General features: G+C 65.7%; 103 protein-coding genes (2 of these 103 only partly in view). 34 read left to right on the forward strand and 69 right to left on the reverse strand.

Annotated elements, in window-relative coordinates:
• Positions 1-293 carry the start of a tyrosine-protein phosphatase gene (locus ACZY0Q_RS08705; protein ID WP_463915884.1) on the reverse strand. It extends 421 nt beyond the left edge of the window, so 293 of the gene's 714 nt are visible here — the first part of the coding sequence; its start codon is at positions 291-293; its stop codon lies beyond the left edge, outside the window.
• A 609-nt stretch (positions 294-902) separates the two neighbouring features.
• Between ACZY0Q_RS08705 and ACZY0Q_RS08710 the strand changes: the two genes are divergently transcribed.
• Positions 903-1214 (forward strand): SGNH/GDSL hydrolase family protein, encoded by a 312-nt coding sequence (locus ACZY0Q_RS08710; protein ID WP_463915885.1) that lies wholly within the window; start codon positions 903-905, stop codon positions 1212-1214.
• Positions 1215-1306: 92 nt separating this feature from the next.
• Here ACZY0Q_RS08710 and ACZY0Q_RS08715 read toward each other — a convergent pair whose 3' ends face one another.
• A complete protein-coding gene (locus ACZY0Q_RS08715) occupies positions 1307-1915 on the reverse strand; it encodes a GNAT family N-acetyltransferase (protein ID WP_463915887.1) in 609 nt (202 codons plus the stop codon).
• Between the two features lie 35 nt (positions 1916-1950).
• Here ACZY0Q_RS08715 and ACZY0Q_RS08720 point away from each other — a divergent pair, with 35 nt between their 5' ends.
• Positions 1951-2391 (forward strand): SRPBCC family protein, encoded by a 441-nt coding sequence (locus ACZY0Q_RS08720; RefSeq protein ID WP_463915889.1) that lies wholly within the window; start codon positions 1951-1953, stop codon positions 2389-2391.
• A 31-nt stretch (positions 2392-2422) separates the two neighbouring features.
• Here the strand turns inward: ACZY0Q_RS08720 and ACZY0Q_RS08725 are convergent, their stop codons facing one another.
• The 5 genes from ACZY0Q_RS08725 to ACZY0Q_RS08745 form a co-directional block, all read right to left on the reverse strand.
• The gene (locus tag ACZY0Q_RS08725) at positions 2423-3295 is read right to left on the reverse strand and encodes a 3-hydroxyacyl-CoA dehydrogenase family protein (RefSeq protein ID WP_463915891.1); all 873 of its coding nucleotides are present in this window, start codon (positions 3293-3295) and stop codon (positions 2423-2425) included.
• A 2-nt stretch (positions 3296-3297) separates the two neighbouring features.
• Positions 3298-4038 (reverse strand): enoyl-CoA hydratase/isomerase family protein, encoded by a 741-nt coding sequence (locus ACZY0Q_RS08730; RefSeq protein WP_463915892.1) that lies wholly within the window; start codon positions 4036-4038, stop codon positions 3298-3300.
• A gap of 191 nt (positions 4039-4229) precedes the next feature.
• Positions 4230-5441: a thiolase family protein gene (locus ACZY0Q_RS08735; protein ID WP_463915894.1), complete on the reverse strand. Its 1212-nt coding sequence runs from the start codon at positions 5439-5441 to the stop codon at positions 4230-4232.
• 90 nt (positions 5442-5531) lie between these two features.
• Positions 5532-6173, reverse strand: a complete 642-nt coding sequence (locus ACZY0Q_RS08740; protein ID WP_463915896.1) for a pentapeptide repeat-containing protein — start codon at positions 6171-6173, stop codon at positions 5532-5534.
• 20 nt (positions 6174-6193) lie between these two features.
• Positions 6194-6652 (reverse strand): SRPBCC family protein, encoded by a 459-nt coding sequence (locus ACZY0Q_RS08745; protein ID WP_463915898.1) that lies wholly within the window; start codon positions 6650-6652, stop codon positions 6194-6196.
• A gap of 134 nt (positions 6653-6786) precedes the next feature.
• On the opposite strand from ACZY0Q_RS08745, the gene ACZY0Q_RS08750 reads away from it, so the two are divergent.
• Together ACZY0Q_RS08750 and ACZY0Q_RS08755 are read left to right on the forward strand one after the other, a co-directional pair.
• Positions 6787-6966 carry a CsbD family protein gene (locus ACZY0Q_RS08750; RefSeq protein ID WP_463915900.1) on the forward strand — a complete coding sequence of 60 codons (180 nt, stop codon included), beginning with the start codon at positions 6787-6789 and terminating at the stop codon, positions 6964-6966.
• 104 nt (positions 6967-7070) lie between these two features.
• Positions 7071-7796, forward strand: coding sequence for a dienelactone hydrolase family protein (locus ACZY0Q_RS08755; RefSeq protein WP_463915902.1), 726 nt, complete (start codon positions 7071-7073; stop codon positions 7794-7796).
• Positions 7797-7991: 195 nt separating this feature from the next.
• Here the strand turns inward: ACZY0Q_RS08755 and ACZY0Q_RS08760 are convergent, their stop codons facing one another.
• The 8 genes from ACZY0Q_RS08760 to ACZY0Q_RS08795 all read right to left on the reverse strand — a co-directional run bounded on the left by ACZY0Q_RS08760 (position 7992) and on the right by ACZY0Q_RS08795 (position 17859).
• Positions 7992-9452 (reverse strand): amino acid permease, encoded by a 1461-nt coding sequence (locus ACZY0Q_RS08760; protein ID WP_463915904.1) that lies wholly within the window; start codon positions 9450-9452, stop codon positions 7992-7994.
• Positions 9453-9640: 188 nt separating this feature from the next.
• A complete protein-coding gene (locus tag ACZY0Q_RS08765; protein WP_463915906.1) occupies positions 9641-9976 on the reverse strand; it encodes a Rieske (2Fe-2S) protein in 336 nt (111 codons plus the stop codon).
• A complete protein-coding gene (nirB, locus tag ACZY0Q_RS08770; RefSeq protein ID WP_463915908.1) occupies positions 9973-12489 on the reverse strand; it encodes a nitrite reductase large subunit NirB in 2517 nt (838 codons plus the stop codon). The genes ACZY0Q_RS08765 and nirB overlap by 4 nt, the downstream gene beginning before the upstream one ends.
• Positions 12489-12836 carry a molybdopterin oxidoreductase gene (locus ACZY0Q_RS08775; protein ID WP_463915910.1) on the reverse strand — a complete coding sequence of 116 codons (348 nt, stop codon included), beginning with the start codon at positions 12834-12836 and terminating at the stop codon, positions 12489-12491. Before ACZY0Q_RS08775 ends, nirB begins: the two co-directional genes overlap by 1 nt.
• A gap of 282 nt (positions 12837-13118) precedes the next feature.
• Positions 13119-14852, reverse strand: coding sequence for an ABC-F family ATP-binding cassette domain-containing protein (locus ACZY0Q_RS08780; protein WP_463915912.1), 1734 nt, complete (start codon positions 14850-14852; stop codon positions 13119-13121).
• A gap of 299 nt (positions 14853-15151) precedes the next feature.
• Positions 15152-16030, reverse strand: coding sequence for a metal ABC transporter permease (locus tag ACZY0Q_RS08785; RefSeq protein WP_463915914.1), 879 nt, complete (start codon positions 16028-16030; stop codon positions 15152-15154).
• A gap of 3 nt (positions 16031-16033) precedes the next feature.
• The gene (locus ACZY0Q_RS08790; RefSeq protein ID WP_463915916.1) at positions 16034-16852 is read right to left on the reverse strand and encodes a metal ABC transporter ATP-binding protein; all 819 of its coding nucleotides are present in this window, start codon (positions 16850-16852) and stop codon (positions 16034-16036) included.
• Positions 16849-17859, reverse strand: a complete 1011-nt coding sequence (locus tag ACZY0Q_RS08795) for a metal ABC transporter substrate-binding protein (RefSeq protein WP_463915918.1) — start codon at positions 17857-17859, stop codon at positions 16849-16851. The genes ACZY0Q_RS08790 and ACZY0Q_RS08795 overlap by 4 nt, the downstream gene beginning before the upstream one ends.
• Before the next feature lie 110 nt (positions 17860-17969).
• Here ACZY0Q_RS08795 and ACZY0Q_RS08800 point away from each other — a divergent pair, with 110 nt between their 5' ends.
• Positions 17970-18731, forward strand: coding sequence for a lysostaphin resistance A-like protein (locus tag ACZY0Q_RS08800; protein ID WP_463915920.1), 762 nt, complete (start codon positions 17970-17972; stop codon positions 18729-18731).
• Positions 18732-18806: 75 nt separating this feature from the next.
• Here the strand turns inward: ACZY0Q_RS08800 and ACZY0Q_RS08805 are convergent, their stop codons facing one another.
• From ACZY0Q_RS08805 to ACZY0Q_RS08820, 4 genes are read right to left on the reverse strand one after another with little or no spacing between them, the layout of a single operon-like run.
• A complete protein-coding gene (locus ACZY0Q_RS08805; RefSeq protein ID WP_463915922.1) occupies positions 18807-20678 on the reverse strand; it encodes a hypothetical protein in 1872 nt (623 codons plus the stop codon).
• A gap of 3 nt (positions 20679-20681) precedes the next feature.
• Positions 20682-21599: a carbohydrate ABC transporter permease gene (locus tag ACZY0Q_RS08810; RefSeq protein WP_463915924.1), complete on the reverse strand. Its 918-nt coding sequence runs from the start codon at positions 21597-21599 to the stop codon at positions 20682-20684.
• Between the two features lie 3 nt (positions 21600-21602).
• Complete coding sequence (locus tag ACZY0Q_RS08815) at positions 21603-22574, reverse strand: carbohydrate ABC transporter permease (RefSeq protein ID WP_463915926.1); 972 nt, start codon at positions 22572-22574, stop codon at positions 21603-21605.
• 4 nt (positions 22575-22578) lie between these two features.
• Positions 22579-23856 (reverse strand): ABC transporter substrate-binding protein, encoded by a 1278-nt coding sequence (locus ACZY0Q_RS08820; protein ID WP_463915928.1) that lies wholly within the window; start codon positions 23854-23856, stop codon positions 22579-22581.
• A 289-nt stretch (positions 23857-24145) separates the two neighbouring features.
• Between ACZY0Q_RS08820 and ACZY0Q_RS08825 the strand changes: the two genes are divergently transcribed.
• From ACZY0Q_RS08825 to ACZY0Q_RS08840, 4 genes are all read left to right on the forward strand, one after another.
• Positions 24146-24586: a VOC family protein gene (locus tag ACZY0Q_RS08825; protein WP_463915930.1), complete on the forward strand. Its 441-nt coding sequence runs from the start codon at positions 24146-24148 to the stop codon at positions 24584-24586.
• A 21-nt stretch (positions 24587-24607) separates the two neighbouring features.
• Positions 24608-25573, forward strand: a complete 966-nt coding sequence (locus ACZY0Q_RS08830; RefSeq protein ID WP_463915932.1) for a 1,4-dihydroxy-2-naphthoyl-CoA synthase — start codon at positions 24608-24610, stop codon at positions 25571-25573.
• Positions 25574-25655: 82 nt separating this feature from the next.
• Positions 25656-26873, forward strand: a complete 1218-nt coding sequence (locus ACZY0Q_RS08835; protein WP_463915933.1) for an AMP-binding protein — start codon at positions 25656-25658, stop codon at positions 26871-26873.
• A gap of 79 nt (positions 26874-26952) precedes the next feature.
• The gene (locus ACZY0Q_RS08840; RefSeq protein WP_463915935.1) at positions 26953-27834 is read left to right on the forward strand and encodes a 1,4-dihydroxy-2-naphthoate polyprenyltransferase; all 882 of its coding nucleotides are present in this window, start codon (positions 26953-26955) and stop codon (positions 27832-27834) included.
• On the opposite strand, the gene ACZY0Q_RS08845 is transcribed toward ACZY0Q_RS08840, so the two are convergent.
• Positions 27831-28157: a DUF4229 domain-containing protein gene (locus ACZY0Q_RS08845; protein WP_463915936.1), complete on the reverse strand. Its 327-nt coding sequence runs from the start codon at positions 28155-28157 to the stop codon at positions 27831-27833. The genes ACZY0Q_RS08840 and ACZY0Q_RS08845 overlap by 4 nt on opposite strands.
• A gap of 60 nt (positions 28158-28217) precedes the next feature.
• Between ACZY0Q_RS08845 and ACZY0Q_RS08850 the strand changes: the two genes are divergently transcribed.
• A complete protein-coding gene (locus ACZY0Q_RS08850) occupies positions 28218-28607 on the forward strand; it encodes a PLD nuclease N-terminal domain-containing protein (RefSeq protein WP_463915937.1) in 390 nt (129 codons plus the stop codon).
• A 7-nt stretch (positions 28608-28614) separates the two neighbouring features.
• Positions 28615-29208, forward strand: a complete 594-nt coding sequence (locus ACZY0Q_RS08855) for a hypothetical protein (protein ID WP_463915938.1) — start codon at positions 28615-28617, stop codon at positions 29206-29208.
• Positions 29209-29219: 11 nt separating this feature from the next.
• On the opposite strand, the gene ACZY0Q_RS08860 is transcribed toward ACZY0Q_RS08855, so the two are convergent.
• The 10 genes from ACZY0Q_RS08860 to ACZY0Q_RS08905 form a co-directional block, all read right to left on the reverse strand.
• Entirely contained in the window at positions 29220-30707 is a 1488-nt protein-coding gene (locus ACZY0Q_RS08860) for a dynamin family protein (RefSeq protein WP_463915939.1), read from the reverse strand.
• Positions 30704-32593: a dynamin family protein gene (locus tag ACZY0Q_RS08865; RefSeq protein ID WP_463915940.1), complete on the reverse strand. Its 1890-nt coding sequence runs from the start codon at positions 32591-32593 to the stop codon at positions 30704-30706. The genes ACZY0Q_RS08860 and ACZY0Q_RS08865 overlap by 4 nt, the downstream gene beginning before the upstream one ends.
• 177 nt (positions 32594-32770) lie before the next feature.
• Complete coding sequence (locus ACZY0Q_RS08870; protein WP_463915941.1) at positions 32771-33763, reverse strand: IniB N-terminal domain-containing protein; 993 nt, start codon at positions 33761-33763, stop codon at positions 32771-32773.
• 165 nt (positions 33764-33928) lie between these two features.
• The gene (locus ACZY0Q_RS08875) at positions 33929-35998 is read right to left on the reverse strand and encodes a LuxR C-terminal-related transcriptional regulator (protein WP_463915943.1); all 2070 of its coding nucleotides are present in this window, start codon (positions 35996-35998) and stop codon (positions 33929-33931) included.
• 3 nt (positions 35999-36001) lie between these two features.
• Complete coding sequence (locus tag ACZY0Q_RS08880) at positions 36002-38338, reverse strand: Hsp70 family protein (RefSeq protein ID WP_463916295.1); 2337 nt, start codon at positions 38336-38338, stop codon at positions 36002-36004.
• A gap of 155 nt (positions 38339-38493) precedes the next feature.
• A complete protein-coding gene (gene ccsB, locus ACZY0Q_RS08885; RefSeq protein WP_463915944.1) occupies positions 38494-39642 on the reverse strand; it encodes a c-type cytochrome biogenesis protein CcsB in 1149 nt (382 codons plus the stop codon).
• Entirely contained in the window at positions 39642-41384 is a 1743-nt protein-coding gene (gene resB / locus ACZY0Q_RS08890) for a cytochrome c biogenesis protein ResB (RefSeq protein WP_463915945.1), read from the reverse strand. The genes ccsB and resB overlap by 1 nt, the downstream gene beginning before the upstream one ends.
• Positions 41384-42139: a cytochrome c biogenesis CcdA family protein gene (locus tag ACZY0Q_RS08895; protein WP_463915946.1), complete on the reverse strand. Its 756-nt coding sequence runs from the start codon at positions 42137-42139 to the stop codon at positions 41384-41386. Before ACZY0Q_RS08895 ends, resB begins: the two co-directional genes overlap by 1 nt.
• A gap of 15 nt (positions 42140-42154) precedes the next feature.
• Positions 42155-42688, reverse strand: a complete 534-nt coding sequence (locus ACZY0Q_RS08900; RefSeq protein ID WP_463916296.1) for a TlpA family protein disulfide reductase — start codon at positions 42686-42688, stop codon at positions 42155-42157.
• Positions 42689-42791: 103 nt separating this feature from the next.
• Entirely contained in the window at positions 42792-43472 is a 681-nt protein-coding gene (locus ACZY0Q_RS08905) for a histidine phosphatase family protein (RefSeq protein ID WP_463915947.1), read from the reverse strand.
• Positions 43473-43674: 202 nt separating this feature from the next.
• Here ACZY0Q_RS08905 and ACZY0Q_RS08910 point away from each other — a divergent pair, with 202 nt between their 5' ends.
• The 3 genes from ACZY0Q_RS08910 (at position 43675) to ACZY0Q_RS08920 (ending at position 46029) form a co-directional block, all read left to right on the forward strand.
• A complete protein-coding gene (locus tag ACZY0Q_RS08910; protein ID WP_463915948.1) occupies positions 43675-44223 on the forward strand; it encodes a YceI family protein in 549 nt (182 codons plus the stop codon).
• 106 nt (positions 44224-44329) lie between these two features.
• Positions 44330-45052 carry a hypothetical protein gene (locus tag ACZY0Q_RS08915; protein WP_463915949.1) on the forward strand — a complete coding sequence of 241 codons (723 nt, stop codon included), beginning with the start codon at positions 44330-44332 and terminating at the stop codon, positions 45050-45052.
• Between the two features lie 149 nt (positions 45053-45201).
• Positions 45202-46029: a hypothetical protein gene (locus ACZY0Q_RS08920; RefSeq protein ID WP_463915950.1), complete on the forward strand. Its 828-nt coding sequence runs from the start codon at positions 45202-45204 to the stop codon at positions 46027-46029.
• 59 nt (positions 46030-46088) lie between these two features.
• On the opposite strand, the gene ACZY0Q_RS08925 is transcribed toward ACZY0Q_RS08920, so the two are convergent.
• On the reverse strand, positions 46089-46832 hold the full coding sequence (locus ACZY0Q_RS08925) for a redox-sensing transcriptional repressor Rex (protein WP_463915951.1): 744 nt from the start codon (positions 46830-46832) through the stop codon (positions 46089-46091).
• A 90-nt stretch (positions 46833-46922) separates the two neighbouring features.
• Positions 46923-47177, reverse strand: coding sequence for a glutaredoxin family protein (locus ACZY0Q_RS08930; protein WP_463862351.1), 255 nt, complete (start codon positions 47175-47177; stop codon positions 46923-46925).
• Positions 47178-47310: 133 nt separating this feature from the next.
• On the opposite strand from ACZY0Q_RS08930, the gene ACZY0Q_RS08935 reads away from it, so the two are divergent.
• On the forward strand, positions 47311-48129 hold the full coding sequence (locus ACZY0Q_RS08935; protein WP_463915953.1) for an HAD family hydrolase: 819 nt from the start codon (positions 47311-47313) through the stop codon (positions 48127-48129).
• Positions 48130-48230: 101 nt separating this feature from the next.
• On the opposite strand, the gene ACZY0Q_RS08940 is transcribed toward ACZY0Q_RS08935, so the two are convergent.
• The 8 genes from ACZY0Q_RS08940 to ACZY0Q_RS08975 form a co-directional block, all read right to left on the reverse strand.
• Entirely contained in the window at positions 48231-48329 is a 99-nt protein-coding gene (locus tag ACZY0Q_RS08940) for a 30S ribosomal protein bS22 (RefSeq protein WP_003792170.1), read from the reverse strand.
• A gap of 157 nt (positions 48330-48486) precedes the next feature.
• Complete coding sequence (locus ACZY0Q_RS08945) at positions 48487-48699, reverse strand: helix-turn-helix domain-containing protein (RefSeq protein ID WP_463915955.1); 213 nt, start codon at positions 48697-48699, stop codon at positions 48487-48489.
• Between the two features lie 143 nt (positions 48700-48842).
• Positions 48843-49949 (reverse strand): 3-deoxy-7-phosphoheptulonate synthase, encoded by a 1107-nt coding sequence (locus ACZY0Q_RS08950; protein ID WP_463915956.1) that lies wholly within the window; start codon positions 49947-49949, stop codon positions 48843-48845.
• A 335-nt stretch (positions 49950-50284) separates the two neighbouring features.
• A complete protein-coding gene (locus ACZY0Q_RS08955; RefSeq protein ID WP_463915958.1) occupies positions 50285-51298 on the reverse strand; it encodes an acetylxylan esterase in 1014 nt (337 codons plus the stop codon).
• Between the two features lie 186 nt (positions 51299-51484).
• Positions 51485-52999 (reverse strand): rhamnulokinase, encoded by a 1515-nt coding sequence (locus ACZY0Q_RS08960; RefSeq protein ID WP_463915959.1) that lies wholly within the window; start codon positions 52997-52999, stop codon positions 51485-51487.
• A complete protein-coding gene (locus tag ACZY0Q_RS08965; RefSeq protein WP_463915960.1) occupies positions 52996-55050 on the reverse strand; it encodes a bifunctional aldolase/short-chain dehydrogenase in 2055 nt (684 codons plus the stop codon). Before ACZY0Q_RS08965 ends, ACZY0Q_RS08960 begins: the two co-directional genes overlap by 4 nt.
• 4 nt (positions 55051-55054) lie before the next feature.
• Positions 55055-56233, reverse strand: a complete 1179-nt coding sequence (rhaI, locus tag ACZY0Q_RS08970; RefSeq protein WP_463915962.1) for an L-rhamnose isomerase — start codon at positions 56231-56233, stop codon at positions 55055-55057.
• A 74-nt stretch (positions 56234-56307) separates the two neighbouring features.
• On the reverse strand, positions 56308-56664 hold the full coding sequence (locus ACZY0Q_RS08975) for an L-rhamnose mutarotase (RefSeq protein ID WP_463915964.1): 357 nt from the start codon (positions 56662-56664) through the stop codon (positions 56308-56310).
• Between the two features lie 150 nt (positions 56665-56814).
• Here ACZY0Q_RS08975 and ACZY0Q_RS08980 point away from each other — a divergent pair, with 150 nt between their 5' ends.
• The 4 genes from ACZY0Q_RS08980 (at position 56815) to ACZY0Q_RS08995 (ending at position 60099) form a co-directional block, all read left to right on the forward strand.
• Positions 56815-57840: a LacI family DNA-binding transcriptional regulator gene (locus ACZY0Q_RS08980; RefSeq protein WP_463915965.1), complete on the forward strand. Its 1026-nt coding sequence runs from the start codon at positions 56815-56817 to the stop codon at positions 57838-57840.
• Positions 57841-57946: 106 nt separating this feature from the next.
• A complete protein-coding gene (locus tag ACZY0Q_RS08985) occupies positions 57947-58411 on the forward strand; it encodes an iron chaperone (protein WP_463915967.1) in 465 nt (154 codons plus the stop codon).
• Positions 58412-58518: 107 nt separating this feature from the next.
• Positions 58519-59913, forward strand: coding sequence for an FAD-binding oxidoreductase (locus tag ACZY0Q_RS08990; protein ID WP_463915968.1), 1395 nt, complete (start codon positions 58519-58521; stop codon positions 59911-59913).
• Between the two features lie 27 nt (positions 59914-59940).
• Complete coding sequence (locus ACZY0Q_RS08995; protein ID WP_463915970.1) at positions 59941-60099, forward strand: hypothetical protein; 159 nt, start codon at positions 59941-59943, stop codon at positions 60097-60099.
• 9 nt (positions 60100-60108) lie between these two features.
• Here ACZY0Q_RS08995 and ACZY0Q_RS09000 read toward each other — a convergent pair whose 3' ends face one another.
• The 8 genes from ACZY0Q_RS09000 to ACZY0Q_RS09035 form a co-directional block, all read right to left on the reverse strand.
• Positions 60109-60780 (reverse strand): DUF1961 family protein, encoded by a 672-nt coding sequence (locus tag ACZY0Q_RS09000; protein WP_463915972.1) that lies wholly within the window; start codon positions 60778-60780, stop codon positions 60109-60111.
• Positions 60781-61557, reverse strand: a complete 777-nt coding sequence (locus ACZY0Q_RS09005; RefSeq protein ID WP_463915973.1) for a rhamnogalacturonan acetylesterase — start codon at positions 61555-61557, stop codon at positions 60781-60783.
• Positions 61558-61607: 50 nt separating this feature from the next.
• Complete coding sequence (locus ACZY0Q_RS09010; protein ID WP_463915974.1) at positions 61608-62480, reverse strand: carbohydrate ABC transporter permease; 873 nt, start codon at positions 62478-62480, stop codon at positions 61608-61610.
• Complete coding sequence (locus ACZY0Q_RS09015; RefSeq protein WP_463915975.1) at positions 62480-63454, reverse strand: ABC transporter permease; 975 nt, start codon at positions 63452-63454, stop codon at positions 62480-62482. Before ACZY0Q_RS09015 ends, ACZY0Q_RS09010 begins: the two co-directional genes overlap by 1 nt.
• Positions 63455-64984 carry an extracellular solute-binding protein gene (locus ACZY0Q_RS09020; protein WP_463915976.1) on the reverse strand — a complete coding sequence of 510 codons (1530 nt, stop codon included), beginning with the start codon at positions 64982-64984 and terminating at the stop codon, positions 63455-63457.
• A gap of 81 nt (positions 64985-65065) precedes the next feature.
• The gene (locus ACZY0Q_RS09025; RefSeq protein WP_463915977.1) at positions 65066-67681 is read right to left on the reverse strand and encodes an exo-rhamnogalacturonan lyase family protein; all 2616 of its coding nucleotides are present in this window, start codon (positions 67679-67681) and stop codon (positions 65066-65068) included.
• The gene (locus ACZY0Q_RS09030) at positions 67678-69798 is read right to left on the reverse strand and encodes a beta-galactosidase (RefSeq protein ID WP_463915978.1); all 2121 of its coding nucleotides are present in this window, start codon (positions 69796-69798) and stop codon (positions 67678-67680) included. The genes ACZY0Q_RS09025 and ACZY0Q_RS09030 overlap by 4 nt, the downstream gene beginning before the upstream one ends.
• Positions 69791-70507, reverse strand: coding sequence for a YesL family protein (locus ACZY0Q_RS09035; protein ID WP_463915979.1), 717 nt, complete (start codon positions 70505-70507; stop codon positions 69791-69793). The genes ACZY0Q_RS09030 and ACZY0Q_RS09035 overlap by 8 nt, the downstream gene beginning before the upstream one ends.
• Positions 70508-70842: 335 nt before the next feature.
• Between ACZY0Q_RS09035 and ACZY0Q_RS09040 the strand changes: the two genes are divergently transcribed.
• Together ACZY0Q_RS09040 and ACZY0Q_RS09045 are read left to right on the forward strand one after the other, a co-directional pair.
• Complete coding sequence (locus ACZY0Q_RS09040; RefSeq protein ID WP_463915981.1) at positions 70843-72045, forward strand: Gfo/Idh/MocA family protein; 1203 nt, start codon at positions 70843-70845, stop codon at positions 72043-72045.
• Positions 72045-75482, forward strand: coding sequence for a family 78 glycoside hydrolase catalytic domain (locus ACZY0Q_RS09045; protein ID WP_463915982.1), 3438 nt, complete (start codon positions 72045-72047; stop codon positions 75480-75482). The genes ACZY0Q_RS09040 and ACZY0Q_RS09045 overlap by 1 nt, the downstream gene beginning before the upstream one ends.
• Positions 75483-75663: 181 nt before the next feature.
• Here ACZY0Q_RS09045 and ACZY0Q_RS09050 read toward each other — a convergent pair whose 3' ends face one another.
• The 6 genes from ACZY0Q_RS09050 to ACZY0Q_RS09075 all read right to left on the reverse strand — a co-directional run bounded on the left by ACZY0Q_RS09050 (position 75664) and on the right by ACZY0Q_RS09075 (position 82218).
• On the reverse strand, positions 75664-76953 hold the full coding sequence (locus ACZY0Q_RS09050) for an ABC transporter substrate-binding protein (RefSeq protein WP_463915983.1): 1290 nt from the start codon (positions 76951-76953) through the stop codon (positions 75664-75666).
• Between the two features lie 118 nt (positions 76954-77071).
• On the reverse strand, positions 77072-78331 hold the full coding sequence (locus ACZY0Q_RS09055) for an MFS transporter (protein WP_463915984.1): 1260 nt from the start codon (positions 78329-78331) through the stop codon (positions 77072-77074).
• 42 nt (positions 78332-78373) lie between these two features.
• Entirely contained in the window at positions 78374-79018 is a 645-nt protein-coding gene (locus ACZY0Q_RS09060; RefSeq protein ID WP_463915985.1) for a Poxvirus protein I5, read from the reverse strand.
• Positions 79019-79024: 6 nt separating this feature from the next.
• The gene (locus tag ACZY0Q_RS09065) at positions 79025-79942 is read right to left on the reverse strand and encodes a carbohydrate ABC transporter permease (protein ID WP_463915987.1); all 918 of its coding nucleotides are present in this window, start codon (positions 79940-79942) and stop codon (positions 79025-79027) included.
• Positions 79939-80889: a carbohydrate ABC transporter permease gene (locus ACZY0Q_RS09070; RefSeq protein ID WP_463915988.1), complete on the reverse strand. Its 951-nt coding sequence runs from the start codon at positions 80887-80889 to the stop codon at positions 79939-79941. Before ACZY0Q_RS09070 ends, ACZY0Q_RS09065 begins: the two co-directional genes overlap by 4 nt.
• Before the next feature lie 45 nt (positions 80890-80934).
• Positions 80935-82218, reverse strand: a complete 1284-nt coding sequence (locus ACZY0Q_RS09075) for an ABC transporter substrate-binding protein (protein WP_463915989.1) — start codon at positions 82216-82218, stop codon at positions 80935-80937.
• Between the two features lie 178 nt (positions 82219-82396).
• Here ACZY0Q_RS09075 and ACZY0Q_RS09080 point away from each other — a divergent pair, with 178 nt between their 5' ends.
• The 3 genes from ACZY0Q_RS09080 (at position 82397) to ACZY0Q_RS09090 (ending at position 86209) form a co-directional block, all read left to right on the forward strand.
• Positions 82397-84418 carry a beta-galactosidase gene (locus tag ACZY0Q_RS09080; protein ID WP_463915990.1) on the forward strand — a complete coding sequence of 674 codons (2022 nt, stop codon included), beginning with the start codon at positions 82397-82399 and terminating at the stop codon, positions 84416-84418.
• Positions 84419-84506: 88 nt separating this feature from the next.
• Positions 84507-85379 carry a hypothetical protein gene (locus ACZY0Q_RS09085; protein WP_463915992.1) on the forward strand — a complete coding sequence of 291 codons (873 nt, stop codon included), beginning with the start codon at positions 84507-84509 and terminating at the stop codon, positions 85377-85379.
• Positions 85376-86209, forward strand: coding sequence for an HNH endonuclease signature motif containing protein (locus tag ACZY0Q_RS09090; protein ID WP_463915993.1), 834 nt, complete (start codon positions 85376-85378; stop codon positions 86207-86209). The genes ACZY0Q_RS09085 and ACZY0Q_RS09090 overlap by 4 nt, the downstream gene beginning before the upstream one ends.
• 336 nt (positions 86210-86545) lie before the next feature.
• Here ACZY0Q_RS09090 and ACZY0Q_RS09095 read toward each other — a convergent pair whose 3' ends face one another.
• The 3 genes from ACZY0Q_RS09095 to ACZY0Q_RS09105 form a co-directional block, all read right to left on the reverse strand.
• Positions 86546-87868, reverse strand: coding sequence for an ABC transporter substrate-binding protein (locus ACZY0Q_RS09095; protein WP_463916298.1), 1323 nt, complete (start codon positions 87866-87868; stop codon positions 86546-86548).
• 286 nt (positions 87869-88154) lie between these two features.
• The gene (locus ACZY0Q_RS09100; RefSeq protein WP_463915995.1) at positions 88155-89105 is read right to left on the reverse strand and encodes a carbohydrate ABC transporter permease; all 951 of its coding nucleotides are present in this window, start codon (positions 89103-89105) and stop codon (positions 88155-88157) included.
• On the reverse strand, positions 89095-90039 hold the full coding sequence (locus ACZY0Q_RS09105; protein ID WP_463915996.1) for a carbohydrate ABC transporter permease: 945 nt from the start codon (positions 90037-90039) through the stop codon (positions 89095-89097). Before ACZY0Q_RS09105 ends, ACZY0Q_RS09100 begins: the two co-directional genes overlap by 11 nt.
• Positions 90040-90382: 343 nt before the next feature.
• On the opposite strand from ACZY0Q_RS09105, the gene ACZY0Q_RS09110 reads away from it, so the two are divergent.
• The 5 genes from ACZY0Q_RS09110 to ACZY0Q_RS09130 all read left to right on the forward strand — a co-directional run bounded on the left by ACZY0Q_RS09110 (position 90383) and on the right by ACZY0Q_RS09130 (position 96712).
• A complete protein-coding gene (locus ACZY0Q_RS09110) occupies positions 90383-91678 on the forward strand; it encodes an ABC transporter substrate-binding protein (RefSeq protein ID WP_463915997.1) in 1296 nt (431 codons plus the stop codon).
• Positions 91679-91751: 73 nt separating this feature from the next.
• Positions 91752-92900 (forward strand): acetylxylan esterase, encoded by a 1149-nt coding sequence (locus tag ACZY0Q_RS09115; protein WP_463916300.1) that lies wholly within the window; start codon positions 91752-91754, stop codon positions 92898-92900.
• A 16-nt stretch (positions 92901-92916) separates the two neighbouring features.
• On the forward strand, positions 92917-95013 hold the full coding sequence (locus ACZY0Q_RS09120) for a DUF6807 family protein (RefSeq protein WP_463915998.1): 2097 nt from the start codon (positions 92917-92919) through the stop codon (positions 95011-95013).
• Positions 95010-96170, forward strand: a complete 1161-nt coding sequence (locus ACZY0Q_RS09125; protein WP_463916000.1) for a M24 family metallopeptidase — start codon at positions 95010-95012, stop codon at positions 96168-96170. The genes ACZY0Q_RS09120 and ACZY0Q_RS09125 overlap by 4 nt, the downstream gene beginning before the upstream one ends.
• A gap of 215 nt (positions 96171-96385) precedes the next feature.
• Positions 96386-96712 (forward strand): YegP family protein, encoded by a 327-nt coding sequence (locus tag ACZY0Q_RS09130; RefSeq protein ID WP_463916001.1) that lies wholly within the window; start codon positions 96386-96388, stop codon positions 96710-96712.
• An 84-nt stretch (positions 96713-96796) separates the two neighbouring features.
• Here ACZY0Q_RS09130 and ACZY0Q_RS09135 read toward each other — a convergent pair whose 3' ends face one another.
• Together ACZY0Q_RS09135 and ACZY0Q_RS09140 are read right to left on the reverse strand one after the other, a co-directional pair.
• Entirely contained in the window at positions 96797-97240 is a 444-nt protein-coding gene (locus ACZY0Q_RS09135) for an Hsp20/alpha crystallin family protein (RefSeq protein ID WP_463916003.1), read from the reverse strand.
• A 240-nt stretch (positions 97241-97480) separates the two neighbouring features.
• Positions 97481-97744, reverse strand: coding sequence for a GlsB/YeaQ/YmgE family stress response membrane protein (locus ACZY0Q_RS09140; protein ID WP_463916005.1), 264 nt, complete (start codon positions 97742-97744; stop codon positions 97481-97483).
• A 152-nt stretch (positions 97745-97896) separates the two neighbouring features.
• On the opposite strand from ACZY0Q_RS09140, the gene ACZY0Q_RS09145 reads away from it, so the two are divergent.
• Positions 97897-98070, forward strand: a complete 174-nt coding sequence (locus ACZY0Q_RS09145) for a CsbD family protein (RefSeq protein WP_463916006.1) — start codon at positions 97897-97899, stop codon at positions 98068-98070.
• Positions 98071-98855: 785 nt separating this feature from the next.
• Here the strand turns inward: ACZY0Q_RS09145 and ACZY0Q_RS09150 are convergent.
• From ACZY0Q_RS09150 to ACZY0Q_RS09170, 5 genes are all read right to left on the reverse strand, one after another.
• Positions 98856-100307 carry an aldehyde dehydrogenase (NADP(+)) gene (locus ACZY0Q_RS09150; RefSeq protein ID WP_463916008.1) on the reverse strand — a complete coding sequence of 484 codons (1452 nt, stop codon included), beginning with the start codon at positions 100305-100307 and terminating at the stop codon, positions 98856-98858.
• Between the two features lie 61 nt (positions 100308-100368).
• Entirely contained in the window at positions 100369-101493 is a 1125-nt protein-coding gene (locus ACZY0Q_RS09155; protein WP_463916009.1) for a mandelate racemase/muconate lactonizing enzyme family protein, read from the reverse strand.
• On the reverse strand, positions 101493-102398 hold the full coding sequence (locus ACZY0Q_RS09160; protein ID WP_463916010.1) for a 5-dehydro-4-deoxyglucarate dehydratase: 906 nt from the start codon (positions 102396-102398) through the stop codon (positions 101493-101495). Before ACZY0Q_RS09160 ends, ACZY0Q_RS09155 begins: the two co-directional genes overlap by 1 nt.
• A complete protein-coding gene (locus ACZY0Q_RS09165; RefSeq protein WP_463916011.1) occupies positions 102395-103363 on the reverse strand; it encodes an NAD-dependent epimerase/dehydratase family protein in 969 nt (322 codons plus the stop codon). The genes ACZY0Q_RS09160 and ACZY0Q_RS09165 overlap by 4 nt, the downstream gene beginning before the upstream one ends.
• 27 nt (positions 103364-103390) lie before the next feature.
• Positions 103391-104827: a Gfo/Idh/MocA family oxidoreductase gene (locus ACZY0Q_RS09170; protein ID WP_463916012.1), complete on the reverse strand. Its 1437-nt coding sequence runs from the start codon at positions 104825-104827 to the stop codon at positions 103391-103393.
• Between the two features lie 349 nt (positions 104828-105176).
• Here ACZY0Q_RS09170 and ACZY0Q_RS09175 point away from each other — a divergent pair, with 349 nt between their 5' ends.
• Entirely contained in the window at positions 105177-106211 is a 1035-nt protein-coding gene (locus tag ACZY0Q_RS09175; RefSeq protein ID WP_463916013.1) for a LacI family DNA-binding transcriptional regulator, read from the forward strand.
• 6 nt (positions 106212-106217) lie between these two features.
• Here ACZY0Q_RS09175 and ACZY0Q_RS09180 read toward each other — a convergent pair whose 3' ends face one another.
• Entirely contained in the window at positions 106218-106925 is a 708-nt protein-coding gene (locus tag ACZY0Q_RS09180; protein ID WP_463916015.1) for a FadR/GntR family transcriptional regulator, read from the reverse strand.
• A 96-nt stretch (positions 106926-107021) separates the two neighbouring features.
• On the opposite strand from ACZY0Q_RS09180, the gene ACZY0Q_RS09185 reads away from it, so the two are divergent.
• Entirely contained in the window at positions 107022-108365 is a 1344-nt protein-coding gene (locus tag ACZY0Q_RS09185; RefSeq protein WP_463916016.1) for an alpha-hydroxy acid oxidase, read from the forward strand.
• 83 nt (positions 108366-108448) lie between these two features.
• Here the strand turns inward: ACZY0Q_RS09185 and ACZY0Q_RS09190 are convergent, their stop codons facing one another.
• Positions 108449-108991 (reverse strand): ArsR/SmtB family transcription factor, encoded by a 543-nt coding sequence (locus ACZY0Q_RS09190; RefSeq protein WP_463916017.1) that lies wholly within the window; start codon positions 108989-108991, stop codon positions 108449-108451.
• A gap of 89 nt (positions 108992-109080) precedes the next feature.
• Positions 109081-110292, reverse strand: a complete 1212-nt coding sequence (locus ACZY0Q_RS09195) for an acetoin utilization protein AcuC (protein WP_463916018.1) — start codon at positions 110290-110292, stop codon at positions 109081-109083.
• Positions 110293-110399: 107 nt separating this feature from the next.
• Here ACZY0Q_RS09195 and ACZY0Q_RS09200 point away from each other — a divergent pair, with 107 nt between their 5' ends.
• Together ACZY0Q_RS09200 and ACZY0Q_RS09205 are read left to right on the forward strand one after the other, a co-directional pair.
• Positions 110400-111833 carry a TrkH family potassium uptake protein gene (locus ACZY0Q_RS09200; RefSeq protein WP_463916020.1) on the forward strand — a complete coding sequence of 478 codons (1434 nt, stop codon included), beginning with the start codon at positions 110400-110402 and terminating at the stop codon, positions 111831-111833.
• The gene (locus tag ACZY0Q_RS09205) at positions 111826-112512 is read left to right on the forward strand and encodes a potassium channel family protein (protein WP_104060499.1); all 687 of its coding nucleotides are present in this window, start codon (positions 111826-111828) and stop codon (positions 112510-112512) included. Before ACZY0Q_RS09200 ends, ACZY0Q_RS09205 begins: the two co-directional genes overlap by 8 nt.
• Positions 112513-112524: 12 nt before the next feature.
• On the opposite strand, the gene proC is transcribed toward ACZY0Q_RS09205, so the two are convergent.
• Both proC and ACZY0Q_RS09215 read right to left on the reverse strand, forming a co-directional pair.
• The gene (gene proC, locus ACZY0Q_RS09210) at positions 112525-113358 is read right to left on the reverse strand and encodes a pyrroline-5-carboxylate reductase (RefSeq protein WP_463916022.1); all 834 of its coding nucleotides are present in this window, start codon (positions 113356-113358) and stop codon (positions 112525-112527) included.
• 313 nt (positions 113359-113671) lie between these two features.
• A protein-coding gene (locus ACZY0Q_RS09215; RefSeq protein WP_463916023.1) for a Ppx/GppA phosphatase family protein crosses the window boundary here: on the reverse strand, positions 113672-114280 show its 3' portion. Its footprint extends 396 nt past the window's final position; only the last 609 of its 1005 coding nucleotides appear in the window; the start codon falls outside the window, past its right edge — the gene reads right to left on this strand; its stop codon occupies positions 113672-113674.

The raw sequence follows: 114280 nt of genomic DNA on the forward strand, positions 1-114280 counted from the left end.
TTCAGGTACGGGGAGCACGACTCTTTGAACTCCGGGTGGTCCGGATCCTCCGTGGGAGCATGCACCACGTCGAACGCCGCCAGCACCTCAGCACTCACCTCGGGATCCGCGTCCCTCAGTCCGTGTTCCGAGGGGTTCCGGAGGTCGATCACGGTGCGCACGCCGTCGTCGTACGCCTGTTTCCAGCCCGTCTCGGTGACCCATTCCCGGCGCCCCATCCGGAATACTCTGCCGGAAATGCGCCAGGCATTCACGGCTCCGTCCCAGCGCACGGGCTGTCCAGGCTGTTCCATCCAGACAGCTAATCACAGACCCCCGTCATCCGGCACGGCTACCGGCCGGAAAATGGGGTGGTGCCCTGCGAATAAACGGGTATTCCGGCCCGTGTCCGGCGGGCGGGCGGCCGGGTACCGTTGGGCGTACTTGCGGCTTGGCCGCCGGCCCGCGGCCCAACAGCCCGGCGCGCAGTTCAGCACAAAGGGGAAACTGATGAGTGACCGGATATTACGACGGCGGCGCGCGGCGTACGCTGCCGGCGTGGCAACGCTTGCCCTGGCTTTGGGAACCGCAGCAGGGCCGGCGGGAGCGGCGCCTGCAGGGGCACTTGATTACATAGCGTAGGTGACTCCTACACCGCGGGAACCGGTGCGGGTGCGGCCGTCAGACCGCCCGAAGCGACGTGCTGGCAGAGCAGCCCGGGGTACGTTGCCGACGTCGACAAAACAGGCCGAGTGTCCCTGGTGGTCAATGCCGCCTGCCACGGGGCACTCCTTTTTTCGGGCGATGACCCGCTCCAGTAACAATTCAGCGTCACCACCCAGCTCACGGGCCTCGTCGGCACAGGGAAACTGAATCCGTCCACCGGAATCGTCACCATCATCGCCGGAGCCAACGACGCGGGAGTGAGCCAGGTGCTGGGCGCCTGCGCCGCCTACGGCGATGAAGTGTGCGCCGGCGCTGTGGCGTCTTCCGAAAGCGGGATGGGTCAGGTGGGTGAGGCGCTTGCTTACACCTACGGGCAGATTCACACGGCGGCTCCGTCCGCGAACATCGCCGTCCTGGGGTATCCAAGGCTGTTCGAGCCGGCGGACGGGAACCCGTATTTTTCCGCAGAAGAGCAGCGGCTGATCAACCGGGCCACCGACAATCTCAACACCGCCATCGCCACGGCAGTCCGACCCCCACCGGGCACCGCGCCCATGCCACGGCGGTGATGGCGGAGGTCAAGCCGGGCACCTTGGCGAGGTAGGGGCCGGGCCAATCCGGACCGCGTGGGCCATGGCTCCCCGACACGGGGCTCGGCCGTCTAGCGCCGCTTGGCCAGCCTGAACTCCAGGCCGGCACGGACCATGGGCCACTCATGTTCGAGGATCGAGAACACCACAGTGTCCCGGAGCTGCCCGTCAGCCGTCCGGGTGTGGCTGCGGAGCACGCCGTCCTGCTTGGCTCCGAGCCGCGCAATCGCCTCCCGGGACTGGTGGTTGAGCCAGTGCGTCCGGAACTCGACGGCCGGGCAACCCAGCGTTTCAAAGGCGTGCCGGAGCAGGAGCAGCTTGGAGTCCGCGTTGGTTCCGGTGCCGTGCGAAGAAGCCGCATTCCACGTGGAACCGATCTCCACGCGGGGAGTGGCGGCGTCGATATTCATGTACGTGGTCATCCCGATCACCCGGCCGGGACCGCCGGTCGCGGGATCAAGGAGGCGCGTGGTGAACGGGAGCATGGAGCCGACTTCCTGGAGCCGGAGCCGGCGGTCGATCTCTGCGGCCATGCCGTCCGGTCCGGGCACGCTGGTGTACCAGAGCTTCCAGAGTTCGCCGTCGCGGGCAGCCTCCACCAGGCCGTTGTGGTGCGCGCGGCTCAGCGGTTCGAGAACGACGTGTTGACCGGTCAGCGTGATGGGTTCGATGGAAGTCACCGGACCATCCTAGGGGCAGCGGCTAGGCTGTTGGGATGATCACAGTAGCAGGCACCGTCAGCTCTCCCCTCGGGGCAGAGGAAGCCTTTACCTACCTGTCAGCCTTCGAACACACCGCTGAATGGGATCCGGGCACCCCTGTGGTGAAGAAGCTCTCCGAGGGTCCCGTTGCCGTGGGCCACCGGTACCACGCCGAAGCGGAGTTCCGGGGCAAGCGACAGGCCCTCATCTACGAGGTGGTGGAGCTGACCGGCAACCACATCAAGCTCCGGGGCGAAAACAAAACCGTCATCTCCGAGGACTCGATCGACGTCTCCCCTGACGGGACCGGCTGCAGGGTGCAGTACACGGCGGAATTCCAGCTCAAGGGCGCGCTCAAGCTCATTGAACCGATCATGAAGCCGGCGTTCATGTCGCTCCGGGACCCCGCGATGAACGGCCTGAAGTCCGCCCTCGACGCGCGGGCCGGGCGCTAAGCCGCCCGGACCGCACGATAGGCCTCGAACCCTAAGCCGGCCAGTCGAAGAATCCTTTGCCGGTTTTCCGGCCCAGTTCGCCGCGGGCCACCTTGTCGCGCAGGATTTGCGGCGGAGCGAAGCGCTCCCCCAGCGTGGACTGCAGGTACTCCGCGATGCCCAGCCGGACGTCCAGGCCCACAATGTCAGTGGTCCGCAGCGGCCCGGTGGGGTGCTTGTAGCCCAGCACCATGGCGTTGTCGATGTCCTCTGCGGACGCGACGCCTTCCTCCACCATGCGCATGGCTTCCAGGGCGATGGCCACGCCCAGGCGCGACGAGGCAAAGCCGGGAGCGTCATTGACGACGACGGCGGTCTTGCCGAGCGCCTCCACCCACCTTTTCGCCGCGGCGGCCAGGTCCGGGGCCGTCTGCTCGCCGAGTACCACCTCGATGAGCGTGGACGCGGGAACCGGGTTGAAGAAGTGCAGGCCCAGGAAGTTCTGCGGGCGCTTGAGTTCGCGTGCCAGGCCGTTGACGGACAGCGAGGACGTGTTGGAGGCGAGGTAGGCGTCGTCGGAGAGGCGCTCCTCGATTCCGCGGAGGGAGGAGACCTTCAGGTCCCAGTCCTCCGGAACGGCCTCCACCACCAGCTGGCGGTCCTTGAAGTCGTCATAGTCCACCGTCACGGAGAGACGGGAGACCATCTCGTCCAGGTTGCCGTCCGTAGCGCCGCGCTCGATGCTCTTGGCGGCCGAGGATTCCACGCGTTCCCGGGCGGCTTCGGCCGAGGCCTCGTCCCGCTCCACCACCAGGACGTTGGCTCCGTTGATCAGGAAGGCGTGGGCGATGCCCGCCCCCATCCGGCCGCCGCCGAGGACGCCGACAGTTGCGGGCAGGCCCGCCGGAAGTACGGAATTGCCCATGGTTACTTCGTCCCGTCTGATTGGTCTGAATTCTTGGCTGATTTCTTATCTGTTCTCTTGTCCAGGAAAGCCTGCATCCGGTCGAACTTCGCCTGGGATTCGAAAAGTATCCCCTGCGCCAGCTGGTCGATCAGCGGGTGCGCCTCGGCAGGTGCGTGGAAGACAGACTTGGTGATCCGCACGGCCAGCGGATCCTGCCGCGCAATGCGGTCCGCCAGGCTGTGCGCACCGTCCATCAGCACGGGCGCCTCGTGGATCTCCGTGATGAGGCTGGCAGCCAGCGCCTCCTCAGCCCTGAGCACCAGGCCAGCCAGCAAGATCTGCTTGGCCAACGGCTCCCCCACCAGCTCCTTGAGGCGCCAGCTGGCACCGGCCGCGGCCAGGATCCCCAGCCCTGTTTCGGGGTTGCCGATCCGGACACTGGGCGTTCCGATCCGGAAGTCTGCGGCATAGGCGAGCTCGGCGCCGCCGCCCAGGCAGTACCCGTCCAGGGCGGCAATGACCGGCATGGGCAGCTTGGCTATCCGCACGAAAATGCTGGAATTAATGCCCTGCAGTGCATCATTGCGGCGCCGCTCGCGCAGCTGGGCAATGTCCGCACCCGAGGCGAAGACGCCGTCGACCCCTGAGATGATCAGGACTTTCGGATTCTGCTCCAGGGCAGCGCAGACGATGTGCAGTTCGTCCACCATCTGCTGGTCGATGGCGTTCCGGACCTCCGGGCGGTTGAGGAGGACCACCACACGGTCGTCCCGCTCCTCGACCAGGAGCGTGCCGAAGTCGAGGGTGCTTAAGTGTCCGTTCGCACCGTCTGGCGAGGGGCTTAAGTGTACGTTCGCACCGTCTGGCGAGGGGCTTAAGTGTACGTTCGCGCTTTGTCCGTTCGCGCTTTGTACCTTCGCGCTTTGTCCGTTCGCGCTTTCCGGGGCGGGCATCAGACACGCTCCAGCAGCATCGCGGTGCCCTGGCCCACGCCGATGCACATCGTTGCCAGGCCGATCCTGGCGTCCTCGCGTTCCATCCGGCCCAGCAGCGTGATCGCGATCCGTGATCCGCTGGAACCGAGCGGATGCCCCAGGCTGATGGCGCCGCCGTCGTTATTTACGATCTCCGGGTCCAGCCCGAGCCGGCGCATGCTCGCGAGGGACTGTGAGGCGAACGCTTCGTTAAGCTCGACGGCGCCCAGGTCACCAACGCTGAGGCCGCTCCGCTTCAGCACTTTCTGCGTCGCCGGGACCGGTCCGATGCCCATGATTTCGGGTTCGCAGCCGGCGGAGGCGCCGTCGATGATCCGGGCCCGCGGTGTCAGGCCGAGCCGGGCGATGGCGGCCTCGGACGCGACGATGATGGCCGAGGCGCCGTCGTTGAGGGTGGAGGAGTTCCCCGCGGTGACCACGGCGCCGCCCGGAACCACGGGGCGCAGCCCGGCGAGGACCTCCAGGGTGGTGCCGGCACGCGGGCCTTCATCGGTGTCCACCACCGTTTCGGACTTGCGGGACTTGACCGCCACCGGGACGATCTCGTCCGTGAAACGTCCCGCCGCGATGGCGGCGAGGGAGCGTTCATGGGAGCGGACGGCGAAGGCGTCGGCGTCCTCACGGGTGATGCCGTCCACCCGCGCCACTTCCTCGGCAGTTTCCGGCATGGAGTAGGTCATCTTGCCGTCCCGGGCGAGGTCGCCTTTCTGGAAGAGCGGATTGACGAAGCGCCAGCCGATGGAGGTGTCGAAGATCTGGCCGGGTTTGGCGAACGCCGTGGCGGGCTTTTCCTGGACCCAGGGCGCGCGGCTCATGGACTCCACCCCGCCGGCGATCACCACGTCCGCGGCGCCGGACTTGATCATGTGGCTGGCCTGGATGATGGCGCTCAGCCCCGAGGCACACAGCCGGTTGACCGTGATTCCCGGGATGTGGAGGGGAAGTCCCGCCAGCAGGACTGCCATCCGGGCTACGTTCCGGTTTTCCTCACCCGCACCATTGGCGTTGCCGAGGATGACTTCCTCGATGCTCTCCGGATCCAGGCCCGCGCGGGAGACGGCCTCCCGGATTACCAGTGCAGCCAGATCATCCGGGCGGACCGCCGACAGCGCACCGCCGTATCTGCCCACGGGAGTGCGGACGCCGCCAACAAGAAAAGCCTCGACCATCAGAACATCCTTTACGCCAGGGAGCCGGAATATTCGGGACCGTCCAGTGACCGCCCTATTTACCGACCGTTCGTTCTATAAAGAGTACACTCACAGAACCACGACGCCGAGGTGCCCGGCCAGGAGCGGCGCCAGCAGGCTCAGCTGATAGTCGTCAATCACCACACCGGCCAGGCTCCCGAGGCCGATGATGGTCCGGAAATCCGTGCCGCGAAGGTCAAAGTCCTTCAGCCGCGCGCCGGTGAGATCCAGGGTCCCGATGGTGCAGTTCTTCAGCGCCACGCGTGTCCCTGAGGCAGATCCGAGGTCCAGTTCGTTGATGATGCAGTCGCTGATGACGACGTCGGTCAGCTTGGACCCGCGCAGATTCAGGAAGTCCAGTTTGCCGCCGTCGATCCGGACGGACTGCCAGCCGGTCTCGTACATTTCACCGGAACCCAGCCGCGGATTGTTCAGCTCCACGTCCCGCCATGTGGAGCGGGCGGCGCGGAACACCGGCGCGTACAGCTCGGACAGGATGCAATCCCGGAAGCTTGCCCCGCGAAGCTGGGTGTCGTTGAAGGAGACGCCCTGGAACTCACACTCGGCGAAGTCCGTGCCACTTAACTCCAGGCCGTCGGCGGCCGCCCGGCTGTACCGGACGCCGTCGTACCTTTCACCACGCTGGAAGTCCGGGGCGGGATCATCCGTGACATCCTCCAGGCTGACCGGCGAGAGCCGGGGAGCCGTCACCTTGGGGGCCTTTGCCGCCACTAGAGCGATTCCGCTTTGGCCGCGATTTCCGCCAGGTCCTTGGCGAGCGCCTTGCGCGTCATGCTCATGCCCAGCTTGCCGAAGAGCGCCATGGTGACCTTGCTGAAGAGCGTTGGTTTGACCACATCGGCGCCGAAGGTCAGCGTCAGGTCCGTGCCGCCGTCGCGCTCGGCCAGGCTGAAGCGCGACGTGTAGTCGGCGCCACCTTGGAGGGCCTTGATCGTGGTGCTGCGGGGTGGATCGGCCTGCGCCACCCACATCTCCACTGTTTCCGAGCGGCCCATCATGGTCCTCGTTTCCTTCCAGCGCGTGCCCTCGCCGTAGGGCCCGTCGCTGAGCATCTGCACGGCGTCGATGCCGGACAGGGTGGCTGCGGAACCCGGGATATCCGAGATGACAGCCCAGACCTTTTCCGGAGTGGCATGGATGTGCTGGGTCAGGCTTGTGCTGTGTTCCATGCTTCGAGCCTAGTCGGGGGTACTGACATTCGACAGGCAGCTCATTTCCGAAACTTCTTGAAATGGTAAGCATGCTTTGTGTTAGGCTGAAAATGCATTGTCAGTTCAACGGGAAACGAAAGGTGGCCAGACTCATGGGCCTCGGAGACAAGATCGGTAACGAAGCAGAGCACCTGGGCGGCAAGGCCAAGGAAGCAGCCGGCAACGCCACGGACAACGACAAGCTCAGGGCCGAAGGCCAGGCGGACCAGGTCAAGGCTGACGCCAAGAAGGTGGGCGAAAACGTCAAGGACACCTTCAAGGACAAGGACTAGTCCTTCCACAGTCGAGCGGCGGCGGATTCCCATGGGGGATCCGCCGCCGTTCCTGTGTCTGCCCGCCCACCCCGTGGATAACAAACCGCGGATACCCTTGGCCCATGACTGATGTGGACCTTAGTACCCCGAGTTCCGCTGCCGGCGGTTCCCCCACGCTCGGCGGATATCTCGCCACGCCAGCCGGACCCGGCCCCTTCCCCGCGGTCCTGATGATCCATGAGGCCTTCGGCCTGAACGACCTGGTCCGCGGCCACGCGGATCGGATGGCCCGAGCCGGGTACCTGACGTTGGCGTTGGACCTGTTCAGCGACGGCGGCCCGCGCCGCTGCCTGGTCAGCACCATGCGGAGCATGGTCAGGGGAAGCGGCCGGGCGTTCACCGACCTCGCCACCGCCCGGACCTGGCTGGCCAATTCGCCGCTGTCCACCGGAAAAACCGGGGTGATCGGCTTCTGCATGGGTGGCGGATTCGCACTGCTCGTGGCCCGCGACGGTTTCGACGCGGCCTCCGTCAACTATGGCCGTCTGCCCGGCAATCTCGAGGAAGCGCTCCGCGGCGCCTGCCCCGTGGTGGCCAATTTCGGCGGCCGGGACCTCACTCTCAAAGGCGCGGCTGGCAAGCTCGAAATGGCCCTGGACAACCACGGCATCGAAAACAGCGTCAAGGAATTCCCCACCGCCGGCCACGCGTTCCTCAATGAAACAGACCTCGGCCCGGCAGTTTTCCGGCCGCTGATGCGGGTCATGGGCATCGGCCCGGACCCTGAATCCGCCCCCGAAGCCTGGCAGCGGATCGAAGACCACTTCGCCAAGTATCTAAAGGACTAGGTAGCTGAAGGACTCGGCGCGAACGTACACTTGACGCCCTGCGCGGAGGGCCTCAAGTGTACGTTCGCGCCTCCCCAAGGGCCGCAACTGTACGTTCGCGCTCCTCCCGGGGAGAACGACGACGGCGGGCCGCCCCCGAAAGGGTGACCCGCCGACGTCGGACTTCTTAGCGTCCGGCTGCTGAGGCGAAAAGTCCTAGCAGAAGAGCTCGCTCTTGGGCTCGTTGTTCCGGACCTTCTGCCAGCCCAGCCACAGGACCAGGGCGAAGAACGGGATGGTGGCCAGGGTCCAAAGACCGAGGTGGAAGACCTCGCCGGTCTTGCTGGTCATGGTGTCGAAGCCGATCAGCACCGTGATGGCCAGCAGCGCAATGAGGCCGGCCCAGCTGCTCCAGGTTCCGCCGGGCGCGGGCAGGGAGGAGACCTTGCCCTTCTTTTTGCGCAGCGCGATCTGGCTGGCGAAGATGGCGCCCCAGGTGAAGATCACGCCGATCGATGCGGAGTTGAGGGCGAGGTCGAAGGCGTGTGAGCCGCCAAGCCAGATGTTGAGCAGGATGCCGACGAGGTAGACGGCGCCGATGGCCAGGATGGCTGCGTACGGCACGTGGCTCTTGGACATCCTGGTCAGCCACTCCGGAGCGTGTCCGTTGTTGGCCATGGTGCGGAAGATGCGGCCGATCGAGTACAGGCCCGAGTTGCAGGAGGACAGTGCGGCGGTGATGACGATCATGTTCATCACGTCGCCCATCCAGCCGAGGCCCATCTGCCCGAACACGGTAACGAACGGCGAGGTGCCGGCCACGTACTGGTCCGAGGGAAGCAGCATCGCGAGGAGGGTTACGGAGCCGACGTAGAACACCACGATGCGGAAGACTACGGCGCGGATCGCCTTGGGAACTTCCTTGGCGGGGTCCTGCATTTCACCGGCCGTGATGCCGACGAGCTCGATGCCGTTGTAGGCGAAGATCACGGCGTTCAGGACCAGGATCATCACCAGGGCACCCTTGGGGAACATACCCCCTTCGGCGGCGAAGAGGTTGTTCACGGAGGCGTGGCCGTCGCCCACCTGGGCGTTGGTGACCACCATGAAGGTGCCCACGGCCAGGAAGATCAGGATGGCGCCCACCTTGAGGCAGGAGGCCCAGAATTCGAATTCGCCGAACGCCTTGACGCTCAGGAGGTTGACGCCCACGAGCAGCAGCAGCGCTGCGATGGCGGACAGTTCAACAGGCACGTTGGGGAAGAAGAACTGGAAGTACAGCCCGATCGCGATGAGTTCGGCGATGCCGGTCATGGCCCAGTTGATGAAGTACATCCAGCCGGACAGGTACGCGCCCTTCTTGCCGAACATCTCACCGGCGTAGCTGACGAAGGAACCAGACGTCTGGCGGTACATGATCAGCTCGCCCAGGGCCCGCATCAGCAGGTAGGCGATGACGCCGGCAATGGCGTAGGAGAAAATGAGGGCGGGGCCCGTGGAGGCCAGTCGTCCGCCGGCACCCATAAAGAGGCCGACGCCGATGGCGCCACCCATGGCGATCATGGTGACCTGGCGGCCGCTCAGGGATTTCTTGTAGCCCTCGGCGCTGAGGGTGGAGTCGACAACGGTGGATTGCGCCGTCGGGCTCTCGAGGTTTGTGGGGGTACTTTGAGGCACAACAATTCCTTGTGGGTAGGGGATTGGCCGGCACCCTAGGCAGGGACTCTTCCATCCCGAAAATTCGGTTTCTTGATGTTTCAAGGAATTTTCTGTATGGAAAGTCACAGTACGTCGAAGTTCGCGCGGCCTGTCTATCCTACAAGATCCGAACGGCAGCAAGTGACGGGGGCTACACCCAGGCCCGGTTAAGCCAAACTATTGCCTGGCGTGGAGGGACTTTGCAGAACAATATTCTGTTCAGCATCCTCCTGGACGCTGTACGTGCGCAGAGGTTCGGCACCGGTGTTCGAGCAGCCCGTTTCCAGGCTGAACGCGTGCTGGTGCAGCGGGCACATCACGACTTCCCGGTCGATGGTTCCGTCCGCGATGGGACCGCCCCGGTGGGGACAGACGGCGGACAGTGCGCGCAGGGTTCCGTCCCGCAGCCGGAAGACCGCCACCTGCTCACCGTCCACTCCGAAGGCCCGCCCTTCGCCAAACGGGATCTGGTCCACCGGGCCCAGAATGTGGCTGGCGCTCATCGGACCGGCACCTGGGGCAGAACGGTGAGCGGCAGGGACGTGCGGAACTGGCCGGGCGTGAGCGGATCGTCGCGTTCGCTCCAGGGGTCCACGTAGCTGTCCACGGACGCCTGCATGGCGGCATCCAGCGTGGCCGCGAGGCCTTCGGAATCGTCAACGATCACCGCGCGGAGGTGCTCGATGCCCACCCGCGGCACAAAGGAGTAGGTCCGTTCCAGCCAGTTGGCCTGCTCCCGGTAGTACTGCATAAAACGGCCGGTCAGGGCCTTCACCTCCTCGGGGTCGTCCACGGTGGCCAGCAGGTCGCCCTTGCGGATGTGGGCGCCCGCTGCTCCCCCGACGTAGAGTTCCCAGCGGCCGCCTTCCACGGCCACCACGCCCACGTCCTTGACCAGGGATTCGGCGCAGTTCCGCGGGCAGCCGGACACGGCCAGCTTCAGCTTGGCCGGCGATTCGATGCCCTGGAACCGGGACTCAATCTCGATGCCCAGCTTGGTGGAGTCACCCGTGCCGTAACGGCAGAAGTCCTTGCCCACGCAGGTCTTCACGGTGCGGAAGCTCTTGCCGTAGGCGTACCCGGAGGGCATGTCCAGGTCCGCCCACACCTGCGGCAGGTCCTCCTTGGGGATCCCCAGCAGGTCGATCCGCTGCCCGCCGGTCAGCTTGATCAGGGGCACGTTGTGCTTCTCGGCGACGTCGGCAATCCGGCGCAGCTGCTGCACGCTCGTCACGCCGCCCTTCATTTGCGGAACCACGGAGAACGTGCCGTCGCGCTGGATGTTGGCGTGCACACGGTCGTTGATGAACCGGGCGTCGCGTTCGTCGATGTACTGGTCCGCGAGCATCATCTTCAGCAGCGAGGCAAGGCCCATCTTGGATTTGGCGTCCTCGGCGTTGCCGGGAGCCAGAGCGGTAAACACCTGGGAAACGGATCGCAGGCCCTGCTTGCGGATGGCGGCCATCAGGGCCGGCTTGTCCAACGGGATCCCGGGCACGTAGTAGCTGGCGGCCGGGTCCTCCTCCACGGCACCGTCCGCGGCCCACTCCACCACCTGCTTGACCAGGAGTTTGCAGGAACCGCAGCCCTTGCCGGCCCGGGTGGCGTCCATCGCGCCGGAAACTGGCGTGCAGCCGCCCTTCACGGCGTCCACCAGCGCCTTCTTGCTGACGCCGTTGCAGTTGCAGACCTGGGCGCCGTCGTCGAGCTCGGCCACGCCAACGTCCTCACCCGGCCCGCCGACGTCGAACATCAGCGCGATCCGCTCCTCCGGCAGCGGCAGCCCGCGGTCGTAGGCCTGCGTCAGGTACGCCACCTTCCGGCTGTCGCCCAAGAGCGTGGCGCCCACCATTTTGTTGTCGCGGACCACGATGGACTTGAACACGCCGCGGCTGGGCTCCGAGAAGACGATGTGTTCGTCCGTGTCGAGCTCGGGGCCGTGCAGTCCCATGGATGCCACGTCGACGCCGGCCACTTTCAGCTTGGTGGCGGTCCGCGAGCCGAGGTAGGCCGCGGAGGTGTCAGCGCCGGTTACGTGGTTGGCAAGCACCACGGCCTGTTCCCACAGCGGCGCCACCAGCCCGTAGACCTCGCCGCGGTGCTGGACGCACTCCCCCACCGCATAGATATCGTCCTCGTCCTGGACGCGCAGCCGGTCATCCACCACGATGGCCCGCTCCACCGGCAGCCCGCTCAGGACGGCCACGTCCACGTTCGGCCGGATCCCGGCGGCCACCACCACCATGTCGCAGGCGATGTCGTCCCGGTCGCGGAGGCTGACGCCGCTGACCCGGTCCGTACCGAGGACAGCAGTGGTACGGCTGGACGTGTGCACCCGTATACCCAGGGCCTCCACGCTCCTGCGCAGCACCGCGCCGCCGTCGGGCCCCATCTGCGCATTCATGAGGTGCCCGCCCGAGTGCACCACCTCCACTTCGATCCCGTGGCTTTTCAGGCCGTACGCCGCTTCCAGGCCCAGCAGGCCGCCGCCGATCACCACCGCCCGCCGGTGGTGTTCCTGCTGGGCATGCTGGACCATCTTGCGGGTGTCGTCGATGGTGCGGAACCCGAAGACACCGTGCTTCACGGACCCGCCAGGCGTGTAGAGGCCATCCATCGGCGGCATGTGGGAGCGGCTGCCCGTGGCGATGATGAGGGTGTCGTACGGCGTGACGCGGCCGTCGTTGGAGAAGACATGCTTCGTGAATTTGTCGATCCTGTCGACGCGGACGCCGGCGTGCAGGGTGATGCTGTTCTCGCGGTACCAGGACAGGGCATTCAGGAAGATGTCGGCGTCGCTTTCCTCGCCGGAGAGGACGTGGCTGAGCATGATCCGGTTGTAGTTTCCGTACGGCTCGTCCCCGAACATGGTAATGGTGAACTGGCCGGCGCCGCCCCGGGCGAGGATCTCCTCCACCGCCCGGGCGCCCGCCATTCCGTTGCCCACCACCACCAGCCGACGGCGCGGCGCGGCACCTGCGTGCCTACCCTGCGGCCGGTCCAGCACGCTGGTCATCAGTGCTCCACCATGCCGAGGTCCACCACCACGGATCCCCCAACACCATCCGGGGCGGCGAGATAGAGCTCCACCACCGAGCCGCCGTCGATGTCCTCCACCACCCGCAGCGGCACATGGACTTCGCTCTTGGCGCCGATGGGGAAATAGCGCATGGGCACACCGTTGCGCATCAGCACGACCGTGATGAGCTCACTGCTGGAGTTGCCGCCCCGGAAATACAGCGTCTGGTTGATGACGCCGTCCGGAACGTAGTGCGAGAGCTCGCTGTGGATCGGGACGGGTTTCTCCAGTCCGGTGCCCATAAACGGGAAGATGCCTTGCAGGAAAAGGTTCTTGGTGATCACGGACAGATCCTTTCGGCCGGCGGGAAACTGGCATAGGCCAATCCTCCGCCGCCGATGTTTCCGCCTGCCGGTCCGTGCGTAACGATCCTTTTACGCAAAACTCACCGTTTCCGGGGCGCCGCCGTGTGTGGGCGGGTAGACGGGCCTGCCCGGCTGGCTGGCCGGGCTGGCTGGCCGCGCTGGCTGCGCCGTTTCGACGGTTCCCTGCCGGTACGACGGCGGCCGACGTCGAGCGGGCAGGGAACCGTCGAAACGGGCCTGGCGGCGGCGGGCCTGGCGGCGTCAGGCCGGGGCCAGCACGCCTTTGTCCATCGAGTACCGGATCCAGCGGCCGGATTCGTCCGTACGCGAGGTGTCGCTCTTCTTCGCGCACCGGGCAAACCAGTCCCGGAGGGCGCGGTCGTGGCTGACCATAACCAGGGTCCCCGTGAAGCCGGCGAGCGCCTCCTCGAGCTGCTCCACCAGGACCGGAGCCAGGTGGTTGGTGGGTTCATCCACAATGAGGGTGCCGTAGCCGCCCAGCAGCAGGCGGGCCAGGGCAAGCCTGCGCTGCTGGCCGGCGGACAGGCTGCCCACCGGGACGTGGAACTCGCTGGTGCGGAACAGCCCCAGGCGCAGGAGTGCCTCGGCGTGCTCATCAATGTTGCCGCCAAGACCGGCCGCGAAGGCCGGCAGCAGGCGGAGGGTGGGCCGCTGAGGCAGTTCGAGTTCCTGCTGCAGATAGCCAACCCGCGCCGGCCGCTGAACCAACCCTTCGACGGGCTCCAAGGTTCCCGCCAGCACAGAGAGCAGCGTGGATTTTCCGGCACCGTTAGGGCCAGTGATGAGGATCTTCTCGCCCGTGCGGGCCGCGAAATCGGTGACGCCCAGGCGGCCGGGAACAGCGACGCCGCGGGCCGCGAGGACCGCCGGCTCGGTCAGGAGCGAGTCCCCGGTTCCCGGCGCCGCGGACACCCCGGACTGCGCAGCCGCACCAGGCGCCGCAGACAGTGCCTCAGGATCCACCGCCAGCTCCGCCGCAAGCCGCAGCGGCACCGGCGGGCGGTCGATGGGGCTCGCTTCCAGCCGGCGGAGCCGCTCCTGCGCATTGCGGACCTTGCTGCTCGCCGCCTTCTGCCAGGTACCGGCCTTGAAGTCGAAGCCCACCTTGTCATTGTCGCGCTGGCGGGCGTAGCCCATCTTGTCGGTCACGGTGTCCGCCTGCCGCTGCTCGGCATCCATCGCATCGATCCACTCGTGGTACTGCTGGACCCAGCGCTGGCGTTCGGCGGCCTTCTCGCGGAGGTACCCGTCGTATCCGTTGCCGTAGCGGGTCACAGCACGGCGCTCGGCATCAACCTCAATCACCGTGCTGGCAACTTTTCGCAGCAGCACGCGGTCGTGGGACACCACCACCACTGTCCCGCGATGGGCGGCCAGCCGGTCCTCCAGCCAGGCAGTTCCACGGGCATCAAGGTGGTTGGTGGGTTCGTCCAGGAGCAGAATGTCTGCCGGATCGGCCAGAACACAGGCCAGCGCCACGCGTTCCTGCTCGCCGCCGGAGAGCGATCCCAGCGTCCGCTTCCGGTCCAGGCCACCCAGGCCCAGCCGGTCCAGCGCCGCCTCCACACGGGATTCCGCGGCGTAGCCCTCACGCAGCTGGTACTCCGTCTGCAGCCGGCCGTAGGTTTCCAGCTCGTCGTCCTCGGCATCGGCGAGGCCAGCCTCCAGCCGGTCAAGCTCGGCTTCGAGGCCCCGCAGTGAGGCCAGCGAAGAGTCGACGGCGGCCCCCACCGTGAAGGATTCCGGCAGGCCGTGCGTCTGGGCCAGGTAGCCAACGCGGCCGTGGCTGACCGCAGTTCCTTCGTCGGGCGCTTCCAGCCCGGCCAGGATACGGAGCAGCGTCGACTTGCCGGCGCCGTTTTCGCCGACGATGGCAACATGCTCGCCCGCCGTGATGACCAGGCCGATTCCGTCCAGCAGTTGCCGGTCGCCATAGCCATGGGAGACGCCGGAAAGGTTCAGGTGTTCAGTCAAGACAAGTCCTCGCAAGATTCCGCAGTGTGGCCGCCGGAACTGATGCTCGACGGCGGCCCTGGATTCGGGGAAACAGCCCGGCCTTGCCGGGCTGCTGCTCAGGACTTCATCGCTCCAGCTTCCCCGCCGGAAGCCGCGGCGTCAAGCCGCACGGCTGGTGGCGGCGGCACCAGGCCGGGTGCCGCCGTCGTACGCCATTTCGATGGTTCCCTGCACGCTCGATGGCGACGAACGTCGAGTGCGCAGGGAACCGTCGAAACGGGCAGTAAGTGACCCCGCGTTGCTGTGGACTCCCGGGCCTAGGCGACCAGAAGCGCGGCGGCCTTCCTGCGGCGGGCCTTCGCCAGCCGGGTGCCGATCAGTCCCTGCCGCGGGCTGAACAGGTACACGGCGGCGAACACCACGCCCTGCGTAAGCACCACCATGGCGCCCGAAGCCGTGTCCAGGTAGTAGCTGAAGTAAATGCCCGCGATGGAGCACACGGCTGAAATCACCGGGGCGATGACCAGCATCCGGTTGAAGCGGTCCGTGAGCAAGTAGGCGGTGGCGCCCGGGATGATGAGCATGGCCACCACCAGCACCACGCCCACGGTCTGCAGAGCCACCACCGACGTCAGCGCCAGCAGCCCCATCAGCAGCGCCCCCAGCCGTTTCGGCGAGAGTCCGATCGCGTGGGCGTGGGTGGGATCAAACGCGTAAAGGGTCAGGTCGCGGCGCTTGAGGATCAGGATGACGAAGGCCACGACGCCGAGCACCAGCACCTGGATGAGGTCCGGGATGCTGACGCCCAGCAGGTTGCCGAAAATGATGTGGTTCAGGTCAGTCTGGCTGGGCGTGACGGAGATGAGCACCAAACCCAGCGCAAACAGCGAGGTGAACACAATGCCGATCGCGGCGTCCTCCTTCACCCGGCTGGTGTTGCGGACCACGCCGATCAGGGTCACCGCGATCAGCGCGAACACCAGCGCACCGAGCGCAAAGGGGGCGCCCACAATGTAGGCCAGCACAACGCCGGGCAGCACGGCGTGGGAGACGGCGTCGCCCATCAGGGACCAGCCGATCAGCACCAGCCAGCAGCTGAGGACGGCACAAACGACGGCGGCGAGCGCGGTGGTGATGATGGCGCGGACCATAAAGTCGTAGCTGAGCGGTTCGAGCAGGATGTCGAGGAGTTCCATGGGTCAGCCCCTGCACTCAGTGGTAGTGGCGCTGGCGGCCGCGGGATGGACGACGGCGGCCGTGACGGCGGGGTGGGCGAGTTCCGGGAGGTCGCGGTTCAGCACGTCCAGGCCGAACGCCATGGCCAGGTTTTCCGGCTGCAGCACCTGCTCGGGGGCGCCGTGCATCAGGACCCGACGCATAAGGAGCACGGCTTCGTCGCAGAGTCCGGGGAGCGCGTGCAGGTCGTGGGTGGAGATCAGGATGGTGCAGCCGTCGGAGGCGAGCTCGCGCAGCAGCCGGGTGATGGTGGCCTCTGAGCGTTTGTCCACGCCGGCGAACGGTTCGTCCAGGAGCATCATGGTGGCGCCCTGGGCGATGCCGCGGGCCACAAAGGCACGCTTCTTCTGCCCGCCGGACAACTGACCGATCTGCCGCTCGGCGTACTCGCCCAGTTCCACGCGGTCCAGTGCCTGGTCGACGGCGGCGCGGTCGGCCTTGGAGGGGCGCCGCGTGAAGCCCTGGTGGCCGTAGCGGCCCATCATCACCACATCGCGGACGGACAGCGGGAATTGCCAGTCAACGTCCTCGCTCTGCGGCACGTAGCCGATCCCGCCCTCCTTGCGCGCCTTGGTAGGTGACTGCCCGCCGATCAGCACTCGGCCGGCGTCGGGCTTGATCATTCCCATGATTACCTTGAACAGAGTGGATTTGCCGGACCCGTTCATGCCGATCAGGCCGCAGATCCGGGCGGCATCCACGGTGAGCGAGGCGGAATCGAGCGCCAGGACCTCGCCGTAGTGGACCGTGACGTTTTCAACCAGAATGGCTGGGGTGCTCATGATTTCGCTCCCGGGGACCCGGTAGATGCGCCGGCGGAGGTCCCGGCCAGCGCCTTGGTGATGAGGTCGGCGTCGTGCCTGATCAGGTCCAGGTAGGTGGGTACCGGGCCGTCAGCCTCGGACAGCGAATCCACGTAGAGTGTGCCGCCGAACTTGGCTCCGGTGGCGCCCACCACCTGCTGCATGGGGGCGTCGGACACCGTGGATTCACAGAACACGGCGGGAACCCGGTTGGCCTTGACGTACTCGATGGCGCGGGTGATCTGTTGCGGCGTGGCCTGCTGTTCGGCGTTGACCGCCCAGATGTAAACCTCTTTGAGCCCGGCGTCGCGGGCCAGGTAGGAGAAGGCACCTTCGCAGGTCACGAGCGCCCGCTGGTTCTCCGGGAGGCCGGCGAGGCTTGCTTTCATCTCGTCCTGCACACCCTGCAGTTCGGCCTTGTAGGCGTCACCGTTGGCTTTGAACACCGCTGCGTTGTTCGGGTCAAGCTCGCTGAACGCCTTAACCATGTTGTCCACATAGATCTGCACGTTCACGGGCGACATCCACGCATGCGGGTTCGGTTTGCCCTGGTAGGAGTCCTCGCTAATGGACATGACCTCCACACCGTCGCTGACCACCGCGTGCGGCACGTCCAGGCCCTCCACAAACTGGCCGAACCAGGCTTCGAGGTTCAGGCCGTTGTCCAGGATGAGGTCCGCTTTGGCTGCCTTACGAATGTCGCCGGGCGTGGGTTCGTAGCCGTGGATCTCGGCGCCCGCCTTGGTGATCGATTCAACGGTGAGCTTGTCCCCCGCAACGTTCCGGGCGACGTCGGCCAGCACCGTAAACGTTGTCAGGACCACCGGCTTGTCACTGTCGCTGTTGCCTGACGCGTCACCCCCGCACGCCGTCAGCGAGAGGGACAGAACGACGAAGAGCGCGGCGCCGGCAGTGCGGAACGCCGCTGATCCCCGGGCGAAGGTTCGGGCGGCTACTTTGGCGCGCCGAAACAAAAAGTTAGGCATGCCGAATATTCTACGGGACGCCGTTCTGACCCCGCAATGTGACGCCCACCCGCACGCAGCCCACCCCGCGTCCAGCAACAGGGTGGGAAGTGGGGAGCTAGGCTGAACGTATGGCCACCACACACCGGAAACCACCCGCGCCGCAGCCCGACCTGTACCGGTTTTCCGCGCTTGATTTCACCGCCGTCGGCCTCTACGTGGCCGTGGCCGGGCTCTTCGCCGTTGCCGGGGAACTGCTGGTACCGTTCATCCGCCAGCTCGCCCCCAGTCCGGCCGCGGCGTCGTACGCCGTGAACCTCATCTTCTATGGTTCGATCGGGATCCTGGCGCTAGCTGCCGCCCGCCGGGTGGTGGTCCGGGACCTGCGCGTTCTGGCCACCCGACCGTGGTTCACCCTGCTGATGGTGCCCGCCGCCGTGGTGGCAATGATGATCCTCACGGCCGTGGTGGTGGCGGCCGGCGGAGGGGTTCAGACCTCCGCGAACCAGGCCGGTCTGCAGGCGCTGATGCAGCAGGTGCCCGCCTGGCTGATAGTGCCTGTCCTTGTGGTGGTGGGCCCCTTTGTGGAGGAGTACATTTTCCGGCACCTGCTGATCGGCAAGCTCAGCCGCCGGCTCAACATCTGGATCTGCTGCGCCCTGTCCGTGGTCCTCTTTGCCGGCATCCACATCGCGGGCCAGGAGGAGATCACCTTCACCGCCCTGTTGCCGTACCTGGCCATGGGCGCCACGCTGGTCTTTGTCTATGTGTGGACCGGGAAGAACGTGATGTTCTCCTACTTCGTGCACGCAGCCAAGAACCTGCTGGCGGTCATCTTCATCTACGCCATCCCCCCTGAGCTGTTCGAGCAGCTCCAGCAGGTCCAGCCCTAGCTCAACCAACGCGGGGTCAGATAACGCCCAAAAATGGGGTTTTTAAGGGCAGGAAGTGACCCCGCGTTGCTTTGGCTAGGACGGCAGGGTCCGCCCGCGCAGCGTGAAGCGGTGGGTGCCGCGGGTCCGGCCCGTGATGTAGACCCTGACGCCCTCCGTGGCGTTGGTCCCGCCAAGGTACCGGTAGGCCTCGCCCGGGTTGTACACCGGCGGGTTGTCCGGGTCCGCCGCAATGCCCGGGCCGAACTCGATCACGTCGTCCCCCACCCGATAGCCCCCGGTCCCGGCCGTCAGCTGGAACGCGCCTCCACCGGCAGCGCCGGCAGCACCGGAAGGCACGACGGCGGGACCCGCCACCCCGGTCAGCTCGCCACCGGGACGGAAGGTCAGTTCGAGCGCGAACGACGTGTCGGCCCCGTCGAAGTCCAGCTCCAGCTCGACCACGGCGCCCCCGGAGCCACCGCCCGTGCGAACGGTGATGGCCGTGGCCAGCCGGTGCTCGACGGTGGGCCGGTGGCCGAAGTCCATGCTGGCGCTGAAGCGGCCCTCGTGCGCCAGGGCGTAGATGCCGTCCTGCCGGTGCTTCTCTGCGGGCAGGGGCAGGTAAAAGTTCGCGCGCTGTTCCTCGCCCAGGCGCACGGTACCGGCGCCGGCACCGGTGTCTGCGTCGGCGCTGACCGACTGGCTCCGGAACGGGCCGAGGTCGAAGAAGCTGCGCGAGAGCCGCACGTCGGTCAGGACCGCGTCGCCGTGGGCAAGGCGCAGGAAGGTGGGGTTGCTCGAAAGCCCTGACACCACGCCCGGCACCAGGTCGTCGCACCCGCCGTACACGGTCACCACGTTTCCGGCCGCGCGGAACCGGTGGATACCGCAGCTGGATAGCGCGGCGTGGGCCGGCGCCATGACGGACGGCAGGCCGCCGCCGGCATCGCTCCCGGGCAGCTCCAGCCCCAGCCTCGGATCCAGGCGCGTCCTGGCCAGCGCCTTGGCCGGCTCGAGCAGCGGGAACTGCTGAAGCCACGCCGCCGCGACGGAAAAGTCCGCACGGCCATCCTGGTTGGCCAGCCGGCGGTACAGCAGCTCGAAGGCCTCGCCGTTGAACGTAAACCACTGGTCCTGGCGGCGCGAGAAGAGTGACTCGGTGCTGCCGTCAGCGTTGAACCAGGGCAGGAACGCTGCCAGGTTTCGTCTGACATGGTCCAGCAGTTCCGGCCGCCCGGCATAGTCGGCGATGGCCAGCAGCGAAGGGTTGGTGACTGCGGTGGCATAGAGCGGGCTCCGCTCGGAATACATGCCGTCCGGCAGCTGGTCGATCCCCTCGGCCAGCCACTGCCCGATCCGCTCCGAAAGCTCCGGATGGGGGCTGCCCTCGCGCTCCTGCAGCGCATGGATCCGCGCGAGCGCGGCGCACAGCTCCCACCGGTGGTTGGGGGTGTGCACTCCCCCGGTGACCAGCGCATCGGTGATGCGTCCGACGACGGCGCGCAGCCGCCGTCGTACTTCTGCCAGACCGCCGCCCGGCCCGCCGTCGTCAACCGCTCCGCCGGGCCCGTCGTCGTCAACCTCGCTGTCCCCGTCGGCGCCGATGATTTCCAGCGCCATGCAGGCGTCGTTGATGGTGAAGGCCGAGTCCGGCGGTGAGCTCAGGTTGGTGCCGTCGAACAGGCCGGTGGGCCCCTGCAGGTGCTCCAACCGTGCCACGCAGGCGGCCATGGCCGCGGGAAGCTCAGGGGCACCGCGGTGCGCGGACCCCGGTTCCGTGTACACCGTGGCCAGGGCCAGCAGCCTGCTCATGGCGGCGCGGTGCGGAAGAGCCGCCACGCCGCCGTCGTCCGCGGTCAACAGGGCGTCCACGTAGGCGTCCGCGGCCTGCACCAGCCCGCCTAGGAACGCGGCGTCCGCCGTTGCTGCCAACTGGTTCACTGTCCCGTCCTTCACAACGATCACTATCTAGTCCTTCAGGCCGGCCGAGACGTCGGCGTTGAGCACGTACTTCTGGAACACGGCGAACACGAGCACCAGCGGCAGGATGGAGATCACCGAGGCGCCCAGGAGCACTGGCCAGTCGATGTTCTCCGCCCCCACGATGCTGCGCAGTGCCACCTGGAGGGTGTACCACTTGGGATCGTTGAGCACGATCAGTGGCCAGATGTAGTCGTTCCAGCGCCACTGGAAGGAAAAGATGGCCAGAGTGAACAGGATGGGTTTGGACAGCGGCAGCATGATCCGGAAGAAGATGGCCAGCTCGCTGGCACCGTCGATCCGGGCCGAGTGCAGCAGGTCATCCGGAACCGTCAGGAAGAACTGGCGGAACATAAACACACCCGTTGCCGTCAGCACTGACGGCACGATGATGCCGGCGAGCGAGTTGTACAGGCCGAGGTCGCGGATCACCGAGAACGTCGGGTTCAGGATCACCTCGGTGGGCAGCATGGTGGTGGCCAGGATGCAGACGAAGAACAGCCGGGTCCCCTTGTTGTTGTACTTGGCCAGCGCATAGCCCGTGCAGGCACTGAAGAACACGGTGAGCACCGTGGTCACCAGCGCCACCGTGGCGGTGTTCAGGAAGTACCGGGCAAAGTCCACCCGCTCCCACGCGTCGACGAAGCCCTGGAACGTCCATTCCCGCGGAATCATGGACAGCGGATAGCTGAACAGCTCGCTGCCCGGCTTGAATGAGCTGAGGAGGAACCACAGCAGCGGCAGCGCGTAGATGGCCACGATCAGCCACAGCACACCCGTCAGTGGCGCGGACAGCTTGGTCCGGCCCTCCCGGTTGTTGCGTTTGGCCGTGCCGGCGGCGGCCTTCTCGGCGCCGAGGGCGGACTCTTCCGCGACGGCGGGAGGCAGGTTGGCAGCGGTTGCCATGGATCAGCCCTTCTTCTTGTTGAAGCGCAGCTGGATGAGTGCGATGGCCAGCAGGACCGCCATCAGCACCATCGACGCGGCACTCGCGTAGCCCACCTTGGACTGCTCAAAGCCGGTCTTGTAGATGTACTGGACGATCAGGGTGTTCTCCGTGCCCGGGCCGCCGTTGGTCAGCGCCTGGATCATGGCGAACTCCTTCATGGCGTGGATGGTGGACAGCAGGATGACCATGAACGACGTCGGCGCGATGCCCGGGAGTGTGATGTGCCGGAACCGCTGCCAGGCGTTGGCCCCGTCCAGTTCGGCCGCCTCCAGCAGAGCTTCCGGGATGTTCTTCAGTGCCGCGATGAACAGCAGCATGTTGAAGGCCGTGCCGCCCCAGGCCGAGGCGAAGATGACCACCATCAGCGCCAGGTTTCCGTTGCTGGACCAAGGAACCGGGCTGCCGCCCATCGTCGAAATCACGAAGTTCACAAAGCCGAAGTCCTGGCCGAACATCCACTTCCAGATGACACCCACCACGATCGGGGAGATCAGCCAGGGAAGGAAGATGATCACCTTCGCCGCGGTCCGTCCCCTGGTGGCATTGCTGACCAGCAGCGCCGCAATGCCCAGCGAGGATACGTAGACCAGCGGCACCGAGAACACCGCATAGAGGAAGGTCCGGCCCAGGGCGGCATAGAACGTGCTGTCCGCGAAGAGCTTCTGGAAGTTGGCCAGGCCGATGAAGTTCAGCTTGCCAACACCGCGGTAGTCCGTGAAGGAGTAGATCAGTCCGAGCGCACCGGGCCAGACGAAGAACACCAGGAAGAGCACCACGTTGACGCCGATGAGTACCAGCGGGGCGATGACGTAGCGGTTGTGGCGCTTCATCTGGGATTTGCTCCGCACGGCGCCCGTGCCGGGCGTCCCGGGCGTCCCCGGAGTCCCCGGAGTCCCCGGCGTCACCGTGGAGCTCAATGTTGGATTGGCCACTGGCTTAGGCGCCGTTGTAGAGCTTCACGATGTTCTCCACCGTGGTCTTGGCGTCCTGGCTGCCGCCGAGCATCTTGACGGTTTCCTCACGCAGCGGGTCGCCGGCGAAGGGTGTCTCGGCATAGGCCTCGGCCACGACGCGCTTGATGGCGTTGTCACCCTTGGCCTCGTTGCCGGCGATCTGTTTCTGGTACAGCTCGAAGGAGGCCTGCTGGAACGGGTAGTCGACCTTCAGGCCCGCCTTAACGGGCAGGTAGCCGCCGAGCTTGGCGAACTCCGTGTAGTTGGCGTCGTCGTAGAACCACTCGATGAACTTCTTGGCTTCCTCATCGGCGCCGGTGTCCTTGAACGCGATCATAAAGCCGCCGCCAAGGTTGGTGGCGTTGGCTTCCTTCTTGGGCAACGGCACGGACATCCATTCGAAGTCCTTGATGTTCTTGTTGAAGTCGGCAACCTGCCAGCTGCCGGAGTAGTACGCGGCAACCTGGCCGCTCTTGAACATGGCGTTGCCGTCCTCGCCGCTGAGCCAGACGGACTTGGGCATGGTCTTGTCGTCGTTGATCTTTTTGAAGTACTCAAGTGTCTCCACGGCTTCGTCGTCAGCGGCGTACTTATCGCCTTCCTTCGCGAACGCGGTGCTGCCGAACTCGTACATCATGGCGCGCAGGCGGTGGCCGGACCGGTCCATGACCAAGCCGTACTTGGCGCCGGCCTTCTCGCGGACCTCGTTCACGGCCGCGACGAACTCATCCCAGGTCCAGGCATCCTCGATGGCGGTGGGGAACGCCACGCCGGCCTTGGTGAAGAGGCTCTTGTTCACGAACAGCCCGACGGCGGTGAGGTCGGACGGGATGGCAGGGATGGTGCCGTCCGGTGCTTCCTGCAGGAACTTTTCGTCGATCTTCCGGGACTTGGCGATGTCCGTGAGGTCCTGGAGCTGGTTAACCCACAGCGGGTCGATGCTCGTGACACGGGCCAAGGCCGGGAGATCGTTGGCGGTGGCGGCGTTCTTGAGCTTGGTGGCGATGTCCGCGGTGGGAACGTCCACTACCTCGATGGTGATGCCGGTGGCTTCCTTGTACTTCGCGGCGGCCGCGGCAAACGCCCCGCCCTGGTTGGTGTCGCCGGAAAGGACCAGCTGAAGGGTCTTGGCCCCGCCATCAGTTGTACCGCCCCCGCCGCCCCCACAGGCTGAAAGTCCGGCGGCGATGGCTGAGAGGCCAAAGGCCGTCAGTCCGAACTGCCTGCGGCTGATGCTGGAGATTCTTGTCTGCTCTGACAATGCTCTGTCCTGTCTCTCACGATGCGTGCCGTGCCTGCGGGGCATGGCTGGAAGATGTTGGCCGCGAGTCTGATAGCCGCTTTGCCAACGTTTCGGAAAAGCCTTTCCTGCCATAACTGTGATCCATGTCATGACAATATGTCAAGGTAATGTACGCACATTCTCCATCGTTTTACGTCCCAAGGCGGGGTCACTTCCTGCCCAATGCGAGCGCCTTATCGGGCCAGATGTGACCCAGCGTTGGTTCTTGCCCCTACCGGCCGGCCCGCCGCCGTCGTATTTTGGTGGGATGGGACTAAACATCCAGATCGTTGTGGACAGCATGAACCCGCATGAGCTCGCCGACTGGTGGGCGGAAACCCTGGACTGGGCCGTGGAACCGCAGGACGAGGGCTTCATCCGCTCGATGATCAGCCAGGGCTATGCCACGGAAGCGGAGACGCTGGTCCATAAGGGCAGACTCGTATGGCGGACAGGTCAGGCCATCCGCCCCCCGGAGGAAATCGCCGCAGCCGCCCCCGCCCGCCGCATCCTGTTCCAAACGGCACCTGAAGAAAAGACCGTCAAGAACCGAGTCCACTGGGACGTGCGCCTGTACGGCCGGGACAAGGCTGACGTTCTCAAAGAGCTGGAAGCCCGTGGCGCCAGCTTCCTCTGGACGGCCAACGAAGGCCCGCACGAATGGCACACCATGGCCGATCCCGAGGGCAACGAGTTCTGCATCAGCTGAGCCGATTACTAGACTTGTCCGGTGAGCAACCAACTTCCCGCCAAGGTGTCCGATGTCTTTGACCCCACCCGCTGGCGCACCGTGTCCGGTTTCGACGACTTCCAGGACATGACGTACCACCGGCAGGTGGAGCGTGTTTCGACGGGCTCAAGCACCGGAACGGAAACCAGGGACCTGCCCACCGTCCGCATCGCCTTCAACCGCCCGGAAGTCCGCAACGCCTTCCGCCCAGGCACCGTGGACGAGCTCTACCGCGCCATGGACCACGCCCGCATGACGCCGGACGTCGCCACAGTCCTGCTCACCGGCAACGGCCCCTCGCCCAAGGACGGCGGACACAGTTTCTGCTCCGGCGGGGACCAGCGGATCCGCGGCCGCGACGGGTACAGGTATGCCGACGGCGAGACGCAGGAAACCATCGACCCCGCCCGCGCCGGCCGCCTCCACATCCTGGAAGTCCAGCGGCTGATGCGCACCATGCCAAAGGTGGTCATCGCGGTAGTGAACGGCTGGGCTGCCGGCGGCGGACACTCCCTGCATGTGGTCTCAGACCTCACCATCGCCTCCCGCCAGCACGGCAAGTTCAAGCAGACGGACGCCACCGTGGGCAGTTTTGACGCCGGGTATGGCTCTGCGCTGCTGGCCCGCCAGATCGGCCAAAAGTCCGCCCGCGAGATCTTCTTCCTGGCCCGCGAGTATTCCGCGGACGACATGGTCCGTATGGGCGCCGTCAACGAGGCCGTTGACCACGAGCGGCTCGAAGAGGTTGCCCTGGAATACGCCGCGGACATCGCCCGGCAGTCCCCGCAGGCCATCCGCATGCTGAAGTTCGCGTTCAACCTTGCCGACGACGGCCTGGCCGGCCAGCAGGTCTTCGCCGGCGAAGCCACCCGCCTGGCCTACATGACGGACGAGGCGGTGGAAGGAAAGGAAGCCTTCCTGGAGAAACGGGACCCGGACTGGTCCCGCTTCCCGCACTACTTCTAGGGACCCTGGGCACCTCCCAGGCACACAACTTCCAAGCCGGCCGGCCTCCAGGCCCCGGCTGACTTCAAAGGCAGGACGGCACATGAATCTCGGAACCCAGACCATCGGTCCCACGGACATCGACCCGGTGCTCAAAGCCCTGGCCGCCGCCCTCCACGGTGAGGGACCCGCCGTCGAACTTTCCGCGGGCCCCAACGGCGAACTGGTGGTGGGACACACCGAGACGCCCGGCTGCGATGACGCCGTGGCGGTGGTCCGCACGTCCGGCTCGACGGGCGCACCGAAGGCCACCATCCTGACCGTCGAGGCGCTGGCGGCCTCATCCATGGCCACCGCCCTGGCGCTCAAGGGCGAGGGCCAGTGGCTCCTGGCGTTGCCGGTGCAGTACGTGGCCGGCGTGCAGGTCTTGGTGCGGTCGCTGTTCGCCGGCACCCGGCCATGGGTCATGGACATGTCCGGCGGCTTCACCCCCGAAGCCTTCACGGCCGGCGCCCTGGAGCTGACCGACAAGTTCCGCTTCACGTCCCTGGTGCCCACACAGCTCCAACGCCTCCTCGAGGCGCCTTCGCCGGAGACCTTGGCCGTCCTGCGGCGGTTCAACGGCATCCTGCTGGGCGGCGCACCGGCGTCGGCCGGGCTGCTGGACGCCGCCCGCGAAGCCGGCGTCAGGGTGATCACCACGTACGGGTCCGCGGAAACCTGCGGCGGCTGCGTGTACGACGGCGTGCCGCTGGAAGGCGTCCAGGTCCGGGTAGCCGAGGACGGCCGCATCCTGCTCGGCGGCGACACCGTGGCCGCCGGATACGTGGATGCGCCCGAAGCGACGGACACCTTTTTCGAGGAGGACGGCGTCCGCTGGTACCGCACCAATGACCTCGGCACTCTGGACGCGGACGGCCGGCTCACCGTGCTGGGCCGCGCCGACGACGTCATCATCACCGGCGGCGTCAAGGTCTCCGCCGCGCATGTGCAGGAAGAGCTGGAAAAGACCGACGGCGTCGCGGCGGCTTTTGTGGCGGGCGTCCCGTCCGCGGAATGGGGCCAGGCCGTGGCCGCTTTTGTTGCCCTCGACGGCGGCGCCTCTGGCGCTGCCGCGGGCTCAGGTGCCGTGGACTCAGGTGCCACCGGCACCCCAACCGGGGATCACGCCGTCGTACTCGAAGAGGAATGGCACCGGCGGCTGGGCATCGTGGCACCGAAAACCGTGCTGGCCGGCCCGGAACTGCTAATGCTTCCCAACGGCAAGCCGGACCGCCTGGCGATGATCGACCGGCTCAACGCCCTGCACCAGGGAAAGTAGAGTAGACCTGCACCGGCGGCCCGTTCGCGGCCGCCACGACTGTTTCATCGTTCTCCCGACCCAACACGAGGTACTGACCGTGGCCACAGCCGCACAATGGATCCAAGGCGCCCGCCTCCGCACTTTGCCGGCCGCCATCGCGCCGGTACTGATCGGCACCGCCGCGGCCTACGAGCTGGATTCGTTCCGCCCGGTTAACGCGGTACTGGCCGCCCTGGTGGCGCTGCTGCTGCAGATCGGCGTGAACTACGCCAACGACTACTCCGACGGCGTCCGGGGCACCGACGAGGACCGGGTAGGGCCACTGCGGCTGGTGGGCTCCGGCGCCGCCGAGCCGCAACATGTGAAATACGCAGCGTTCGGCGTCTTCGCCGTGGCCATGCTGTTCGGCCTGGCGCTGGTGGTGATCACCCAGAGCTGGTGGCTGATCCTGGTGGGAGTTGGCTGCGTCATGGCCGCCTGGGGCTACACCGGCGGCAAGAACCCCTATGGCTACATGGGCCTGGGAGACGTCTTTGTGTTTGTCTTTTTCGGCCTCGTGGCGACGCTCGGCACCACCTACACCCAGGCCGGCCAGGTCAACCTGCCGGCCGTGATCGGCGCGATCGGCACCGGCCTGATTGCGTGCGCCCTGCTGATGGCCAACAACGTCCGCGACATCCCCACGGACATCCAGGCCGGGAAAAAGACCCTGGCAGTGCGCCTGGGCGACAAACACGCCCGTGAAAGCTACGTGCTGATGCTGGCCGTGGCCATCCTGCTGGTGGTTGTCCTGGCTCCCGGACGGCCGTGGATGCTGATCGTGCTGCTGCTCATCCCGGCCTGCCTCATGCCCGCCTGGCTGATGATCAACGGCCGCAAGCGCAAGAGCCTCATCCCAGTGCTCAAGCAGACCGGACTGATCAACCTGGGCTACAGCCTGCTGTTCTCACTGGGACTGGTCCTCAGCCACGGATTCTAAGCCCCGGGCGCCTTCGTTTCCGGTGCCTTCGGGCCGCTGTTCCGGATGGTGACGTCCGGGTTGGCGTCCAGGAGGCTGTCCTCGGCTTCGGCGTCGGCCACCTCGCCTTCACTGCGCGTTGGCTTGGCTTTGCCGGAGAGCCGGCCGTGAATGGCGGCAGCGGCGTCGTCGCGCTGTTTCTGGAAGAAAAGGTAGCTGACCGCGAACGCGATCAGCGCTGCGCAGATGACTGACAGAACCGCCCCCAGCCTCAGGAACATAAAGAGCACAAAGAGCGGCGCAAACAGCGCCAGCCGGATCAGGGAGTATTTCAGGAAAGCCACGGTTCAAGTTTAGCCGCCCTGCCTGAACGCCCCCGGCCTGCGGACGATAGACTTAATGGCATGCTCTTCCGTGTGGTTCTCGCCGTCGCAGTTCTCGTCATCTTTGTGTATGGCCTGGTGGACGTGATCCGTACTGACGGCCGTCTCACCCGCGGTATCTCCAAGCCGGCCTGGATCGTGGTGATGATTGTCCTTCCGGTGCTCGGTGCCATCCTATGGCTGCTGATCGGCCGTCCGCGTGACTCTGCCCCGGTCCGCCAAGCACGCAGCCACCCCACCGCGCCGGATGATGATCCCGATTTTCTCCGCAACCTGGAAATGCGCCGCCGCAACCAGGCCGAGGCTGCCCGCCTGAAGAAGCTCAAGGATGACCTTGAATCGAAGACCAAGCACGACGGCGATGCCAGCACGGGAGACGCGGACACCCGCGATACCGGCGACATGAAGTAGGAGACATATGGCCCAGCACCCCGACGGAGAATCCCAGCAGCCAGTTGCACCCGCCGGGGCAGCTGCCGCCCCTCCTCCGCCGCGTCCCGGGCTGTCCTACGCCGCGCCGGCGCCCATCGTTGTCATTCCGCCAACACCACGGAGCGTCCGACTGGGCCGGGCACTCTGGACGCTCAGCTTCGTTGCCGGCCTCGCCGTGATCATCGGCTCTTTCCTCACCCGCACCTCCCACCTTGAGCGCCTCCGCACAGTGGTGGAGGAAATGGCCCCGGGCGGGGATGCCAACGCGGTGACAACGTCGGCCGCCATAGTTTTCTGGGGCAGCCTCAGCGGGTCGCTCCTCGTGCTCCTGTTGCAGGCGGCCATGCTGGCGGTTGTCTCTGCACGCCACGGCTGGGCCCGCTGGCTGATGATCCTCCTGCTGGGTGGCCAGATACTGGTCATGGTGCTGGCTTCGGCATTCCTCGTGCCGGAGGGCGATGCCGGGCGGAACGTCCTTCTCCTGTGGGGAGCCCAACTGCTCCTGGCCTTCGTCGGCCTGGTGGCGCTGTTTATGCCGTCGGCCGGCAGATGGCTCAAAGCGAAACAGACGGGTCCGTAACGGCTCAGCAGTCAGGCGCCCAGCCGCTGCAAGGCGGCGGAGCCCGCCAGTACCCCTTCGCAGCTCCGCACCACTATGCGGCACACATCCAGGGCTGAACGGTCCGTCAAGGGGCTCTCTGCCACCAGCCGCCAACGGTGGAGGATCTCCCGGGCCGCTGCGCTGATGTCCTCCGGCGATGATTCCGGTTCCAGGCCCACGCGCAGGTGCGCCGCCACTCCGAGGCCGCCGATCAGCCTCTCCGCTTCGTCGGCCAGGTGACGGTTGAGGGATGTTCCGGTGGTGCGCAGTGTGGCCAGCAGGTGCAGCTCGCGGAACTCGTGGGCGTTTGCCTGAAGGCGTTCCAAGGCCGCCGCGAGGTGCCCGGAGCCTTCCCTCGGGGATGCCCGGAGAAGGGTTTCCACCCCCACCAGGGCAGTGCGTGCCTTCAAGGCGTCGGCGCGGGCGTGGAACTGGCCGGCCACCATGGCCAAAAGCGGGTCCAGTCCACTGTGCCGGGCAAGCTCGCGCGCCAGTGGTGTGGGGTCGGTAAAGCCAGCCCGGATCAGGACCACGCCTAGACGGATCCCGAACAGCCCGAACCGCTCCAGCAGCGAAGCCCTCGCGTCTGGACCAAGGCCTTCCGGAATACCCGCGCGCAGGAACCGGTCCGCGGAGAGCAGCAGCCGTTCCCGGGCCGCTCGGTCCAGGGCGGCAAGAAGGGCCAGCGACTGGTAGTCTGCCTGGCGCATGCTCCGTGCGCTTTGGGCCAGCAGACCGGCTACCGGGACCACCCCCAATGCCAGCTTTCGCAGGCTGGGGTCCCGGCGGTACCGCTCTGCGATCTCGCCCGCAGAAAGCAGGGAATCAATCCGCCCCGCGCCGATCTCGTCGGCCCTGGACAGGACGGCCAGGGCGTTGACGGTACCGGACCGCCCCGTCTCGGTGTCCTTGAATGACTCCAGAAACCGTATATCGGAGGCGTGCATGTGGCGCATTAGGTAGATGACGGCGTCGGCCTCTGACGGCGAGTCGGCCGGCGTGAGGAAACTGACGGACTTGGCTGAAACGTCCTCGGTCAGCGAGGCAATTCCCGGGGTATCGATCAACGTGACCTCCCGCAGGCTCTCCGCCGGCCATTCAACCACCAGCCGTTCCACGTCATCCGAACGGTGCCGGCCAAGAACGAAGACCAGCCGCCCGTTCTCCCGCTTGAGCGGCAGGGTGCGCGGTTCACCGGCCACCGGGTAGAGGGTGATCTTCGGTGTGTGGCCATGCCGGTACCAAGTGACGATCCGAGTGCATTCACCGGTGTCGGTCGGAGCGATCTCTTCGCCGATGATGGCGTTGAGCAGGGTTGACTTTCCCGCCTTCACCATTCCCGCAACGGCGACCCGCAGGGGTTCAGCCAGCCGGGCGGCGTAGCTTTCCAAAGCCGCTGCTGCAGCCGGATCATCACGGTAGACGGCCAGGGCATCCTGGATGAGGTCCGCCACTCCCGCGATGGTTGATTCCCTCATCTGGCCGACACCACCGCCGGTACGCGACGGGGCACGGACGCGGGGCCCTGCGCAGGCCTGGCAGCCGGTTCGCTGACGGCCAGTTTCACAGCAGCCTGTCGGAGCGCGTCCACCCGCTTGAGCTCGGCCTTGATGTCCCGGATACGCATTTCTTTTTCCAGCTTGTAAGTAGTGGCTGCCTTCTGCGCGGCTGCTACCGAATCGGACAGCGAGCGGTGGTGTTCCTCGGCAATCTCGGTGAAGTGGTCGCGGGTGGACCGCTGGACCAGGCGGAGCCTGTCCTTAAGCTGCTTTCCCACCTGGAACACCACGTCGTCCACCTGCCGGCGGACCAGGGCCTTGGCTTCCGCCTGCCGACGCTTGAGCCTGCCTTCCTTGTCCTCCCGGTAGGCTTTGCGGCCCAGGAGGAGGCCAGCCCCGACGGACAACGGATTGATCAGGGCCATGCCGAAGATCCCAGTCAGCAGGCCGAACATCAGCACGCCTCCGTAGGAACCCCGCATGCCGATGAGGACTTTCTGCACCGGATTGATCCGCCCGTCATCCAGGCCGGGCATGTCGTCCACGGGGTCCAGCGCATCCGCTGTGTCGGAGACACGCAACACCGGAAGCGCCACCTCATCCTCGGAGAAGTGTTCAGCCACCTGGGCTGCAAGCCACTGGGACCGCTCGCTGGTCCACACAAAAGTGTCCGAAATCGCGGCCGCGGTGCACTCTTCGAGCCATGCTGTGAACGCGGTCCACGTAGGGCCCGGATCCCCCTGGTCTATGGCCGTCTCGGCGTCCCGTTGGATCCGCCGCAAGCGGTCCCGCAGGTCGTATTCCATATCGGCAATCAGATCGCCGATGCCGTCGTTGAGCGTGATCTGCCAACGGGCAGAGCGTTTGCGGAGGTCATCGGCCTCCAGCTTCGCCGACTCGAGGCCGGCGATCATCGCGGGTGTCCCCGCAGGGTCCTCCAGGGCAGCCAATTCCGACTGCAGGGAAAGCCGAAGGTTATCCGTGACGGAGAGGAGGTCCTGGCTCACCGAGCGCCGCTGGATCCGTTGGGCCTTTCCCACGATTTCATTCCGGAGATAGCCGATCAGGTCAGGAAAGCCCGATTCAGTGTTCAGTTCTCCGTCCTGGAGCCGTGTGGCTTCCAGCCGAAGATCCGAGGACAACGGGATCAGCGGGATGTCAGGCGAAACCTGGGAGAGGTGCCCCCGGTCCAGCTCGGCCACTCGGCGCCAGTCCGCGTACAGGTCCGTCTTGGACAGGACCCCCACCACGCTCGGGGTGATGCGCATGGCCTGGCGCAGGAACCTGATCTCCGGCTCGCTGTACTCCTGGGACGCATCCGAAACGAGCAGCATGGCGTCGGCCGTTGGCAAGGCAGTCAGGGTGGACAGTGTATGGGTGGACCCCAGGCCGCCGACGCCGGGCGAGTCAACAACAGTCAGGCCGCCGGCCAGCAATTTACGCGGCAGGAACACTTCCGCGGCCACCAGCTTCTTGGCGTTGCCGGGGTTTCCGCGCTCCGAAACATAGGCGGCGAGCTCCCCGATGTTGATGGGCTGGCGTTCAAGTCCCGCTTCTTCGCCTGGTTCAGCGTCTGCGCGAGGCAAAAGGACCGACGCCGACGCCGGCTCACCGTGCCGGACGATGGTGGGCACCGAGGTGGCGATGTCATCGTCGACGGGGCAGACCGGTGCGTTGACAAGGGCGTTGATGAGCTTGCTTTTGCCTTGCTTGAATTCACCCACCACAATCACGCGGATGCTCGTATCGTGCAGCCTGCGAAGGGTCTGGTCCAGGCGCTTCCGCAAATCGGTGCGCTCGCCACCGCGGACGATTTCGATGCCCTGTTCCACCAGCTCGATCAGTTGTGCCGCCGTCGTGGGCATCGGGGACCTTGCCGGTCCTGGGGAGTCTGCCGTCGTTGCCGGAAGACCCGGTCGTTGCGTTTGAACCACTGCCAGTCCTTTGGTCAGGTCCCGAGTAAGGGACGTTGGGGTGGGCCGGGAAGGGTCCGGCAGGAGCATTGATTCCTGCCGGACACTGCCTGGATACCTGGGACTTGGCTAGAGGTTGACGTCGTCCTCGGCGTTGATCTCGGTGTTTCCGACGTCCTCAACTTCGACCGTGGTGGAGTTGTCCTCCGTGAACTCGAGCTCGTTGTCGGCAACAACGACGTTGTCCTGGACCGTGGTGGTCTCCGAGTTGTCCTGGAAGGAGTCCTCGACATCCACGTCCACGTTGGTCTCGGTGTTGCCGACGTCCTCAACGGCAACGGAGTTGTCCGAGTTGTCCGTTACTGCCACGGAGTTGTCATTGAACGAATCCTCAACGTCCACGTCGGTCTCTTCGGAGTTGTCGACACTGTTGTCTGAGTTGTCGCTGTTGTCCGAATTGTCATTGAATGAATCGTCAACGTCGACATCCAGGTCGGTGTTGAAGGAGTCGTCAATGTCCGTATCGGTGTTGCCCACCTCGGCGTCACGGCCAGCGTTAACGGAGTTGTCCGTCGAGCTGTCATTCGAGTTGTCCGTGTTGTAGGAGTCCTCAATGTTGTTGGAGTCGTCCATGTCGACGTCGTCGCCGGCAGCCACTGCCCGGTCACCGGAAGCGACGACAGAGTCATTATCGAACCACTGCTCCACGTCGCCGTCAGCCCAGATGTTCTGGTTGACGGACTGGTCGGTGATCGTGTCCCGGTCATCCACCGATGATGTATACGAGTAGTTGTTCACCACGTTGGTCAGCTGATTAACAGCATGTTCATGGTCGCTGTGGCCACCGGTCGGAGGAGGGGTGACGGCAACGGCGCCGCCACCGCCGGTTGTAGCGCCGTTGCCGCCGGTGTTGTACGAACGGTCGAAGGAGGAGGCGTTGACCGTGATGGGTGCGTAGTCCAGGACAACGGGCAATGCTGCGTCCACATCCGCGGAGCAGACGCCGCCGAGGCCGTGGTCCTCGAGGGTCCGCTCTGGATCTTCCAGGAATTCCTTTGCAGCCTCCTGGTTTCCGAAGAGGCTCATCAGGAACAGGACGAGGTCGTTTGCGAGTGTAGGCATTAGATGATCCTCAAATCTTCTCTGAGTTGTGGGTAGCCCGGCATCGTTGCCGGGCTTGAATCAAAAGTACGGTTCGGCCCACGGACCGGGCATCGGGTCGGTTCCCCCTACCGGTGGGGCCCCCGCCGGGGGTCCGTCTGCCGTCCTGTTAGGGGCACTAGGGGATCACTCGCGTTGGGGGTTTTCGGATCCCAGGGCAAGCCGGAGCCGGACCAGCAGATCGGAGCGGTTTTCAGCACCCAGACGACGGCGCATCCGGGCAATATGGTGCTCGGCGGTCCGCGGAGAAATGTAGATTGCCTCCCCGATTTCCCGGTACGTTTTTCCCTCCAACACCAGCCTCGCGACGTCCTTTTCGCGTTCGCTCAGCATTGAGCCGTCCGGCTGGATGCTGCCGTTGCCCTGTTCCGCTGCAGCCGCGCTGGCCGCCTCGGATTGCCCGGCGGCGTTAGCCCCCGCAGCGTTCGCTCCGGCGTTGCTGCCCTGCGGATGCAGGTCCCGGGCGCAGGAGAGCAGGCGCACCATGTCCTTGCGCTCATCCGCGCGGGCGGCGGCGTGGCCGGCAAGCCGCGCACCTTCCCAAGGCATCCCGACGGCGTTGAGTCCACGGGCGGCCACCTCGACGTCCGTTGCCCGGAACTTTCCTGCAAGGACCGAGACCCAGGCCTTGCCGGCCGCAGCCAGTACCGACGCGAGGTGGCTATGGTCCGCTGCCCGTGCCAGTGCCGCTGCATGGGGTGCAAGATCGGCCGGGCTGTCACTCAGCAAAGCTGCCTGGACGGCGGCCCAGTGCATGGGCACGGCCCATAGCGATGGCTGCCCAAGATCGTCGAGGAGCTTCCACGCCGCGTCAAGGTAGAGCGAGATCCGCCGGGTCTCGCGCAGCCGGGCGGCCGTGATCATCAGTTCCCCCCACGGCAGGAGGCTGTACAGGTCCACCGAGGTGTGCAACATGGCTTCGCGGGCGCGGTCCCACGCCAGGAGCAGATCGTGGACTTCGCCACTGCGGCGTGCCAGGCCGACTTCCAATGCGGCACAGAGGAATTCGTCGCGGGGAACCAAGGGCCAGTGGTTGGCCTTGCAGGCCTCGTTGATGGCCAGCCGCGCATCGTCCGGGTTGTCCTGCTGCATCGCGGACCAGGCCTGGAGGAGGAACAGCCGTGGCTTCGCTGCGTCGCCGCCCTGGCAGGCAGCTGTGGCGGCGCGCACGATGGTTTCCGCCAGATGGGGTTCGCCGCTGTGCAACGCGACCAGCGCAGCGAGGGCACCAGGAGTGTCCGTCAGCGGGAGGGCTGACCCTGCGGCGTTCATCATGTCAGATGCGTGGATCAGGATCGGAAGGCTTTGGTGCGGGTCACTCGCCAGTGACTCCAGGATGCCCTGGCCCGTTTGCGCTTGGGCCACGGCCACGAGTGTGGGCGACGTCGGGGCGGAGCCGGCCGGAAACATCGCTTCGGCACCGGCGCGGTTGCCGCTGCCGGCCATGGCCACCGCGGCGGATGCCGCGGACGGGCCAACCCGATCCGGCCCCAACCAGGCGTAGACGTCCGCACTGCGGGCCAGCAACCCGCGCTGGGCCCAAACGGCGGCTGCAACGTCCACACCGGTACGCAGGTCCGGCGGGTCTGCGCACACAAGCAACCCGTCGATGATCCGTCCAGCGGCATCCAGATCACCCGTGGCTGAAGCAGCCTGTGCCCGTCGGGACGCGGTACCCAGCTCATCGGCACCCGCCAGCAGGGCCTCATCGAACAGCTGGGCGGCCAGGACCGGGTCATGTTCGAGTGCCCTGTCCCCGGCTTTTTCGAGTTCAGCTGCAATACGTTGGTCGACGAGCCCGCTGCGTGCCATATCACGAGCAAGATCGCCCAAAGGGAGGCCCTCCGCAGCAAAGCATCCCACCAATTCGCGCTGCAGCGCGTGGATGCGGGCCGGCGGCGTTGCCGTCAGGAGAGTGTGGCGGGCGGTGCCCACCACTGTTCCGTCGGGCTGGAGCAGTCCTGAGGATTCCGCCCTGGCCACCAGGGAGTCCAAGCCGTCGCCGGTCACCTTGCGCTCAAGTTCGTGTGGCAAAGGACCGGGGAGGGTGAAGCCCACCGACAAGGCAAGCAGGAGTTCGCGGACGGTGGCATTCTCACCGCGAAGCTGCTGCGCCAGGTACTGGGGGCTTTCGGTTGGGACCGGCTCCAGTTCGTCTGCTGCACGGGGCGTGATGTGAGGCTGTCCCGTCACCATGCGTCAGGCCGCCGGCACTGTCACGGTAGGCACAGGGGCCGGGGGTTCAGACGTCGGGGCAGGCGCAGGGGCCGGGGGTTCAGACGTCGGGGCAGGTGCGGGAGCCGGAGCCGGAGCAGACGTTGGAGCAGGTGCAGGCGCAGGAGCGGGCGGCTCAGACGTCGGCGGCGGCGGCGCCACAGTCGGCGCTATTGTCGGCGCAGGCACCGGAGCTGGCGGTTCGGACGTGGGCACAGGCGCCGGTGTGGTCGGCGCGGGCGTGGTCGGTTCCGAGGACAGCGTCGGTGTTGGCGTCGGTGTCGTCGGGTCCGGAGTGGGTGTCGGCGTCGGTGTCGGGGTTGGGGTCGGCGTCGTCGTTGTGGGATCAGGCGTTGGTGTGGGCGTCGTCGTAGGGGGCGTCGTCGTAGGGGGCGTCGTCGTAGGGGGCGTCGTCGTAGGGGGCGTCGTCGTCGTCGGCGGGGTGGTCGGCGTGGTCGTACCAGGCGCCGGCGTTGTGGGATCAGGATTTACGGCGGGCGTTCCCGGCCCGGACCCGGCGGCAGCCCGGGTGGGATCACTTCCACCACCGGGGGTTGAACCCGGGGCTGCGCCGCTTGCCGACGGTGACGCCGACGGCTTGCTGGTGGGCGACGCCGCAGCTTCTATTCCGGCCCCGCTGGCGGGAATGGCCGCAGGCTTCTGCGCGCTGACCTCAATGCCCACACTCGGTTCCTGCGGGGCGCCGGCTTCACCAGCGGCGGCTCCCGCACCCCCGCCGCCGCCTCCGGCCACTGACCCGCCGGGATCCGTGCCACCCGGCACCTCGGGGGTGGGAGCCGCGGGCACCAGCGGAGCGAACATGGCCGTGAGACTTTCCAGCCCGCCGGGACTTTGGGCAGCGGTAGCGCTGAGCACGGTAAACAGAGCCGCTGCAGCGGCCACTGCAGTCAGCCGAGCCGTGGGCCGCGTTCCATGCAGCCCGGCGCGAGGTGCGTGGGCGCCCGCATGGGCACCCGTGTGTCCCTTGCCGCCGGCAACGCTTCCGGGCGCAGCGCCGGCGGCGGACGCGCCGGCGAGTGCACCGAAGGCGGCCCCTGGCTTCCGGGACCAACTGGCCCGACGGGTGGCATCGTGGACCGCGGCCTGCATGGCGGCCCCCTGCATGGTCCCGCCCTGCACCGCGTGGCCATGGACAGCGGCAGCAAGGTACCCACCCGTTTCGATAAGCACGACGGCGGCGTCCGCCTGTGCGGCCATGTCCGGTTGTGCGTTCAGCTCAGGCCGCGCGCGCAGCGCGGCAACTGTGGCGCCGAGGCAGACGGATGCCTTGGGATCGGCGTCCACGGCGATTGGCCGGTCCAGCTCTTCGGAAATCAGCTGTGCCACCAGCGGAATGCGGGACGAGCCTCCGATCAGCAGCACGGCAGAGAGGTCCTCCGGAGCGAGCCCAAGGTCCTGCAGGGAACGTTCAAGTGCGTCCACGGTCTCCCGGATCTGCTCGCTGATCATTGCCTCAAACTCGGCACGGACCAGCCGTACCTGCTGCTGGATCCCCGGCAGCAGGACCGGGATGCTGGCCTCGCTGTCGGCGGACAACGCCTCTTTGGCCTCCACACATTCGCGCCGCAGGCGCGCCAGTGCCGCAAGGGCGCCCGGCTCCGCGGGATCAAGGCCGGCCAGGCGCTGCCCGGCATGAGCCGCCACATGCCGCAGGACTGCAGCGTCGAAGTCGGCCCCGCCCAGGCCCTCGATCCCCGCCGGATGGCCCAGGAGCTCGAAGTGGCCGGAATCTGTTTTTCTCAGGACTGCGGTGTCGAAAGTCCCGCCACCGAGGTCGTAAACGGCGATGGTGCTGCCGTCCTCTACCCGCACCTGGCTGGCGTAGTGCAGCGCTGCGGCTTCCGGCTCACTGACCAGCGTGACCTGGTCCATGCCCTTTGCGGCCAAGGCCGCGAGGATGAGTTGCGTCCGGTGAGCGCCCCACGAGGCAGGGTGGGAAAGGACAATGGCCGACGGCGGTGCGCCCTCGCGCTCTTCAGCGCGGTCGGCGACCCAGCGGACCATCGTGGCGAACACGTCCTGTGCAGGAAGTTGCAGGGTCCCCACCGAAATCGGTACCTCATCGCCTACCCGGCGTTTGAACTCCCGCACCACCCGCTCGGGGAAATCAAGGCCGCGGCGTTCGGCAGCCTCACCCACCAGAACGGGGCCTTCCTCCGGATAGTAGACCACAGAGGGAACTGCCGTGCTGCGGAGTCCCAGCGGGAGGCTCTCCGGGACACGCGAAGCGTTCTGATCAATTCGGAGGAGGGAAGCAGCTGTGAAACTGGTCCCGACGTCTATGGCGAGAACGTAGTTCATGGGTACCTCGAAAAAACGCAGCGTGCCGTCAGCGAGCTTCATCACAGACGAGCTTCAACCAAGGTAGCATCACCGCTAGCCCGGCAACACCCTCATTCGTCCATCGATTGGCGTATTAGGCGAGCTTTGAATCGGTGCGCCGGAGAAACCCCTGCTCAGAGGCCCGAGTAGGAATGCAGGCCATTAAAGAATTGGTTCACGATGGTGAAGTTGAAGACAACACACAGGTAGCCCACGATTGACAGCCAGGCGGCCCGGGTGCCGGTCCAGCCACGCGTGGCACGGGCGTGCAGGTAGCCCGCGTAAACCACCCAGATCACAAAGGTCCAGACTTCCTTGGTGTCCCAGCCCCAGAACCGGCCCCAGGCTTTTTCGGCCCAGATGGCACCGAACATCAGGGTGAACGTCCAGCCGATGAAGGCAATGGCGTTGATCCGGTAGGACAGGTTTTCCAGGCTCAGTGCCGAGGGAACCAGGCGCATAAAGCCAAGCTTGTCGGTCCCGCCGGCAGCCACCGTCTTTTGCCGGTGGGACTGGACCAGCTGCAGTGCGGACATCGCGAACGTGAGGGTGAAAAGGGCCGAAGACATCACGGCGATGGACACGTGGATGATGAGCCAGTAGCTCTGCAGCGCCGGAACCAGGTGGCCCACCGGAGTCCAGTAGGCCACGGAGGCGGCCACCAGCATGATGATGGCGAGGCCCACCACGAATGTGCCAAGGAACCGCAGGTCGCGGCGGATCAGGACGATGAGGAACACAGCAACGGCCACGAAGGCGCCGGTGGTGAGGAACTCATACATGTTGCCCCACGGCACCCGGCCTGCACCCATGGCGCGCGTGATGACGCCGGCGGCATGGATCAGCACGCCGAGGACGGTGAGGGCAACGGCGACGCGCGCCGGAACTCGGCGTTCCGCCGCGTAGCGCATATCGGCGTCGGCCGTCTGCCCGGCCCCGGAAGCGTCGCCGCCGCGCTTGGCAACGGACGACGACGGCCGTTCGGCCCGTCCCACCGGTCCGGCCAGGTGCGAGTCCACCCTGTCCGCTGCTGCCCTGTCAGGTGCCGCGGCTGAGGCAGCCGAAGCACCAGCGGACGCACCGGAGCCGGCCATCGCGGGCTCCTTGGTCCCGGCAGCAGCCCCTGCAGCCTCCGCTGCCTTGAGGTCAATGGCGCGCAGCGCCCTGCTGCTCTTGGCGAGGTCCCAGGCGAAGGCGATGAAGGCCACGGTGTAGGTGCCGGCGGCGAGCAGCATAAACAGCTCGCTGTACTGGCCCATGGTTTCGTTGATGGCGAACGGCATTACTGGTCCTTCTTCGGCCGGGTGGGGCCAGCTGGGGAGGTGAGCGGGACTGCGCCATTATCGTCCTGGCGGCTGGGAGTTTGCTGGGTGGCGCTGGAATCAGGAGCGGAATCGTCAGCCTCGAGCTGCCACTCTTCGGACAGCAGCTTCCTGACGGCAGCGGCTTCCGCGGCGAGCCGGTGGTCCTCACCTCGGGCAAGCAAGCCATACTCCACCATGGTCCGACCGTCCTCGTGGGTCCCGGTCCGCACCCAGACGCGGCGCCGGTTGACGTAGAGGGACGTGATCAGGCCTGTCACGGCCAGCAAAGCGAAGATGAGGACGTACAGCTGGCCGGGGTTGTGGTGGATGTCCACACCAACGTATCGCTTCACGCCGTCGAAACTGATGCTTCCCTTGCCGTCCGGCAGGGTGTAGCTCATGCCCGGCGCCAGGGTGATGCCGCCGGCCTCCAGGTTGCGGGCGTTCAGCGGGGTCAGGTCCTTGACGTCGATCTCGAAGACGTTCTGCGGCGATCCGTTGTCCAGGCCAAGGTCACCGAAGTAGGAGTTCAGGGTCAGCCTCGGGTTGAACAGGTCCGGATCGCCGCTGAAGGACACGCCCTTGTCGTTGACGAACGCCGTCGGGAGGAAGAACCCCTGGAACCCGAGCTGGTCCGGTTTGGCGTCCGGGACCTTGATCACCAGGGACGAGTAGTAGTTGTCACCCTGGAGTTTGGCCACCACGGGGCCCTGCATGGCCACGTTGCCGGCGCCGTCGCGGATGGTCACCACAGGCGCGTAGCCGTTGCCGGTGAGGTAGATGCTGGTGCCGCCCAGGGTCACGGGATCGTTGACCTTCAGGACTTCCTGCTTGGCGGGCGAGTCCGGGGTTTCCCGGGTGGTGACGTCGGCGTTGAAGTCGATGGGCTGACCGATTTTGCCCGGTGATTCGCGGTCAAACAAAACGTCGAATTTGTCCAGCTGGATGGAGTACGGCTGCAGCTGGCTGGACTGGAAGTTGGTGCCGGGGGTGAACTGGTCGTAGCCCACCAGGGTGTTCACAAAGGTGTCGCCCTCCACCAGGATGCGCTGGCCGCTGTAACCGAACAGGCCGCCCACGGCCACGGACACCAGCACGCCGATCAGCGACGTGTGGAACACCAGGTTCCCCACTTCCTTGGCGAAGCCGCGCTCGGCGCCCAAAGACGGCCGCGCGCCGTCGTCGTCCCTCACCTCAACGCGGTAGCCGCGCTTCTTCAGCACCCCGGCGGCACTGCGGATGGCGTCCGACGCCGGGAGGCCGGCGTCGGCGGGAACCACCAGGGTGCCGTACTCGGGGAGGCGGGAAAGACGTTTGGGGGTCCGCGGCGGCTGGGAGCGCATGGCCCTGTAGTGGGCGATGGCGCGCGGGACCACGCAGCCGATCAGCGAGATGAACAGCAGGATGTAGATGGCCGAGAACCAGGCCGAGGAGTAGACGTCGTAGAGCTGAAGGGTGTCCAGCAGCTTCCCGTAGTCCGGGTTGTCCTTGATGTACTGCGTCACAATGGACGGGTTGGCCGGGCGCTGCGGGAACAGGGACCCGGGCACCGCGGCGACGGCCAGGAGCAGCAGCAGGAACAGCGCCGTGCGCATGCTGGTCAGCTGGGTCCAGGCCCACCGCAGCATCTCCACCGGCCCCAGGACTGGCAGCGCCGCCTCAGTCTTGGCGGCGGCAACGGGGGCCGGGGACTTCTTCTTTGCTTTCACGCGCTCGCTCATCAGATCGGCAACTTCACATCGGTTTGGAACCAGTACTGCAATTCGGTGACCCAGGTGCCCCAGACGCCGCTGGCCATCAGCAGGCCCAGCACCACCAGGATCCCGCCGCCGATCCGCTGGATGGCCAGGCGGTGCGTGCGGAAGAAGGACATCACACCCATGCCGCGTCGCACCGCCAGGGCAATCAGCAGGAACGGGATGCCCAGGCCCAGGCTGTAGACAAACGCCAGGAGGGCACCCTTGGCTGCGGAGGAACCGCCGGACAGGCTCAGGAGCTGGACGGCGGAGTAGGTGGGCCCGATGCACGGGGCCCAGCCCAGCCCGAACGTGAGGCCCAGCAACGGCGCGCCCCACAGGCCCGCGGGTGGCTTGGCGTGGATCTTCGCATCACGCTGCAGCCAGCCGAAACCGCCCATAAACACCACGCCCATGAGGATCACCAGGACACCCAGCAGTTGCGTGATCCAGGCATTCTGCGAACCGGTGATCAGCGTGCCAAGCTGGCCGAACGCGCCGCCCAGCAGGACGAAAATCACCGAGAATCCCAGCACAAAAAGCCCGATGCCCGCCAGCATCCGGCCGCGCTTCTGCTTCTCCAGGTCCACACCACTCAGGCCGGTGACGTAGCCCAGGTAGCCGGGCACCAGAGGCAGAACACACGGCGACAGGAAGGACACCAAGCCAGCGAGCAGCGCCACCGGGATGGCAAGCAGGAGCGAGCCGTTCAGGATGGTCTCGGCGAAGGGGCTGTTCACGGTCCGGGGCCGCCGCTACTCTGCCACGGCGGCGGTGATGAGGGCTTTGAGGGTGCCCTTCTGGATTTCGCCCAGCACGCGGGAGGCCACGCGGCCCTGCTTGTCCAGGACCAGCGTGGTGGGGACGGCGCCCGGCGGGACCAGCCCGGAGACGGCCAGGAGCACTGCGCCGTTTTTGTCGTCGAAGCTGGGGTAGGTCAGGTTGAACGTCTTGTCGAAAGCCTCTGCGGTGCCTTTTTCGTCGCGGAGGTTGACGCCGAAGAACTGCACGCCCTGGTCCTTGAACTCCTGGTGCAGCTCTTCCAGGATGGGTGCCTCCACCCGGCAGGGTGCGCAGGCGGCGAACCAGAAGTTCAGGACCGTCACCTTGCCTTGGAAGTCCGCAGGGGCTATCTGGGTGCCGTTGAACAGCGTGCCGTTGATGGCGACGGCGGCCTTGCGGTCGGCCGCGGTGAACTCGGTCACCGAGCCGTCCCCGGCCACGTAGTTCTTGTTGTCGCCCGCTTTTGCCTGCTTGGCGAGGGCGTCTTCCTGCGCGCAGGCGGACATTCCCAGTGTCAGGGCGGCCAGGGCTGCGCCGCCGGCCGCGAGTACGGCACGGCGGGATGCGGTGCCGGCCGTTGTGCGGGATGTCGTTCGGTTGTTTGTCACGTCAGGCTCCGGGGGTGCTGGCGGCGCCAGGAAGGAGGACGGCAGCGGGCTCACTGTACTCAACACGCAGGAGCGAGCCGTCGTCGTCGAACACCAATGAGGTGATGGACGTCAGCGTGCACTCGCGTTTGCGCGGGTCATGCCACAGCGGCTTGCCCTCGGCGCTGAGGCGGGTGGCCCAGATGGGGAGCTGGTGGCTGACCATGATGGCTTCCGGGCCGCTTGTTCCGTAGTCCCCGGCGGCCAGTTCGATGGCTCGGAGCCGGGCGTCCTCAACAGCTGCCCTGACGCGCGCGGCCTGCGCTTTGTACGGTTCGCCCCAGGACGGCCGGAACGGGTTGACCAGATGCGGCCAGTGCTTGGGCTTCCGGAGTTCGGCCTTGGTGACCTTCATACCCTGGAAGTAGTTTTCCGCTTCGATGATGCGGCCGTCCGTGTGGATTTCCAGGCCAAGCGCGTCGGCCGTGGGAGCCGCCGTTTCCTGCGCTCTGACCAGCGGCGACGCTGCCAGATAGACGATCCTGGACCCGCGCGCGGCACGCTCGGCGAAGTGGTCGGCCAGCATCTGCGCCATTTCCCGGCCCAGCTCGGAGAGATGGAATTCAGGCAGCCTGCCGTACAGAACGCGGTCAGGATTATGGACCTCGCCGTGGCGGAGCAGATGGACAGTGGATTGGGGCATGTTTACCAGTTTCTCAAAGATGGCGTGCGATCCGAAATCTTCTACATCCAGTAGAACTCAATTTTTTGGAAAAATGTTCCAGAACCGGGAACAAAACATGCAAATGCATGTTTATACTGGATGCAGCGGATAGTTGAGGATTCAATAAATGAAGCGTCAAGCTATCCGGAAGTACCACCCGACAAACTCAAGGAGAAACACCATGGCTCTTCCCGCAGACGTCACCACCGGCACCTGGACCCTCGACAACTCGCACAGCGAGATCGCCTTCACCGTTCGGCACGCCGGCATCAGCAAGGTCCGCGGCCAGTTCAAGGATGCCGCGGCAACCCTGGACCTCGCCGACAACGTGGCCGATTCCAAGATCAGCGCCACCATCCAGACCGCCAGCTTCGACTCCGGCGATGTCAACCGCGACGGCCACGTGCGCGGCGAGGACTTCTTCGACGTCGAGACCTTCCCGGAAATCTCCTTCGTCTCCAACGGCCTGGTGGCCAAGGGCAACAGCTACGAGCTGACCGGGGACCTCACCATCAAGGGCGTCACCCGCCCCGTTGCCCTCGAGACCGAGTTCAACGGCGTGGCCGTGGACCCGTTCGGCCTGACCCGCGCCGGCGTCTCCGCTGAAACCACCATCAGCCGCAAGGACTTCGGCCTGACCTGGAATGCCGTACTGGAAGCCGGCGGCGTGCTGGTCAGCGACAAGGTTGCCATCAACCTGGAGCTCGCGTTCATCGCACCCGCAGCATAGTTTTTCTTCCTGAAGCACCCCGGCCGCCATTCCCCTGAATCTGGCGGCCGGGGTGCTTTGTTTTGTCTACTAGATACAGGCGGACGGGCGGTCTACAGTGAGACCCATGAGCAACAGTGAAGTACCCCAGCCCCAGCAGCCCCAGCAGCCCGGCGCTGAGCAGCCCAGTCCACAGCCGCCTGTCGGAGAGCCGCTGGCCGGAACCACTCCTCCGGCCGGCAACGTTCCTCCCGCTGGCTACGCACCCCCGAGCGGCCAGCAGCCGCAGGGTTACCCGCAGCCGAGCCAGGCCTACCCGCAGCCGGGCCAGGCCTACCCGCAGCCGGGCCAGCCGGGCGGCTTCCAATTTGCGATGCCCACCGACGGCCCCCACAACTTCAATGACGTTATGCCCAAGGGCGGTTTCTCCGGCATGTTCAGCGTGACCGGGCTTCCCACCGAGCTCAAGGTTTCCTACTGGATCTGGCTCATCGGCGGCATGCTGGGAGTCCTCGGCGGCCTGTTCGGGGTGCTGGGCTCGCTGGCACTGTTCACCGTCGCACCTGGATTGGCTGCGGTGGTCCTCCTTCTCGTCCTGGTGGCACTCGCCCTGGGCGCGGCACAGATTGTCCTGGTCCTGAAAATGAAGGAAGGCAAGGAGTGGGCCCGCCTGGCCCTCACCATCGTCGCCGGCGTTTCGCTGGTGCTCGCCGTGATCGGCGGCAGTGTGGGCGGCGGCAGCGGGATCGGCAACAACTGGCTCGGCTTCCTCATCTCCGCCGCGGCAACTGTCCTGATGTGGCTGCCGAACTCGCAGGCCTGGTTCAACTCCGTCAAGGGACGCGCATAGTCTCGCGCTGCGTGCCGCCGGAATACCTCTCTGGAATGATCCCCCGCGGCACGCGCCGGGGGTACCGTGGGAACTAAGCCGTACTGGGGGCAGGCCAGTTGGACTGCACCCAGCAGCCGAACTGACATCCGACCTGCAAAGGACCGCTCATGAGCACGCCTGTCCCGCCTCCCGTCCCGAACGAGCCCGAGCCCGGCAACCAGCCGCCAGCGCCCCGATACGGCGAGAACAGCCCGCAGTTCGGGCAGCCCACGCCACCGGCACCTCAGTATGGGCAGAACGCCCCGCAGTATGGCCAGCCCACGCCTCCGGCGCCTCAGTACGGGGAGAACGCCCCGCAGTATGGCCAGCAGACTCCCCCGGCACCGCAGTTTGGGCAGAATAGCCCGCCGCAGTTCGGCCAGCCCACGCCACCGCCCTATGGCCAGCAGCCGCACGGACAGTCTCCGTACGCGCAGTACCCGTCCGAACAGCCGCAGGCCGCGGGATCCAACGGGATTCCCCAGCTTGTCAACATCTCGTTCTGGCTGCTGATCGGTGCGGGTGTTGTGTATGTCATCAGCCTGCTGATGGGCATCGGCATGCTTGACGATCCTCAGATCCGGGATGCGTTCGACGACGCCATGCGTAGCAGCGGCGCCACTGGTGCCGAATTCGCGTTCGACGACTTCAAGGGCGTCATTGCCGGATCGCTCGTAGTCTTCGCGATCATCGGTGCGGGGCTGTACGCACTCGTTGCACTCTTCGTCCGCAAGGGCAAGAACTGGGCCCGTATCCTCGGCACTGTTTTCGCGGCACTGTCCATTTTCGGCCTTTTCGGACCGCCGAGCATCGGAACGCTGGGAACGCTGGCGGGGATCGCGGCCATCGTGCTGCTCTACCTGCCGGCGGCAGCACCCTATTTCCGCAAACAGCAGGTATTCGGCAGCCCGTACGGGGCCCCGGGCACCACGCCTGGCAACCCCTACGGCCAGTAGCACCACCTAGCTCGAATCCACACCCTGACGGGCGTGGACCCCACCAGCCGCCAACGAACTTAGGCGGTCTGGCCCGGGGTCTGCGCCCGTTGTGCGTGATAGGCGAGGATCTGCAGTTCGGTGGCCATGTCCACCTTGCGGAGGTTGACGCCCTCGGGGACCTGGAGCATAACGGGGGCGAAACTCAGGATGCTGTGGACGCCGGCAGCCACCACGCGATCGCACACGGCCTGCGCCACGGTGGCCGGAAGTGCCAGGACCACCATGTTGGCGCCCGTCCGCTGCAGCACTGCCTCCATGTCCGCGGCGTCGCTGACGCGCAGCCAGCCGACCTCATTACCCACCACCATCTGGTCCGCGTCGAAAATTGCCACCACGTCAAAACCGCGGGACTCGAAGCCGCCATAGCGGGCCAGGGCCTTGCCCAGGTTACCCGCGCCAACAATGGCGACCTTCCAGTCATGGGTCAGCCCCAGCGCTGCGGAGATATGGCGGCTGAGGTACTGCACTTCGTAGCCCACGCCACGCGTGCCGTAGGAACCCACATAGGAAAGGTCCTTGCGCAGGGTTGACGAGCTCACGCCCGACGCTTCCGCCAGGGATTCCGATGAGACGCGTTCGACGCCGTCTGACAGCAGCGTGTTAAGGGCGCGCAGGTAGATGGTCAGCCGTGCCACTGCCGCGGGCGGTATCTGCTTGGCGGCCTCTGTGCCGTGGGAAGGCTGGGTACCATGGCCAGGCGGTGTTCCCTGGACATTCTCTGAACCTTGGACAGCCTGGGGAGATGAATCCAGTGATGTCACTATCCCCTCCATCCCATCGCGTCGTGAGTCCACTCTAGAGCCCCGCCGCCGGTGCCAACAAAGCCTGTGTCATTCTGCGAGGCCGCTGTCCTATTGGGCCATGGCGCGTTGAAGGACGCGCTCCAGCCGGGCTTCGTCGATCTTCCAGAAATCGCGTTGGATTCCATCCACCAGGACAACGGGGATTTCCTCCGCATACCGCTCCCGCAGTTCCGGCAGCTCATCCACCAACTGTTCAGTCCACCCAAGTCCCAGCAAGGCAGTAACGCGCCCGACGGCGTCGCGCGCGGCTGCGCACAGGTGACAGTCTGCTTTGGTGATGAGCACTACCTCGGGTTTTGCCATGTATTAACCGTAACGCCCCTAAGGGCAGAGAACGGGGCAGAGGGCAGGAGCAGTGGGCAGGGCCAGCGGCGGCGCGGGGAGCGGGCCCGGGTACTGAACTCCCGGTCACCGACTATTGACTAGACTCGTGGACATGCCCGAGGAGAAGTACGTCGCTGTGGTGACCCAGCCGGATGCGTTGATGCAGACCGGCGAAGCCGCCTTTTTCGACGTCGATAACACCCTCATGAAGGGCGCCAGCCTTTTCCATGTTGCCCGCAAGATGCACCAGCGCGGCGCCTTTACCCTGACACAGGCTGCGGGTTTCGCGTGGAAGCAGTTTAAATTTGTGGCCCGCGGCGAGAACATGGACGACGTCCACGCCGTCCGAGATTCCGCCCTCACGCTCGCGGCCGGCATCACCGTGGAAGACGTCAAGGCCTTGGGCGAAGAGGTCTACGACGAAATGATCGCGTCCAGGATCTGGCCCGGGGCCAAGGCACTGGCGCAGCAGCACCTTCGCGTGGGCCGGCGGGTATGGCTGGTCACCGGAACCCCCATTGAGGTCGCCGCGGTCATTTCCACCAGGCTGGGCCTGACCGGAGCCTTGGGCACGGTTGGCGAGGTTGCCGACGGCATGTACACCGGCCGTCTGGTGGGTGACATCCTGCACGGCGCGGCCAAGGCTGTGGCTGTCCGGGAACTGGCCGACACCGAAGGCCTGGACCTCAAGCGCTGCTGGGCCTACAGCGACTCATACAACGACATCCCGCTGCTGACCCTGGTGGGGCACCCGGTAGCCATCAACCCCGATGCCCGGCTCCGCCGCCACGCCCGGGACAACAACTGGCCGGTCTACGATTTCCGTTCCGGCCGCCGTGCCGCCACCCTTGGGCTGAAGGCCGCAACGGCCGGCGGCGCCGTGTACGGGCTCTGGCGCGGATACTCCCGGATGCGCGGCCCCCGGGCATAGTCTGCCGCCGCAAATGTCGCCGTCTGTGGCGACACCACGCAGACAAAAAAATGCCCGCCGCCTGGAAGGCAACGGGCATTTTCACGCTTGTCGAAGTATCTCTACTTCTTATTGCGGCGCTGGTGACGGGTCTTACGAAGCAACTTGCGGTGCTTCTTCTTGGCCATACGCTTGCGACGCTTCTTAATAACTGAACCCACGAAAGTTCCTCACAAACTAGATGCAGTACCTGTCTGATGGAAAAGGTCCGTGGACAGAGCTACAGAACTGAAACAACTGACAGATTCTTACAATGACGTAAAACGTTCCTTAACAGGGTACCGCTTCTTGGCGATGCCCACTGACCGCAGGTAATGCTCAGGCGGTTTCGGTGTGCCCATCCACCACAGCACCCTTGAGGTACTGCTCGACGGCGTTCTCTGGCACCCGGTATGACCGGCCGAACCGCACCGCAGGCATTTCGCCTGAGTGGACCAACCGATAGACGGTCATCTTGGAGACGCGCATGACCTCGGCCACTTCGGCGACGGTCAGGAACTTCGCGTTCGAGAAGTTCTGTGCTGCGGACATTTCCCTATTCCTTTGCTGATGGATGACGACAGTAACCCCAGCTGTGTTTCATTTTCGGTGTGCCGATGCTGAGCCATCCACCAACCATGTGTTAGATACTCTAGAGGTTCATGGGGCTGTAGTGAAAGTAATCCGGGCAATCATTAAGCCGTCCGGCGCTTCCGGGCGGACGCCGCGAGCTGGTCGAGGACGGAAACGGATACGTCCCAATCCATGCACGCGTCCGTGACACTCTGGCCGTAGACCAGTTCCGCCCGGCCCGCCGCATGCTCGGTGACATCCAGGTTCTGGGCACCGCCCACCAGGAAGCTTTCCAGCATGACGCCTGCGATGGCCTGGGCCGCCTCACCGCCGTCTTCCAGCTGGGCGCCGATTTCCAGTGCCACCTCCGCCTGCCGGTGGTGGCTCTTGCCACTGTTGGCATGGCTGGCGTCCACGATCAGACGGGGGTTGAGCCCCTTGCCGGCGAGCTTGGCAGAGGCGCTTTCGACGTCGGCCACTGAGTAGTTGGGCCCCTTGCGTCCACCGCGGAGGATGACGTGGGTGTCCGGGTTGCCCGCGGTTGCCACCAACGCGGCCCGGCCGTCGCCGTCGATCCCCAGGAAGGCCTGGGCGGCAGCGGCGGCGCCACATGCGTCGAGCGCGACCTGGAGGTCGCCGTCGGTCCCGTTCTTGAATCCGATGGGCATGGAGAGCCCGGAGGCAAGTTGGCGGTGGATCTGGCTTTCGGTGGTGCGGGCACCGATGGCTCCCCAGGAGATCAGGTCGGCCATGTACTGGGGGCTGATGGGTTCCAGGAATTCGGTGGCGGTAGGCAGCCCCAAAGCGGTGACCTGCTGCAGGAACTCCCTGGCAGTCCGGAGCCCCGTGACCATGTCGTGGCTGCCGTCCAGGCGCGGATCGTTGATCAGGCCCTTCCAGCCCACCGTTGTGCGGGGCTTTTCGAAGTACGTGCGCATCACGATCAGGAGGTCGTCACGGTGCTTTTCTGCTTGGCTGACCAGCCGGCGGGCGTATTCGAGCCCGGCCTTGGGATCGTGGATGGAGCAGGGGCCCACGATGACCAGCAGCCTGTCGTCCACGCCGTCCATGATGGCCCGGACTTCGTCGCGGCCACGCTCGACGACGTCCGTCACCCGGGCGTCCATGGGCAGCTCGGCAATGAGCTCCTGAGGCGTGGGCAGCGGCGTGAATTCGCTGACGCGCAGATTGGACGTGGATTTTGAGGGAGTGGCTGTCGCGGTGCTCATGTTCGGGTCCTGTTCCAGATAGGAAAGCGGGCCCAGATCAGAACCCGCCGGAGAAATGGCGAAGGGCAGAGAATGATCTCTGCCCTGTTGGCTCTGAAGGAAGATGGATGCGTGTCAGTTAGACGCGGGCTCCTCCAGAGCCAACGAAAAATACGCATACCAACGGTTTGTCATAGGCAAACCATAACCGGGCGCTGTTACGGCCGCAAAATCTCGGCCGTCACACATGGAAATCCGGGTCCAGCTAGCCACCCACTGCCCCAACTGAGTAGCGCTATCTGTCGTTTTGAGCGTCCAAAACGACAGATGGCGCAACCTACTTGGTCACTTGAGAGTCAGGCCAGGAGCTTGCGGAGGTACTGCAACTGCCTGATCCAGTGGTGCTCCTGGCCGCCCTCGTGGTTGTTGAACCTGTAGACCTCGATGTCCTTTGGTGCCGCGGATTGTGCCGCGGAGTCAACGCCGTACGCATTGAAGCTGGCGAACACCGTGGACGGCGGGCAGACATCGTCCATCTGCGCCACCGAGTACAGGGCAGGCGCGGTTGCCGTCCGGGCCAGGTTGACGCCGTCGAAATAGTTCAGGACCGCGAGCATCGGCTCATACCTGTCCCGGTGCCTGCCCAGGAAAGCCGCGATTTCCGGGTACGGGCCGCGGGCCGCGATGTCGATGGACCTGGGGAAGTCCTGCAGGAAGGGGACGTCGGGCAGCGCGGCGATGACGCCGTCGAGCCTTCCCGCTACCAGCCCGGCAACCGCCACCACAATGCCGCCGCCCTGGCTGACTCCGGCCAGGACCACGCGCGACGCGTCCACCTCGGGGTGGGACTGCGCCGCTTCCACCGCACGGAACGCGTCCACGTACACCCGGCGGTAGTAGTAGTCCTCGCGGCTGCCTGCTCCCCTGGTCATGAGCCCCGCGTAGGCCACCTCGCCCGCCGACGGGTGCGGATCCGCTGTCTCGCCGAGGATCCCGCCGTAGCCCTGCCCGCGGGTGTCCATGATGAAGTGCGCATAGCCTGCCTGGGCCCATTTGGTGTCCTGGTTCACAAGTCCGCGGCCGCCCGAGTAGCCGATGTACTGCACAACGACGGGCAGCGGGGTCCCTGTATGCCGGTTCGCCGGGACGTGCAGCCAGCCCTTGATTGGTGAGCCGCCGTAGCCTGCGAACGTGACGTCGAAGGTGTCGATGACGGACAGGTGGTTCTCCACCGGCTCGAACGTTGCGTTGAGCGGGAACCTCCGGGCCTCGTCGAGGGTGGCGTCCCAGAACTCCTGCAAGTCAGCGGGTGGTGTGACCCTCGAGGTGTAGCCGCGGAGCTGTTCAAGGGGAAGGTCGAAGAGGGGCATGCTGCTGTCCGGTCCTGTCTCGTCGGGTTGCTATCGGAGATCCTACGTCACACCATCCACTTGCGGGACCCCTCCCGACACGAAAGGACACTTGGGCCCCACCCTTCAAGCGCGAACGGACACTTGGGGCCCCTTGCGTCTAGCGGCTGGGGCCTCAACTGTACGTTCGCGCTGGGGTCGCGGTGGTTAGAGCCGCGAGAGCTGCGGAGTAAACGTCTGCAGCTCGTTCGATGGCACCACCAGGCGGCGCAGTTCCGTGAGCCCTCCGCTGACACGCCCGGCCGCCCTGGCCTGGACCAGGACATTCCCTACGGCGGTCGCTTCCACTGGTCCGGCCACTACTTTTTTACCGGTGGTGTCTGCCGTGAGTTGGCAGAGGAGCCTGTTCTGGGAGCCGCCGCCCACCACATGCACCACGTCCACGGTGCGGTCTGCCAGGCGTTCGGCCTCCGCGATGGCCCGAGCGTAGCCTGAGGCGAGGCTGTCCATGATGCAACGTGTGATGGCTGCGGGGTCGTCCGGCAGGAGGTCCCCGGTGTGGCGGAGCGTGGCGCGGATGCGGTGGGGCATGTTGTCCGGGGCGATGAAGGCGGAATCGTCCGGATTGATCTGCGGGCCGCCCGGGGGCAGTGCCGCGGCGGCGTCGAGCAGATCAGTGAGTTCCGGGCTGTAGCCTTCGGCGGCCCAGGTCCGCTGGCATTCGCTCAGGAGCCAGAGCCCGCCCATGTTGCGCAGGTAGCGGATGGTGCCGTCCACGCCGCGTTCGTTGGTGAAGTTCGCTTCCCGGCTGGCTTCGGTCAGGACCGGGTGGTTCAGTTCCAGCCCCACCAGCGACCACGTGCCGGAGGATATGTAGGCGAAGTCTTCCTCCTGGGCCGGGACGGCTGCGACGGCGGAGGCGGTGTCGTGCGAGCCGACGGCCACCACCTTGGTGCCTGCCGGCAGTCCCACCCGGGCTGCAATCTCCGGCAGCAGGGTGCCCACGGTTTCGCCGGGTTCGCTCAGCGGCGGGAACAGGTCTTTGGGCAGGCCCAGGGCGGTAAGGAATCCGGTGGCCCACTCCCCCGCGACGGCGTCGAACAGACCCGTGGTGGAGGCGTTGGTGGATTCCGTGCGGCGCTGTCCCGTCAGGAAGAACGCGATCAGGTCCGGGATGAGCAGCGCCTGCAGACCCTTCAGGTCCCGTTCCGTGGCGAGCTGGTAGAGGGTGTTGAACTGCAGGAACTGCAGCCCGGTGGTGGCGTAGAGCCGGGCAGGGTCCAGTTTCTGGTGCACGGGCGCGACGGCGGCACGGCTACGGTCATCGCGGTAGCTGTACGGCTGGGCGACGAGTTCGCCCGCGGCGTTGACCAGGCCGTAGTCCACCGCCCAGGTGTCGATCCCGATGCTCGTGATGGTTTCGTCCTGCAGCGCCGCCACGGTGGCGGCGGCGCCCAGGCCCGCGAGGACCTCGGCGAACAGGGCATCGAAATCCCAGCGGAGGCCGCCGTCGAGCTCCACCACACCGTTGGGGAACCGGTGCACCGTTTCCAGCTTCACGCTCTCACCGTCCCTGATCCGGCCCAGGATGACCCGGCCGGACGAGGCGCCGATGTCGACGGCGGCGAAAACGCCGCGGGGATCAGCGGCGGACACCGCCCCGGCCGTGGCCGGAGCGGTGTCCTGTCCTGGAAGGCCAGGCTGTGCTGCCGGATGGCTCATCGGAGGAAGGCTGCTGCCACCCCGGCGTCCACGGGGATGTGGAGTCCGGTGGTGTGGGACAGTTCGTTGCTGGTGAGGACGGCGGCGGCGTTGGCCACATGCTCGGGCAGGACTTCGCGTTTGAGCAGGGTCCGCTGGGCGTAATACTTGCCCAGTTCCTGCTCGTCCACGCCGTAGACCGCGGCGCGCTTGGCGCCCCAGCCGCCGGCGAAGATGCCTGAGCCGCGGACCACGCCGTCGGGGTTGATGCCGTTGACCCGGATGCCGTGTTCGCCCAGCTCGGCCGCGAGGAGCCGGACCTGGTGGGCCTGATCGGCCTTCGAGGCGGAGTAGGCGATGTTGTTCGGGCCCGCGAACACGGAGTTCTTCGAGGAGATGTAGATGATGTCCCCGCCCATGTCCTGGTCAATCATGACCTTCGCCGCGGCCTTAGACACCAGGAAGGAGCCCTTGGCCATCACGTTGTGCTGGATGTCCCAGTCCTTTTCGGTGGTTTCCAGCAGCGGTTTGGAGATGGACAGGCCCGCGTTGTTGACCACCAGGTCCAGCCCGCCGAACGCCAGCACCGCATTCTGGATCGCCGCGATGACCTGGGCTTCGTCGGTGACGTCGGCCTGGACGCCGATGGCGACGTCCGCGCCGCCGAGTTCCGCGGCGACGGCCTGGGCGTTCTCCAGGTCCAGGTCGGCAATAACTACGCACGCGCCGTCGGACGCCAACCGGGTGGCGATCGCCTTGCCGATGCCCGACGCCGCGCCCGTCACCAACGCGATGCGGGAGGCGTGGGACTTCGGCTTGGGCAGGCGGGCCAGTTTGGCTTCCTCGAGGGACCAGTATTCGATCCGGAATTTCTCGGACTCCTCGATCGGGGCGTAGGTGGAGATCGCCTCTGCGCCGCGCATCACGTTAATGGCGTTGAGGTAGAACTCGCCGGCAACGCGGGCGGTCTGCTTGTTCGCGCCGAACGAGAACATGCCCACGCCCGGGACCAGCACGATGGCCGGGTCCGCGCCGCGCAGCGCCGGCGACGCCTCGGTGGTTGAGCTTGCCGAAACCGCGTGGCGGTCGTAGTAGGCCTGGTAGTCCTCGCGGTAGGCGGTGTGGAGTTCCTTCAACCGGGCCACCGAGTCCTCGATGGAGGCATCGGCGGGCAGGTCCAGGATCAGCGGCTTGACCTTCGTGCGCAGGAAATGGTCGGGGCAGGACGTGCCCAGCGCGCCCAGACGGGGGTGCTCGGCAGCTGCCAGGAAGTCCAGGACGACGGCGTCATCACTGAAGTGCCCCAGCTGCGGCTTGTCAGTGGAGGCCAGGCCGCGGATCACCGGGGCGAGTGCGGCGGCTTTGGCTCGCCTTGCTGCCTCCGGCAGCGCACCGTAGCCGGCCAGCATGGGCCCGAACGGTTCGGCCGTGCCATTGTCCTCGATGTACTTCTCGGCCTGTTCGATGATCCAGAGCGAGTTCTGTTCTGCTTCTTCGGACGTGGCGCCCCAGGCGGTGATTCCGTGGCCGCCCAGGATGGTGCCGATGGCCTGCGGGTTGGCGTCCTTGATAGCGGCGATGTCCAGGCCCAGCTGGAAACCGGGACGGCGCCAAGGAACCCAAAGGACCTTGTCGCCGAAGATCTTGGAGGTCAGGGCCTCGCCGTCCACCGCGGTGGCAATCGCGATCCCGGAATCCGGGTGCAGGTGGTCCACATGTGCGGCGTCCACCAGGCCATGCATGGCGGTATCGATCGACGGCGCCGCGCCGCCCTTGCCGTGCAGGCAGTAATCAAAAGCAGCAACCATTTCGTCTTCACGCTCAACACCCGGGTACACGTTCTTCAAAGCGTTCAGCCGGTCCAGGCGCAGCACCGCGAGGTTCCCGGCCGTCAGCGTGCCCAGGTCCCCGCCGGAGCCCTTGACCCACAAAAGCTGGACGTCCTCGCCGGTGACCGGGTCCTTTTCGGTGCCCTTGGCCGAGGTGTTGCCGCCGGCGAAGTTGGTGTTCCGCTTGTCCGCACCGAGGCGGTTGGAACGGTTGATCAGGTCTTCAACAGTCTTGTTGCTCATGCTCTTATGCGCCCCATCCGGCTTGCTGGCCGCCGACGCGGTCCTCGTTGATCTGTTTCTGGTAGCCGCTGGCCTTGAATGCGGCCATCGGGTCCGCGGGCAGACCGCGGGCTTCACGCCAGTCGGCCAGGATGGGCCGGACGTCAGTGTAAAAAGCGTCGTTGAACACGCCGTTGGCGGCCAGGACGTCGCCGGAGCGCTGGGCCTCGCCCAGGGCGGCGGTGTCCACGAGCAGGGCGCGGGCCGTCATTTCCTGAACGTTCAGGACCGAGCGGATCTGGCCCGGGATCTTCTCTTCGAGGTTGTGGCACTGGTCCAGCATGAGGGCCACGTGTGAATTCTCTCCTGCGGACGTGCCGAAGCCGCCGCCGCGGATCACCTCGTACATGATCCGGAACAGCTGGAACGGATCCGCTGCCCCCACGATCAGGTCATCGTCGGCGTAGAAACGGGAGTTGAAGTCAAACGAGCCCAACTTGCCCAGACGCAGCAGCTGCATCACGATGAACTCGATGTTGGTGCCCGGGGCGTGGTGACCGGTATCCAGGCAGACCAACGCATTCTCCCCCAAAGCCAGGGTCTGCGCGTAGGAGGTACCCCAGTCCGGAACATCGGTGTGGTAAAAAGCCGGCTCGAAGAACTTGTACTCCAGAACGAGGCGCTGGTTCTCACCCAGGCCCGCGTAGATCTCCTGCAGCGACTCGGCCAACCGGTCCTGGCGCCCGCGCATATCGTCCTGGCCCGGGTAGTTGGTGCCGTCCGCGAGCCAGATCTTCAGGTCCTGAGAGTCCGTGGCGTGCATGATCTCGATGCACTCCAGGTGATGGGCGATGGCCCGGCGCCGCACTGACTCGCTCGAGGACGTCAGGGAACCGAACTTGTACTCGTCATCCTGGAACGTGTTGGAGTTGATGGTGCCCAGGCCCACGCCGAGACCGGCCGCGTACTCCTTGAGCGCGGCGTAGTCGTCCACCTTGTCCCAGGGAATGTGCAGGGCCACCGTGGGGGCAAGGCCGGTCAGCTCGTGCACCTTGGCCGCATCCGCGATCTTCTCCTGCACCGTCCGCGGGGTACCCGGCGTGCCGAACACCTTAAAGCGAGTGCCTGAATTTCCATAAGCCCACGAAGGGACCTCGATGGCAAGCTCCCCGAGCCTGCCCAGCGCCGTTGCTACGTCATTCATGTTGATTCTTCCCGGTCTTTAGTGGTGTGGTCTTTGGTGATGTGGTTTTACGGCCTGCCCAAAGGGCCAGCGCGTCAGCTGCTGGTGGACTCCGCCGCCGCCAGCTGGTGGTCAAGGTTGAAGACTTCCTCAAGGACCTGGAACCCTTCGTCGGGCGCCTGGTCCGGGTTGTCCGGGTTGTCAAAAAGCGTGGCCATTTCCGCCTGCCAGCGGGTGTTGACCTCGGTCAGGGCCATCCGCGCCCGGACGGCGTCGAAATCCTCGCATTCGACGTAGCCCACCAGGAGCCCGTCCTCGCCCAGGAACAGCGAGTAGTTGTTCCAGCCCGCGTCTTTCAGCGCATGGAGCATCTCCGGCCACACCGCAGCATGCCGGCGCCGGTATTCGTCGATCAGCCCTGGCTGGACCGACGAGCGGAAACACACCCTCATCTGCAACTCTCCTGAACTTTCCAAGCTTTGAATCGTTTCATTGTTACGATTCAAAGTACTCTTGAAGTCAAGTAGGTGTCAAGCAATTTCCAGACCACAATCCGGGGACTACGGGAAAGTGCTGCACGCGGCATATAAGCACGGAGAATCATGAATCGCTCAGCCAGCATCAAGGACGTCGCAAACCATGCCAGCGTTGCAGTGGGCACGGTCTCCAATGTCCTGAACTACCCGGACCGGGTTTCCCAACGGACCAAGGAGCGGGTCCTGCGGGCCATCGACGAGCTGGGCTTCGTCCGGAACGATGCCGCCCGCCAGCTGCGCGCCGGCCACAGCCGCACCATCGGGCTGATTGTCCTCGATGTAGGCAACCCGTTCTTCACGTCAGTGGTGCGGGCCGCCGAGGATGCTGCCGCCCTCCAGGGCAGCGCCGTGCTGCTGGGCGACAGCGGCCACAACGCCAGCCGCGAATCAAACTACATCGACCTCTTCCAGGAACAACGCGTGCAGGGCCTGCTCATTTCTCCCGTCGGGGACATCACCGAGCGGCTGGATCTGCTCCGCGAGCGCGGCGTGCCCACCGTCCTGGTGGACCGGCTTGCCGATGAGAGCAGGTACAGCTCCGTCTCAGTGGACGACGACGCCGGCGGTTACCTCGCTGCCCGGCACCTCCTGGACACCGGCCGCCGTCGGCTCGCCTTTGTGGGTGGCCCCACGTCCATCCGCCAGGTGGCGGACCGCCTGCAAGGCGCGCAGCGTGCCGTGAAGGAGGAAGCGGATGCCACGCTGGAGGTCCTGGACTCCGACGGCCAGACTGTGCTGGCCGGCCGGAGCGTGGGCAACATGCTGGTGGAGCGCGGGGACCTGCCGGACGGCATCTTCTGTGCCAACGATCTGCTGGCCCTGGGTGTGATGCAGTCCCTGACCATGACCCACACTGTGAGGATTCCCGAGGACATCGCACTGATCGGCTACGACGACATCGACTTCGCTGTTTCGGCAGTGGTCCCGCTCTCCTCCATCCGGCAGCCCACCGAAGCCCTGGGCCGCACGGCCATCGAACTGTTGGCCGAGGAACTCGAGTCCAATACTCCAAAGCACCGGGCCGTCATCTTCACCCCCGAACTGGTGGTCCGGCAGAGCACCGCCCCGGCGAAGGGATCCTCCGCCGGCTAGGGATCCGCGCTTCGAGCAGTTCCGGATTCGAGCAGTTCTGGAGAAGCCCCCTGGACGCCCGGACACTAGCGTGGACCCCAAGAGACCGCCAAGGAAGGAACCCGCAATGACGGACACAAACAAGACCGGCACGAGCACCAAGTCGTACGACGGCTTCGATGCGGACGAACGCGCCGCAATGAAGGAACGCGCCCAGGAGCTCAAGTCCGCATCGGGAAAGGGTGCCCGCGCCGCTAAACCGGATGGCGAAAGCGACGTGCTCGGAAAGATCGCCGAGATGTCGAACCAGGACCGCGCCATCGCCGAACGGCTGCATGCCATCATCAAGGAGAACGCGCCGGAGCTCGCGCCGAAGACCTGGTACGGAATGCCTGCCTACGCCAAGGACGGCAAGGTGGTTTGTTTCTTCCAGCCCGCCGACAAATTCAAGGCACGGTACTCGACGCTCGGATTTAGCGACCCCGCAAACCTCGACGACGGCAACATGTGGCCCACCTCCTACGCGCTGACCAAGCTCACTGACGCGGACGAAGCACGAGTCGTCGAGCTCGTAAAGAGGGCTGTCAGCTAGCGGCTGGGCCACCCCGGGGCAGGGGCGCCGAAGCTCCGGCATTTTCCTCTTGCCAGTTCGTGCCAACGGTGGGACTCTGCTGGAAGAGCGAGAGGTCCGTGAGTCCCATGGCACAAAGCACGGAGATCAACGGCGTTGCCGTCGATGAATTACAAATGTCCTTTCGGGGTGACCTCGTCCGTCCGGCTGACGCTGGTTACGATGAGCATCGCAAGGTGTGGAACGGGTCGATTGACCGCCGTCCCGCACTTATAGCCCGCTGCACCGGTGTCGCAGACGTGCGGGCCGCTATCCGGTTCGCGCGCTCGCAGAACCTGCGGGTTGCCGTGCGGGGAGGCGGTCACAGCTTTCCCGGGCTGTCAGTGTGCGACGACGGTATGCTCATCGATCTCGGGCCCATGAAGGGCATCCGGGTGGACCCCGAGGCGAAAACTGCACGTGTCCAGGCAGGCGTACTCCTCGGCGAACTCGATCGCGAGACGCAGGAGTTCGGCCTCGCGGTTCCCTCTGGAATCGTCACCCACACCGGGCTGGCAGGCCTGACCCTGGGCGGCGGCATCGGGTGGGTCATGCGGAAGCACGGACTCACCATTGACCAGCTGCTGTCCGTGGACCTGGTCACCGCCGACGGCGAGCTGGTCAAGGCAAGCGAGAACGAGAACGCCGACCTCTTCTGGGGCGTGCGGGGTGGCGGCGGGAACTTCGGCATTGTCACCGACTTCGAGTTCCGGCTTGTCTCTGTGGGTCCGTACGTTATGGCGGGGCCGGTCTTTTGGCCTATGGAGGACGCCCCGGAGGTGCTGCGGTTTTACCGTGACTGGATCGCAGACTGCCCGGACGAGCTTATGACCATCGCCGTGCAGCGCAGGGCACCGGCCCTGCCAATAGTCCCGCCTGAACTGGTGGGCAAGCGCGTCCTTGCGGTCACCGCCTGCTACGCCGGCCAGGTCGAGGAGGGCGAACGGGTCCTGCGGCCGCTCAAGGAATTCGGTTCACCGGTGCTCGACTTTTGCCGGCCAAAGCCGTTCCTGGAGCATCAGCGGACGTTCGATCCGTCCTTTCCGCACGGCTGGCATTATTACGTCAGGTCCTGTGACGTGGCGGGCCTCAGCGACGACGTCATCGACATTGTGGCCGAGCACGGCAGCCGCATCACCTCGCCGGTCACCAGCATCGCCCTGTGGCAGATGGGCGGCGCGGTGGGGCGGATCGATGATGACGCCACGGCCTTCAATGGCCGCCAGGCCGGGTTCACGTTCAACATCAACGGCAACAGCAAGACGGCCGAGGGCTTCGATGCCGAGCGGCAATGGGCGCGCGACTACTGGTCTGCCCTTGCCCCCCACCACACCAGCGTCTACGTGAACTTCCTGATGGAAGAGGGCGAGGAGCGGGTCAGGCAGGCCTATGGTGCCGCCAAGTACGACCGGCTCAAAGCACTCAAGCGCAAATACGACCCAACCAACTTCTTTAGCCTGAACCAGAACATCAGGCCCGACTGAACACTTAGTCACGGATCGGAGAACGTCATGCTCAAAAACCTGCTGTGCAAGATGAATCTGCGCCACGATTGGCACATCCAAACCACGGACGACGGCGGCCGCTACCGGCGGTGCGCACGTTGCGGTAAGTACCAGGAAGGCGGCAGCGGCCGGAACGGCAACTGGGCAGCGCCACTGGGAATGTGACGAGCCGCTTTAGATTTTCTGCACCCTGAGGTTCCGGTACGCGGCCTTCAGCGGTGCCATCTGGCGGAAGCCGATGCGGCCGCCGCCCAGCACCTTGCCCGTCGGGTCCCACCAGTCAAAGAGGGTCAGCCCGTTGATGGCGAACGCTACGTGCGGGCCGTCTTTCACCACTTCCATCCGGTAGAAATCCACCGCATCCTCGGTGGGCGGCAGCGGATCCGCGCCCTGTGCCACCAGCTCAAAGCCAGCACTTTTCCGCAGGTTGCAGGTACGGAAGGCCCGTTCGGACCCGTACTTGTGCCGGAAATAGGAGACGTGCAGGGCGTCGATGTCGCCGGAGTGATACTGCGGGTAATGACCCGTCCGTGGTGCCAGGCCGGCGGAGAACAGGTCGCGGCCGCCGTGACCCGCGGCTGCGAAGAACAGCATGGCCAGGCCCGGCTCCGCGATGGGCAGGAACTCCCAGCCGATCCGGATGCCGTCCGGGAACTCCTCCGGGCACCAGAACGTCCAGTGCGCGTGGTCCCCGAACTCCTCATCGTCCAGCGAGCCGGACAGCTCAAGTGCACCGTTGTGGCTGGCTGCCCTCAGCGGCCCTTCCGCCACCCAGCCCGACACGTCCGCCGGCCCGGCGAGGGGGTTGCTGTACAGCAGGCCGGTACTGGCTGGCGGCGCGCCCACCTAGCCCCGCCCCGCTGACGGAAGTCCCGCCGTCGTGCTTAACCCCAACACGGGGTCACTTCCGGCCCAATTTTCGCTCTTTATTGGGCCCGATGTGACCCCGCGTTGCTTGGAACCGAAGCCGAGCCGCCCAAGCTGGGCGGCAACCTCCGCCGCCACGAGGGACGCACCGCGCTGGGAGAAGTGCGTATTGTCCGCCAGCCCCGCCGGCCAGAACGCGTGCTCACCCGGTCCGAAGTGGCAGAACAGGGACTGCGATTCCGCAACCCCCAGGTCCACATACAGCGCACGCGTCCAGGCGTTAAGGTCGACGGCGGGCAGCTGCAGCTCAAGCGCGAGCTCCCGGACCACGTCGGGGTAGTCCTCCAGGCTGTCCTCCAGTACGCCGTCCAAGTCGGGGTGACCGCCCGGCCCGCCCGGGAACTGCCGGCGCTCCACCGACGTGCAGAGCACCGGCACAGCCCCCAGGTCACGGACCTCCGCCACCATGGTGCGCAGGTTGGCGGCGTACCCTGTCCTGGCCGCAAGGTGGACCTTCTTCTGGTCGTTGTGCCCGAACTGGATCAGGACAAGGTCGCCCTCCTCCGCGGTTTCCAGCAGCAGCCCCCAGAGCCCTTCCTCGCAGAAGGACTCCGTGCTGGCACCGCCCTTGGCGAAGTTGTGCACCGCGGCCCAGGAGTACACATGCCGCGGCAGGTGCGCTCCCCAGCCGCTCATGGGGTACTCGTAAGTGGGGCAGTTTGCCACCGTGGAATCTCCGGCGAGCAGGATTTTCATGCTGTTGCTTTCTGTTGAATACCAGACACTTCAGGGTGCGGCCGGGGCGGTCAGCCCTTGACCGAGCCGATGAGCATGCCCTTGGCGAAGTGTTTTTGCAGGAAGGGGTAGAAAATCAGGATGGGCAGGGTGGCCACCACGATGACGGCGAATTTGATGCCCTGTTCGGGCGGGATGTAGTTCGGGTCCACGTTCCCGGTGCCGAGGAGGTCAGAGGAGGCCGTGACCTGGCGCAGGTACATCTGCAGCGTCCACTTGGAGTTGTCGGAGAGATAGAGCAGCGGTGACATGAAGTCGTTCCAGATGCCCACGGCGTAGAACAGGGCGAACGTTGCCAGCACCGGTTTGGAGAGCGGCAGCAGGATCCGCCAGAGAATCCCGACTTCGGTGGCGCCGTCCATCTTCGCCGATTCCTCCAGCTCGGCGGGGAGCTCCTGGAAGAAGTTCTTGATGATGATCAGGCTGAACGGGTTGATGGCTGCGGGCAGGATCAGCGCCCAGTATGAGTTGAGCAGGCCGAGGTCCTTGACGAGCAGGAACGTGGGGATCATGCCGCCGGAGAAGACCATGGCGAAGACCACCAGGGACATGATGAGCTGGCGGCCGCGGAGGTTCCGTTTGGCCAGCGGGTAGGCCATGGTGACGGTCAGGATCAGCTGGACCACGGTTCCGACGGCGGTGACAAGCACGGTGGTGACCAGGGCGCGGATGAACGCGGGGGTGGAGAAGATGTATTCGTAGGCGCCCAGGCTGAACTGTTCGGGCCAGACGAAGAAGGCCCGCCGGGTGATTTCGGCTTCGGTGGCGAAGGAGCCGGCGAAGACGTACACGAACGGCAGCAGCGTGATGATGCCGATCAGGCTCAGGAAGACGTAGTTCGCGGCGTCGAAGATCCGCCCGCCGGTGGTGTTGTGGATCTTCATTAGAACAGTCCGTTCTGGTTGAATCGCTTGGCCAGGGCGTTGGTGCCGAAGATCAGCACGATGCCCACCAGGGACTTGAACAGACCTACCGCGGTGGAATAGGAGTAAGCGCCTTGGGTGATGCCCACGAAGTACACGTAGGTGTCAAAGACCTCGGCCACGCTGCGGTTCAGGGCGTTCGTCATGAGGTAGATCTGCTCGAAGCCGGTGTTGAGCATCTGCCCGATCGCCAGGATCAGCATCACGATGATGGTGGAGCGGATCCCGGGCAGCGTGATGTGCCAGACCCTGCGGAACCGGCCGGCGCCGTCGATGATTGCGGCCTCGTACTGGTCCTGGTCCACGGTGGCCAGGGCGGCGAGGAAGATGATGGTCCCCCAGCCGGTGTTCTTCCAGATGTCCTGCAGCACGATCAGGGGCCGGAACCAGGCCGGGTCGGAGAGGAAGTCGATGTCCGTGCCCAGAACGTTGTTGATGAACAGGAACAGCGGCCCGAAGTCCAGGGCGAAGAGCAGGAAGCTCAAGGACGCCACAATGGTCCAGGACAGGAAGTGCGGGATGTAGACGAGGGTCTGGACGGTGCGTTTGAGGATGGAAAGGCGGACCTCGTTCAGCAGCAGCGCCAGCACAATGGTCAGCGGGAACGCGATGCCCAGGCTCAGGAACGCCAGGATCAGGGTGTTGCCCAGCAGCCGGCCGAAGTCGGGGTTGGCGAAGAAATCCTGGAAATGCATGAACCCAACCCACGGGCTGGCGTTCACCCCCAGGAACGGAACGTAATCCTTGAACGCGATGGACACCCCGTACATCGGGGCGTAGCGGAACACCGCGAAATACAGCACGCCGGGAAGCAGCAGCAGGTACAGCCATTTGTAGTACGCGAAATGGACCGAAAACTTGCCGCGTTTCCGCGGAGCGGGCGCAGCGGACTGCACCCGCTCCGCGGACTCGGTGTCAATGACGGGGGCTGACATTTACTTGCTGTCCTGCCAGAGCTTGTTGATCTCTTCCTGGACCTTGTCCCCGCCGCTGGTCTTCCACAGCTTGATGGCGTCCTTCAGGCCTTGCTCATCGATCTGGCCGGCCAGGTACTTGATCCGGGCGTCCGCCACAATGTTGTCCAACTGCGCACCCTTGGCAACATAGGTGGGTGACACGAAGGCCGCGGCCGGGTTGTAAACGGCGCTCTTCAGGTCCTTCGCCATGACCTCAACGCGCTTGTCGAAGACTTTCTGCTCGTAGTCGGAGGCCTGCTTGACGGGATAGAAGTTGTTGCCGGTGACGTTGGTGCCCAGCTGTGCGTAGCTCTTGATGTCCGTGTTGACTACCTTGCCCTCGGGAGTTTCGGGCTTGATGGTGGCTGCCTTGCCACCCTCGACGGCGAAGTTCACACCTTCGATGCCGTTGTTGAAAAGCGTGGCTACTTCCTTGCCGTTCATGGTGTTCAGGAACTCCAGCACCGTTTTCAGCTCAGCCTCGGTGCGGACGCTGGTCTTGGGAATGGCCAGGAAGCCTGAGTAGCCGTCCGTCGGGTGTGCGTTGAGTTCGCCGTCCGGTCCCTTGAGGTTGCCGACGAAACCCACTTTGTTTTCGAAGTCGTTGGGATTAGCCTGCTTAAAGAGGTTGATGAGGACGCTGACTCGGGAGTCGACGTCGACAATGATGCCGCCCTTGCCGTTGAAGAACGGCTCGTTCCACTTCGTGCCGTCGAACGTGGCGAAGTCGGGGTTGATGAGCTTCTCGTCCACCATCTTCTTGACGAAGCGGTTGGCCTCCAGGAATTCATCGGTTTCGAAGCTCGGGATCAGCTTGCCGTCTTTTTCGGTCCAGCGGTTGCCCGTTCCGTACCATTCTTCGATGATGTCGTAGGGGCTGTTGGAGCCCAGCGCGCCCCACTTGGGGATGGTGATGCCCCATGTGTCGGACTGGCCGTTGCCGTCCGGATCCTGCTCCGTGAAGGCCTTGGCCACCTTGTAAAGGTCCTCGGTGGTTTCCGGTGCCTTCAGGCCGAGCTTGTCCAGCCAGTCCTGGCGGAACATCACGGCCGCGCGCATCGGTCCGCGTGCCCGGAAGATGCCGTAGACCTTGCCATTAACGCTGGCGTTGTTCTGCACTTCAGGGAAGGTGGTCTTGAGATTGGGGTATGCGTCCAGCTTGTCCGTGAGGTCCCAGAAGGCGCCGGCCTCGGCGTTCTTGACGAAACCCGGGGACTTGCTCTGGACCACCAGGACGTGCGGAATCTCGGATGAGGCAAGGGTGATGTTCATTTTGTCTTCGTAGGAGGCATTCGGCGTCCAGGTGATGTTGACGTCCTTGCCGGTGAACTCCTCCAATTTCTGCTGCACGGCTCCGTCAGGTGTGGGCGGCTGCGCTTCCAGGAAGGGGGCCATGATGCTGATCTTGGTGAGGTCTGCCGACTGGGTTTCACCGGCTCCGCACGCAGTCAGGGTTAGTGCCGCTGCGGTCACGACGGCGGCGGCCAGGCTGAGTTTTCTGGTGATCATCTTGTTCCTTTGTCCACTTCTTCGGGGTTGGGTCTGGGTGTTGGTTGTAGATGGCTGTTGGTGCAGTTCAGGTGCTGCAGCTCAGGTGGTGCTGCGGGTGAGGGCGTGGGGGTGGCTGGCCCAGCGGGGCTCTCCCGGCGGGCCGATCAGTTCCAGGCAGAGCATGGCGTTGAGGCCCCACTGGGAGGCCCAGTTGGTGGAGATGGTGGGGTGTTCGACGACGGGACGCCAGGTCTGCGCGTGCTGCAGCGATGCGGCGAAAGGGATTGTCAGCCCGCCCCCGGCGTTTTCGAGCAGAATTTCCCAGGCGGTGGCGGCAAGTTCCTCATCGCGGTAGTACCAGGCGCCGTAGGCCATCATTCCGGTGGCCATGGACGGCCAGCTGAAGTGGGTGTCGTCCAGTGCGCCGCCGGTGAGGCGCTGTTTCTCGGCTTCGGGCAGGGCATAGAACCTGCCGAAGTCGGCGAGCATCCGGCGGAAGCCGTCGTGGTCCAGCGCCTCGGCCACCTCCATCCACACCTGGGGGGCGCCGAAGGCGATGATCATGTGGAAGCCGCCCTGTGTCCCCGTGAACATGTGGTGCAGGTCCAGGGCCGAGGCGTCGAGTTCCAGGGTGGGTCCGGAGAGGAGCCCGTGGGGCATGGCCTCAAGCTGGCTGATGCCCTTGGTGATCCGGTCCTTCCACTGGGTCTCGCCGGTGCGTTCCCATTCGCTGAACCAGTTGGACACCAGGGCGGACCAGTCGGGCCCGATCCGGATGTGCGTCCGTTCGGGGGTCCGGTCGTAGAATTCGCGCATGGGGTCCAGCCGGTCCAGGGCGTGTTCCGCGTCGCGTACTTCGGACAGGAGCTCGCCGATACGTTCGTCCCCGGTGAGGAAGTAGTAGTAGCGGTGCAGGCCGGCCATGCTGATCCGGACTTCCTTGCAGCCGCAGCCCCAGTGGACCACGTTGTGCCGGGACCCCAGCTGGGAGTACTCGCCGAAGTGGTGCCGGTCCACCTCGGCGCTGTGCCACGTCATGGCTTCGGCGAGGCGGAAGGCCCGGGCGTCGCCGCTGCGGAGGAACGACTGCCAGAGCCACATGTTGGGCGCAAGCTCATTGTTGGCCCAGGCGAAGCCTCCGAGGTCATAACGCCATTGGTGGCGGTACTGGTCGTAGCTGTGCATAAAGTCGCCGTAGTTCCAGTAGCCGTACCAGCCGCGCTGCTCCACTTCCTGGGTATAGAACTCCACCAGCCCGTCCAGCCGCTGTTCGACGGCGGCGCCGGCGGCCGCCGTCTCCGGCAGCCCCCACGTGGTTCCGGCGGCGCGGGAGGAGTAGTACAGCTCCGGTTCGCAGACGGGCTGGGCGGGCTGCTGGCGTTCGCAGGCGAGGTCCCACAGCCAGTCGTTGGACGGTGAAATGTCCACGAAGTCAAAGGAGATGTGGGACGTGTTGGCCACGCCTTCCGGTGTGGAGCGCAGTTCGTCGAAGCCTTCGTAGGCGCTGGGCACGTGGCATTCGTCGGTGTAGTGGCGCAGGTCCATCGGTTCCACCGATTCGGCCCAGGACCAGGCCGTGAACGCGGCGGAATCCCCCGCCATGCCGTCCACTTCCAGGGCGGCCGGGAATTTCTGCCAGAAGCCGCGCAGGGTGACGGCCACACCACCGGTGGTGTCCCCGGCGTACAACAGTCCCTGGCTGCGGTGGCCCTTGCCCATCCGGACAGGCAGCAGCTTGGCTTTGGTCTGCTTCTCCAGCCGGAAGTAGTCCTCGGATTCCTGCGTCAGGCGGAAGGTGGACCAGACGGCGTTCTGCCGTCCGACGGTGAACACTTCTGCGGTCTCCGGCGTCTCGGTGACGGCCTGGCCGGCTAGCTGGCGGGCGTAATCGGGGTTGTCGCCGCTGAATGGTCGTGTATACAGGGACTGCACGGGTTCGGTGTAGACGGCCGTATCCCCCGCGATGCTGACGCGGCGGTTCAGCAGGTCCCCGCTGAGGCTGCGGTCCAGCCGCAGTCCGATGCCCTTGATGATCCGGTCCTTGGCCGCGTCCTGGAACAGCAGTGTCTGGGTAACCTGAACGGTGGCCTGCCCGGCAAAGAACGTGAGGCGGATGATGAACCGGAGCAGTTCGGTGCCACCCGCGGCGACAGACCCCTCGAGCCGGACCACCGTCCGCACCGAGCCTGGAGTTTCGATGCCCGCGGACTCGACCCTGGCCTGGGCATCAGGTGCACCGACCACCAGCCGCAAGGCATTGCCGAGCCGCCGTCCGTCCGGCGCAGTAAACGGGCCCGTGAGCTCGCCACCCGCCTTCCCGGCGGCCGGTGCCTTGCCACCCTTGGGGATGGACACCGTGAAGGAGCCGGTGTTGACAACGATGGTGCCGCCGTCGGAGGAAGCCAGCGGGCGGGTCGGCACAGCGTCGGCCGGCGCCGGCCCAGGTCCCATGGCTGGTGCCGGCTCTGAGCCGAAGGCACCCGACAATTCCGGCTCCATTCCTGAAGCCTCCGTGCCCGCCGGAACCACCACGGCGTGGGCGGTCCATTTAACGCTGCCGTCCGGCCAGTACGCCAGCGGCCGGGCTTCATGGGCCAGCGCAGCGTCGGCGACACGGATGCCAGGGACGCCCGCTGCGTCCAGTTCCCCCTGTGCCCACGGCCTGCCGAACTGCACAGCCGTGTCCACGCGTGGTGCCTGCTCAAGCCATTTCACAGTGATTGCTCCTCTTTGATGTCTTCCAGAACCAGATACTCGTAGGCGCCCAATGTGTGGACGCCGGCGGGAAGGGTAAGCGCCGGGTGGCTGGTGTGGCTGCCGTTGCCGGCGTGGACGGCCTGCTTGCCCAGCAGTCTGCGGGCGGGCCGCAGGAGCGTGAACGCTCCCGGCTCGCCGCCCATGTTGACCAGCCAGTGCTGCAGACGGCCGTTCCGCCAGCGCGGATATTCGGCCACCGTGCCACCTCCGGTGCGGACGCGCGGCAGCACCCCAGCGCACGCGTACTCGACGACGGCAGCCAGCACCGCGCCGTCGTCGTCCGGTCCTCCGGTTCCCGCGCCGGTTCCTGGATAGAAATCCTGCTCGGTTCCTGGATAGGAACCGAACAGGATCATCCGGCCGGCGCCGATCCGGCGTTCGGTGGCGAATTCCAGGCCCTCGGCGGGACCGGCGGTGACGGTGCCGAGCGCCGTGGCCGCACCGGGCGCGTCCTTTTCGGGGAGCCGGAAGAAGGTGCTCATCCGGGAGAGGACGACGTCGCGGCCCAGGATGCTGCCCCGGGAACCTGATCCGGTGGCCGGGAACTGGAAGACGGATTCGACGCCGGCGGCAGCCTCCAGCCCACCGAGGGCGGAGTCGGCATGCCAGGTGTGGTGCTCCGTGCGTCCTCCGGTGCCGGGCCCGCAGACCCAGGTGCCGCCGTCGTGCACCCAGTGCAGGATCCGCGCCCGGTCCTGCAATGGGAGGTGGTGGACGAACGGGGTGAAGAGCACTCGGAAGCCGGCGAGGGAGGCCTCCACCGGAAGCAGGGACCGCTGGATTCCGGCCCGGACCAGCCCTGAGTGGAAGGCCGAGATCAGGCCGCGGTAGCCTTCGCCGTCACCCGCTTCCGTTGCGAGGAATGCCTTCGCGTGGTCCGAGTAGTGGAGGGCGACCGCGGGTTGGGCCGGGCTGCTGTGGTCCAGCAGCGGCTTCACCGCCGGGAGCAGCCGGCCGATTGCGTCGGCGCTGGAGTAGCCGATGGTGGGCTGGCCCCAGGCGCTGACCACCGATCCGTGCGCCTGTTCGCTGCCGCCGCGGTGCTGGCGGAAATGCCAGAACAGGAATCCGGCGGACCCTGAGGCGTAATTGGCGAAGGCCTCCGCTTCGACGAAACCGTGGGGGTGCGGCACGCCGTAGTGCCGCACCGAGCCGCCGTGGCTGGGACTGGTTTCCATCAGGACCGTGCGGCGGGACTTTGCCAGCTGCGGGAAGTAGTCCAGGTTCATCAGGAACGCGGCATGGTTGGCGGCCGAGGGGTAGGTGTCGAAGCTGGAGAAGTCCAGGGTCTCGTAGAGCGCGGCGTTGTCCAGGTCGAAGCCGAAGCCGCTGTTGTGGGTCACGGGAAGGCTGCTGTGGCCGCGGATGATGGCCGCCTGTTCGCGGGCAAACCCGTTGATGCATTCCTGGCTGAACTGCCCGAAGTCCTTGACCAGCGAGGTGTTGTGGAGGAAGGGCGTAGGGCCGGGAAGGGGCACCTGGGCAAAGTTTTGATACGTTTCACTCCAGACCGCGGTATGCCACGCCTGGTTGAGCCGATCAACCTCCTGGTAGCGCGCAGCCAACCAACCGGTCCAGAGGTCACGGCAGATTGCGCAGTGGCAGCCGCCCACGTGGGACTTGAACTCGTTGTCCAACTGCCACGCGAGCACGCGCTGGTCATTCCCGACGGCGGCCGCAATTGCCCTGGCTATCCGGGCGGCACGGTCGCGGAAGACAGGGTTGTTAGTGCAGATGTGCTGACGGGAGCCGTGACCCAGCGCAACGCCGTCGGCCGTGTGGTGCAGGCGTTCCGGGTGGCCATGGGTGAGCCAGACCGGCGGGGTGGCCGTGGGTGTGCAGACTATAACGCTGAGCCCGTTGGCGCCGAGCACATCGAGGGCGCTTTCCAGGACATCCAGGCGGATCTCCCCGTCATCCGGCTCCAGGGCGGACCACATGAACTCGCCCAGCCTGGCCGTGTTCATGCCGAGCAGGCGCATATGGGCGGCGTCGGTTTCGAACGTAGCGGCGTCCAGGACCTCGGGATAGACCGCCGCGCCATACAGGAGCCGGCCGTCAAAAAGGTCACCCAACAGGTGCCCCCTGCTGCGCGGGGCGGACGACGGCGGGGCGGGCGACGGCGGAACGCGCATCGTCCTCGACTGCCGTCTGGAGCGCTGCGACGGCGGCGATGGACTCGTCATTGGCGGTAAAGAACCGGTCGCACAGCCAGCCGGTCAAGTACAGCCAGGCGCCGATGCTGAAGAAGGGGGTGAGGCCAGGCAGGGCGCGGCTCGCGTAAAAGGCTGCGGCCGTGATGAACAGGAGGATGACGGTGCCCGCCAGGTGGCGGACAGCAAAGCGGGAGCAGATCATCAGGTACTGGCCCAGCGGCAGTTCGTAGCGGGCGTACATCGGGAAGAGGTAGCAGACCACTCCGGCGAGGAAGATGGCCGCAACAAAGGTGCCGGCTGCGACCAGTTGGGACATCAGGTCCCCGGCGCCGGATGAGTAGTTCCAGTTCATCGCCAGGGCCACGGCCACCGCCATGACGGGCAACGCCAGAGCGTTGGCACGGACGAAGTTCGCGAAGTATTCGCGGGTGAACGACTTGAGCAGCGGGGCAGCTTCGCCCCGCGCCCGGCGACGGACCAGGATCTGCGCCGCGGCCGTTGCAGGGCCTGCACCCAGGACACCCAGCCCCAGCAGCGTGAAGAGGATCCATAGCAGGTTGAGGCAGGCAATCCAGAGCAGGGTGTCAAAGAACGAGTAGGCGCGTGCACTGAAATTTCCAGCCAGCATGGCAAAGCTCCTTCGGTTCTCCATCGTTGCAGAAACGCTTCCACGAGTGGCGTGCGTCACCTAAGTAATCGGTTTCTCGAAATCTAGACCCCTCGGGGTGGACGGGTCAAGCTAATTTTTGAATCGTTACATTACTAGACTCAGCACCACTGCATGGTTCACACTGGAATTCGGAAAGCGCTTGCCGGGTGATGTATCCGCGAGCGCCACGGGCGAGTCCGCCCCGTATCCGCGTGCCTACGCCAGCATCGCGGAACGCCGCATCGTCAGCTCGGGCGCCGTCGCGACGGTTGCCGGGGCCAAATTTTGTGCCTGCGGGCAGAAACGGAGATCCATTGGGAACGCCAGCCGGCACCGCCGCCGAGTTACAGTCCCGGAATGCAGATCCTGTCCAGACCCCTGCCCGCGTGGCACTGGTAGGCGTCCACGGCTTCGGCACACACCACCTGCGCAACCTCGAACGCCTCCAGGCTGCCGGCGTCGTCGAACTCGTTGCCGTGGCCGATCCCCAGCCGCCGGCCCCGGGGTCCGTGCCCCATACAGCCGCCGTTTTCCCGGGACTCACCGACCTGCTGGCTGCCACCCCGGACCTGGCACTGATCATTGTGGCCACCCCGATCCAGACACACGCCCCGCTGGGGCTCGCCGCCCTGGCCACGCAGGCTGACCTGTACCTGGAGAAGCCTCCCGTGGCATCCCTGGCCGACTTCAACACCCTGTGCGAGGCCGCCAAGGCATCCGGCCGGAGCGTGCAGATCGGTTTCCAGAGCCTGGGGTCACACGCGCTGGCGGCAATCGAGGAACTGCTGGCCAGCGGAGCCATCGGCACGCTGCAGGGCATGTCGGCCACCGGCCGCTGGGTGCGCGACCGGGCCTACTACAGGCGCTCCCGCTGGGCTGGGAAACGGAGCATTGACGGCGTCGACGTGGTTGACGGGGTCGCCACCAATCCCCTGGCCCACGCCGTGGCCACCGCGCTGCGCATCGCCGGCGCCCGCACCATCGAAGACGTCGCCTCGGTGGAAACCGATCTCTACCGGGCCAATGACATCGAATCCGACGACACCTCCGTCATCCGGATCCGAACCGCCACGGGACTCCCCGTTACCTGCGCACTCACCATCTGCGCCACCGAATCCGTGGAACCCTATGTCACGCTTCACGGCTCGCGGGGCCAGGCCGTTTTCCATTACACCGAAGACCGCCTCACAGTGACCACCCCGGACGGGCAGACCCAACAGGTCTTCGGCCGGGACGACCTCACGGAGAACCTGCTGGCCCACCGCAGCGACGGCAGGGAACTCATCAGCCCGCTCCTGGACAGCGGAGCCTTCATGCTGGTGCTCGAAGCCATCCGGACCGCACCGCTGCCGGCCCTGATCGACGGCGCCTACGTCCATTGGGAAGGTGAAGGCGACGCTGCGCACGCCGTCGTCGTCGGGATCGAGGAAGCCCTGGAACGTGCCACGCAAGAGCATGCGACCTTCAGCGAGCTCGGACTGCCCTGGGCCCTGGCCGCACGCGGGACTGCTTCCTAATGGGATTCTCCCCCACCCAGGAAGCCGCACCCGTACTGACCCGACAGGTGACCCGGCAAGGCCAACTGCAGGCTGCCGGCCTGCTGACTGACGGTCTCTCCCCGTGCCTCACCGCCTCGCTGCGGCCCGTGTTTGGCTGGAAACTAAGCCTGCCGGAGGAGGCCGACCCCACCGCGGCCCGGCAGACCGGCTACGAAATTGCGGTCGAGGATTGGGCCGGAGCGGAGGTTTGGCACTCCGGACCCGTGCCGTCATCGCGCCAATCCGGGATCCCCTACGGCGGTCCGGAACTGGCCGAGGATGCGGACTACAGCTGGCGGGTCCGGGTGAGTGACGCCGGAGGCTTCGCCGGCCCCTGGTCCGAAGCGGAGATTTTTAGTACCGGCCTCTCGGACAGCGGATGGGGTGCCGGCTGGATCCACCGGGCGCCGGGTGGCCTGGCTCCACTGGACGTCCTCGACGGCGCCCTTCGGGTGGCGGGTTCCCCGTTCCTCCCCGTTCCCTGCCCTCCCGTCCGTCGATTCACTCTGGAGGCCCGCCTCCGGCCGGTGATGGGATGGGCCGGCCTGCTCCTTCGCAGCAGCGGACCGGGCACTGGATTGCTGTTGGAACTGAACACGGCGGGCGATGCGGTGCTCCGCCGCGCCCCGGAATGGGACATCCCGGCCCCTGCCACCCCGGACACCGAGGTGCTGGCCAGCGCCCAACTGAAACGCCAGGCCGTGGCTAGCCAGCAACGGCTGCCCGGCAAGGACCTGATTCCCGGCACCTGGCAGGACCTGAGCGTTTCCGACGACGGCAGCACCATCGCCGTGAGCCTCGACGGCGTTGAGCTGCTCTCCGTTAACGAGCCGCTCCCCGCGGCGTTCGAGGGTCGGCTGGCACTGCATCAGGGTCCCCGCAGCCAGGCCGAGTATGCCTCGCTGCGGATTACTGGGCCGGCTCCTGAGGGCACTGCTGACAGTGCCGGCGGCACCACCCCTAACGACGCCATCCCTATCGACACGATTGCTGACGACACCATTGCTGACCACGCAGTGCTGCTTGACCACCGGTTCAGCGGTGGTCCGGAAGAGGCCCGCGCGTTCCTGGGCCACTGGGCACTCACCACGGCACACCGGCAGCCCGATGAATGGACGCTCTTCCGCAGCACGGTCCTGCTCACGGGAACCGTTGCCCGGGCACGCCTCTTTGTGGCTGCGAGCCATCATGCGCAGGTGGCGTTGGACGGCAAAGCCTGCCTCAGCACCACCTCCTTCGGCTACCCCGGCGAGGGATATTACGACGCCGCCGACGTCACCGCGCTGCTCGCGGCGCGCTCTCCCGGAGTGCCGAAACAGTCGGGTCAGCAAATCCAGCCAAGCCTGCCCGGCCAGCGGGCCCCGCAGCAGCCCGTCGAGATTCCCCTGAGCGCCCTGCTGCACTGGTACGGCCCCGGCCAGGGCAGGGCCGCCAGCCTTCCAGGGCTGCTGGTCCGCCTGAGCGTTGACTACACGGACGGGCGCCGCGAGGTGTTCGGCTCCGGCCCAGGCTGGACGGCTTCCGAGGCGCCCTACCGTCAAGGCGGCTACCGGAACGATGAGGGCGATCCCGTGGAGCACCCCGATGGCCAGGCAGCGGCCGCCCTGGACACCGGCCGGGACACTCCGCCGGCCCTGAGCTACGGCGCACACCCCGTCCCGGAATTCCCCGCCCTTCACCCGCGGCGCACCTCCCTTTCCGAGACTTTTGTTGCCCCGCAGGCTTTCCTGACCGCGGCCGACGGAACGCTGGTGGCGGACTTCGGCCGGGTCATTCCGGCACGTCCGGAGGTGGACTTCCGAACCGGCGTGGCCGGGAGGACCCTGATGATCCGGGCAGGCTACGTTTTGGACGCGGACGGCCGGGTGGACCGGAGCAAAACTGCCAGCCAGAACACCGATATGTCCTTCCCCTATACCCAGGCAGAAGGCCCGCAGCAGCTCCGCGCCACCGTGCATCTGGGCTTCCGCTACCTGGAACTCCCGGGGGCGGACGCGCAAGACCTGTCCCGGGTGGGCGCCGTCGTGATCCACGGCCGGCACCCGGACGAGGGGAGCTTCAGCAGCTCCGACCCCACGTTGGACGCAGTGTTCGGGCTGCTGCGCGATTCCGCGCTGTACGGAATCCAGGAACAGTTCGTTGATACGCCCACACGGGAGAAGGGCCAGTTCCTCGCCGATGCCGTCAACATCTCCTACGCCACCATGGCCCTGTTCGGCGAGCACGCGTACACGGCCCAGGCACTCCGGGAATTCGGCTGGTCAGCCGGGCGCTACTGGACCGCCGGCGAGGACGCGGGACGCTACAACGCTGTCTACCCCAACGGCGACGGGAAACGGGACATCCCCGACTTTTCGCTCATGATGCCGGAGTGGGCCGAGGAATACCATCTGCGGACCGGAGACCTTGCCCTGGTGACGGAGCTGCTCCCGCACCTCCGTGCCACTGCCGACTATGCACTGCGGTACCTCGCCACGGAAGGCCCGACGGCGGGACTGGTCACCGAGCTGGGCGGCGGCTCCGGCCCGTACCTGCACGGCATCGTGGACTGGCCTGCCCCCGGCCGGTTCGGCTACGACATGGACTGCGCCGCCAAGACCACCGTCAACGCCCAGGCCTATTCGGCCCTCACGTCCACTGCCCGGCTGTGCAGCCTGGCAGGCCAGGAGGACGCGGCTGTCCGGTACGCCGGCCATGCCGGGGCTCTGGCGGAAACCATCCGCACGCGCCTGCGGGTGGATGGTTTGATGGTGGACGGCTTGCACGCTGACGGCGCAGCCAGCACCCATGCATCCCAGCACGCCACGTCCTTCCCGCTGTCCCTGGGCATCACCGACCCGGCCCACGCCGCCGCCGACGCGCAGCGGATCGCCGGCCAGGGCATGCGGCAGGGACCTATGACCGTGCATCGGCTGGTACGGGCACTTCTGTCCGAGGGGCTCACGGACGCGGTGCTTGACCTGCTCACATCGTCAGACCAGCCCGGCTGGGCCCGGCTCCTCCAGCAGGGCGCCAGCTTCACCTGGGAGGCCTGGGATCTCGTGGACGGCACCGACTACAGCCAGTCCCACGCATGGTCCGCGTCGGTGGTGAAGGAAATCCTGGAGTTCTTGCTCGGCGTCCGCGTGAGCACCCCAGGCGGCAGCGAGCTGGTCATCGAACCGCCGGTCTGCCGGCTGGACCATGCCCAAGGAAGCGTCCCGTTGCCGAACGGCTCCGCCACAGTCAGCTGGCAGCGGACCGTGACGGGAATGCAGTTGGAGTGCACGGTTCCCGCGGGGGTCACCGCCACCGTCAGGCTCCCCGCCGGAGGTTACCGGATCCAGGGGCCGACGGCGGAGCCCGCCGTCGTGGGTTCGCGTGACTTCAGGATCCACGCAGGAACCTGGACCTTCACACCCTCCGACGCATCCTGACAGCCGCCACTCCCCACCCCCAACTAAGTAGCGCTATCTGTCGTTATGAGGCCTGATAACGACAGATAGCGCTACTTAGATGGGCAGCAACGGAACGACGCCGGATGCGGTTCGCATCCGGCGTCGTCCTTGTCTGGGTCACCCGAGCCTGGGTGACCCGAGTCTGGGGTGTCTCGCCCGTTTAGCTGAGCGAGCTCTTGATTTCCTCGATCGACTTCTTTGCCGCGTCCTGCGGGGAGATCCGGCTGAAGTGCACCTCGGTGGCGTACCGGGTCAGTACTTCGGAAACCGAGCTTGATCCTGCGGGCGGAACGGCTGGGGCGTCGCCTACTTCGTCGGCAATGTCATCGATGAACTTTGCCGTCAGCGCATCCGTTGGCGTCAGCTTCGGGGCTACTGCCGTCCGGACTTCCGAGTTGCCGGGGATACCCCGGTCTGCCAGCGCGATTTCGCCGGCTTTCACGCTATTGGCCAGGAAATCGATGAACTTCTGGGCTTCCGCGGGGTGCTTGGACCGGGAACTGGCGGACCAGAACTGCGATGCCTTGTAGAACTGCTCAGCCTTCGACGCATCGCCCTCCACGCTTGGCGGCCGGTGGATTTCCAACGCCTGGCCTGAGGCCTTGGTCAGCGCGCCCAGCTGGTTGGACCACACCCATCCCATGGCGACGCGGTTCGTTGCCAGGCCCTGCTGGTCCAGTGACGCGCTGGCATCCTCGGTCATCACGGACGCGGGCGGAACGGCTTTGGCATCCCGCAGTCCGGCCTGCATTTCGTAGTACTTGGTGGCATCCGCCTCGTCAAAGCCCAGGCCACCGTCGTTGGTAAAGAGGGACTTTCCGTGTTGGCGCAGCCAAAGGTTTAAGGATGCGTCTCCGGTGATGGCACCCGAACCGTAAACGCCTTCCTTACTCTTGGCGGAGATGTCCGCGGCAGTCTGCTTGTAGTCCTCCCAGGTCCAGGTCGAGTCGTCCGGCAGGGACACTCCGCTGGCGGACACCAGCGCGGGATTGGCCAGGACCACCAGTGCATTCATGCCAGCGGTCACGGCGTACTGGCCGCCTTCGGTCTTTCCAGCGTCTGCTGCAGCCTTATCGAATTTGGAAAGATCCACGTCCTTCAGCTCCAACAGGGCGCCGCGTTCGGCGTATTCGCCAAGATACTGGGCGTCCATCTGGATGATGTCGGGTGCATCCTGGGACGCGACCTGGGTGGCCAGCTTGTCCCAGTAGCCGGACCAGTCGCCGTATTCGCCTTCGACCTTGATGTTGGGGTTCTCGGCTTCAAAGGCGTCAATCAGTTCCTGCGTCATCTTGTGCCGCACGTCGGAACCCCACCAGCTGAAGCGCAGGGTTACCGGACCATCAGAAGCTGAGGTCGAACCCCCGCCGCATCCGGTGAGGGCCAGTGCAAGCGCCACCATGACAGCCGCAGCTTTGGGAATTCTGGATTTTCGGGCGCGTGAAATCATGCGGTGTCCTTTGATCTGGCGGTCGATAGCGTCTCAGAAACCGCTTTCTCACAGACTAGATGTGAGCCGCACCACGCGTCAAGAACTCACACAAACTTACTTTTCCTCACAGGGGCGGTCAGGTCCTTACCCGCCGCGAATTCAACCACAACAAAAATCCAATGACGGCTGCGGACAGCATGGCCAGCGCACCGGTGACAACGAGGCCCGTGCGCACGCCAAACTCCTCCGTCAGCCAGCCCGCCAGCAGGCCTCCCAAAGCATGCCCGCCCAGAAGCAACGGCAGGTACAGCGCCATCACCCTGCCGCGGATTTCGGGGCCGGCTTCGAGCTGTACTGCTGTGGCCGCGCTAGTCAGGAAAAGCAGCGTCATCAGGCCCACCACCACGAGCATCACGGTGAATGCCACCAGGTTCGGCATCAAAGCGGCAACCAGCTGGGAAAGCCCAAAGAGTCCGGCCGCGGCCACGATTCCCTTGCGGCCCGTGGTCCTCAGCCGCGCGGCGAGCAACGCACCTGCCAGGGCGCCGAAGGCACCCACCGTGTTGAACAGGCCGAACCCGGCGGCACCGTTGTGCCACACCCGTTCCGCGAAGGCGGCCAGCACCACCGGCCCGTTCATTCCGAAAGCCCCCAGCAGGCCTGCCAGGGTAATGATGAGAAGCAACGACGGCCGTTTGCGGACATAGCGGAACCCTGCCAGCAACTGACCCCGGCCCCGCAATGCCGGGGTGCTGGTGTGCAGGAGTGCCGGGCGGACGGCGGCGATCATGCCCAGCACCAGCAGCGAAAGGACGGCGTTGGCGGCGAAGGCGGCGGCAGATCCTGCCTGGGCAATAACCACGCCGCCGAGTGCCGGACCCAGCATGGCACCAAACTGGCCGATGGCATTGTTGACACCGATCGCGGGCCGGAGCCCGGCGTCGCCCACCACCTCGTTGATGAATACCTGGCGCGCCGGACCGTCCACGGCGGACGTCACCCCCAGCGCCACACAGCTTCCGTACACGGCCCACACTGTGATGTTTCCGCTGGCCACCCAGGCCGCCAGTCCGATGGCCAGCAGCGCGATCACCGACTGGCATACCATCATGATGCTGCGCTTGGGGAAGATATCCACCAGTAGGCCACTGAGCGGGCCCACGATCAGCATGGGGAGGAACTGCAGTGCGACGGCGATGCCCACGGCCGCAGGGCTGCCGGTGAGCTGAAGTACCAGCCAATCCTGGGCCAGCCGCTGCATCCACACGCCCATGCTGCCGGCGAGTGTCATACCGAGGAACAGGCGGTAATTGTGCTTCGTCAGCGGCTGGTACCAGCGGACCCGACTTTGGGAGGTGTGAAGGGATTCTGCGGACTTTGGGCTGTCGGAAGACACGTCTGGCTCAACTCGGTAGTAGAGGTCAAATGCAGAGACTTGCTAGGCGCGGTTGGACCGCATCTTGACGGCGGCGGAGGCCAGGATCAGCATGCCGGGCACCACCACAAACAGGGCCACAAGCATCCAGACAAACACCACGGACCCGAACAGCGCCGCGGCAAGAAGCAGCGAGCCTGTCCAGTCTCGCAGCGAGAGGACTTTGGCGGCGCCAAGGGCCGCGGACCAGGTCGCCGGCGTGGAGGGCTGTCCGCCGGCAACGTCGGACCAGTCAACGTCGGACCAGGCAGCAGCTGTGCGCAGCAGCAGGACTGCTCCGGCCGCGGCCAGGATCAGCGTGGCCGGAAGGACCACCGCACTGCCCGGCAGCTGGCCCACTGTTGCGAGCAACAGGTTAAGGACAATCACGACGGCGGCTGCCGCCGTCGTGATTCCGAGCTTCCAACTGCCCGGCAGGGCGGACCGGAACGTGCCCCAGAGCCCGCGCAGGGAATCGTCGCGGCCGGCGAGGTGCCGCTCCAGGTGCGCGATTCCGGCCGCATACGCGGCGGGAATGGTGACCAGCGGAATGGACAGCACCAGCACCAGCAGCCCGGCCAGGAGGGCCTCGGAAAACAGGGCGAAGCGGTTTACCGGGATGGGTTCTTCGCGGCCAGATGCGGGTGTGGTGCTGTCCATGATGCTCATTTTCTGTTAGCCCTTCAGGCCCTGGGTGGAGACGCCTTCAACAATGTAGCGCTGGAACACCAGGAAGAAGATCAGCACCGGAAGCAGGGCCAGGACGGACATGGCGATCATGGCTCCGTAGTCCGAGCTCTGCGTCTGGTCCACAAAGAGGCGCAGGGCCAGCGGCAGCGGGTACTTTTCGGGGGTGTTCAGGTACAGCAGCGGGCCCAGGAAGTCGTTCCAGCTCCAGATGAAGGAGAAGATCGAGGTGGAGATCAGGGCCGGTTTCATCAGCGGCAGCATGATGGAGCAGAAGATCCGCACGTGGCCTGCGCCGTCGATGCGCGCCGCCTCGTCCAGTTCGGCCGGAAGGTTCCGCATGAACTGGACCATCAGGAACACGAAGAACGCGTCAGCGGCGAGGAACTTGCCGATCAGCAGCGGAATGTAGGTGTCCACCAGACCGAGCTGCTGGAAGATGATGTACTGCGGGATGATCACCACGTGGAAAGGCAGCAGCAGGGTGGCGATCATCATGCCGAAGAGCACGCTCCGGCCCGGGAACTTGATCCGGGCGAAGGCGTAGGCCGAGACGCTGGCGGACAGGATGGTGCCCACCACCGCGCCGATGGCCAGCACCAGGGAGTTGGTGAAGAACTGCAGGGTGGACACCCCACCGATTCCGTCCATGGCCGTGACGAAGTTGTCGAAGCTGAAGTTGTTCGACCAGAGCGACGTGTTGGCGCCGCCGATTTCGGCATTGGGCTTGAAGGCCGAGGCCACCATCCACAGTGCCGGGTAGAGAACCACGGCGGTCAGCACGAGGGCGACGAAGTGGAAGATGCCGCTCTTGACCCGTTTCGCCAGAACGGACTCGGATTTCGGGTCGTAGTCCGGCACTTCGATGACCGGTGCCTGCTGCTTGGGAGTTGCCATGGTTGTCATTTCGAATCACCGCTGTAGTGGACCCAGGACTTGGAGGTTTTGAAGAAGATGAGGGTGATGATGCCGACGACGATCAGCAGGAGCCAGGCCATTGCCGAGGCGTAGCCCATCCGGAAGTCGCTGAAGCCGCGCAGGTACAAGTAGAGGGTGTAGAAGAGGGTGGAGCCGGCCGGGCCGCCTTCACCGTTGGAGATGATGTAGGCGGATGCGAAGATCTGGAACGCGTGGATGGTTTCCATCAGCAGGTTGAAGAAGATCACCGGGGAGAGCATGGGCCAGGTGATGTTCAAGAACTTCCGAACCGGACCGGCGCCGTCCATTGACGCCGCTTCGTAGAGATCGGCCGGGACCTGTTTGAGGCCGGCCAGGAAGATGACCATCGGGGCGCCGAACTGCCAGACGGTCAGCAGGATCATCATGGGCATGGTCATGGAGGGGTTGCCTACCCAGCCGCCCAGGTTGATGCCGAAGAAAGACAGGCCCTGGTCCACGGGGCCGGCGTCGCCGAACATGGCCTTCCAGACGATGGCGACAGAGACGCTGGCACCGATCAGGGAGGGAGCGTAGAAGGCTGAACGGTAGAAGCCCTGCCCGCGGCGCTTGCTGTTCAGGAGCATGGCCACCGCCAGCGCCGCCGCCAGCTTAAGCGGGGTGCCGAAGACCACGTAGCTGAGGGTCACACCCACCGACTGCAGGAACCGCTCGTCCTGGAAGAGGGTGGTGTAGTTGTCCAGCCCGATCCATTTGGGCGGTTCGAAGAGGTTGTAGTTGGTGAAGGACAGGTACAGCGAGGAGATCATCGGGCCCACGGTCAGGGCGACGAATCCAAGCAACCAGGGCAGCAGGAAGGTGTAGCCGGCGCGGGCATCCGCCCCGCTCCGCTTTGACTTGCGCGGAGCGGGAGCGGACTGCGTCGAACGCCTGCTCAGGGTTGGGCTTTGAGTCACGAGTTCAATCCGTCAGTTGGGAACGTCGGGCAGACAATAGACTGCTCAGGCGTTCTGCTTGATGAGGTCTTCGGCTTCCTTGAACCATGCGTCCGCGGCACCGTCAATGGTCAGCTTTTTGTAGTTCAGGTCCGAGGCTACGCGTTTGAACGAGGCTTCCAGCGTGCCGAAACCAACAATGGGCGGCTCCGGAGCATCCTTGAGGTACTGCTCGATGGACTTCTCGTAGTCAACAACCAGCTTGTCGGTCCCCTCGAACGTGGTGCCATCACGCTGGGTCTTGGAAGCGGGAACGCCGCGGGAGGTCTTGAAAATCTGGCCCACCTCGGGGTCGTTGACCATGAAGTCGATGAAACGGGCAGCAGCATCCTTGTTCTTGGTCTTGGCACTGGCCACCATCAGCATGGACGGCTTGAGGAAGAGGCCCAGATTGTCCTTGTCGTCCGACGGAACCGGAACAAGCTTGAGCTCCTTGGCGCCGCTGTCCCCAAGGTAGCCAGCCATGAAGTTGTCCCAGGTAACTTCAGTGGCGGTCACGTTTGAGCCGAACGGCGACTTGGGTGCGAGCTGGGTGACACGCTCTTCCGACACGATGGCGGGGGTGCCGCGCAGGTCACCAGTGAGGTTCCACCACTTCTTGAGGTCATCCTTGGTGAAGCCGAGCTTGCCGTCCGCGGTGAAGGCTTCAATGTTGTTCTGCCGGAGCCAGATGTTGAACATCCACCACACCCCGGTGTAGTCCGTGGACCCAAAGAGTGCGCCGTTGCCCTTGGATCCCACTTCAATCAGGAAGGCATTGAACTCCTTGTAGTTCCACGTGCCGTCCGGCTCGGCGATGCCCAGGGAAGCGAGCTTGGCGGGATCGTAATAGACGGCGAACGCGTTTGTGCTGGTGGGGATGCCGTAGGTCTTGCCCTTGATCTGGCCGGAGGGCAGCAGCGACTTGTCGAAGGCGTCCGTGTTGATCTTCACGGTGCCCAGGTCCAGAAGCTGGTTACGCTGGCCGTAATCCCGCATGTAGGACAGGTCCCACTGCATAACGTCCGGAAGGCCGCCGCCGGCAGCTTCCGTGGCTCGCTTCTGCCAGTAGCCGGCGAAGTCCGTGAAGTTGCCGTTGACCTTGATGTCCTTGTTCTTGCCCTCGAACAGGGCAATCGCCTTGCGGGTACGCTCGGCGCGGTCGTCGTTGCCCCACCAGGTGTAGTTGATGGTGACCGGGTTATCCGCGGATCCCGTCTGGCTGGGGGCCGGCGAGCCGCAGGCCGCCAGTGCAGCCGCTGATGCGGTGCCGATGGCTACGGTGGTGAGGAAATTCCTTCGGTTGATCATGAGAGCCTCCTTGCTCGATTTGTGCAGGCCCACGGCTTTTTGTTTACAACGTGAGTTGTGAGCTGGCTTACACACTTTCTGAAACGATACAATATCGGCATTTCCCCATTTGGGCAAGCGTTTTCCCAAACATCAGGTTTCAGGTACGTTTAGTCCATCCCGTAGACGAAGGAGTCCCATGAGCGTGCAGCATAATTCCGGCCCGGCGAGCGTCTGGAGCAACGTGGAAGGGATCGCGTATGGCGGCGATTACAACCCCGAGCAGTGGCCGGCCGACGTCCGGCTGCAAGACCTGGAACTCATGAAGGAAGCCGGCGTCAGCTTCTTGAGCGTGGGGATTTTTTCCTGGGCTTTGCTGGAACCGGCGGAGGGCCAATACGACTTCGGCTGGCTGGATGAGGTGCTGGACAACCTCGCCGCCAACGGCATCAAGGTGGCCCTGGCCACGGCAACCGCTGCTCCCCCGGCCTGGCTGGTGCGCAGGTACCCGGAAATCCTGCCGGTCACGGCTGACGGAACCGTGCTGGGACCGGGCTCCCGGCGGCACTACACACCGTCGTCGGCCGTTTACCGCCGGTATTCCACCGGCATCACCCGCGTGATCGCTGAGCGGTACAAGGACCACCCTGCGCTGGCACTATGGCATGTGGACAACGAGCTCGGCTGCCACGTCTCCGAGTTCTACGGCGCGGAGGACGCCGCCGCCTTCCGCATCTGGCTGGAGCGCCGGTACGGCAGCATTGAGGCGCTGAACGCGGCCTGGGGCACGGCATTCTGGTCCCAGAGCTACGGTTCCTTCGAGGAAATCCTGCCGCCCGGCGTCGCGCCTTCCACACTGAATCCCGGCCAGCAGCTGGACTTCCAGCGGTTCAATTCGTGGGTGCTGATGGATTACTACCGCGATCTGGTGGCCGTTCTGCGCGAGGTCACCCCGGGGGTCCCCTGCACCACCAACCTGATGGCCTCCAGCGCCACCAAGTCGATGGACTACTTCGAGTGGGCCAAGGACCTGGATGTCATCGCCAACGACCACTACCTGGTGGCTGCCGATCCCGAGCGTCAGATCGAACTCGCGTTCAGTGCCGATCTGACCCGGGGAATTGCGGGCGGCGACCCGTGGATCCTGATGGAGCATTCGACGTCGGCCGTCAACTGGCAGCCGCGCAACCAGCCCAAGATGCCGGGCGAAATGCTGCGCAACTCCCTAGCCCATGTGGCCCGCGGCGCGGACGCCGTGATGTTTTTCCAGTGGCGGCAGAGCTTTGCCGGGTCCGAGAAATTCCACTCGGCCATGGTCCCGCACGGCGGGCGTGACACGCGCGTGTGGCGCGAGGTGGTGGAGCTCGGAGCCGCCCTGAAGCGGCTCGAACCGGTGCGTGGCTCGCGGGTGGAATCCCGCGTGGCGATCGTGTTCGACTACGAGGCCTGGTGGGCCAGCGAAATCGACTCCAAGCCGAGCCAGGACGTGAAGTATCTGGACGTGCTCCGGGCATTCCACCGATCGCTGTTCCTGCGCGGGATCGCAGTGGATGTGGTCCACCCTTCCGCTTCACTGGAGGGCTATGACCTGGTCCTGGTGTGCACGCTCTATTCGGTGACGGACGCAGCCGCTGCTAACATCGCGGACGCCGCGCGGGCCGGAGCCACCGTGCTGGTGACGTATTTCAGCGGAATTGTGGACGAGCAGGACCACGTCCGGCTGGGCGGCTACCCGGGCGCTTTCCGGGAGCTGCTGGGGATCCGGGTGGAGGAATTCCATCCGGTGCTTGCCGGCGGGCAGTTGAAGTTGAGCGACGGCGGGGTCTCGTCCGTGTGGAGCGAGCACGTCCACCTCGACGGGGCCGAAGCGGTGCAGACCTTCACCGAGTATCCGCTGGAGGGTGTGCCATCCCTGACACGGCATGTGGCTGGATCTGGTGCTGGTGCGGCCTGGTACCTGGCGACGTTCCCGGACCGCGACGGCATCGAAGCGGTCGTGGACCGGCTGCTGGCCGAGTCCGGAGTGGCTCCGGTTGCCACGGCCGATCGCGGCGTGGAGCTCGTGCGGCGCCGTTCCGACGATGGCGGCAGCTTCCTGTTCGCGATCAACCACTCACGCTCGGCCGCCGCGGTGGAGGCTGCCGGCCTGGACCTGCTGACCGATGCGCCATTTGCGGGGACTGTTGAGGCCGGCGGGGTTGCAGTGATCGCGGAGGACTGAACCGGCGCGGCCGGCTGCCTGATCCCGGTCTTTCCCACGCCCGGTACCACCTTCGCTGAATGTCGTACCCCCACGGCAGAGTAATCCTATGGAAGCTTTCGGGGATCAGCTTGCGGGGAACGGCGACGACGGCACCACCGCCGCCGTGCTGACGCGGCCGGGTTCACCTGCAGGGGGCGCTTCCAACACTGCGCTGTTCGACGGCAGCCAATGCGCCGTTCGACGCAGCCAAAATGTCACACCCTCACGGCAGAGTATTCCTATGGAAGCGTTGACGGAGCGGCTCGCGGGGCACGGCGGCGATTCCGCCGCGTACGGGCCGGTGAGCCTGGCGGCGGCGATCGCGATTGTCCGCACCGCCGTTGCTGCCGCTCCGGACCAACTGGCCATGGCTGACTACGTGGACGCAGCAGATTTCGCTGCCCATGCCGAAGAGCTCTCCCGACACGTGGACTACCTCCAGATCCTCTCCGCAGGCGCCGTGGACCGCACCCGAACCCGAGCCATCACCAACGCCGCGGCCACCCGGGCCACAAAGTCATGGACCACCGGCTGGGACGGCGTCGAAACCGTGAACGAAACCTACACGGACTGGCCCGCCTGCACTACCGCCGAAAGCACCACTGGCGCTGTTCCACGGTCCCCGGCGGACGACGGCTGCAAGAACACCGCCGAGTTCCTGCGGCTGCGGCTCAGGATCGGGCTCGGCGAAGCCAAACGCCGTCTCCACCTGGCTCACGCCATCCTGCCCGAAACCACCCTGACCGGCGACTCCATACGTCCAGCACTGGAACACCTCGCCGCGGCCTTCTCCTCCACCTCCAAGCCAGAAACCTGTACTGACGCCGACGCCGGCAACCCAGTCGAGTTCCCGGCAGGCTCCGGGCCCGTGGTCTCGTCCCGGACCATCTGGAAATCTTCGCCACCAGGGACCAATACGAACACTTCGCCACCATCATGAACGCCGCCACCAACCCTCGTACCCACCAACCCACCGGAGCAAACCCCGGCCAGGACACCGGCGTGTGGCAGGAGAACATGGTGGACCTGGACCGGCGCACCCGCAACCAGAAACAACTCGACGGCATCATCAGCGCCTTCAAAGCGGCCCTTACCACCAACCAACTGCCCACAGCCGGTGGAAACCGCCCCCAAATCATCGCCACCATCAACTACCAAGACCTCCTCCGCCACTTTCCCGCCTCGGGCCCCGGCGCAAACGCAGCCACCAAGGCGGGTAGGGGGGCCAGGCATCTACCTGAGACGGAACCCGGGAATGGATCTGGCACCGAGAGCGGGAATATGTTTGGGACTCCCCCCAGCAGTACCACTTCGGAAACGAGTGCAGGTTCGGGCAATTACATCTTCACCGGGCCCGTCGCAGCCACTACCGTCCGTAAACTCGCCTGCGACGCCGACATCATCCCCGTCCTCCTCGGCACCCATGGCGAGATCCTGGACCAAGGCCGCAAATCCCGGCTCTTCACCCCCGCGCAACGCCTCGCGCTCACCGCCCGAGACCAAGGCTGCTCTTTCCCCAATTGCACCATCCCGGCCCCCTGGTGCGAAGCCCATCACATCACCTACTGGTCACACCACGGCCCGACTAATGTAAGCAACGGAGCGCTCCTTTGCTCCCATCACCACCACCTGATCCACAAAGAACAATGGGCCATCCACACCCGCAACGGCACCCCCTGGTACACACCCCCACGCCACATCGACCCCACCCAAAAACCCCAACAAAACCATTACTTCAAACCACCGCCCCCACCACTCAAACGCGAATAGACAACACCGCAACGCAAATTAGTACCGCAACGCGAACGGGCTACAGTGGGGACGGCGCCGGATTTCCGGTGGGCACGTTATCTGCGCAACCAGTCAATATCAGTAGTGTTGCCGCCGCTGCGGTCCAACCGAATGCCTTCACGCTCTCCCCCATGAATTGAAGCGCTCCGAGTGGACCACGAGGACCGACACCCGTCCAGGACTCCTGGCTGCCGGGAAAGCCGGACCCAGGACACAGGACACAGACCTTAAACACCACAGTCCCGGCCGGAACCAAAGGTTCCAGCCGGGACTGTAGTGACCACTCGCCGTCGTACGCTCCTACGAGAGCGGAACTTAGCTGATCGCGGACTTCATTTCGTCGTGAGCCTTCTTGCCGGCCTCGTCAGTGGAGAGGCGGTTGAAGAGGACCTCGGAAGTGTAGCGCTTGACGATTTCCTGGATGGCGCCGGCGCCCTTCGGCGGCGGGGCCGGGGCCTCGCCGAGCTCATCCTTGATCTGGTCGATGAACTTGACCACCTTGATATCGGCAGGCGTCAGCTTTGGCGCAATGGCTGCACGGACGTCGGAGTTGGGGTAGACGCCGCGGTCTGCCAGGAGGGCCTCGCCAGCCTTGGTGTTGTTGGCCAGGAAGTTGATGAACTTGGCCGTTTCCACGGGGTGCTTGGTGCGCGATGAGGCCGACCAGAACTGGGATGCCTTGTACCAGAGCTTGGCGTCGGCAGCCTTGCCGGAGGTGGACGGGAAACGCAGGATCTGCAGTTCGCTTCCGGCAGCCTTCTCCAGCGCCGGCAACTGGTTGGACCACCAGAAGGCGAGCCCGTTCTTGCCCGTGGCCAGGCCACTCTGGTCAAGCGGTGCTGCCTCAGCTTCCACAACTTCTGATGCGGACGGCACAGCCTTCTTCTCGCTGAGCTGCTTCAGGAACGCCCACCAGTCGGCGATGTCGGAGGGCTCGAAGCCCAGCTTGCCGTCGGACGTGTACAGGGACTTGCGGTTCTGCCGGAGCCAGACTCCCAGCGAGGCCTCGTCCGTGCCGTATGCGGCAGAGCCGTACGTACCCTTCGGGGACTTCTCGGTGAGTTCGGCGGAGATGCGGCCGAAGTCTTCCCAGGTCCAGGTCTTGTCGTCGGGAAGTTCAACGCCTGCAGCCTTGAAGACCGCAGGGTTGGCCAGGATGGTGGCCGCGTTGATGCCGGCGGCGATGCCGGTCAGGCCGTCTTCGCTCTTGCCGGCGTTGAGGGCTGCTTCGTCCAGCTTTGACGTGTCGATCTCGTACTTGGAGAGGTCCAGCAGCGCACCGCGGGTTGAGTACTCCGTGATGTATTTTTCGTCCATCTGGATGATGTCCGGGGCGTCGTTGGCGGCGACCTGGGTGGCCAGCTTGTCCCAGTATCCGCTCCAGTCGCCATACTCCGGCTTGATTTTGATGTTGGGATTCTCGGCCTCGAAGGCGGCGATCGCGGACTGCGTCAGCTGGGCGCGTTTGTCGCTGCCCCACCAGGAGAAGCGCAGCTCAACGGGTCCGCCATCGCTCTGCGGGGTAGCGCCTCCGCCGCAGGCACTCAGGGCGAGCACGACGGCGGCTGCCGCGGCAACCACGCCCGTCTTGCGGAAACGGCGAGATGTGCCGGCGGATGGCGTCTCTGCCTTGCGGATCTTGGCATCTGACTCAGTGCGGTGAAAAAGCGCCACTGGGTACTCCGATCTTCATTGATCTGGCTATTGGGGAAAGTAAAACGAGAAAGCGTTTTCTTAAGTCTCATACTACAAGTAGATGACTTGTATTACAAGACGTCTTTTTGGCCGGTTTCCAGGCGCTGGGCCAGGAGCCACCGGGCCCGGCCCACGGCGGACGTTCGACCCGACCTGGCACCGCGGGAGACGCCAAATGGCCCGTCCTCGAGGGACGGGCCATTGGCTGGAGCAAGGTGCTTCGCTGGATCTACTTGATGCCCGTGGTGGCGATGCCCTTGATGAGGAACCGCTGGCCGAAGAGGAACACCAGGAACACCGGCAGGAGGGACACGATGGACATCGCGAAGAGCGATCCCCAACTGGTGGCTGACTGCGAATCCACGAAGGCGCGCAGCGCAACGGGAACGGTGAACATGTCCGGATCCGTCAGGTAGATCAGGGCCCCGAAGAAGTCGTTCCACGTCCAGATGAAGGTGAAGATGGTGGTGGTGGCCAGGGCCGGCACCATCAGGGGCAGGATCACCCGTAGGAAAATGCGCGGATGGCCGGCGCCGTCGATCCGTGCCGCTTCATCCAGGTCCTTCGGGATGCCGCGGATGAACTGGACCATCAGGAACACGAAGAACGCATCGGTGGCCAGCAGTTTGGGCACAATGAGCGGCCAGAAGGTGTTTACCCAGCCGATCTGCGAGAACAGGATGTACTGAGGCACGATCACCACGTGGAACGGCAGCATGATGGTCAGCAGCATGATGCCGAAGAACAGCTTCTTGCCCGTGAACTGGAGCCGCGCGAAGGCGTAGGCGGCCATAGAGCAGGAGATCAGGTTTCCCAAGATGGAGCCGATCACCACGATGGCTGAGTTGAGCATGTAGTGCCCGAACGGGTGCGTCAGCGCAGACCAGCCGTCCGTGTAGTTGCTCATCTCCAGGCTGTTGAGCCACAGGCCCGGCTCGCGGAAGATCAGCTCATTGGCCCGGAGAGAAGAGACCACCATCCACAGCAGAGGGTAGATCATGAGGCCGCCGGCGAGGATCAGGATGCCATGTTTGATCAAGGCCTTGGTGCGGGCAGCCCTGCTGAAAGCGAGCGTGCCGCGGGACTCGCGGCGCTTCGCGGCCTTGCGGTGGTTCGTAGGCTTACCGGCGCCGGCGGTGTTTTTGTCCGGGGCGGGCAGCGTCTCAAGCTTAGTCGTCATAGAACACCCAATACTTTGCAGCGATGAAGTTGATGGCGGTGAACACACCGATGATGACCAGCAGGAACCACGCCATTGCGGAGGCGTAGCCCATGTCGAACTGGCCAAAGCCCTTCTGGTACAGGTACAGCGTGAAGAACATCGTGGAGTCTGAAGGGCCGCCATTGCCGCCGGAAACGATGAACGCCTGTGTGAAGGACTGGAAGGATCCAATGATCTGGAGCACCAGGTTGAAGAAGATGATGGGGCTGAGCATGGGAAGCGTGATCCGCCAAAACTGCTGGAGCGTGCTGGCGCCGTCCACCTTCGCCGCCTCGTAGTACATCACCGGAATCTGGCGGAGGCCGGCCAGGAAGATGATCATCGGGGCGCCGAACGTCCACACGTGCAGCAGGACAATGGAACCCAGCGCGGTGCTCGGATCGGAAATCCAGCCGGGACCCTGAATGCCGAACATGGCCAGCGCCTGGTTGACCAAGCCGGTGGTGCCGAAGATCTGCTTCCACAGGATGGCAACAGCCACCGAACCGCCCAGCAGGGACGGCAGGTAGAAGACGGAGCGGTAGAACGGCAGTCCGCGCAGACCCTTGTCCAGCACCAGTGCGATCAGCAGCGCAACACCGAGCTGCAGGGGGACGCCCACAAAGACGTAGGTGAACGTTACGCCCAGCGAGTTGTGCAGCCGGGCGTCGCCGAACATCCGGATGAAGTTGTCCAGCCCCACCCATTCCGGCGGCTGGAGCAGGTTGTAGTCGGTGAAGGACAGGTACAGGGACATCAGCATCGGACCGACGGTGATGGCAACAAGGCCCACCAGCCACGGCAACAGGAAGATATAGGCTGCCTTATTGTCCCGTCCGTTGGCTTTTTTCTCCGCTGCCGTCATGGGGCCTTTGCGGCGCTTGAGGGTGCTCAGTTCGCTGATGGCACTCATTGCGGCAACTCCGTTTCACGCAGCAGACCCGCTGCAGCCGGCATTCCTGCCGGGCACGGCGTCCTGGGTATATGTCTAGCGGCCATGTGGCCTCCTTTGGTCATCGTGGCCCTCCACATCTGGGTCGATCGCACTGGGCGATCAATATTTGCACCGTCTCCGGCGGCGGACTCACTTAGTGCAGCTGTCCGGATCCGGCCTCCGTCACGCGGGACGTTGAAAGCGGCTCCGTACCAAAGTAAACGGTTTCTTGACTCCTGTATAGCCCTTTGTTAGTTTTTGAGAAAGCGTTTTCTGTACTCGGAGAACACTATCGGTACTTCAACACCTGAGGGGCACAACAATGAAGTTCGGTCTCACCAAGTCTTCACTGCGCATCGCCGGCGCATCGGCGGCGCTGGCCTTGGTTCTCACTGGCTGCGGCGCAGGCCAGCAAACAGCCAAAGTGGGGACGGCAGAGGATCCGGTCACCCTCAGATTCGCCTGGTGGGGAAATGACTCACGCGCCAAGACAACGCTGGAAGTCATCAAGGATTTTGAAGCCGCCAACCCCACCATCAAGGTCCAAGGCGAGAACACCGAGTTCAGCTCATACTGGGACAAGATGGCCACCCAGATCGCAGGCGGCACCACTCCGGATGTCATCGCCATGAGCGGTTCCTACCCCAGCGAATACTCCAGCCGCGGCGTCCTGCTGGACCTGGACAAGGTCAAGGACCAGCTGGACACGTCCAAGTTCGCCGACGGAACCGTGGATCTGGGCAAGATCGACGGCACGCAGTACACCATCACCGCCGGAGTGAACTCCATGTCCATGGTCATTGATCCCGTGGTCTTCGAAAAAGCCGGCGTGAAACTCCCGGACGATGAAACCTGGACCTGGGACGACTTTGCGGACATCGCCGCGGAGATCTCGAAGAAGTCCCCGCAGGGAACTTTCGGCACCACCCCCATGGCCAATGACTCTTTCCTTGCCGTCTGGGCGCGCCAGAACGGCGAAGACCTCTACACCGACGACGGCAAGAAGTTGGGCATCAGCGAGGACAACCTGGCCCGCTGGTTCGAGCTGAACAAAAAGCTGATGGAATCCGGCGGAGCGCCCTCGGCGTCGCAGACCGTGGAGGACGGTTCCGCCCAGCCGGAACTGACCCTGATGGGCCAAGGCAAGCAGGCAATGAAGATTTCCTGGAGCAACCAGATGACGTCCTACTCCGGCTCGCCGCTGGTCATGATGAAACTGCCGGGCGAGAGCAAGGAACCGGGCTCCTGGCTGCGTTCCTCCATGGAGTACGCCATCTCATCCAAGTCTTCCAACCCCAAGGAAGCCGCCCTCTTCATCAACTACCTGGTGAACAACATGGACGCTGCCACCAAGATCAAGAGCGACCGTGGCATGCCTGCCAACACGGAACTGAAGGCGGGGATCACCCCGCTTCTGAAGGACACACAGAAGAAGGAAGCCGCCTACCTGGACAGGGTCGCCGAGCTTAAGATCGAAGCGCCCAAGCCTTTCCCCGCCGGATCGTCCGCCACGCTGGAGGTCTTGAACCGATACAACACGGATGTCCTCTTCGGTAAGATCTCGCCGCAGGACGCTGCCAAGGGTATGACTTCCGAGGTCAACCAGAACCTGGGCTGACCCGCAGCCATCCCGGACCCCCAGACCATCCCTCCAAACAACAGGCAGGCCAGTGAGTACAGAAAAGCAGGCTATGCGGCCTAGCGCCATCGCCGGGTTTGAAGACTGGCCTGCCTACGTCCGTGACCGGCCTCGGTACCATGCGGCCACCCCGGCGGCACAGGAACTTTCGGACGCCCTGGGCGTTCCGGCAGTTGATCCCCCGGCGGACGTCACCGTCCACTGGGAGGAAACGCACGACGGCGTCACCACCTCCCAGCTCTGCTGGCAGTTGGGCTTCGGCCCCCGCACCACCGGCTGGCTGATGCGGCCGGCCGGCAGTTCCGGGCCGCTGCCGGGCGTGCTCGCCCTGCACTGTCACGGGGGAAACAAGTACGGCGGAGCGGACCGGCTGGTCACGCTTCCTGAGCCCCACCCTTCTGCGGCGGAAGCCCGTGCCGGGCACTACGGTGGGCGCGCGCTGGCTACGGATATTGCTCGCCAGGGCTTCGCTGTCCTGGCCCACGACGCCTTTGCTTGGGGCAGCAGGCGCTTCGATCTGTCCACCCCGCCGTGGCGGACGGAATCCGCACTTGAAGCGAGGAAGTCACAATGGCGGGAGGCCGTCGTCGTACCTTCCGACGCCGAACTGTACAACGCCGCCGCGGGGATCCACGAGGACACCGTGGCCAAGGCCGCCGGCCTGCTGGGCACCAGCCTGGCGGGCATGGTGGCCCACGATGACCTGGCCGCCCTGGAGATCCTTGCCGGCCTGCCCCGGGTGGATGCGGAGCGGTTGGGTTGCATCGGGTTTTCCGGTGGCGGCGGGCGGGCGCTGGCACTGTCAGTCCTCAGCCCGCGGATCCGGAACTACGTGGTCACCTGCATGATGACCACGTTCCAGTCACTGCTGCCTGCCTACCTGGATGCCCATTCCTGGCTGCTCCAGACCCCGGGCCTCTGGAAGCTGGGTGACTGGCCGGAACTGCCCGGCAGATCCGGCGCCGAGGGATTCCTGGTGCAGTACGCGCTGGCCGATGAACTGTTCCCCGAAAAAGGGATGCGCGAGGCACACCGGATCCTGGAGTCCCTGCACCCGGCCAACTCCTACACCGGGAGTTTCTGGCCGGGCGGGCACGTCTTCACCGCGGAGATGCAGAATGAAGCCATCAGCTACCTGTCCAGGACCCTGGGCGCAGCGGGAACCGCTGCCCACAACCTTTCGCCCCTGCCGACCCCTTAGCCACCGAGGACCCCAGATGATTCAGCAATCCGCGCCCGCTAGCCCTGCAACGGCTGGTGCCGGCCCCGCTCCGGCAGCCCTTCCGCGCGTAGCCCTCGTGGGGGTGCACGGCTTTGGCGAACGGCACCTGGCCAATCTCGCCAGACTCGAGGAAACCGGGGCCCTGCACCTCGTGGCGGTAGCCGACCCCAACCCGCCGGCAACCGGCGCGCTCGGCGAGTCTGTGGCGGTCTTCAACACCCTGGACCAGTTGCTGGCAGCCGGGCCGGTTCCGGACGTGGTTATCCTGGCCACTCCCATCCAGACGCACGCTCCTCTGGCGCTCGCTGCGCTGGCGGCCGGTGCCGACGTGTACACGGAGAAGCCTCCGGTGGCCTCCATGGCCCAGTTCCAGGACGTGCTGGCGGCCGCCGAATCGGCCGGCAGGCTTGTCCAGGTGGGCTTCCAGAGCCTGGGCTCGCTGGCCCTGCCGGAAATCCGGAACACCGTCGCGGCCGGCGGCATTGGAGATGTGCTGGGACTCAGCGCCACCGGCATGTGGCTCCGGACCAGGGGCTACTTCAAGCGCTCACGGTGGGCCGGCAAACGCAGCCTGGACGGCGTCGACGTGGTGGACGGCGTGGCCACCAATGCCTTGGCGCACGCCGTGGCCACCGCCCTGAACATGGCCGGCGCCCACACGGTGGCCGACGTCGACTCCGTGGAGACGGATCTTTACCGCGCCCACGACACCCAGAGCGATGACACCTCGGTGATCCGGGTACGCACCGCTGCCGGGACCACCCTGTTGTGCGCGCTCACCCTGTGCGCCCCCGAACAGCAGCGGCCCTCCGTCACGGTCCACGGGACGAAAGGGGACATCACGTTCTTCTACACCGAGGACGAACTCGTCACCACCACGGCGGACGGGGAGCGTCGGGAGACGTTCGGCCGGACCGACCTGCTGGAGAACCTGCTCGCTGCCCGCGCGGCCGGCACTCCCCTGCTCAGTTCATTGCCGGATGCCGGCGCCTTTATGTGTGTGCTGGAAGCGATCCGCACCGCCCCCTCACCCCGCGAGATCGACGCCGGCCATGTCAGCTGGGAGGGCGACGGCGATGATGCACACCCGGTGGTCCACGGCATTGCCGCGCTGATCGAACGCGCCGCCAAAGCGCAGGCTACCTTTGCCGAGCTCGGTGTCCCCTGGGCCCGCGACCTGCCGCCGGTCCGGACCTTCGACGTTGCCGGGCATCCCGTGGCGGACTACCAGGACGGCAGCCGCATCCGCGCAGTGTCCTCTCCCCGCCCGTACCTGCACCCTGTCCGCACCCTGGCCGGGACCGTTGTGACGGACCACCAGCCGCTGGACCACGTGTGGCACCTGGGCGTGGGTGTGGCGCTCCAGGATGTGGACGGTGTCAACTTCTGGGGCGGGCGCACCTACACCCGGGCCGCTGGCGCGTACGTCTGGCGCCCGGACCACGGCAGCATCGTCCGGACCGGCGAACCGACTTTCGGCGAACCGTCGGAACAGGATGGCGGGCTGACCGAGAACCTCTCCTGGAACGGGCCCGACGGCGTTCCCGTCCTGACCGAGCAGCGCACCTGGACGTGGGCCGCCGTCGGACCTTCCGCCTGGCGCCTCACGCTCGACTTTGCGCTCTCCCCCGCCGGCAACCAGCCCGTGTGCCTGGGCAGCCCGGGTTCCAACGGCCGCCTTGGCGGCGGCTACGGCGGGTTCTTCTGGCGCCTTCCGGAATGTTCCGGGGCGAGGGTCTGGACCCCTTCGGGGGCGGGTGAGTCCGCCGTGCACGGGAGTGTCACGCCGTGGCTCGCCTGGTCGGGCGGGTTCACGGCGGGAACGTTCGACGGCGGCACTCACCAAAGCGGGGCCCGTCCAGACGGCGGCGCCGCCACGCTGGTGTTCATCGCCGCGGCGGATTCAATGGACCCGTGGTTCGTCCGGGCAGACGGATATCCGGGAGTCGGCCAGTCTCTGGCCTGGGATGCGCCGGTCATCGCCGAACCCGGCATTCCGGTGCGCCGCAGCGTGATCGTGCTTATCGTCGACGGGATGTTGGGCACGGAAGACATCGAGACATTGATCAATACACAGGGGGACAACTCATGAGCCAGACAACCACCGCCGCTGCACCGCCGTCGCAGCTGACTGACGCCGCGACTTCCGCGGACCGGGGCCAGCGTATGCCGCCCGCCTCGACCGCGGACCGTGCCATCAAGCGGCGCCGCATCCTGGACATTCTCGATGCCAGGAGGCAGGACTCGCTGCTGCTGACCAGCCACACGGCGCTGGCCTGGTACCTGGACGGCAGCCGCATCCACATCAGCCTGGCCGGCGACCCCATCGCGGCGCTGCTGGTGGACCGGGACGGCGACCACCTGGTGGCGTTCAACAACGAGGCCGGGAGGATTGCGGCCGAGGAGCTCCCGGCCGGGGTCTCGCTGCACACCGTGCCCTGGTACGGGAACCTGCACGAGGCTGCCGCCGCCGTCGGCCATTCATCCGGAGGGGACGCCGGCACCCCGCTGGCCGAGGCCTCGGTGGCCACCGAACTGAGGGCTGCCCGGCAGCAGCTGCTGCCCGGCGAGAGCACCCGCTACGCCCACCTCAGCGCGGAGCTGGCCGGTATCATGACCGACGTGCTGTCCACTGCCCGGCCGGACACCACGGAATTCGAACTGGTATCCGCCCTGGCCGGCCGCGTGGTTGGCGCGGGGGCGGAGCCGCTGGTACTCCTGTGCAACGGCAGCTCCCGGAGCGACTTCCGCCACCCGCTGGCCACGCACGCACCCCTCGGCCGCCGCGCGATGGCCGTGGTGTGCGCCCGCCGGGATGGATTGGTTGCCAACATCACCCGCTGGATAAGGTTCGACGCCGGCACCCCCGAGGAGCTCGACGCCGAGGCCCGGATCGCGGCCGTTGAGGCGGACATCTTCGACGCAACAGTCCCCGGTGCCCGGCTGGACCACGTTTTCGGCGAGATCAAAGCGGCTTACGTCCGCCACGGTTTCGGCGCGGATCAGTGGGAGCAGCACCATCAGGGCGGACCGGCGGGCTATGCGGGACGGGATCCGCGCGTTACCGCGGCGGCCACCGATGCCGTGGTGCTCAACCAGCCGTTCACCTGGAACCCGTCGGGACCGGGAGTGAAGATCGAGGATACGGTCCAGCTCACCGAGTCCGGCATAAAGGTCCTGACCGTGGATGACCGCTGGCCCGCTGCTACGGTGAACGGCCTCCAACGGCCTGTCACGCTCGAACTGTAGGCCCAGCCGGGGCCCGCGCAGGGCGGTTGGTGAAGGAGTTGCCTGTTGGGTCTTGTGGGCACAGGCTGTCGTGAGCGAGACTCATTGAGCACGCAATGAACTCGTCATGTGGATTGCAGGACAAAACCAGCGGGAAGGGGACGCAAGGGCGCGTCCGTTTCTGCTCCGTGGCAACGACGCCGCGGGGCAGATCCCGCAGACCGGGAGGATTTGCTATGGCCGGAATGTTCGAACTGTTCGTTGACGCGGAGTCGTATTTCAGGTTCCGTCTGACTGCGCCGGATGGCACCGTGATGGCAGTGTCCAAGGCTTTTGACAACAAGACCGCAGCTGTTGCCGGTATCGCCGCTGTTCGTGAGTACGCCGGTATGGGACTGATTGCCGATGTTTCCCCGACGGAAAGGCGGGCCACGCCGCCGGAGGCACATGATGTCACTGTTCAGGTTCGTGAGGTCCGGCGCATCCCGACGGCCGATCTGCACGCTCGTTCCAGGGAAATCCACCGGACCAGCAGCGAACGTCGATGGGCCGGCGCAGTCTGAACGGCACAGTCTGAACGGCACAGGGCTGCCTCTGCGAAGAGCCGATTCATTCGTTCGCCGACTACCGACCACGGCATGGAGATTTCAGACGTCGTAGGTGGGTGCATCGGGTGACTGGTTGCCACCGCGGGTGACGTGGACTTTCGTGGCGGATGTTCCGGATTTCTCCGGTAGCTGGACGCGGATTTCGAGGACGCCGTCGATGTAGCTGGCCTCGACAGTGTCAGGGTTGGGCCCACGGGGTATCGGGACGTTGCGCGAAAATTCGCCGTAGCGCAACTCGCTCCGGTAGCCCGGCTGATTTTTGCTGGCCGGCTCTGCGCGGCGGGCCGTAATCTGCAAGGTGTCCTCTGAGACGTTGATGTTGATGTCAGTGTCGGGGTCGATGCCGGGGAGGTCGGTTCTGACGACCAAGGTGTTTCCGTCCCGGAATTCCTCGATTCGCAGCCAATCGTCCGTCTCACCCTGAAGGAAGCGCCGGACTGGTTCGGGCACGTCGATGCCACTGCGGCGGAAGAAGTTTTCCATGTCTTTCTCCTTGCTGAAATTGCCAGTGCCGGCCCGAGGAAGTGACGGTGTCTGCCTCGTCCTCGGCCTAGGTAGTACGGCCCCAGCCCGGCCTGGAACGGTGTCGGCCGCCAAACCGGGACGTGGCCGCAGACATAGGTCCCGTCCGGGACGGAAAGCCGCCGCCGACCGCGGACGGACGCGGTCGGCGGCCCCGGACAATAAGGAAGGGAGGTGAACCCGACCATGAAGCGACCGGCGTCAGACGCGGCTCCTGCGGGTCACGGCACCGAAGATCCCCAGCACGATCACGGCGCCAAGAATGGCCAGCAGCCAGGTCCTGAGGTCAAAAAAGTCGGCTAGGCCTCCGCCGAAGATCAGTGAGCCGATCCATCCGCCAAGGATCGCCCCGACGACGCCCAGAACCAGGGTGACCAGCCAGCCCCCGCCCTGCCGGCCTGGCAGTATGGCTTTGGCGATGGCTCCCGCAATCAGGCCGAGCAGAAGAAATCCGAGAATTCCCATGACGCACATCCTTCCAAAGGACCATCAGCGTCGGAATGACGCTATGTGCATGATTTAATCAGCATGCTTATCAACTGGCAAGGATCATTTTACGATGGAGGGGTGAGCCGCGGGCGGATCGCCGGCGGCAACCAACCAGAGGAAGTGACACTGTGGGTTTGGATGACAAGATCAAAAACACCGCCGAGAAACTAAGCGGCAAGGGCAAGGAAGCCGCCGGAGAAGCCAAAGGCGATCCGGGCCTGAAAGCCGAAGGCCAGGGCGACCAGGCCAAAGCTGATCTCAAGCAGGCCGGCGAGAAGGTCAAGGACGCCTTCAAGCACTGATCCGGCCATGAGAAAAGGGAAGGGCGCAGCCCGCACGCGGGTTGCACCCTTCCTGCCTGAACATATCGGGCAGCGGCACAGGAGTGAACGGGGCGACACCTGGCGCTGTGTCCGGGCTCAATAACTGGAGTCTGACGTAGGCGTCAACCCGCTGGAAGAGAAGGAATCGAGTCGGCCAGATGGCACCCGATCGACGGCGCGCTGCGACCATCATCCGGTACATGAAGGGGCCGACGGCGGCTGGGGGGGTGCGAACGGTCTCAGGCCCGCACCACTCACCGCCGGCCCCGGTCTTCACGGTAGGCGACCGCCCGCGGCGCGCAAACGAGTAGTGGGTACCTCTATTTGGCGTGCAGGGCTACCCGCCGAGGCGGGCGCGCCCGCGGCGCCCCTTCGCGTTGGCGACTGCCATTACCTCACGGGTGCGCATCCGGTTCAGGACCGCTCAAACTCGGCCACCATTCCCAAGACGTTGGAATGGAAGGTGACAGCTCCACATCACCGCCGCACACCTCGCCTTCGGTTTTGACAACCCCGCCGTCGACAAAGCCGTGCTTTCGAACAGTACTGGCCCCGGCTCCGCACCGATCAAGCAAGCTGCGGCTCACGTCGAATAGACGGCCGCTGCGTCCGATTAGCGGTTTCAGCGGGTCGGCCGGCAGAAGCGGTTCACGAGGTTGCCATCAGGATCACGGAGACAGGTGCGGGCCCTGCGGCACCCATCCTCCGAATACTGGGTATCCGGCGCCCTTTGTGACAGCACCCCAAGCGTGAAGTCTGAACAGTTACGGAAGAACCAGCTCGCCGTCCACGCGGCGCGGGATGCCCAGGGGGTTGCCTTCGCGCAGTGCCGGGTGCAGGACGGTTTCCGGAGCGGCCTGGTAGGCGACAGGGCGCTGGAAGCGGCGGACCGCCGTCGCGCCTACCGAGGTGAACAAGGACGTGGTGGCCGGGTACGGGCCGCCGTGCTGCTGCGCCCAGTTCACCGCGACACCGGTAGGCCAACCGTCGAAGAGGACCCGGCCGGCGAGGCCGGACAGCTGCTCCACGAGGTCCGTAACGTCCTCCCCCAGCTGGGCATGCACGGTGGCCGTCAGGCTACCGGGGACCTTGGCCAGGACAGCGAAGAGCTCATCCTGGTCGGCGTATTCAATCAGCATCGTAGTAGGGCCAAAGCACTCCTCCAGGAGCTCCTCCGGCCGCTCCAGGGCGTTCGCGGCGGAGGTGGAGAACACCACGGGCGCGGCGCCGTTGAGGGTGGCGTCCTGGTCCGCCGAACCGCTCACGATTCTCACGTCGGGCAGCGAAGCCACGCTGCGCAGGCCCTCCGGGTAGGCATCCGAGATCCGGGTGGTGAGCATGGCCGCCGTCGGCTTGTCCTTGCTGGCCTCAGCCAGTTCCGCGGCGAATCCTGTGCCCGCCGGGATGAAGACCAGGCCAGGCTTGGTGCAGAACTGGCCGGCGCCCATGGTGAACGAGGCTGCAAGTCCCGCCGCGAGCTGGCCGGACCGCTCGGCCAGCGCGGCCGCGGTGATGACCACCGGGTTGAGGCTGCCCAGCTCGCCGTAGAACGGGATGGGATCGGGACGGGAAACCGCGAGGTCAAACAGCGCCCGACCGCCGGGGATGGACCCGGTGAAGCCCACGGCCTTGATGGCGGGATCCTGCACGAGGGCAGTGCCTACCTCGCGGCCTGCCACAAGCGCGAACAGACCTTCCGGGGCTCCGGCGGAACGCAGGGCTTCGGTGACCACCTCGGCCGTCCGTTCGGACAATTTCAGGTGGCCCGAGTGCGCCTTGACGATCACCGAGGAGCCCACAGCCAGCGCCGACGCGGTGTCGCCGCCTGCCACTGAAAACGCGAACGGGAAGTTGGAGGCCGAGAAAACGGCCACCGGCCCGATGGGACGCAGGATGCGGCGCAGGTCCGGCTTGGGCGGGGCAGCGGAGGAGTCCGCGTGGTCAATCACCGCTTCAAGGTAGGAGCCTTCGGTAATCACTCGGGCGAACAGCCGAAGCTGCCCGGAGGTGCGGGCCACCTCGCCGGTCAGGCGGATGGTCCCGAGGCTGGTCTCCGAATCGGCGATCTCCACCAGTTCGGTGACGTTGGCGTCCAGTGCATCGGCGACGGCGGTGAGCCAGCCTGCGCGTTCGGCGTCCGACGCTGCGGCCGCGATGGCGGCGGCCCGGGTGGCGGCGGCCGTGAGCTCGGAAAGTGAAAGGGTTGCAGTTGTCACTGGAGGTACCTGATTTTCGTCGGGAGTGATGGTGTCTGCGGTTAGTCGTGATGGCAAGCTGTCAGCCCTGTGTGGGTCCGGCTGAGGGTGCGTCCGTGAACCGGAAGCCCAGTCCGGGCTGGCCCGTGAGGGTCAGGCGGCTGTTGCTGAAACGGACAGGCGACGGCCCGGCCAGGATGCCCAGCTGCTCGAAGGACGCGTCCTCCACGTCCTCCACCAGGGTGGGCTCCGCCAGCGTGAGGGCCAGCTGCCCGGACAGCTCCGGCAGCAGGTGCGGCATCACACGGATGCTGTTGGTCCGCGCCAGCTCCACGATCCGCCGGAACGGCGTGATGCCGCCTACCCGGATGATGTTGGGCTGGATGATGTCCACCGCTTCGGCCTCAATGAAGTCGCGGAACCGGTAGATGGTGTGCAGGTTTTCGCCCAGGGCGATGGGCACAGGTGAATGCTTCCGCAGCCTGCGGTAGGCCCAGAGGTCGTCCGCACGGATGGGCTCTTCGAGCCACTCCAGCCCGTACTCTGCCAGAACGTCCAAGGCCTTGAAAGTGGCGGGCAGGTCCCAGCGCTGGTTGGCGTCGATCATCAGCTTGCGGTCCGGGCCGAGCACGGACCGGACGGCCGCGACGCGCTCGGCGTCCTCACGGATATCGGGCTTGCCCACCTTGATCTTGACTGCCTTGTGCCCGGCGGCGACCCAGCGTTCGGTCTGGGCCACCAGCTCCTCCAGCGTGTAGTGCAGGTTCACGCCGGAACCGTACACCTCCGCGGACTCCTGCCGCTGGCCCAGCATGCCCGTGACTGAAGTATCGGCGCGGCGGGCCTGGAGGTCCCAGAGGGCGAGGTCGACGCCGGCCATCGCGATGGTGGTCAGTCCCCCACCGCCGGCCTCATGCAGCCGTTTCCACAACGCGTCCCACACCGTCTCGGGGTTGGCAGGCAGCCCCGAGACGAAAGGCGCGATGTCGTAGTCGAGGAGGGCCTTGACGGCCTGCGGGCCGATGGTGGGCGTCCAGGAAAAACCGTGCCCAGCGCCGCCGTCGTCCGTCTGGATTTCCGTGACAATCACGTGGTTTTCCGGTGCCTCCGCGCCCCAGCTGCGGCGCAGCGGGACGGTCAGGAGCCGGGTGGTCAGGCCGATGATAACCGGCGCGGTCCGGACGGAATCGAGCGCGGGCGCACTCATCAGCGGCCGGCCAGCTCGTAGCCCTTGGCCAGGATGGACTTCAGCTGGAGCAGCTGGTCCTCGGTGGGGTCCACCAGCGGCGGCCGGACCGGGCCGACGGGAAGGCCGCCCAGCCGCAGGCCGGCCTTGATGAGCGAGACGCCGAAGCCGGGGGTCTGGTCCCGAAGCCGCACCAGCGGAGCGTAGAAACCCTCCAGCAGGGCGTTGCGGCGGTCCTCATCGCCGGAGACATAGGCGTCGTAATACGCCTTGGCGATCTCCGGTGCCATGGCGAACGCCGCCGAGGAGTAGAGCGGAATGCCGAGGCCCCGGTAGGCGCCCTGGGTCAGTTCGGCGGTCAGGAGTCCGTTGAAGAAGGCGAAGTCCTCGCGTCCCGTGGCGCGGACCGCGGACACGATCTCCTGGGCCAGGCCAACATCGCCCAGCCCGTCCTTGAAGCCGATCACCTTCGGGTTGGCGGCGAGGCGGACCATGGCCGCGGCGGTGAATTTGGCGTTGCCGCGGTGGTACACGATCACCGGCAGGCTGCTGGCGTCGGCCACCGCCTCGATGTACGCCACCAGGCCGTCGGTGGGTCCGGTGACCAGGTACGGCGGCAGGACCAGGAGTGCGTCGGCGCCGGCTTCCTCGGCAACCCGGGCGGCGGCAAGGGCATGCCCCAGCGGACCGCCGGCGCCGGCCACCACCGGCACCTTGCCGGCCACAACCTCGACGGCGGCGGTCACCACGGTGCGCACCTCGTCGATGCTCAGGGCATGGAACTCGCCGGTGCCGCAGGCAGGAAACACGCCGCCGGGTCCGAACGGCAGCCGCGAGCCGATGTGCTCCTTGAGGAGCTCCACGTCAACGGTGCCTTCCGGCGTGAACGGGGTGACGGGAAAGAACAAAACGCCGTCGAATTTCATGATGTCTCCTTGGCACCGCTGCCGGCGCTTACCAGCCGGGCGGATGTCTCGTCGTTGAGGGTGGTTGCTGTCTTCAGTTCGGTCCGCCAGCTGCGCTTCGGTTCCCAGCCCAGTAGTTGACGGGCCTTCGCGATGGAGAAGGCGGGGCTGGCGCCGGTCAGGCCGGCCGCGAGGGCCTCGCTTCCCGGCAGGAATCGGGGCATCAGTTCTGCCAGCGGTGCGGTGGCCAGGGCGTCCGCGGCTCCGACGAAGAAGGTTTCGCCGTTCGGGATGGTGTCCATTTTCTGCAGGAGCACGTCCAGGAAGTCGGCCACATCACGGGCGTCCACGTAGTTGAACAGCGCGGGCGCGGACAGGGCAGGATCGGCCAGGCGTTCGGCCAGGGTGTGGCCCTGCTGCGTGGGCGCGCCCTCCCATTCCTCCGGTGAGATGACGTAGCACGGGCGGAAGGCGGCGTAGCGGATCTTCTCCCCCTGCGCCGCGGCAAACATCGCCACTGTCTGCTCGGCGATCAGCTTGGACAGCGCGTAGGCGTTCCAGGGCTTCGGCGTGCTGTGTTCATCCAGTGGGAAGCTGTCCGGCAGCCACCCGGCCGGCGACCCGTAACCCAGCACCGTGGGGCTGCTGGCCGTGACGATCTTGCCGATCCCCAGTTCCGTGGCCGCGCTGATGACAGCAAAGGCCATGCGGGTGTTGGTGGCGAAGATGACGTCCTCCGGCGCGCTGAACGGCACAGCGATCGCGGCGAGGTGGATGACGGCGTCGGGCTGCGTTTCGCGGAGGAGGCGCAACGCCTCCCCCGGGGCCAGCAGATCGCCCGTTTCCTGCACAACACCGGCGGGCAGCTGGTCCGCCGGGATGGCGTCGCGGTCCACCGAGATGACCTCGTGGCCCGCCTCGGCGAGCCCGGCCACAACGCTGCGCCCCAGGCGGCCGGAGCCGCCGGTGACAAAGATCCTGCTCATGTTGGTTCCTTTTGGATTTCGGGCGGACTAGGCGTCGCGGCGAAGGTCCGCGCCGAGGTGGAGATCCTCGATGCGGACGGGAAGGGAGGACTCCAGCGAAAGGTTGCCGGCAATGCCCACGGACACGGAGCGGAGGCCGTCGAGGTAGCCGGACGGACGGCCCAGAGGGTCCTCGGCTGGACCATTGAAGAGGTCTGAGAGGAGCAGGTCGTCGCCGCCGCCGTGGCCTCCCTCGCCGTTGACGATGGGCACCTCGTAGGCAGCTTCCCAGTGGCGCTGGACCACCAGGCGTTCGCCGTTGCGGCGGACGGCGTCTTCCTCCTCGATGGGGGTGGCGCTCGGGTCAACCACGGTCTTTTTGTCCGTGCTGTTGAGGACGGCGGCGCGTTCCACCACTTCGAGTTCGGCCCGGCCTTCGGTGCCGTTGACTGCCACGCGGTAGCCTTCCCACGGGCTGTGGGCGTTCAGGGAGTAGCTCAGGCGCGGGCCGCCCTGGTACTCCACCACGAGTGCCAGGTTGTCCTCGATGGTGATGCCGCCGGTGAAGACGTCCTGGTCGCGGCGGTAGCCGTCGTAATGCTCGTTGTCCAGGAAGAGGGCCTTCAGTCGCTCATCCTCACGCAGGTCCAGCGCAAACGGATCCTTGTCTACTGTTTTGTCCCCGATGAGGGAGGTTTCGGCGTCGGGCGTTCCACGCTCCGGACGGGGACCCAGGCCACGCTCGGCGGCATTCTTGTCGCCATAGAACTTCAGCCCGCCGGAGGCGAACACGCGCTCCGGGACGTCGTTGATCCACCAGTTGACCAGGTCAAAGTGGTGCGATGCCTTGTGGATCAGCAGGCCGCCGGAGTTCTTCTTCTCGCGGTGCCACCGGCGGAAATAGTCAGCGCCGTGCACGGTGTCCAACACCCAGCTGAAGTCGATGGAGGTGACCTTGCCGATCACGCCGCTCTGGATGATTTCCTTCAGGGCACTGTTGCGCGGTGAGTAGCGGTAGTTGAAGGTGACCACCACGTTGCGGCCGGTTTCTGCCACGGCCTTGGTGATGCGGCGGCAGCCTTCGGCGTCGATGGTGAGGGGTTTTTCGACGACGACGTCGGCGCCCGCTTCGAGTGCCTCGACGATGTAGTCAGCGTGGGTGAAGTCCGGTGTGGTCACCACTACGCGGTCGATGTTGTTGGCCTGGATGAAGGCGGTCAGCTCCGCCGGCTCGAACGAGGCGACGGGACCCGGGGCCCCGAGTTCCTGGATGAGCTTCTGGTAGAACTCGACGCGGCCGGGGTTGACGTCGGAGAACGCCAGCAGCTCCGCTGTGTCCGCGTGCTTGCCGAAGATGGCGCGGATGTACATCTCGGAGCGCCCACCGGTGCCGATCAGGGCGATGCGGGCTTTGGTACGCGTACCTGACTCCGGTGCTGAAGTGAAGGCAGCGGTAGCAGAACTCGATTCAGCTGTGTTGACCATGAGGGTCCCTTTCGAAGGCTTCAAAACTCGGCCGTGCTGCGGCCGCTGGTGGTGCGCTGGACTGTGGTGCTTGGAACGTGCGCTGCTATGGACCGTGGTCCGGAAGTCGCTGCGGTACGCGAGAAAGCGTTTTCTCAGTGCCACTACATGATTTCTATCAATAGACGCGCGGTCCCGTCAACCCTTATCCTCTCTAAGAGAAAGCGCTTTCTGGATTAGGGGCCCATTTTGCGATGAGGCAGGGGTCATTCGGCGCACCGACCGAATAGAAACCGGTTTCCCAGAGCGTTGTATGCTGTCCCTCGGGCGCCGGTACTCACGGGGACCGGGACTTACGAAAGGCAGGGCCATGGCCAGGAAATCGGCAACCGGCAGGATCGGCATTGCGGACGTTGCCGTGAAGGCAGGGGTATCGCACGCCACTGTTTCGCGCGTAATGAACGGCAACTTCACCGTGGACCCGGACATCGCGGCACGGGTGCGGGCGGCCGCCATCGAGCTCAAATACCAGCCCAACCCCGTGGGGCGCAGCCTCGCACTGGGAAAGACGGACACCATCGGCATTGTGGTGCCGGACCTTGCCAACCCCACCTTCCAGGCGATCCTGCGCGGATTGAGCCGGGCTGCGGCGGAGGATGGCTACCGCGTCCTGATTGCGGACTCCTTTGAGGTCTCCAGCGAGGAAGCCATCCTGGCCGGCGAGGCCCGCCGGCGCTGCGACGGGCTGGTGCTCTGCGCCCCGCGCATGAGCGATGCCGAGCTCGAGGAGATCGCGCCGTCGCTGCACCCGCTGGTCCTGATCAACCGGACGACGGCGGCTGCCGGGATTCCGAGCCTCGTGGTGGACTACGGGCAGGGAGTCCAGGACCTGGCCGAGTACCTGGTGGGTCTTGGCCATACGCGCCTGGCCTTCCTGGCCGGCCCGGCAGGCAGTGCCTCCAATGGCCTCCGGCTCGAGGGCCTTGAGGCGTTCAAGGCCACGCACCCGCAGGTGGAGGTCACCATGCTCGACGGCGGCTCGGACTTCGATACCGGCCACGAGGCAGTGGACTCGGTCCTGGCCAGCGGCGCCACGGGCATCCTGGCCTTCAACGACCTGGTGGCCATGGGCCTGATGAGCGGCCTGCACGAACGCGGAGTGGACGTTCCCGGCGACATTTCCGTCACGGGCTTCGACGACATCCCGTTCGCCCGCTACACCACGCCCACCCTGACCACCGCGGCGGTCCCCATCACCGAACTTGGCGGCCAGGCCTGGCGTGAACTGCGGGCACTCATCCGCAAGGAAGACCACGATGCCCCGGGCAGCCGGTACCAGCCGCGGCTGGAAATCCGGGCCAGCAGCGGCCCCGCCAAGGCTCGACGTACGGCCGCGCACGGCTGACCCGCACTATTCCACCGGCGGGCGCCCAACCCCGCCCTCGCGGTAGTACCCCTCGATGTGGGCCGCCACCAGCCTGGCCGCACGCGCGCCGTCGTCGCTCCTGATGGCGGCCAGAATGTCGCGGTGCTCCGCCTGCAGGCGCGACGCCGTGGCATCCCAGTCCGGCAGATTGGCCGTAAACCGGGCGGTGTACCCCTGAATTGATTCGCGCAGCGAGCCCATCATGGCGCTGACCACGGCATTGCCGGCGGCGTCCGCGAGGGCCAGATGGAACCGGATATCCAGCGCCAGGAAGTCATCCGCCGTCCGGGCCACGCGTTCGACGGCGTCCATCTCGCCCAGGAGGGTGGCGGCCAGTTCCAGCTCCGGAGCGTCGGGCTTGGCCCGGGCAGCCGCCCAGGTCTCCAGCAGGATGCGCGTTTCCACGATGTCGGACACCGGCAGGTGCTGGGTGGCAACGTGGAGCCGCAGCGCCGAGCCGAGCGCCGCCGTCGGATCCGAAATCACCACAGTGCCCGCTTCCGGGCCGGAGCCAACCCCGGCACGGACCACCCCCATGGCCTCCAGGATCCGGATGGCCTCGCGCACCGAGGTTCTTGAGACGGCCAACTGTTCGGCGAGTGCCCGCTCCGCCGGCAGGCGTCCCCCCACGCTCAGCTGTCCGTCCGAGAGCTGCTGTTCGATCCACGTCAGGACAAGTTGGTGCGTACGCATGCCACTATCGTAGTTGATGTGGTTGGACCACATGGCTTAGAGTGTGGTTAGACCACAGCCCGATCCCCTGCGCGAGGCCCATCAACGGAGGCAGCCATGACCCACACCATCCAGCCGAACAATCCCGAGGTCACGCCGGCCCCTGATGTCACGGACGTCCCGGCCTCAAACGCCATCGCGCCGAAGCCGGCCGCCGTCGCCCCATCGGTCCCCGCTGCGCTGAAGCGCCGCATTCCCAAGTACGCGGACCTGGCCCCGCTGATGCAGTTCAAGAAGCCCGAATTCAGCAAGGAGTCCCGGCTGAAGCGCGCCAACACCATCTGGGACCTGCGGGACATGGCCAAGCGCCGCACGCCGCAGGCCCCGTTCGACTACACCGACGGCGCCGCCGAGGGCGAGATCACCCTGCGCCGCGCCCGCGAAGCGTTCCTGGACATCGAGTTCCGGCCCGGCATCCTGCGCAACGTCTCCAGCATCGACCTCAGCACCGACATCCTGGGCAAGCCTTCCCGGCTGCCCGTGGGCATCGCCCCCACCGGCTTCACCCGCATGATGCAGTCCGAAGGCGAATACGCCGGCTCGCAGGCAGCCGAAGCCGCGGGCATCCCCTACACCCTCTCCACCATGGGCACCGCCTCCATCGAGGACGTCGCCACAGCCGCCCCGAACGGCCGCAACTGGTTCCAGCTGTACCTGTGGACGGACCGCGACCGGTCGCTGGAACTGATCGAACGCGCCGCCAAGGCCGGCAACGACACCCTGATGGTCACCGTGGACACCGCCGTCGCGGGCGCCCGCCTCCGCGACGTCCGCAACGGCATGACCATCCCGCCGGCACTGACCGTCAAGACTGTGCTTGACGCGTCGTACCGGCCGGCCTGGTGGTTCAACTTCCTCACGCACGAGCCGCTCACCTTCGCCTCACTCTCCCGCTACACCGGGACGGTGGCCGATCTCATCAATTCGATGTTCGACCCCACCCTGACCTTCGATGACCTGGACTGGCTGCGTGAAACCTGGAAGGGCAAGCTCGTGGTCAAGGGCATCCAGACCGTTGAGGACGCCCGCAAAGTGGTGGACCATGGCGCCGACGGTGTGGTGCTCTCCAACCACGGCGGCCGCCAACTGGACCGCGCGCCCATCCCGTTCCACCTGCTGCCGGACGTCAAGGAAGCTTTCACCAAGGACAACTCGGACGCTGCCATCATGCTGGACACCGGCATCATGAGCGGCGCGGACATCATCGCGGCCCTTGCCCTGGGCGCCGACTTCACGCTGATCGGCCGCGCGTACCTGTACGGCCTGATGGCCGGTGGCCGGGCCGGCGTGGACCGCACCCTGCAGATCCTCGAGAAGGACATGGCCCGCACCATGGCACTGCTCGGCGTCAGCAAGCTCTCCGAGCTGACCCCGGACCACGTGCGCCTGCTCAACAAGTAACGCCGCCCGCCCAACTAGGTAGCAGTAAGTGTCGTTTTGAGCCCTCAAAACGACACTTACTGCTACCTACTTTGGGTTAGGGGCTACTTCTTGCGGCCGAATTTGGGGAGGTTCGGGAGGTTCGCCAGCAGGTCCGCCGCCTTCGTGGCGGCGCGGCCCACAGTGCGGCCGATCTGCTGCGGCATGGTGTCGTCGCTGAGCGGGGCCACCGTGCCGCCCGGAATCACGACGGCGGGACTCAGCTCGGCCCCCGGACGCTCCAGGACGGCTGCGATGGCTGCGTTGGCCGGCAACGCGGTAGCCACGGCTTGCTCGGTGCCGGCTTCCGCGCCGGCGCGGGGTGACTTGGCGACGGCGGCTGCCGGGCCGACGTCGAACGTCTCCAGCCAGCTGACGATCCCCTCAAGCGGCTTGGGGTTGAGCGCGTAATAGCGCTTCTGGCCCTGCGCCCGCATGCTGACCAGCTGGGCCTCGCGGAGGACTTTCAGGTGCTTGGAAATGGTGGGCTGGCTCGCGGAAAGTTCTTCCACCAGCTCACCCACGGCCTTGTCCCCGGCGCGCAGGGATACCAAAATGTCACGCCGGGTTGCTTCCGCAATGACGGCAAATACGTCGTCTGTCACCATGACTCCCACCCTAGCGACATATACGCCGCCGGGCATCAACTATTTCGCCCGTGACCGGCCCCGCGCGGGTAAAAGCGGGTCAAGACGGATCAGTCGAACCAGGGATCAAGGCCGTGCAGCGGGAAAACGGCTTTGCGGGTGGCCATGACGGTGCGGTCCACGGCGTCGTTGGGGTCAAAACCTACTTCCCAGGACCGCCACCAGAGCTCCACGTCGTCGCCCATCAGGCCTGGGGTGTCCATCCCGAATTTGTCCGAAACATATGTGCGCCAATCCTCCGGCACCTGCGTCCGGAGCGGAACGGGCCGTCCGGCGGCGATGGCGATCAGGTGGCTCCACGAGCGCGGCACAACGTCGGTGACGCTGTACCCGCCGCCGCCCGTGGCGATCCAGCGGCCCTCGCAGTGCCGGGCAGCGAGATTCCCGATCGCGGTGGCCGCCTCGCGCTGGCCGTCCACACTGATGTTCAGGTGTGCCAGCGGGTCCAGGCGGTGCGAGTCGCAGCCGTGCTGGCTGACGATGACTTCCGGCAGGAACGCGCCCACGAGCTGCGGCACCACCGCGTGGAAGGCCCGCAGCCAGCCGGCATCGCCGGTGCCGGACGGCAGGGCGACGTTGACGGCGCTGCCCTCAGCCCGGGGACCGCCGATTTCGTTCGCGTAGCCGGTCCCGGGGAAAAGGGTGAGTCCGCTTTCATGCAGGGAAATGGTTAGGACCCGGGGGTCGTCCCAGAAGATGCTTTCCGTCCCGTCGCCGTGGTGCGCATCGACGTCGATGTACACCACACGCCGCATGCCGCCGTCGAGCAGCCTCTGGAGGGCCAGGGCGGAATCGTTGTAGATGCAGAAGCCGCTGGCGCGGTCACGGGCGGCGTGGTGCATGCCCCCGCCGAAGTTCACGGCGTGGAGTGCGGACCCGTCCAGGATGGCGGACGCGGCGGCCAGTGATCCGCCTGCAAGCCTCGCGGCGGCGTCGTGCATACCGGCGAAAACAGGATCGTCGTCGGTGCCCAGACCGCGGGCAACATCGGGCGAGGTCGGGTCGTCGCTGACCCGGCGGACCGCAGCCACAAACTCAGGCGAGTGCACAGTTTCCAGTTCGGCATCGGAAGCAATCTCCGGAGCCTCCACGGACACATGCGCAAGGTCCAGCAGGCCCAGGCTGCGGGAAAGGCGGGCCGTCAGGTCCAGCCGTGCGGGAGCCATCGGATGGCCAGGGCCAAAATTGTAGGCCGTCATGGCGGAGTTCCACACCACCATCGTTGGTGGCGCGGGCTGGCTGAGACCGGGCAGGAATGTCATCAATGAACAGGCTACCGGAGGACACCGCTACCCCGGCCCGGCCATTACGCGGGCATTAGTGGTTTACTACTGGAGGAAACAGTTTCAACCGAGGAAAAGCCGCCCCCATGACGCAACGCCAGTCGAGGTCCCGGAACCCGGCCAGCTGGCACCCCGCGGCACCGGAGCGCGAAGGCCTCTGGATCTTCACCCGCGTACGCGACTTCGTTGACGACATCGCCAATACGTCGCCCGCCCGGCTTGCCCTCAGCGCCTTCGGGGCGGTCTGCCTGGTCTTCACTTTCCTTCTCTCGCTGCCCGTCTCCTCCGCCACCGGTACGGCCACTCCGATACACCAGGCACTGTTCACCGCGGTGTCCGCCGTCTGCGTGACGGGACTGACGGTTGTTTCGACGGCGGTGCACTGGTCCTTCTTCGGCCAACTGGTCATCCTGATTGGCATCTTCGTGGGCGGCTTGGGAACCCTGACCCTCGCCTCGCTGCTGGCCCTGATGGTGAGCAAGAAGCTTGGCGTCCGCGGCAAGCTCATCGCGCAGGAGGCCATGAACAATGCCGGCCGGCTCGGTGAAGTGGGTACGCTGCTGCGGATCGTCATCGTGACCTCCGTGGTCATTGAGGGCATCCTGGCACTGGCGCTGATCCCCCGGTTTATGACGCTGGGCGAGCCTTTCTGGCAGTCGGTGTGGCATGGGGTCTTTTACTCCATCTCCTCGTTCAATAACGCCGGTTTTACCCCGCATTCGGACGGCATTGTGCCCTACGAGACCGACCTCTGGATCCTCATCCCGCTGATGCTTGGCGTGTTCCTGGGCAGCCTGGGCTTCCCTGTGGTGATGGTCCTGCAGCAGAACGGGCTCAACTGGAAAAAGTGGAATCTCCACACCAAGCTCACCATCCAGGTGTCCTTCATCCTGCTGGCCGCCGGCACAGTGCTGTGGGGACTGATGGAGTGGGACAACGTCCGGACCATCGCCCACATGGACCTCGGCGACAAGATCACCCATTCGTTGTTTGCGTCCGTCATGACCCGCTCCGGCGGCTTTAACCTGGTGGACCAGAACCACATGGAATCCACCACCATGCTGCTCACCGACGCCCTGATGTTCGCGGGCGGCGGTTCGGCGTCGACGGCGGGCGGCATCAAGGTGACCACCATCGCCGTGATGTTCCTCGCCATCGTCGCGGAGGCCCGCGGCGACTCCGACGTCAAGGTGTACGGCAGGACCATCCCCCAGGGGACCATGCGGGTGGCCATCTCCGTCATCGTGGCCGGCGCCACGCTGGTCTCCGTCTCAGCGTTCCTGCTGCTGCAGATCAGCGGCGCATCCCTAGACCGAGTGCTGTTTGAAACCATCTCCGCCTTCGCCACCGTGGGGCTGAGCACCAACCTCAGCGCCGAACTGCCGCCGTCGGGCGTTTATGTCCTCACCGCCCTGATGTTCGCGGGCCGTGTGGGCACCGTTACCCTTGCAGCTGGCCTGGCCCTGCGTCAGCGCAGCCAGCTGTACCACTACCCGGAAGAGAGGCCCATCATTGGCTAATTCCTCAGGCGCCCCCAACCGCCCCGCCCACAACGCGCCGGTACTGGTGATCGGGCTGGGCCGCTTCGGTTCATCCACCGCCGAGCAGCTGGTGAAACAGGGCCGCGAGGTGCTGGCGATCGAACGCGACCGGAGCCTGGTCCAGAAATGGGCACCGCTCCTCACCCACGTGGTGGAGGCCGACGCGACCAATATCGATGCGCTGCGCCAGCTCGGCGCGCAGGAGTTCAGCTCCGCAGTTTGTGGCGTGGGAACGTCCATCGAGTCCTCCGTGCTGATCACCGTGAACCTGGTGGATCTTGGCATCGAGCACCTCTGGGTCAAGGCCATCACACCCTCGCACGGCAAGATCCTCACCAGGATCGGCGCGAACCACGTGATCTACCCCGAGGCTGACGCCGGCGTCCGCGCCGCGCACTTGGTCTCCGGCCGCATGCTGGACTTCATCGAATTCGACGACGACTTCGCCATCGTGAAAATGTACCCGCCGCGTGAAACAGTCGGTTTCACGCTGGATGAGTCCAAGGTGCGCTCCAAGTACGGCGTGACCATCGTGGGCGTGAAGTCGCCCGGCGAGGACTTCACCTACGCCCGCCCTGAAACCAAGGTGTCCGCCCGCGACATGCTGATCGTGTCCGGGCACGTGGACCTGCTGGAACGGTTCGCCGCGCGGCCTTAACCGCGGGGAGGATCAGCCGAGCTGCTTGGTCATCTCTGCGGCGCGGTCTGCCGCCGCGCGGGCGCCTGCGGCGATGATCGCCGGAATGCCGCGGTCGTCGAAGGTGGCGATGGCCCGTTCGGTGGTGCCGTTGGGGCTGGTCACTCCCTTGAGCAGGGCTGAGGGGTCGGCACCCGGCTCGGCCAGCATAAAGCCCGCGCCGGCGACTGTCTCGCGGGCCAGGAGCAGCGACAGCTCGGGATCCAGTCCCAGTTCGACGCCGGCCGCTGCCATGGCCTCGGCCAGGTAGAACGCGTAAGCGGGACCCGAGCCGCTGATGGCCGACAACGCATCCACCTGCTCCTCGGGCACCTCCACCACGGTGCCTGCGGCCTGCAGGATGTCCTTGACGGTCTGGAGCTGTTCCGGCGTGCAGTTGGTCCCTGGTGAAACGGAGACGACGCCGCGGCCCAGTTTGGAAGGGGTGTTCGGCATGGTGCGGATCACCGGCTGTCCGGGAGGCAGGGCAGCTTCAAGTTGCGCCAGCGATACGGCTGCGGCGACGCTGACTACGATGGCGTCCGGGGACAGGGAGCCACTGATTTCGCGGGCCAGGTCGGCGATGCCCACGGGCTTTACGCCGAGGATTACGACGGTGGATCCCTTGGCCGCGTCCTTGTTGTTGTCCGGTTCCTCTTCGCCGGCGACGGCCGTAATGCCGTGGTGGCGCAACGCCAGCTCCTCGGCGCGTTCCGCACGCCGAACTGTAGCGATGACGTCGGCGGGGTTGGTCCCGGCGGCCAGAAGGCCCGAGAGGATGGCTTCGTTCATGGATCCACAGCCCAGAAAGGCGATTCGGTTACTCATGGTTCCATCATGGCAGTTCGGGTGGGCGGCTGCAGAAACGGGAATAATCGGAAAGAACGGGAACCCGCCGAAACCGATTCACAGCGGGCTCCCATGTTCGCTGCAGCTTGCACACAACTTCGCCGCCTAACGTAGTTATTACCTCATTGAGGGTGCGAGTGATGCGGCAAGCATGGGGATGTTTGCCCGAGGCGCCGGTGGTTTGCAACAGGTTTCCCCCATTTTCCTGTTGCGGCCGCCGGCGCTTTCGCGTTAACGGTTTTTTCGGCCACGCCGGGGTGAAGCAGGCCGCACGCGAAGCAAGCCGCGGGCCTCAGGCCGGGGTGGCCTCGATCGCGTGGAGTGCCGGGGCGGGCTCCAAGATATGCGGGGCCGGATCCAGCGGACCGGCGAAGACCAGCTGGTCGAGCCGGCGCAGGATCAGCCCTTCACGCAGCGCCCAGGGGCAGATTCTGACCTTTTTGAACTTGAACATTTCCAAGGCGGCCTCTGCCACCAAGGCCCCGGCCAGGAGCTGGTGCGCGCGCGCCTCTGACACACCGGGCAAAAAGAGCCGGTCCTCGGACTTCATTGCTGAAATGCGCTGCGCCCACACGCCCAGATCCGTCGCGTTGAGTGTTCGCTTCACGTAGGGGCCTGCGGCGCTCGGGGCGGCCCCCGCGACCCTGGCGAGCGACCTGAACGTCTTGGAGGTGCCAGCCACAACGTTGGCGCGGCCCAGTCCGTCGAACTGCTTCACCGCGGGGGCCAGCGTGGCCCGGATGTAGCGGCGCAGCTCCTTGACGCTCTTGGCCGAAGGCGGGTCCTCAGCCAGCCAGTCGCGGGTGAGGCGGCTGGCGCCCAGCGGGACAGATGTGGCCACTTCGGGCAGTTCGTCCTGGCCGAAGGCCATTTCGAAGGAGCCGCCGCCGATGTCCAGGTT

It is taken from the genome of Pseudarthrobacter lactosi (genome assembly GCF_055412785.1).

Coding starts and splice junctions, on each gene's coding strand:
- ACZY0Q_RS09185 (WP_463916016.1), top strand. CDS start 107,022: ATGACCCACACCATCCAGCCGAACAATCCCGAGGTCACGCCGGCCCCT.
- proC (WP_463916022.1), bottom strand. CDS start 113,358: ATGAGTAACCGAATCGCCTTTCTGGGCTGTGGATCCATGAACGAAGCC.
- ACZY0Q_RS08825 (WP_463915930.1), top strand. CDS start 24,146: ATGGGACTAAACATCCAGATCGTTGTGGACAGCATGAACCCGCATGAG.
- ACZY0Q_RS08735 (WP_463915894.1), bottom strand. CDS start 5,441: ATGGTCGAGGCTTTTCTTGTTGGCGGCGTCCGCACTCCCGTGGGCAGA.
- ACZY0Q_RS09180 (WP_463916015.1), bottom strand. CDS start 106,925: ATGCGTACGCACCAACTTGTCCTGACGTGGATCGAACAGCAGCTCTCG.
- ACZY0Q_RS08750 (WP_463915900.1), top strand. CDS start 6,787: ATGGGCCTCGGAGACAAGATCGGTAACGAAGCAGAGCACCTGGGCGGC.
- ACZY0Q_RS08860 (WP_463915939.1), bottom strand. CDS start 30,707: ATGAGGGAATCAACCATCGCGGGAGTGGCGGACCTCATCCAGGATGCC.
- ACZY0Q_RS08835 (WP_463915933.1), top strand. CDS start 25,656: ATGAATCTCGGAACCCAGACCATCGGTCCCACGGACATCGACCCGGTG.
- ACZY0Q_RS09190 (WP_463916017.1), bottom strand. CDS start 108,991: ATGGTGACAGACGACGTATTTGCCGTCATTGCGGAAGCAACCCGGCGT.
- ACZY0Q_RS09160 (WP_463916010.1), bottom strand. CDS start 102,398: ATGAAATTCGACGGCGTTTTGTTCTTTCCCGTCACCCCGTTCACGCCG.
- ACZY0Q_RS09130 (WP_463916001.1), top strand. CDS start 96,386: ATGGCCGGAATGTTCGAACTGTTCGTTGACGCGGAGTCGTATTTCAGG.
- ACZY0Q_RS08915 (WP_463915949.1), top strand. CDS start 44,330: ATGAGCAACAGTGAAGTACCCCAGCCCCAGCAGCCCCAGCAGCCCGGC.
- rhaI (WP_463915962.1), bottom strand. CDS start 56,233: ATGAATGACGTAGCAACGGCGCTGGGCAGGCTCGGGGAGCTTGCCATC.
- ACZY0Q_RS09045 (WP_463915982.1), top strand. CDS start 72,045: ATGGGATTCTCCCCCACCCAGGAAGCCGCACCCGTACTGACCCGACAG.
- ACZY0Q_RS08790 (WP_463915916.1), bottom strand. CDS start 16,852: ATGAGCACCCCAGCCATTCTGGTTGAAAACGTCACGGTCCACTACGGC.
- ACZY0Q_RS08945 (WP_463915955.1), bottom strand. CDS start 48,699: ATGTCCGCAGCACAGAACTTCTCGAACGCGAAGTTCCTGACCGTCGCC.
- ACZY0Q_RS08785 (WP_463915914.1), bottom strand. CDS start 16,030: ATGGAACTCCTCGACATCCTGCTCGAACCGCTCAGCTACGACTTTATG.
- ACZY0Q_RS09080 (WP_463915990.1), top strand. CDS start 82,397: ATGAGCGTGCAGCATAATTCCGGCCCGGCGAGCGTCTGGAGCAACGTG.
- ACZY0Q_RS08850 (WP_463915937.1), top strand. CDS start 28,218: ATGCTCTTCCGTGTGGTTCTCGCCGTCGCAGTTCTCGTCATCTTTGTG.
- nirB (WP_463915908.1), bottom strand. CDS start 12,489: ATGACCAGCGTGCTGGACCGGCCGCAGGGTAGGCACGCAGGTGCCGCG.
- ACZY0Q_RS08965 (WP_463915960.1), bottom strand. CDS start 55,050: ATGAGCAACAAGACTGTTGAAGACCTGATCAACCGTTCCAACCGCCTC.
- ACZY0Q_RS09175 (WP_463916013.1), top strand. CDS start 105,177: ATGGCCAGGAAATCGGCAACCGGCAGGATCGGCATTGCGGACGTTGCC.
- ACZY0Q_RS09105 (WP_463915996.1), bottom strand. CDS start 90,039: ATGAGTGCCATCAGCGAACTGAGCACCCTCAAGCGCCGCAAAGGCCCC.
- ACZY0Q_RS08935 (WP_463915953.1), top strand. CDS start 47,311: ATGCCCGAGGAGAAGTACGTCGCTGTGGTGACCCAGCCGGATGCGTTG.
- ACZY0Q_RS08905 (WP_463915947.1), bottom strand. CDS start 43,472: ATGCCCCAATCCACTGTCCATCTGCTCCGCCACGGCGAGGTCCATAAT.
- ACZY0Q_RS09060 (WP_463915985.1), bottom strand. CDS start 79,018: ATGAGCATCATGGACAGCACCACACCCGCATCTGGCCGCGAAGAACCC.
- ACZY0Q_RS09155 (WP_463916009.1), bottom strand. CDS start 101,493: ATGAGTGCGCCCGCGCTCGATTCCGTCCGGACCGCGCCGGTTATCATC.
- ACZY0Q_RS08800 (WP_463915920.1), top strand. CDS start 17,970: ATGGCCACCACACACCGGAAACCACCCGCGCCGCAGCCCGACCTGTAC.
- ACZY0Q_RS09115 (WP_463916300.1), top strand. CDS start 91,752: ATGCGGCCTAGCGCCATCGCCGGGTTTGAAGACTGGCCTGCCTACGTC.
- ACZY0Q_RS09035 (WP_463915979.1), bottom strand. CDS start 70,507: ATGCTGGCTGGAAATTTCAGTGCACGCGCCTACTCGTTCTTTGACACC.
- ccsB (WP_463915944.1), bottom strand. CDS start 39,642: ATGCCGTTCGCCATCAACGAAACCATGGGCCAGTACAGCGAGCTGTTT.
- ACZY0Q_RS09005 (WP_463915973.1), bottom strand. CDS start 61,557: ATGAAAATCCTGCTCGCCGGAGATTCCACGGTGGCAAACTGCCCCACT.
- ACZY0Q_RS09165 (WP_463916011.1), bottom strand. CDS start 103,363: ATGAGCAGGATCTTTGTCACCGGCGGCTCCGGCCGCCTGGGGCGCAGC.
- ACZY0Q_RS09135 (WP_463916003.1), bottom strand. CDS start 97,240: ATGGAAAACTTCTTCCGCCGCAGTGGCATCGACGTGCCCGAACCAGTC.
- ACZY0Q_RS08720 (WP_463915889.1), top strand. CDS start 1,951: ATGATCACAGTAGCAGGCACCGTCAGCTCTCCCCTCGGGGCAGAGGAA.
- ACZY0Q_RS08865 (WP_463915940.1), bottom strand. CDS start 32,593: ATGCCCACGACGGCGGCACAACTGATCGAGCTGGTGGAACAGGGCATC.
- ACZY0Q_RS08765 (WP_463915906.1), bottom strand. CDS start 9,976: ATGAGCGCCAGCCACATTCTGGGCCCGGTGGACCAGATCCCGTTTGGC.
- ACZY0Q_RS08870 (WP_463915941.1), bottom strand. CDS start 33,763: ATGCCTACACTCGCAAACGACCTCGTCCTGTTCCTGATGAGCCTCTTC.
- ACZY0Q_RS09085 (WP_463915992.1), top strand. CDS start 84,507: ATGGAAGCTTTCGGGGATCAGCTTGCGGGGAACGGCGACGACGGCACC.
- ACZY0Q_RS08950 (WP_463915956.1), bottom strand. CDS start 49,949: ATGAGCACCGCGACAGCCACTCCCTCAAAATCCACGTCCAATCTGCGC.
- ACZY0Q_RS08880 (WP_463916295.1), bottom strand. CDS start 38,338: ATGAACTACGTTCTCGCCATAGACGTCGGGACCAGTTTCACAGCTGCT.
- ACZY0Q_RS08985 (WP_463915967.1), top strand. CDS start 57,947: ATGACGGACACAAACAAGACCGGCACGAGCACCAAGTCGTACGACGGC.
- ACZY0Q_RS08755 (WP_463915902.1), top strand. CDS start 7,071: ATGACTGATGTGGACCTTAGTACCCCGAGTTCCGCTGCCGGCGGTTCC.
- ACZY0Q_RS08810 (WP_463915924.1), bottom strand. CDS start 21,599: ATGGCAACCGCTGCCAACCTGCCTCCCGCCGTCGCGGAAGAGTCCGCC.
- ACZY0Q_RS08955 (WP_463915958.1), bottom strand. CDS start 51,298: ATGCCCCTCTTCGACCTTCCCCTTGAACAGCTCCGCGGCTACACCTCG.
- ACZY0Q_RS08855 (WP_463915938.1), top strand. CDS start 28,615: ATGGCCCAGCACCCCGACGGAGAATCCCAGCAGCCAGTTGCACCCGCC.
- ACZY0Q_RS09125 (WP_463916000.1), top strand. CDS start 95,010: ATGAGCCAGACAACCACCGCCGCTGCACCGCCGTCGCAGCTGACTGAC.
- ACZY0Q_RS08910 (WP_463915948.1), top strand. CDS start 43,675: ATGGCTCTTCCCGCAGACGTCACCACCGGCACCTGGACCCTCGACAAC.
- ACZY0Q_RS09010 (WP_463915974.1), bottom strand. CDS start 62,480: ATGAAGATCCACAACACCACCGGCGGGCGGATCTTCGACGCCGCGAAC.
- ACZY0Q_RS08795 (WP_463915918.1), bottom strand. CDS start 17,859: ATGCCTAACTTTTTGTTTCGGCGCGCCAAAGTAGCCGCCCGAACCTTC.
- resB (WP_463915945.1), bottom strand. CDS start 41,384: ATGAGCGAGCGCGTGAAAGCAAAGAAGAAGTCCCCGGCCCCCGTTGCC.
- ACZY0Q_RS08920 (WP_463915950.1), top strand. CDS start 45,202: ATGAGCACGCCTGTCCCGCCTCCCGTCCCGAACGAGCCCGAGCCCGGC.
- ACZY0Q_RS09110 (WP_463915997.1), top strand. CDS start 90,383: ATGAAGTTCGGTCTCACCAAGTCTTCACTGCGCATCGCCGGCGCATCG.
- ACZY0Q_RS08745 (WP_463915898.1), bottom strand. CDS start 6,652: ATGGAACACAGCACAAGCCTGACCCAGCACATCCATGCCACTCCGGAA.
- ACZY0Q_RS09075 (WP_463915989.1), bottom strand. CDS start 82,218: ATGATCAACCGAAGGAATTTCCTCACCACCGTAGCCATCGGCACCGCA.
- ACZY0Q_RS08875 (WP_463915943.1), bottom strand. CDS start 35,998: ATGGTGACGGGACAGCCTCACATCACGCCCCGTGCAGCAGACGAACTG.
- ACZY0Q_RS09015 (WP_463915975.1), bottom strand. CDS start 63,454: ATGTCAGCCCCCGTCATTGACACCGAGTCCGCGGAGCGGGTGCAGTCC.
- ACZY0Q_RS08995 (WP_463915970.1), top strand. CDS start 59,941: ATGCTCAAAAACCTGCTGTGCAAGATGAATCTGCGCCACGATTGGCAC.
- ACZY0Q_RS08900 (WP_463916296.1), bottom strand. CDS start 42,688: ATGTCCGCCTGCGCGCAGGAAGACGCCCTCGCCAAGCAGGCAAAAGCG.
- ACZY0Q_RS08725 (WP_463915891.1), bottom strand. CDS start 3,295: ATGGGCAATTCCGTACTTCCGGCGGGCCTGCCCGCAACTGTCGGCGTC.
- ACZY0Q_RS09120 (WP_463915998.1), top strand. CDS start 92,917: ATGATTCAGCAATCCGCGCCCGCTAGCCCTGCAACGGCTGGTGCCGGC.
- ACZY0Q_RS09200 (WP_463916020.1), top strand. CDS start 110,400: ATGACGCAACGCCAGTCGAGGTCCCGGAACCCGGCCAGCTGGCACCCC.
- ACZY0Q_RS09195 (WP_463916018.1), bottom strand. CDS start 110,292: ATGACATTCCTGCCCGGTCTCAGCCAGCCCGCGCCACCAACGATGGTG.
- ACZY0Q_RS08930 (WP_463862351.1), bottom strand. CDS start 47,177: ATGGCAAAACCCGAGGTAGTGCTCATCACCAAAGCAGACTGTCACCTG.
- ACZY0Q_RS09140 (WP_463916005.1), bottom strand. CDS start 97,744: ATGGGAATTCTCGGATTTCTTCTGCTCGGCCTGATTGCGGGAGCCATC.
- ACZY0Q_RS09090 (WP_463915993.1), top strand. CDS start 85,376: ATGAACGCCGCCACCAACCCTCGTACCCACCAACCCACCGGAGCAAAC.
- ACZY0Q_RS08980 (WP_463915965.1), top strand. CDS start 56,815: ATGAATCGCTCAGCCAGCATCAAGGACGTCGCAAACCATGCCAGCGTT.
- ACZY0Q_RS09170 (WP_463916012.1), bottom strand. CDS start 104,827: ATGGTCAACACAGCTGAATCGAGTTCTGCTACCGCTGCCTTCACTTCA.
- ACZY0Q_RS09100 (WP_463915995.1), bottom strand. CDS start 89,105: ATGACGACTAAGCTTGAGACGCTGCCCGCCCCGGACAAAAACACCGCC.
- ACZY0Q_RS08960 (WP_463915959.1), bottom strand. CDS start 52,999: ATGAGCCATCCGGCAGCACAGCCTGGCCTTCCAGGACAGGACACCGCT.
- ACZY0Q_RS09065 (WP_463915987.1), bottom strand. CDS start 79,942: ATGACAACCATGGCAACTCCCAAGCAGCAGGCACCGGTCATCGAAGTG.
- ACZY0Q_RS09050 (WP_463915983.1), bottom strand. CDS start 76,953: ATGATTTCACGCGCCCGAAAATCCAGAATTCCCAAAGCTGCGGCTGTC.
- ACZY0Q_RS09020 (WP_463915976.1), bottom strand. CDS start 64,984: ATGATCACCAGAAAACTCAGCCTGGCCGCCGCCGTCGTGACCGCAGCG.
- ACZY0Q_RS08975 (WP_463915964.1), bottom strand. CDS start 56,664: ATGAGGGTGTGTTTCCGCTCGTCGGTCCAGCCAGGGCTGATCGACGAA.
- ACZY0Q_RS08990 (WP_463915968.1), top strand. CDS start 58,519: ATGGCACAAAGCACGGAGATCAACGGCGTTGCCGTCGATGAATTACAA.